Source organism: Kitasatospora sp. NPDC059795, assembly GCF_042732175.1.
Classification (GTDB): domain Bacteria; phylum Actinomycetota; class Actinomycetes; order Streptomycetales; family Streptomycetaceae; genus Kitasatospora.
In genome coordinates, this window is sequence record NZ_JBHWID010000003.1 from 168,682 (window position 1) to 280,253 (window position 111,572).

Consider the following 111,572-nt stretch of genomic DNA (forward strand, 5'->3'; position numbering starts at 1 on the left):
ACCAGCCCGACAGCAGGGAGGCGCCGTGAGCGACACCCCCGACCACCCGCTCACCGCCGCCCTGAAGCCGCTGCTGGAGGCGGTCGGCGCCACCGCCGTCGACCCGGCCGAGGCACGGCCCGAGGACGTCGTCCTGGAGTGGGACGGCGCGCCGGCCGTCGCGGTGCGGCTGGCGCCCCTGAGCAGCGCGCTCGACCTGCTGTTGGCCGAGATGGCCCGGCAGTTCGACGGCCGTCCGCTGGCCGAGCTGGGTCGCACGGAGAAGCAGCGGGTGGTCGCCCTGCTGGAGGAACGCGGCGCGTTCACGGTGCGCCACGGGGTGGAGACCGTCGCGTCGGCGCTCGGCGTCAGTCGGTTCACCGTGTACAACTACCTGAACCGGCAGCAGAAGTCCTGAACCGCGCCGCCCGCCGCACGCCGCGCACCGTCGTCACGAACACGAACACGAACAGCACGAACAGTTCAACAGAGTGTTGACGGCCCGTCGGGCCCGCTCTAGCTTGGTCCGGGTGGCACCAACCCCAGGAGGTCCCTCCGTGACCGAGCCACCCCCCGCTCCCCTCTCCCTCGCCGCACTGGCCGCCGCCGAGCCGTCCCACCTGCGCGAACTCCTGCTCGGCATCTGCTCCGGCCCGGCCTGGGCCGCCGCCGTCGCGGCGTCCCGCCCCTGGCCGGACCGCGCCGCGCTGCTGGCCGCCAACGCCCGGGCGACGGCGGGCCTCTCGCCGGCCGAGCTGAACGAGGCGCTGGCCGGCCATGCCCGGATCGGCACGCCGCGGCCCGGCGACGCCGCCTCCGCCCGCGAGCAGTCCGGCATCCGGGGCGCCGAGCCGTCCGTCCTGGTCGCGCTGGCCGCCGCCAACTCCGCCTACGAGGCCAAGTTCGGCCACGTCTTCCTGATCTGCGCGACCGGCCGCACCGCCGCCGCCGTGCTCGCCGCCGTGCGCGAGCGACTGCCGCACGACGCCGCCACCGAGGCGGAGGCCGTCCGCGAGGAACTGCGCAAGATCAACGACCTCCGCCTCGACCGACTTCTCGCCGAATCCTGACGCCTCGTCAACTCCAGCCAACTGCAAGGACGGTCCCATGGCCGGCATCTCCACCCACGTGCTCGACACCAGCCTCGGCCGGCCGGCCGCCGGCGTCCCGGTCGAGCTGGCCGTGCGCACCGGCGGCGGCTGGCAGCTGCTCGGCGCCTCCGTCACGGACGCCGACGGCCGGGCCGCGGACCTGCCGGACGTGGCGGGCGGCGCGACCGCCCGGCTGCGCTTCGACACCGCCAAGTACCAAGGATCGTCGGGTACTTCACCGTTCTTCCCGGAGGTCTCGATCGTCTTCACGGTCGCGCCCGACCAGCGCCACTACCACGTGCCGCTGCTGCTGAACCCGTTCGGCTACTCGGTCTACCGCGGCAGCTAGGGCCCCGATCCCGGGCCGCCGCCCACCGTTGAGGAGACACGTCATGGCCCACGTGCTCGGCCAGAACCAGTACGGCAAGGCGGAGAACCGCATCGTCCGGGTCCGCCGCGACTCCACCCGTCACGAGATCAAGGACCTCAACGTCTCCGTCTCGCTGCGCGGCGAGTTCGAGGACGTCCACCTGACCGGCTCGAACGCCAACTGTCTGCCCACCGACAGCATCAAGAACACCGTGTACGCATTCGCCAAGAAGTACGGCATCGAGTCCGCGGAGGGTTTCGCGCTGCTGCTGGCCCGGCACTTCGTGGAGCACTCCGAGCGCGGCGTGGTGCGCAGCGCCCGGATCCGGGTCGAGGAGTACACCTGGGACCGGATCCGCAGCGGCCCGACGGACACCGGGCACTCCTTCGTCCGCAGCGGGCAGGAGGTGCGCACCACCGAGGCGGTGTACGACGGCGACCGGTTCCGGGTGATCTCGGGGCTGCGGGACCTGGTGGTGATGAACACCACCGACTCGGAGTTCTGGGGCTACCTCAAGGACCGCTACACCACCCTCCAGGAGGCCTACGACCGCATCCTGGCCACCCAGGTGACCGCTCGTTGGGCCTTCGACTTCCACGGCAACGACGGCCGGCGGCAGCCGGAGTGGAACCAGTCGTACCAGGAGGTCAGGCGGCATCTGCTGGAGGCGTTCGCCGACACGTACTCGTACTCGTTGCAGCAGACGCTGCACGCGATGGGCACCCGGGTGCTCGATCACCGCCCGGAAGTGGACGAAGTGCGACTGGAACTGCCCAACAAGCACCACTTCCTGGTCGATCTCGCGCCCTTCGGGCTGAAGAACGAGAACGAGGTGTACTTCGCGGCCGACCGGATGTACGGCCTGATCGAGGGCACCGTGCACCGCGAGGGCATCACCCCGGTCATCCCCGTCTCCTGACGGCCCCTGCGACCCTGCGACCCTGGAGCTCCCATGGCAGTGCAGCCTCCGGCCGCCGACCGACGGATCGTGATCGAGAACGCGGCGATCGCCACCGTCGACGCCGCCGACACCGAGTACGCGCGCGGGCACGTGGTCGTCCTCGGCAACACCGTCGAGTCGGTCGGCGACGGGCCCGCGCCGGCGGGACTGGAGAACGTGGCGCGGCGGATCGACGGCGAGGGCCACCTGCTCACGCCGGGGCTGGTCAACACCCACCACCACTTCTACCAGTGGCTGACCCGCGGGCTGGCCCAGGACGCCATCCTGTTCGACTGGCTGGTCGCGCTGTACCCGACCTGGGCGCGGATCGACGCCGAGCTGGTGCACGCGGCGAGCCTGGGTTCGGCGGCGGCCCTGCTCAAGTCGGGCTGCACCACGGCCTCCGACCACCACTACGTGTTCCCGCGCGGCGCGGGCGACCTGCTCGGCGCGTCCATCGAGGCCGTCCAGCAGCTCGGCCTGCGGTTCACGGCGCTGCGCGGCTCGATGGACCGCGGCCGCAAGGACGGCGGCCTGCCGCCGGACCACGCGGTGGAGGACACCGACGAGATCCTCGCCGCCTCCGAGGCCGCGGTCGACCGCTGGCACGACCCGTCCTTCGGTTCGATGCTCCACATCGCCCTGGCGCCCTGCTCGCCGTTCTCCGTCTCCACCGAACTCCTCGCCCAATCGGCGGAGTTGGCCCGCCGCAAGGGCGTGCGGCTGCACACCCACGGTTCGGAGACCGCCGAGGAGGACGCCTTCTGCCGTCAGCTCTTCGGCATGGGCCCCACCGACTACTTCGAGTCCACGGGCTGGCTCGGCGAGGACGTCTGGATGGCGCACTGCGTCCACATGACCGACTCCGACCTCGCCAAGTTCGCCGAGACCGGCACCGGCGTCGCCCACTGCCCGTCCTCCAACGCCCGCCTGGCCGCCGGAATCGCCCGCGTGCCCGACATGCTCGCCGCCGGCGTCCCGGTCGGCCTCGGCGTGGACGGCACCGCCTCCAACGAGTCCGGCCAACTCGGCGCCGAACTCCGCAACGCCCTCCTGATCAACCGCCTGCACGGCCGCCCGAACGCCCTCACCGTCCGCCAGGCCCTGCGCCTCGGCACCATGGGCGGCGCGAGGCTCCTCGGCCGCCAGGCCGAGATCGGCTCCGTCGAACCCGGCAAACTCGCCGACCTCGCCCTCTGGAAGATCGACGGCCTCCTCCACTCCACCATCGCCGACCCCGTCGCCGCCCTCGTCCTCGGCGCCCTCCCCCCGCTCACCCTCCTCCTCGTCAACGGCACCCCCGTCGTCGAACACACCCACCTCACCACCACCGACGAACCCACCCTCGCCCGAACCTGCGCCAAAGCCGCCCACACCCTCACCACCCGCCGCTGACCCGGCCGGCCAGCCGGCTCGAACGGTGTCGGCCGGGTGCGGTAGCGTCCTGGCGGAAATCGGAGGAGGGTGCAGATGGGCGCCAGTGGGTGGGACTACCTGACCGTGTATCGGGGGACGCCGCAGCGGACGTTGAGCGCGTTGCATGCGGAGGTGTTCGCGGGGACGGACTGGATCGGGGCCGGGGAGTACGAGTCGCTCGAGGAGCTCTGGGAGGACGAGGAGTTCCTGGGCGAGGAGGGCACCCACTCGATCCTGGACATTCCGCGGGCGGTGCTGGTGACCGACGCGCCGTCGGGGTACGACGACCTGGGGACGGTGCGTCCGCTGCCGCATGCGCGGTTGATGCACCACTTCGGGACGGACCGGCCGACGGTCGCGCAGTACCGGCGGGCGGTGGAGGGCGAAGAGCTGCTGGCGGAGTCGAACCTGCGGTGGTCCGGCCGGTTCGTGGTGCTCTACACGGACGGCGAGGCGTCCCACTTCGGCGTGTTCGGCTTCTCGGGGGACTGACGGCGGGCCGCCGCGGCCGCCGGCATGGCCAGTCCGGCCGCCACCAGCAGTGCGCCGAGCACGGCCCATCCGGCGACGCCGTGCGTGAGCACGGTGGCGGTGACGATCAGCGGCCCGATCACGTGCGACCCGGCCTGCCCGCTCATGAAGACGCCCTGGTACTCGCCGTGCGCGGCGGGGTCGGCGAGGTCGAGGCTGAGCGTCCAGCCGCCGGCGGAGGTGAGCAGTTCGGCGAGCGAGTGCAGCAGCACGCCCGCCAGCACAAGGGTCACGGCGGTCGCGGTGCCGCGCCCGCCGGCGGCCGCGTACACCAGGCAGGCCGCGCCGAGCAGGATGCCGCCGCGGGCGCAGGCCCGCGCCGCCGAACGGATGTCGACGACGCCGCGGCTGGCGCGGACCTGGAACAGCACCACGGAGAGGCTGTTGACGATGGCGACCACGGCGACCAGGGCGCGCGGCGCGGAGGTGTGGACGGCGATCCACAGCGGGATGCCGATCTCCAGCATGGCGAACTGGAGCTCCAGCACGGCGTGCAGGAACGCGACCAGCAGGTAGCGCCGGTCCGCGAGCGCGGTCCGCGGCCGCCCGGTGCGCTCGCGTTCCCCGGCGGGCACGGTCGCGTCCGGCAGGCCCCGCAGCAGCAGCGAGGTCGCGGCGAAGCTCGCCGCGTCCAGGGTCAGCACGGTGGCGTACGCCCAGTGGCTGTCCAGCTGGAGGGCGATCATCGCGCCCGCGCCGCCGAGCATCAGCCCGGCGTTCATCACCGACCGCAGCAGTGCCCGGGAGCGGACCTGGTCGGCGGCGGGCAGCAGGTGTGCGATCAGCGCGCTGCGCACCACGACCGCGCCGCGTTCCAGCACGGTGGCGACGACGATCGCGGCGACGAACGGCGCGAATCCGTGCACGAAGACGTAGCCGAGCACGGCCAGTCCCTGCAACGGCCCGAGGACGTACAGCAGTCGGCGGTGCCCGACCCGGTCGGCGAGCCGCCCGAACGGGACGCCGGCCAGCATCCCGGCGACCCCGGCGGCACCGAGCCCGAGCGCCAACTGTCCGGCGCCGAGCCCGACTTGGCGGGTGAAGTAGAGCGCGCTGACGGAGTAGTAGAGGCCGTTGCCGACGGTGTTGACGCCGGTCATCACGGCGAGTCGGCGCAGCACCGGGTCGGCGGGCAGCAGGGAGCGGCGCCCGGAGGGCGCGGCGGTGGTCGCGGTCATGGGCGTCAGGACACCAGGGTTCCCAACGGCCCGGAATCCTTTTACCGTTGGGGTCAATGTTCGAGTTCGCCTTCGGCGTGGACGACCTCGCCACCACCTGGATCACCTACTCCCCGCTGCAGGAGGCGGTGTTCAGCCTGCGGACGCGCCGCCACGCGGCCAAGTACCCGTGGCAGCGCCGCTGGACGGAGTCCTGGGAGGCGGAGTACCGCACCCTGGACACCGCGCTGCTCGACGCCCTGGTGACCCCCCGGGCCTGGGCGCCGGACTTCCTGACGCCCCGGCCCACCTGCCAACGGCCTTCCATCGAGAGCGAGTTGGCGACGATCGCGGGGACGCCGCCGGAGACGGTGGCGAAGGACTTCGCGGCGGCCTACCGGGGCGACGGCGCACCGATGCCGGAGTCGGTGGCCGAGGCGCTGGCCGACGATCCGGCGGAGCTGCTGGCACGCTGCGTGGCGCAGCTGCGGGCGTACTGGGAGCGTTGCCTGCTGCCGCAGTGGTGGCCGCGGGCGCGGACCGTGCTGGAGGCCGATCTGGCGTACCGGGGGCGGATGTTCGCGGAGCGCGGCGCGGAGGGGCTGTTCGCGGAGCTGGACCACCGGCTGTCCTGGCAGGCGGGGGTGCTGCGGCTGGACGACCCGGATCCGCGGGTGCAGGCGCTGGGCGGCCGGTACACGCCGGTGGCGGGCCGGGGCCTGGTGCTGGTGCCGACGCTGTTCGCGCTGGGCGCGCACACCGTGATCGACGAGGACGAGCCGCCGGCGATCAGCTATCCGGCGCGCGGCCGGGCCCTGATGGGCGAGAGTTCGCCGCTCCGGGTCCCGGACGCGCTGGCCGAGTTGATCGGGCCGCCGCGGGCCCGCCTGCTGCTCCTGCTGGACCAGCCGGCCTCCACCACGGCCCTCGCGCACCGGCTGTCCGTCACCCCGGGCGCGGTCAGCCGTCATCTCTCGGCGCTGGCCACCGCCGGCCTGCTGACCCGCACCCGTGCCGGCCGCTCCGTCCTGTACGCGCGTTCCGCACTGGGCGACGCCCTGGTCGCGGGCGGGTCGTAGGCCCTCGGCAGCGGCTCAGCCCAGCGCGGGGTGGATCAGCCGCCCCTGGTGGATGAGGGAGACGGACTGCTTGAGGCGGCGGGCGCGGACGCTGATCTCGTAGCCCCTGATGCCGTCGATCTCGGCGAGCCGGCCGCTGAGGTAGCGGTAGAAGTCGGCGGTGTCACGGCAGATCACGATGGCCATCAGATTGTGCTTGCCGCTGGTGGCCGCGACGAAGGCGGATTCGTCGTGGCGGCCCAACTCCTCGCCGACCCGGTGGAGTTCGGGCAGGTCGACCTGGAGCCAGAGGATGGCGTTGAGTTCGTAGCCGAGGCGTTCGGCCAGGATGTCGACGGCGAAGGTGAGGCTGCCGCCGGCCTCCAGCGCCTCCAGTCGGCGGGCGACGCGGGCCGCGGACCAGCCGGTGACCTCCGCGAGGCGGGTGTGGGAGGCGCGGCCGTCCTCCGCCAGGGCGTCGAACAGCGGGCGGTCCTCGTCGGTGGGGGCGAGCGTCGGCCCGGCGGGTACGGGACGCTCGGCGGCCAGCAGCCGCAGCTGTTCCTCGGTGAGGGCGCGCCTGCCGGCGCTCCAACCGGCCGTGCCCGGCGGGCCGAAGGCGTGGATGAGCAGGTCGACGCTCATGTCGCGGATCGAGGCGGCCTTCGGGAGTTGCCGGAGCAGCACGTCGTCGCGCCCACCCGTCGAGCGGATGGCGCAGATGATCTCCGACCCGCCGGAGGCGATGCTCGCGTAGCCGACCTCGGGCCGGCGGGCGAGCGAGTCGGCGACCGGCCCTGCGGCGTCCGGGCGGCACCGCAGCCGCGCGATCCAGTCGCCGCGGCCCTGGCCGATCGGACTGTTCAGACCGACGACGCGGATCACCCCGTCGCGGCGCAGCGCGGCGTAGCGGCGGGCCACGGTCTGTTCGGACACCCCGATGATCTCGCCGAGGCGGCGGAAGGAGGACCGCGGGGCGCAGCAGAGCCCGTGGATGATTCTGTGGTCGAGGTCGTCGTGCACGGAGGAATCCTCACATACGGGCCGGTCTCTGTGGAGGTTGATGCACGGTTCCCGGGATCGCTTGCCGGTTTCTCGCCCGCACGGGTGAAGCTGGTCCGCGCCCACCCGGCGGCCGATGCCGGGCGGCATCCCGCAGCCGCCGGTACTGGGCGGCATCCCGCAGTCGAAGGAACAGGAACCACCCGTGAACTCTGCAACGAGGCATCGGCCCGGGGCCGGACGGGGCGTCACGCTCGTCATGGCCTGCCTGGGCGTCTTCGTCGCCTACCTGCCCGTGACCACCGTCTCGGTGAGTCTGCCGGCGATCCAGCGGACGCTGGGCGCGTCGACGTCCCAACTGTCCTGGGTCTCGGACGCGTTCGTGCTGCCGATGGCGGCGCTGATCCTCACCACCGGCGTGTGGGGCGATGTGCACGGCCGCAGGCGGGTGTTCCAGGCGGGCATGGCGTTCTGCGCGCTGGGCGCGGCGGTCTCGCTGTCCTCGGACTCGGTGCAGGCGCTGTGGGTCGGGCAGGCGGTGTCCGGTCTGGGCGCGGCGGCGCTGCTGCCGACCACGTTGGCGCTGATCAGCCATGCCGTCCCCGACCACCGGGAGCGGGGCCGGTTCATCGGCGTGTGGGCGATGTCCATGATGGCCTCGCTGGCCGTGGGGCCGCTGATCGCCGGGGTGCTGCTGGAGCACGTCGGGGTGCGCTGGATCTTCCTGCTGCCGATTCCGGTGGCGCTGGCCGTGCTGGGCGTCGCGGCGTTCCTGCTGCCCGACTCGAAGGCGCCGCACGGCCGCCGGCTGGACTGGCCGGGGCAGATCACGGCGGCCGTCGCGGTCACCGCGGTCGTCTACGGCGTGATCGAGGGCGGCGCGGACGGCTTCGGCGCGCCGCAGGTGGTGGCCGCGCTGGTGCTGGGCGCGGTGGGCGCGGTCGCGTTCGTCCTGGTGGAGCGCCGCAGCAGCAGCCCGATGCTCGACCTGGCGCTGTTCCGCAGTCCCGCGTTCGCCGCGACCTCGCTGATCGCGATGATCAGCTTCCTGGGGCTGATCGGGTTCTTCTTCGCGCTGAGCCTGTACTTCGGCCTCGTCCAGCAGCTGAGCACGCTGGAGGCCGGGCTGCGGATGGTCCTGGTGTCCGGGACGTCGCTGCTCGTCGGCGTGCCCGTCGGGCGGCTGATGCACCGGGTCTCCGCCCGCGTCGTGATCACCGCCGGTCTGCTGGCGATGGCGGGCGCGCTGCTGTCGCTGACCGGCATCGACGCCCACACGTCCTACGGGTCGCTGGCCTGGCGGCTGGTGCTGCTCGGCGTGGGCGTGGGCGCCGTCGTCACCCCGATGACGGCCTCCGCGGTCTCCGCCGTCCCGCACCGCCTGGCCGGCATGGCCGCCGCGGGCAACAACGCGTTCCGCCAGGTCGGCGCCGCGCTCGGCCCGGCCGTCCTCGGCGCGCTGCTGACCGGCCGCGCCCTGGACGCCCTGCCCGGCCGCCTCGCCGACGCCGGTGTCCCGGCCGACACCGGCGGCCACGTCCTCGCCGTCGCCCACGAGCAGGGCCTCGGCGCCGTCGCCGGACTCGACCTGGGCGCCGCCACCGCACCCGCCCTGACGGCGCTCAGCGGTTCCTTCCTCGACGGCCTGCACCTCTGCCTGCTCGTCTCGGCCTCGCTCGCCCTGCTCGCCGCCCTCGCCTGCGTCGTCCTGCTCCGCCCGGCCGCCCCCGCCGAGACCCCGGCCCCGGCCCCGGCCCAGGTCCCGGCCCAGGTCCCGACCCCGCCCGCTCCGGCGGAGAAGGGTGTCCTGGACCGCGTCTCCGGATGATCACTGCTGGTGGCTCGTGGTGGCGTGAGACGTCGCCATGAGCCGAAGGCGTTCACCGGGCGTAGTCGACCTCGGGGAAGTCGGGGGAGGGACCGTCGAGCAGCCGCCCCCGGTCGCGGAGGTGGAGGTCGAAGAAGGCTCGCGGGTAGGCGCGTTGGAACGCCTGCGCCCGGTGCCCGGGAATCGTCCCGACCTCGTACTCCAGGTCGGCCGGTGACATGCCCAGGAGCGGGGCGATCAGCGGCAGGATCTGCACGTCGTCGCCGAACGACAGGTGCGCGGCTCCCCGGACGGTCAGATGCAGGTGCCAGCCGCGCAGGTGCGACCAGAACGTGCGCAGGGCGGGGTTGCTCTCCATGCCGCCCTTGCCCAGGGTGTCCACGACCAGGAACGGGCGGTCGAGCCCGGCGTCCACCACCGGGCCCGCCGCGCCCCCGTCCAGGCTCGCTCCCGCCGTGATCCGCCCGTCGACGAGCATCGTCGCGGCGGTGGTGGCGCCGCCCAGGGAGTGGCCGAGCATTCCGACGCGCCGCAGGTCGAGTGCCGCGCGCAGGCCGGCGGGCAGCGGGGTGCGGCAGACGCCGGGGTGGCCGCCCGCGCGGAGGACGGCGAGCCGGTCCAGGACGAAGCGGATGTCGGCGGTACGGACGGCGAGGGCCTTGGCGTAGTCGCTGACCCCGCCCAGCGGGTTCGTCTCGACGCGTCCACCGGGGAAGGCGACCGCCGCCGCGTCGTAGGTGTGGTCGACGGTGACCACCAGGAAGCCGTGACTGGCGAGGTCCTCCACGACGCCGGTGCCGAACGACCGCGACGCGTCGGCGCCGGGAGAGTAGAGCACGACGGGCAGCGGGCCCGGCGGGCCGCCGACGGGAGCGCCCTCGTGGCCGTGGGTGTCGCCGAGTCGTACCCGGCCGGGAGGCACGCCCAGGAGACTCAGGTACCGGTCGGCCGCCGCCGGGGGCATCCAGGGAACCGTGGGGCGGCCCGCGCCGCCGCGGGCGGGGTACCAGATGCTGATCATCAGCTCACGGCAGGGGCGGGAGGGCACCCAGGGGTCCGGCCGCGCCGGGTCGACCAGGTGCAGCGCGACCGTACCCAGCGGGTACGGTCCGTCCGGGGCGGGCAGGTGGAACCGCACGGGTTCGTCCTGCCCCGGTCGCGCGGCGGCCGCCGGCGCGAGCGGACCCGCGATCATGGCGGCGGCCAGTCCGGCGCCCGTGGACAGCAGTGTTCTCCGATTCATGCGTTCCACTGTTCCGCCGGACGAGCCCGGCGGCTTCGCCCCCGGGGTGGAACCCGGTGTCAGCCCAGGAGGGTACGACGGGCATCGGCCGCGCGGATGACTCGGCCCTCGGGATGACGTCCTCCGGGCTGACAGGCCCCGGGCCGCCGCTTGGATAGCGTGGCCGGCATGGGCGACGGGGAGTCACGGCCGCTGGTGGCCGGACGTCTGCGGGACGGGCAGTGGCACGGAGTGGACACGGTCGCGGCCGTGCTCCTCGCCCTGGCGTTCGGCGCGAGCGAGACGCGGAACGGCGGCTGGGGCGCGGGAGTTGTGGCGGCGGCAGTCTGGCTGCCGGTCGCGGTACGGCGCAGCCGACCCGTCCGGGTGCTGTACACGGTCCTGGCCGGAGCGGTCCTCGCCATGGCGTTCACCGGATGGGAGGAGTCCTGGGTCCCCGTCGCCGTCGCCCTGTACACGGTGGCGGCGCAGGAGCCGCGGCGACGGTCCGCGACGGCGCTCGGCTGTTCGCTGGGCGCCGTCGCGGCGGCCATCGCCCTGGTGCCGCGCCCGGTCCCGGCCTCCGGGGTCGCGGGGGGCGTCGTCTTCGCGTCCTTGATGATGACCCTGCCCTGGCTGGTGGGCACCGCGCTGAGGGAGCAGCGGTCGTACGCGGAACTCGCCGCCCGGCAGGCCCTGACGGACGAGCGCCTGCGGATCGCCCGCGAGCTCCACGACGTGGTGGCCCATCATCTGACGGTCATCGCGGTACGGGCCGAAGTGGCCCGTGCGGTGGCCTCCACCGACCCGCAGGAGGCCGAGCGGACCCTCGCACTGGTCGGGACGGCGGGCCGGACGGCGCTCACCGAGATGCGCCGCATGCTCGGCGTGCTGCGATCAGCCGGTGACGGAGCCGAGTTGGGGTCCGCCCCCGGTCTGGCGGACCTGGCCGCGCTCGCGGACGGCGCGGGCCCGCGCGTGGAGCTGTCCGTCGACCCGGATCCACCGCTCCCCCCGGGTGTGGAACTGGCGGTCTACCGGATCGTTCAGGAGGCCCTCACCAATGTCGTCAGGCATGCGGGATCGGCGGACTGCCGGGTGAAGCTGTCCCGGACGGGTCCCGGGGCGGTCGAGATCGAGGTCGTCAACGACGCGCCGTCCCGGCTCCCGTCCCTGCTCCCGTCCCGTCTCCCGTTCCGGCGTTCCGGCGGCGGGCACGGACTCGTCGGGATGCGGGAGCGGGCGGCCATGTGCGGCGGGACCCTCTCCGCCGGTCCCCTGCCGACGGGCGGGTACCGGGTGCATGCGTGGCTGCCCTGCGGATCGGAGCCGGCCCGGTGAACCGGCCGGTCCGGGTCCTCATCGCCGACGACCAGGCGCTGTTGCGGGCGGGCTTCCGCCTGCTCATCGAGAGCGCGCCGGACCTCACCGTCGCGGGCGAGGCCGTCAGCGGCGAGCAGGCCGTCGAACTCGCCCTGCGGCTGCGGCCCGACGTCGTGCTGATGGACATCCGGATGCCGGGCACCGACGGTCTGGAGGCCACCCGGCGCATCTGCGCGGACCCGGACGCCGTCGGCACCCGGGTGCTGGTCCTCACCACGTTCGACCTGGACGACTACGTGTACGCGGCACTCCGCGGCGGGGCCAGCGGATTCCTCCTGAAGGACATCCTCCCCGCCGACCTGCTGACAGCCCTGCGGGTGGTCGCCGCCGGAGACGCCCTGCTCGCACCCGCGGTCACCCGCCGTCTGATCCGCGAGTTCGCCGGACGCCACGAGCCGCGCCCGCAACTCGCCCTGGACCTGGCGGGCCTGACCCCACGGGAACGGGAAGTTCTCCGCCTGGTGGCCCGGGGCCTGCCCAACGCCGCGATCGCCGAGCATCTGGGGCTGAGCATCGCCACCGTCAAGACCCATGTCCGGCGGCTGCTGGCCAAGCTCCACGCCCACGACCGGGCCCAGATGGTCGTCATCGCCTACGAGACCGGCCTGGTCACCGCAGGCGGGAACCCTCCGCCCGGTCGAGCGAGGCCCTAGCCCTGCTGCTCCCAGGGCCACGCCGCGTCCTGCCCGGCCTCCAGCAGGGGGATGAGGCGGAACGCGGCGTCGGTCAGGCCGCCGAAGGTGTGGCGGTGGGAGGTGCCGGACGCGGCGTGGCCGGGCCGGTAGCCGGCCAGGTTCCAGGTGTACACGGGGATGTCGGCGGGGACGGCGGCCAGCGGGTCGACGGGGCGGTAACTGCCGTACGTCTGCTCGTCGGTGACGATCACCACCCGGTCGTGGCCCCGGTAGTGCCGGCGGACGGCCTCGGAGGTCTCGGTGCCGCCGAGGTTGCCGAACCGGTCCAGCACCTTGAGCACCGCGTCGCCCTGCCGCAGCGGCACGGCCCGGCTGTCGGTGCCGAACTCGACGAGGTCCGCCTCGGCGGCCCGCAGCGCGAGCGCGGTGCCGAAGACGGCGGCGGTGTCGGCCCGGTTCAGCAGGCTCTGCGGGCTGGGCCGGTCGAACATCGAGCCGGAGCGGTCCACCAGGATCAGCGAACGGCCGGGCAGCGCGGGGACGTTGGCCAGCGAGTGCTTGAGCGCCTGCTCCAGCGCGTGGCCCCAGCGCAGTGACGGCGCGTGCCGGTGCGCGGCCAGGTACCGGAACGGGAACTGCCGCGAGCGGGTGACCTCGCCCCGGTCGGCGATCCGCCGGGCGGCCTGCTCGGCGACCTCGTCCGACACCCCGGCCCGGTCGAAGTTGCGCAGGTTGCGCACCAGCGCCATCGCGCCCATGGAGGGGATGACGGCTTCCCACACGGCGGCGTCCAGCGGGCCCTGAAGCCAGCCGGCCAGCGCCTCCCAGGTCATGCCCGCCTCGGCGAGGCGCCGCGCGCCGTCGGGGCCGGTGACCAGCGCGCGGCGTTCCTCCACCGGGACGGCCATCAGCGCGTGGTGGGCGCTCAGCAGGGCGTCGCCCGCCGGCGGGACGGCGCTCCCGGGGCGGTGCCGCCGGTCCAGCGCGTACCGGAACAGCTCGCTCTGCCAGGGCTTCTGCGGGTGCGGCGCGGGGTGGGTGAGTTCCAGCACGTCGCCGAACCGGAAGCCCTTGGTGCCGGTGTCGTACTTGAGCAGCGCCCGGCCGTTGTACAGCCGGCCGACGGCGTCCGCGACGCCGCGCTTGACGGGCTTGGGCAGCGCCCGCCCGTACCGGGACGTCCAGTAGGCGAGCAGTTCGCCGGGCTCGTCGGGGCGCTGCAGGACGGCGTCGATCACCTGCCGGGAGTGGCCGGGGAGTTTCGCGTCCAGTCGGGCGCGGGTGAACTCGGCGGCGCCGACCAGCGAGGCGGTGCGCATCGCGGCGCCGTAACGGAGCCAGCGCAGCAGGCCGAGCGTCCATTCGGGGTCGCTGACGGCGAGCGAGCGCACCAGCGACGTGTAGCGGTCGTCGCGGTCGCCGCCGCGCTCGTAGAAGGTGTCCTGGCCGACCAGGTTGGCGACCGCCAGCAGGAAGAGTTCGGACTTCTCGTCGCGCAGGTGTCCCGGCCCGCCCTCGTGGTTGGCGGTGAGCTGCCCGGTCGTGCTGACGGGCGAGCTCGGGCCGGCGGGGGCGGTCTTCGAACGGCGAAGGTTGAAGCGGGACATGGGGATTCCTCCTGCGGGCGGGCAGGCCGAACCGGGGCGTCCGAGAATGCCGGTCGCGTGGACCGGCCTCGGCGGAGGTAGCTCCGGGCCCCGACTGCGCTCGCGCGCGGCCGTCCGGGATTCGAACCCGACACTGCCCGTACCAAGGAAGTAACCCCCGCCTGCGCACCGGACGCCCCGGCGCGGTTGCCCTCCCGAGATCAAAAGCGGTGCCGGTGGTTTCGTGAGAGGAAGTAACCGGCGCCTGCGCACCGGGAGGTGGCAGTCTTTCTGAAGTTGGACGTCCAGAGGACAAGAGCGGCAGAGGCGACGGTTTTCCCCTTCAACTGGGCAGCCCGGGAACCAGCCCCGACCTGCCCATCCAGTGAAGTAGCCCCTGCCTGCGCACCTGGACGGGAACGACCTTATCCGTTTCCTTTTTCCGTCCGCATCCGGGTTTTCCGCCGGCGTCTCACTCCAGCAGGGCGAGCGCCGGGAGCGTGAGGAATTCCGGGAAATCCTCGCCCAGCGCCACCTGTTCGAACAGCGCGGCGGCCTCGTCCCACCGCCGGCCGGACCCCGCCTCCTCCCGCAGCGCGACGAGTTCCTCGGCCAGCAGCCGCCGGACCTGCTCGGCCGTCACCTGCTCGCCGGTGTCGGCGAGCACCACGCCGTTGTGGATCCACTGCCAGATCTGCGAGCGGGAGATCTCGGCGGTGGCGGCGTCCTCCATCAGGTGGAAGATGGCGACCGCGCCGATCCCGCGCAGCCACGACTCGACGTACCGGACGCCGACCTGGACGGCGTTGCGCAGCCCGGCGGAGGTACAATTTCCTTGTGCTCCCTCGATGTTGAGCAACTCCTCCGCCGTGACGCCGCCGGCCGCCCCCGGGTGCTCCTTCTGGTGCGGACGCCCGCCGAGCACCGCGTCGAAGCACTCCCGCGCCACCGGCACCAGGTCGGGGTGGGCGACCCAGGTGCCGTCGAAGCCGCCGTCCGCCTCGCGCTCCTTGTCGGCCCGGACCTTCGCCAGCGCCGCCGCGTTGACCTCCGGGTCGGTGCGGGACGGGATGAACGCGGCCATCCCGCCGATCGCGTGCGCGCCGCGCCGGTGGCAGGTCCGCACCAGCAGCCGGGTGTAGGCGGCCATGAACGGGGACGTCATGGTGAGGCCGTTGCGGTCGGGCAGCACGAACCGCGGGCCCGCGTCCCGGAAGTTCTTCACGATCGAGAACAGGTAGTCCCACCGTCCGGCGTTCAACCCGGCGGCGTGCTCGCGCAGTTCGTACAGGATCTCGTCCATCTCGAACGCGGCGGTGACGGTCTCGATCAGCACGGTGGCGCGGATCGTGCCGTGCGGGATGCCGAGTTCGGCCTGCGCGTGGGTGAAGACCTCGTTCCAGAGCCGGGCTTCCAGGTGGCTCTCGGTCTTCGGCAGGTAGAAGTACGGGCCGGAGTTGGGGTCCTGCGGGCCGCGGGCGAGCAGCCGGGCCGCGTTGTGGAAGGCGTACAGGCCGAAGTCGACGAACGCGCCGGCCACCGGTTCGCCGTCCACCGTCAGGTGCCGCTCGTCCAGGTGCCAGCCGCGCGGGCGCACCACGACGGTGGCCAGCTCGGCGGCGGGGCGCAGCGCGTAGGCCTTGCCGCGGGCGTCGGTGAAGTCGATCCGGCGCTCGAACGCTTCGATCAGGTGGAGCTGCCCGGAGACCACGTTGGCCCAGGTGGGGGCGGAGGCGTCCTCGAAGTCGGCGAGCCACACCTGGGCGCCGGAGTTCAGCGCGTTGATCGTCATCCTGCGGTCGGTGGGGCCGGTGATCTCCACCCGGCGGTCCGTCAGCGCGCGGGGCGCGGGCGCGACCTGCCACTGCGCCGCGCGGACGTCGGCCGTCTCCGGCCGGAAGCCGAGGGCGCCGGTGCGGGCGATCTCCGCCCGGCGTGCCGTGCGCGCGGCCAGCAACTCCCGCCGCCGGAGGTCGAATGCGCGGTGCAGGCCCGCGACGAACGCCAGCGCCTGTGGGGTGAGCACCTCCTCGGCGCGTTCCACCGGCGGGCCGGTGACCGCCACGCCCGGAACCTTCGAACCCTGATCTGCAGCCATGGGCGGCACTCTCCTCGGGCCGGTCCGCTGTTCGGTTCTGTAGGGTGGAGAGTAATTTCCGCGATGCAGAATTTCAACGCCCCGTTGAGAGGTCGCGCGAACGTCCGATCACGAAGGAACCCGTCCCGTGGCCAGCACCCCCACCGAACGCACCACCGGCTCGGTGCAGTCCGTCGAACGCGCCTTCCTCCTGTTGGAGGCCCTCGCCGACGCCGGCGGCATCGCCACCCTCAGCGAACTCTCCGCCGCCTCCGGCCTGCCGATGCCGACCATCCACCGCCTGGTCCGCACCCTGGTCACCCAGGGCTACGTCCGCCAGGACTCGGCCCGCCGCTACACCCTCGGCCCGCGCCTGATCCGCCTCGGCGAGAGCGCCAACCGCCTGCTCGGCTCCTGGGCCCGCCCGTTCCTCGCCGAACTCATGGAGGCCACCGGCGAGACCGCCAACCTGGCCGTCCTGGAGGGCCCCGAGGTCGTGTACGTCGGCCAGGTCCAGAGCCGGCGCTCCATGCGGATGTTCACCGAGGTCGGCCGCCGCGCCCAGCCGCACTGCACCGGCGTCGGCAAGGCCCTGCTCGCCCAGCTCCCCGAGGACGAGGCCCGCGCCCTGCTCGGCCCCGGCCCGCTCCAGGCCCACACCGCGCACACCGTCACCGCCCCCGCCGCGCTGCTCGCCCAGCTCGCCGCCGCCCGCGAGTCCGGCTACGTCGTCGACGACCAGGAACAGGAGATCGGCGTCCGCTGCCTCGCCGTCGCCGTCCCCGGCGCCCCCACCCCCACCGCCCTCTCCGTCTCCGGCCCCGAAGCCCGCATCCACGCCCTCGAAGCCCAGTCCGGGCCCGCCGCGCTCGTCCCCCTGATGCAGGCGATCGCGGCCCGCCTCGGCGCGGCGCTCTGACGGACCCGGCAGTTGGCGGAGGCGGCGCCGGCGGCGGAACGGCGGGTACGCGCCGGTGCCGCCAGGCTGCTCGAACGGCTCGGCGAGCAGCTCAGCTGATCAGCATCCGGTACGGCGTGTCCTCGGGCGTGTAGATCAGGACGAACTCGCGTCCGATGCCGGTGGCCGTCCGGTGCAGGAGGGCGAGCGCCTCGGCGGCCGTCGGGCAGGCGAGTCCGACGGCCGCCGCGGTGGCGGCGCGGCCGTCGAGCAGCGCGGGCTCGTCCTCCAGGTACTCGGCCTCGCCGGCCGCGCTCTCCTCCGCCGTGCAACCGGGGCAGTCACGCCACCAGGGCGCGGCCAGCAGCAGGCGCAGCAACTCGGGCAGTCCGACGGCGAGAAGCGCTGCGCCGCCCTCGGAGTCGGCGAACAGGATCGGACGCCCCTCGCCGCCCTCGCCGCAGAAGAAGTACGTCCCGCCGCCGCCGTCCCCGGCGAACGGCTCCAGGGAAAGGCCGTTCGCCAGGTGGACGGGTTCCACGTGCTCGGTGCGGGAGAGGTCGAGTTCACCCGGCCAGCGGAAGAACTCGGCGACGGCCGCGTGGTCACGGAGCAGGGCTAGCAAGGACGTCGACATGTCCGGCACTGTAGTGCGCCCGGCCGACACCGATCTGCCGAACCGGACAACACGTGGACGCCCTCCGCCGACAGCGCCGCTACGCCAGCCAGGTCGTCACCTGGCTCACCGCCGCGGCGCCCCAGGCCAGTTCCATGTGGTTGAGGCCGCCGAGCAGCGCGGTGCCGCCGACCGTCCCGATCCCCGTGGTGTCCAGCGCGCTGGCGGTGAAGACCAGTCCGTCGCTCGGGCCGCGGCCCTCGTTCAGGATGCCGGGGAGGTCCGCGGAGCCGCCGGCCAGCAGGTAGGTGGGGACAGCGACCGGGACGCCCGCCTGCTGGAGCGGCTTGATCAGCGAGCCGGCGTCGATCGCGGCCTGGATGCCCTGGCCGGAGGTGTAGAAGCCCTGGCCGCCGTAGTAGGTGGTCCACCAGTCCTGCATGGTGCCGTCCACGCCGTAGGGGCCGTCCCAGCGGGCGAGCAGTTGGCGCTGCCCGGGGAAGCAGTCGTAGCCGCCGGTGGGCAGGACGCCCAGGCAGGGCTGGGCGGTGTAGGTGCCGTAGCAGGTCATGTACAGGTGGGGGGACGGCGCGTTGGCGGTGCCGCCGCAGGCGGGCCAGGTGGCCAGCGAGAACGCCCAGCCGTGCGCGTAGGTGTAGTCGAGGCCGCCGTTCGGGCCGCCGAGGGTGACCAGTTTGCGCACGTCGCCCGCGTAGGCGCGTCCCCAACTCGGCTTCACGGACGACACGTAGGAGCGCGCGGCGACCTCGCCCTTGCTCCAGGCCACCACGTCCACCTTGGCCGCGCCGGTGCGGGCCTTGATCACGGCGATGGCGTCGCCGACGGTCTGGGCCTGCATCAGGTTGTCGCCCTGCTTGTGCGCGAACCCGATCGCGAACACCCGGTGCCCGGACGCCGCGAGGGCCTGCGCCATGCCGGTGCTCGGGCAGCTGGACGCGCCGCAGCTGCCGGTCGCGCCGGGGTTCGCCCAGGCCCGGTCGGCGTTGTCGTTGGCGCCGTGCACCAGCAGGACGGGCGTCCCGGCAGTGGTGTTCCAGCCCTGCGCGCTGTACAGCAGGAAGCGGCCGGAGAACGGGCGCTTCACCCCGCCGAAGTACGTGACCCGGGCGCCGTCCTGGTCGCCGCGCCCGTCGGACGGGTACTGCTCCTGCGTGAACCCGGACGTGCCGTCCAGGTAGCGCTCGACCTGCGCCCAGCCGTTGCCGGGCGAGCCGAAGACCGCTTCCTGGGTGAGGTACGAGGGGACGGCGGCGGCCGCGGCGGCCTGGGTGGGGGCGAGGCCGAGCGCGAGCAGCGCTCCGGCCAGCACGGCGGTGAACACGGACCTGAGCGGGTGGCGCACCTGGTCCTCCTTCGACGGACGGGTGACCGCCGCCCGGCCACGTGGGGGTGGCCCGGTCGGCGGTCCGAATGTGGGTCAGGTCACGTTAGGGGCGGCGGGGGCGGCCACCCATGTGTCAGGACCACAGGTCGGGCGGCCCGGTGGTGTCGGCGCACCACAATCCGGCCGCGGGTACGCCGTGCGTCGTCCAGGTTTTCCGGCCGCGACCCGCAGGTGAAGTGTTCCCGACAAAGGTTCCGGCGGCGGCTGACGGCGCATCACACTGGCGGCATGCGAATGACTCCACGTGCGCTGAAGATCCGTGCCGTCTCGGTCGCCGCCCTCGGCCTGCTGACCCTCGCCCCCGTCGCCGTCACCGCCACCGCCACCGAGGCGCACGCGGCCGTCAGCGGGAACATCTGCTACTCGGCACTGCCCAGCCAGGGCCGCGACACCATCCGCCTGATCGACGCCGGCGGGCCCTTCCCGTACTCCCAGGACGGCGTCGTCTTCCAGAACCGCGAGGGCGTGCTGCCCGCCCGGTCGACCGGCTACTACCACGAGTACACCGTCATCACCCCGGGCAGCCCGACCCGCGGCACCCGGCGGATCATCACCGGCACGGTCCACCACGAGGACTACTACACGGCCGACCACTACGTGACGTTCCGGCGCGTCGACTTCGCCTGCTGATCGGGCCCCCGCTTCCGACCCCGGTCCGATAGGTTGGGACGGGTGCGGCCCCACCGGCCGCACCCGTCCCGTTCGTCCTGCTCGTCCTGCACGTCCCAGCCCGCCCCGCCTCGTTCCGCCCACTGCACCGACCCGCACCGACCGCCGAAGGACCGCCCACACATGACCGCCGCCCTGCCGGGCTTCGCCGGCCGCACCTACCTTTTCGAGGTCGACAACGGCGCGGCGTTCCGCAACGCCTACTCCGCGGACGGCACCCGGCTCCGCTGGGAGGGTCTCGGCGAGTCCGCCGGCCAGTTCGAGGACGTGGCCCTGCACACCGCGGCGGTCGCCCCGGGCATCTGGTTCGTCTCCTGGACGGAGCGCAGCGGCCTCACCGTCAGCCACGTCATGGACCTCAACTCCCTGACCGTCAAGGCCTTCTGGACCTGGGAGGGCGAATCCGGCCGGGTCGGCCAGCTCCACACCGGCACCCTCACCCCGGCCTGACCCTCGTCCGCCGGCCGGCCCAGCTCGGCCGGCTCGGCCGGGCGCTGGACGACCGCGCCCGCGCTCTCGCCACGCAGCTGCGCGCCCTCGCCCTCTTCGGCCCCGGCACGACCGGCCGCTGCGACTGCGCCTGCGGCCTGCCGGCCCAGGCCCTGCGCCTCGCCCCGGGCCACCCTTCCGCGCCGGCGGGGCAGGAGGAGCACCGTCATCTCACCGCCGGCTGCCGCTACGCCGAAGCCACCACCGCCCGCCACCCCGGCCCCGGCACTCTGTCCTTCCACCCGTACGCCGCCCTGATCACCGCCGCCGCGGCCGTCACCCGACCGCGCTCGGCGACGGACGGCTCTTGCCTGCTGCTGCGCGGGGTCAGGCCTTCAGGTGGGTGGAGAGGAACTCGAAGCCGGCGGGGAGGAGCTTGATCCAGGTGGTGAAGTTGTGGCCGCCTTCGGGGACGGAGGCGACGCCGGTGGCGAGCGGGGGCTTGGCGGCGGCGGTGAAGGCGTCGGCGTCCTTGCGGAAGTCGCCGTCGCCCTTCTCCGCGCCGCTGAGCATGATTGCGGTGGCGGGCATCGGCAGGTGCTGGAGGCGCCAGAGCAGGTCGGCCTCGTCACGGCGCTGCTGGCTGCCCTTGAAGAGGTCGCCGGTGGTGACGTCCTCGGCGGCCTTCAGGTAGCCGGAGATGGAGACGCCGCCGGCGAAGACCTCGGGGTGCCGCATGGCGAGCTTCGCGGCGCAGTAGCCGCCGGTGGAGTTGCCCATCACGCCCCAGGCGCCGGGGCCGGTGGCGACGCGGTAGGTGGCGGCGACGGCGCGCGGGACGTCCTTGGCGAAGTAGGTCTCGGCCTGCGGCCCGCCGGGGACGTTCTCGCACTCGGGGTCGGCGGGCATCGCCGGTGAGGGGCGCATCAGGACGAGGACGGTGGGCTGCATCCGGCCGGCCCGGATCTCGTCGAGTGCGACGCCGGGGTAGTTGAAGCGGGTGATCAGTGCCTTGGCGTCGCCGGGGAAGCCGGTCATGGCGATGACGGCGGGGAACTTCCGCTGGTCGTTGCCGGGCTGGAAGTACTGCGGGGGCAGGTAGACGTATCCGTCGGTGCTCAGGCCGGTGCGCGCGCCGGGGATGCGCACGGAGCGGATCTCGCCGACCTTCTGCGGGTCGCGTCCGACGGTGGTGTTGACGGGTTCCTTGCCGAGTTCCTGGGCGGGGAGCAGCGGCAGGTTGGCGGGCTCGGGTTCGGCGCTGGGGCGGTCGCTCGGGGCGACGGTCGCGCCGACGGGTACGGGGGGCGCGGCGGCGGCCTTGACGGAGACCGGGCCGTCCTTGCCGGTGCCCAGCAGGTCGTTCCAACTGCTGTAGAACGAGAAGTAGTTGTTCACGACCAGGCCGATCACCGCGAGCAGCGCGAGCTGGCTGCCGAGCAGCAGGCCGATCCGGCCGAGGACGGCCCGCCAGTGGTGCTTCGCCATGGCGGGCCACCACCAGACGGTGGCGCCCAGCACCGCGAGTGCGATCTCGATCGTGAACAGCAGCAGCGTCGTGCTGGTCAGCCCCATGGCCGTGTTCCCCGTGTCTTCCCCTCGCCGCGCGTCCCCGAGCCGGTGGCAGGCGGGCTCGGCGCGGCCGTGACGAACGTGCCGGCTAAGTATGCACGCTGCGGGGACGACGCCGGCGGACACCCGGGCGGTTCCGGCCCGCCGCCCCGATCACGGAGGGGCGGGCCGGCGGGCGGGGGGCGTGCCGTCTTGACGGGGCGTCAGGCGTGGGTGCCGCCGTCGATGCGGATCTCGGTGCCGGTGACGAACGCGCCGTCGTCGGAGGCCAGCATCGCGATGACGCCGGCCACCGTCTCGGGTCCGGCGAAGCCCTGGCCGATCGCGGGCTGGAGCTTGGCGAACCAGGACATGTCGGCGTCCTCGGGCAGGCCGGGGGCTGCCGTCATGCCGGACGCGATCGAGCCCGGGGCGACGCAGACCGCACGCAGGCCCTGCTTGGCGTACTCGGCGGCGATGGCGTGGGTGAACGACTGGATGCCGCCCTTGGTCGCCGCGTAGGCCGCCATGTACGGGTGGGCGAACGCGGCGGAGGTGGAGGAGAAGTTGACCACCACGCCGCGGCCGGTGGCGAGCAGCGCGGGCAGCGCCTCGCGGGTGACCAGGAAGGTGCCGGTGAGGTTGACCGCCAGCATGCGGTTCCAGAACTCCAGCGTGGTCTGCTCGGTGTGCGTGGAACGCAGGATGCCCGCGGCGTTCACCACCACGTCGAGGCCGCCGAGTTCGGCGATCGCGCCGCCGACGCCGGCCTTGACGGAGGCCTCGTCGGAGATGTCGACGACCTTGACGGTCAGGCGGTCGGCGGTGCCGTCGGCCTCGGCCTGCTCACGGGTGGTGGCGAGCCCGGCCTCGACCACGTCGGCGGCGACCACGGTGCCGCCCTCGGCCAGGATCCGGTGGACGGTGGCCCGGCCGATGCCGGAGCCGGCGCCGGTGATCAGGACGCGGCGGCCTTCGAAGCGGTTCATGGGGGTCTCCCTGTCGTGCGTCGGGTCGGGCCTGATGGGCCCCGACCTCTCGCAATGCACGTTACGTCAACATGGCACGTTGTGCCACACCCGCATCCTGTGACGCCCGAGCGGCTACGCTGGGTACCGCACCGGCGACCCACCGAACGCCTTCCGCACCCGCCACCCGCACCCGCCGCCCGCACCCGCACCCGCACCCGCCGCCCGTCCCGGGGGACACACCATGGCCGCACCCGAACACCCCGCCCTCTCCCTCACCGAGCGCCGCAAGGCCGCCACCCAGCAGGAGATCGCGCTCACCGCCGCCCGCCTGTTCTCCGAACGCGGCGCCGAGGGCACCACCGCCGAGGACATCGCCCGCACCGCCGGCGTCTCGCTGCGCACCTTCTACCGCTACTTCCGCACCAAGGAGGACGCCGTCGCCCCGCTGCTCGCCGACGGCTCCCGCCAGTGGGTCGACCTGCTCGCCGCCACCGCGCCCGGCACCCCGCTGCTGCCCGCCCTGGTCGACGCCGCCCGCGCCGCACTCGCCCCCGCCCCCGGCCGGCCGGCCGCCTCCCTGGGCTGGACCCGCGGCCTGCTCCGCGCCATGCCCGACGACCCGGCGCTGCGCGACGTCTGGCACCGCACCCAGCACGACGCCGAGGCCGCGCTGCGCCCCGTCCTCGCCGAGCTCGTCGGCCTGCCCGCCGACAGCCTGGACGTCCTCCTGCTCGCGGCCACCGCCAACGCCGCGATGCGGGTGGCCGTCGAGGCCTGGGCGGCGGGCGACACCGACCCGACCGGCGCCGCCGACCTCGCGGAGACCGCCTTCCGCCGCCTCACCGGGCCACTCGCCGAGCCGAACCGACCCGGACCGAGCTGACCCGAACCGGCCCGACCCGGACCGAGCTGACCCGAACCGGCCCGACCCGAGCCGGGCGGGCTCAACTCCCTTGTTCCCCCGGACTGTTCACACCGGGACGACGGCCACCGGGCACTGCGCGTGGTGCAGGACGGCGTGCACGGGCGTGGCCAGCCGCAGTCCGAACCGCGGGGCCGGGTCGTGCCGGGAGACCACCACCAGCGCGGCGGTGCGGGACTCCTCGACCACGGTCGCGGCGGTGCCCCCGGTCAGCTGCTGGGTCTCAAGTTCGACGGCGGGGAAGTCCTCGCGGACCGGATCGCAGGTGCGCAGCAGCAGCTGCTCGTGCAGCCGGTTCTCCTCGCCGAGTTCGTCGACCATCGGCGCCATCCGCCCGACGTCGGCGACCACCGGCGACCAGGTGTGCAGCGCCCGCACCGACAGGCCCCGCCGGGCGGCCGTCTCGCAGCCGAACCGCAGCGCGGCGGAGTCCCGTTCGTCGTGGACGGCCACCAGCACCGGCCCTTCGGGGTGCTCGGTACCGCGGACCACCACCACCGGGCAGACGGCGTGCGCGGCGACCCGCAGGCTGACCGAGCCGAGCAGCAGCGACGCGAACCCACCGTGCCCGCGGGTGCCGAGCACCGCGAGTCCGGCGTGCTCGCAGGCGGTGAGCACGGCCTCCGCCGCATCGCGCGGGACGACGTCACCGGTGATCCGCAGCCCCGGGTGCGCGGCCTCCAGCCCGGACCTGATGGTCTCCAACAGTTCCGCCGCCTCGCGCAGGATCAGATCGGTGACGGTCGTCCCGGTGCGGGGCGAGAGCGTGACGGTGCCGGTGTTGACGGCGTGCACCAGGTGCAGGCTCTCGCCGCGCCGCTCGGCCTCGCGGGCCGCCCACTCGGCGGCCTCGGCACCGAGTTTCGAGCCGTCGACCCCGGCGATCACGCCGCTGGGTCCCCTGATCTCCATGGCACACTCCTCGGAGCCGGGTTGGTCCCTTCCAGCATGCGCCGCCCCTCACCACGGGGACAAACAGGGACGGCACGGGAAACGGAAAGCGCTTTCCGACTGCCTTCCGGACACCTCCGCCCATCCTCCCGGCCGCATCCGGAAAGCGTTTTCCCGCTGACTGCCGGACCGCCGCCGCACCCAACTGGAAACCGCTTTCCCTCACCGCCGCGCCGGGTCCTCCGCGCCCGTGTACGGGCTGCCGGGCAGCGGGGCGCCGGTGAGGAAGGCGAGCACGGCGGCGCGGTACTCGGCGGGTCGGTCCACGGCGATCGCGTGGCCCGCCCCGGGGACGTACAGCAGTTGCGCGCCGGGCAGGGTGTCGCGGTACTCGCGGGTGATCTCCCAGTGCTTGTAGTCGCACTCGCCGCGCAGCACCAGCGCCGGGACGTGCACGGTGCGCAGCGCGGGGCGCGGGTCGGGGCGGTGGCGCAGGTCGGCGGCGATCAGTTGGTTGGCGTAGAAGCCGGGCGTCTTGACGGGCAGTGCGCCGGCCGCGCCGGGGTGGCAGGTGGCGGCGGAGCCGGAGACGGTCAGCAGCTGCCGGAACAGCGCGTCGGCCTGGTCGTCGGGCAGCAGGGCGTGGGCCTGGGCGGGGTCGAGGGCCAGCAGCGCCGACCAGACCGGGACGCGCAGCCCGCTGCCGCCGAGCCCGTCGATCCGGCGGCGCTGGTCGGGGGTGAGCCGGTCCCAGAGCTGGCCGGCCTGTTCGTCGGTGTACTCGGGGGTCCAGAGTGTGCCGGGCGAGGTGAACACCACCCGTGCGACGTGGGTGGGGTGCGCGGCCAGGTACTCGGCGGCGAGGGTGCCGCCCCAGGACGCGCCGATCAGCACCATCCGTTCCGCGCCGAGCCGTTGCCGGACAGCCTCCAGGTCGTCGATCTGCCGCTGCACGGTGTACCCGGACAGGTCGGCCGGTCGCGGGGAGTCCCCCGACCCCAACTGGTCGTACGTGTAGACCTGGTAGCCGGCCCGGCTCAGTTCCTCGTCCAGCCCGTCCGCCGCCTCGCCGGGGGTGCCGGGGCCGCCGTGCAGCCGGACGACCGGTTCGGGGCGGGCCGGGCCCCGGGCGGGCGTCAGGTGGTAGGCGAGTCGCGAGCCGGTCGGCAACTCCCAGATGGCGTCGGCGTTTCCGGGGACGGCGCGCTCCCCCGGCCACAGCACGGCCGTGCCCAGCCCGGCCGCCAGCACCCCGCTCATCGCCACGGGCAGCCAGCGCGGCCACCCCGCCAACCGCCGCGCACCCCACACCGGCACCCCGCAGCCGACGGCCAGCCCGCCGACCGCGCCGGCCACCATCACACCCAGCACGGGCCGCACCGCCCCGGCGGCCACCGTCCCGACCCCGGCGCCCACCACCCCACCGAGCACCCCGACCACCAGCAACACACCCGCAAGCAGCTTCTTCATGCCGTCCACCGTCCCCCGTCCCCCGGCCCGCGGGCGTCCCCGCCGGGGCTCGAACCGATCCCCTTCCGGGTGGACAACCAGTCATCCCCGGAGCGGAGTTGGCGACCGAGGGCAGCGCGGTGGCCGGACGGCACGATCGTCGGGCCTGAGCGTTCGGCGAGTGGCCGGCCTTCGACTCGGGCGGGCACCGCCTCCGCAGTCTCCAGCGCGACGAGCACCGACCACCCGGGCGGTGAGTCCCGCTTGCCAGGGTGCCGACCGCCGGGGATGCCGACCGGGTGCCGGGTCGACGCAGGAGGCGACGTCAGCAGCAGGAACTCGCCGAGCAGCACGCCGCGCACTGATCCCCGACCGGCCTGCACCGAACGCCGAACACCGAGCAACAAGCAACGAGCAACAAGCAACAAGCAACAAGCAACAAGAACGACCGCCGGTCATCCCAGACCGAGTTCCTCCCGGGCCCCGGCCACCCAGCGCAGCACGCCGTGCGCCTCGCTCTTCTCGGCGAGTTCGGCCGCCTCGGCGAGCAGTGCGGCGGCGTCCTCGCGTCGTTCCTGCTGGGCGGCCAGGAAGGCGAGGCCGATCAGGTTGGCGGCGACGCCCGGCAGGAATCCGAGGTCGCGGCGCAGTCGGGTGGACTCCTCGAAGTGGGCGCGGGCGGAGTCGAGTCGGCCGGCCGTGTGGTCGGCGAACCCGAGGTGGCGCAGCACGTAGGAGAGGGTCAGCCGGTCCCCGGCCCGGGCTGCAAGCTCACGGGCGCGGCGGAGCACCGGCAGCGCCGCTTCGTTGTCGTCCCGCACCACCTGGTGGAACGTTCCGATCCAGAACAGCGCCTCGCCTTCGCCGCGTTCGTCGCCGAGTCGGCGGTACAGTTCGGCGGCCCGCTCGAACAGCTCCAACTCGCGGGCGTCCTCGACCCGTTGGTCCAGGAAGCGCGCGTGGACGAGCTTCCCCCTGGCCAGTGCGAGGTCCGCTTCGACGCCGTCCAACCCGCTTTCTGCGGTGCCAAGTTCACCGGCGTCGCCGCCGAACACGGCGCGCTGGTACACGAGTTCCGCCTCTTCGATCCGTCCGTCCGCAGTCATGGGCGCGATCGTAGTGGGCGGCCGGTCCTCCCGGAGGACGACCTGGGGTCGACTCCGGGGCGGACGACCGGAGATCACGGGGATGCCTAGCATGGGCGGGACGCCTGCACGCGGCAGGCGGCGAGCGCCGACGGAGAACTCATGAGTGTCGATCAGCCGTTGTCCGACGAGGAGTTGGCCGCCGTCGAACGGCGCTCCTCGGCCGCCTCGCCGGGGCCGTGGATCGCCCGGCTGGAGAGCCGGCAGTCGATCGGCGGCGGCAGTTTCGTCCAGCTCGACTCGGATCCGGCCCAGGACGACGAGCTCTACCTGCGCCGCTTCGTCGGCGGCCACGAGGTCCTCGGAGTCGATCCGCGCACGGACGCGGACATCGAGTTCATCGCCGGCGCCCGCCAGGACGTCCCGCGTCTGCTCGCGGAGGTCCGCCGGCTGCGTGCCGCACAGGCTCGGCGGCAGCAGCAGCAGTCCGCCGCCGACTGAAGGGGAGGTCCGGCGGTGCGGAGCATCCCGGCATGGTGGCGTGCGGACCGAACTGTCGCGCGGGGCTGGTGGGTTGTGCTGGACGTGGTGGTGGCGTGGGCGTCGGCGGGCATCGCGATCGGCGGTGCGGGCTCCCCGGCGTCCCTCGGTCACGGCCCGGTACCGGAGCGGGTCGCGGTGGTGGTCTGGTTCGCGTCCCTGGCGGGCCGGCGGGTCGCACCCGTGGGCGCGCTGTGGGCGGGCGCGGCCGCGACCGTCGCGGTCGTGGCGGCGGGCGAACCGGTGACCAACCTGTCGCTGGCCTCGGCCCTGCCCCTGGTGGTGCTCGCCCGTACCCGGCCACCGGCCGCCGCGGCCGCGCTGGCGGCCGTCCCGGTGGCCACCGTCCTGATCGCCCTCGCCGGGCGCCCGGGGTTCGCCCTCGCCTGCACCGTGCACGCGGCCTCGGCGGCAGTCGGCCTGGCGACCCGCCTGCGCCTGCAACGGGCCGAGCAACGTCGCCGGGCAGCCGCCGAGTTGCGCGCAGAACAGCTGCTGGCCGACGAACGGTCCCGGATGGCAAGGGAGTTGCACGATGCGGTCGGCCACGCGGTGACGGTGATGGTGACCCACGCGGGCGCGGCCCGCCTCTGCCTGCCGGACGGCCCACCGGACGTCCGCACGGCCCTGGAGCGGATCGAACGCGTGGGCCGCGACGCGATGACCGATCTCGACCGCGTCCTCGGCCTGCTGCAACCCGCCCCACCGCTCGCCCAAGCCCTCCGAGCCCTGCTCGCCGACCTGCCCCCGCACCTCTCCCCCACCCTCCAACTCCCGGCCGAGGTGGACCACTTGACCACCGAACAGTCCGAGACGGTCCGCCGCATCGTCCAGGAGTCCCTGACCAACACCCTCAAGCACTCCACCGCCACCGCCACCACCGTCCGCCTCACCACCACCCCGCACGCCACCCGCCTCACCGTCACCGTTACCGACAACGGCTCACCCGTCCCGCAGCCCGCCCCGCGACCCGCACCCCGCACCCCACCCCGGGGCCTCGCCTCGATGCGTCACCGCGTGACCGCGCTCGGCGGCACCCTCACCGCCGGCCCGGACCCGGATGCCGAGGGCTGGCGCGTGGAGGTGCAACTTCCGTGCCGATAAGGGTGCTTGTGGCCGACGACGAGGATCTGATGCGGGCCGGCCTGCGGATGATGCTCGGCACCCAGCCGGACCTGCTGGTGGTCGGCGAGGCCGCCGACGGTGCGCAGGCGGTGCGCGTCGCCGTGGAGTGCCGGCCGGACGTGGTGCTGATGGATGTGCGGATGCCGGTGCTGGACGGGGTGGCGGCGACGGCGGAGTTGGCGCTGCGCTGTCCGCAGGCGCGGGTCCTGGTGCTGACCACCTTCGAGTTGGACGCGTACGTGTTCGCGGCGGTGCGGGCGGGCGCGGCCGGCTTCCTGTTGAAGCGGACGCCACCGGAGGCCCTGCTGGCGGGAGTTCGGACGGTGGCGGCCGGGGAGGCGCTGCTCGGCCCGTCGGTGACGCGCCGCCTGCTGGCGGAGTTCGCGCGTTCGGCCCCGCCGGACGGTTCGGCGGCGGGCCGGCGGGCGCTGGCCCGGTTGACGCCGCGCGAGCGGCAGGTGCTGGAGCTGCTGGGCCGGGGCCGCTCGAACGCGGAGATCGCGGCGGCGTTGCACCTGGGCGAGGCGACGGTGAAGACCCATGTCCGCCGGATGTTGGACAAGTTGGGGGTGCGGGACCGGGTGCACGCGGTGGTGTTCGCCTTCGACCACGGCGTCGTCCGACCGTCCGCCGAGCAGTGACCTGCCGGCCCCGACTCCCCGTCGGCGCCGATCAGTGGGAGGCCTGCCACTCCGCCCGGTACTCGTCGAAGATCTCCTTCAGGTGGTGGCCGATCTTCAGGTAGTCGAGGTCGTCGAGGTTGGCCAGCGAGACCCGCACGGACCATTCGGGGCCGTCGAAGCCGCCGCCGTTGAGCAGCACGACGCCGGTCTGTTCGGCGAGCCGGAACAGGGGTTCGGTGGGTTCGTAGGTGGCCTTCAGGAAGGCGGCGAACTCGGGTCCGGAGGTGCGTTCGGCCTCGGCGAGCAGGTCGAGTTCGACGTAGTAGCCGGCTCGTGCGGGGTCCTCGGAGATCTTCATCCCGGAGCCCTCCAGCAGCAGTTGGAGCCGCTGGTGGACGATGGCCTGCACCTTCTCCTTGTAGGCCTTGCCCTCGGGGAGCAGCGCGAACAGCGAGAACAGGGTGAGTTGGGCCTGCTGCGGCAGGGAGAGTCCGGCGGTGTGGTTGAGGGCGACCTGCCGGGAGTCGGCGACCAGGCGGTCGATGAAGCGGATGCTGCCGGGGTCGAGGCTGAGGCTGCCGTAGCGGCCGGCGAGGCGGTCCTTGTCGGCCTGCGGGAGGGCGGCGAGGGCGTCGTCGATGACGTTGTCGCGCTGGAGGCCGATGACGCCGAGGCGGTGGCCGGTGCAGCCGTAGTGCTTGGAGTAGGAGTAGACGAGCAGGGTGTTGCGGGGCAGGTCGGCGGCGATGCTGCGGAAGTGGTCGACGAAGGTGCCGTAGACGTCGTCGGTGACGATGATCAGCCCGGGGTTGGAGCTTTCGACGATGGACTTGATCTGGTCGGTGACGCGCTGGGAGAGCGCGAGCGAGGGCGGGTTGCTGGGGTTGACCAGGCAGACGAGTCTGATGCTGGGGTCGGCGAGCTTGGCGACCTCCTCGGTGGGGTAGCGCCATTCGCGGACGCCGGTCTCGGCGTAGGAGTTGGCTTCGATCCGGACGACGTCGAACTGGTAGGTGTCGAGTTCGGGGATCTCGATGTAGGGGGTGAAGACGGGCACCATCAGGGCGATCCGGTCGCCCTTGTGCAGCAGGCCGTTCTTCGTCAGGGAGTCGAAGATGTAGCACATGGCGGCTGTTCCGCCTTCGGTGGCGAACAGGTCGAGGCGGCCTTCGGGCGGTCGGCGGTCCATCAGTTCCTCGTGCAGGTAGCCGACGACGATCTGTTCGGCGGCGGTGAGCATCCGGTCGGGGACGGGGTAGTTGTCGCCGATGGCGGCGTCGGCGAGTTCGTGGACGAGGGCGTCGCGGTCGAGGTCGTAGCGGTCGACGGCGAGGCTGAGGCAGGCGGAGAGCAGGTCGATGCCGGGCAGTTCGGGGTGGCTGCGGGCGAACTGGTCGTAGCGGTGGGCGATGCCGATCCGTTCGGGCATGCCGCCGAGGTTGTCGGCGGTCCAGACGCGGCGGGATTCGGCGAGCGCGAAGTGGCCGAGGGCGAGCATCGCTTCGCGCGGGCCGGTGCAGATCCAGTTGGGGTTCCCGCGGCCGGCGTTGAGCATGTGGGCGGTGGACTTCTCCTTCTGTCCGGGCCGGCCGGCCTGGTAGTGCTCGGCGAGCCGGACGAACTCGCCCTTGAGTTCGAACGGGCTGAGCCGGGCGAGGCGGTGGATCTCTTCGCGGCTGATCGACGGCTTGGTCATGGGTGGGGTCTCTCCTAGCCGAGCAGGGCGACGATGACGGCGCCCCAGATGGTGAGCAGGACGTTTCCTGCCGCGTACGGGATGGTGTAGCCCAGGGTGGGGATCTGGCTCCGGGCGGCTTCGTTGATGGCGCCGATCGCGGCGGTGGTGGTCTGCGCGCCGGCGACCACGCCCATCAGGATCGGCGGGCGCATCCGGAAGACGAAGTGGCCGATCAGGATGCCGACGAGCAGCGGGACGACGGTGGCGACGGCGCCCCACACCAGCAGGCCCCAACCGGCCTGGGAGAGGCCGCTGGTGAAGCTGGGTCCGGCGTTGATGCCGACGATGGCGACGAACGCGCACAGGCCGAGGGTGTCCATGAACCACTGGGCGCCGGGCGGCACGTTGCCGTAGGTGGGGTACCGGCCGCGGATCCAGCCGAAGATCAGGCCCATGATGAGCGCGCCGCCGGAGGTGGACAGGCTGATCGGCACGCCGCCGACGGTGAGGGCGGGGATGCCGATGCAGCCGCCGAGGAAGATGCCGAGGCCGACCCAGGTCATGTCGGTGGCGAAGCTGGTCGGCACCGGTTTGCCGAGCCGCTTCCCGGCCGGTTCGACGAGCCGCTGCGGGCCGGACAGCACCAGGGTGTCGCCGCGTTCGACCTGGGTGGTGAGCACGTACGGGAACTCCGCGCCCGAGCGGTACAGCTTGTCGACGAACACCCCGACCATGAACGGTTCGCGCCGCAACTCGGCGATGGTCTTGCCGAGTTGGGCCTTCTCGGAGGCGACCACGTGCAGGTGTTCGGTCTGGTAGTCGAGCAGTTCGACGTCGTCGGTCTCGGGGCCGATGCTGCCGATCGGGTCGAAGTCGACCAGGTCGTGCCGCAGTGCGCTGACCGCGACCACGTCGCCGTGCTCGATGACGGTCTGCTGGTCGTGCGGGAGGATCGTCCCGGCCCGGCGCACCCGGGTGAGGTAGATCCGCCGGTCGGCGGCCTTCTCGCGCTGCTCGATCTGTTCGACGGTGGAGCCGGCCAGGCCGTGTTCGACGGTGTAGGCGCGCAGGACGACCTCGTAGTAGCCGTCGCTCAGGTCGGGGTCGCCGGCCGGGGCGTCGAGTTCGGCGGCGAGGGTGCGGGAGTCCTCGGCGAGGTCGCTCCTCAGGAAGCGGGGGGCGATGTTGGCCAGCAGGATCGCGCACAGGATGGTGCCGAGGGGGTAGGTGACGGCGTATCCGATCGGCACCAGGTTCTGCTGCGCGGTGACCTGGTCGGCGCTGAGCCCGGGCAGCGTGCCGATGGCGTCCTGGGCGACGCCGATGACGGCGGACTGGGTGAGTGCGCCGCCGAGCAGTCCGGCGCCGAGCCCGGGGCCGTAGCCGAGCATCTCGGCGAACGCCCAGCAGATCACCAGACCGGTGACGCAGACCGCGAGGGTGACGGCGACCTGCGGCAGCCCGTCCTTCTTGAGGCCGCGGAAGAACTGCGGGCCGACCTTGTAGCCGAGGGCGAACAGGAACATGATGAAGAACACCGATTTGACGGTGCCGTTGATTTCGACGTCGGTCAGCCAGCCGGTGAACAGCCCCGCGATCAGGCAGCCCGTCACCGCGCCGAGCCCGATGGCCTTCCAGTGCAGCCGTCCGACCAGGAAGCCGATCGCGATGGTCAGGAAGATCAGCAGCTCCGGGTACGGCTTGAAGACGTGATCGGTGATCCAGCCCAATGGTTTTCCCCTGTCAGAGCCCGACCAGGCCGACCAGGATCGGTCCGGTCAGCGGCAGCAGGAAGTTGGAGAGCGTGTAGGTGATGGTGTAGCCGAGCATCGGGACGCTGCTCTGTGCGACGTTGCCGATGGCGGTGATCGCGGGGGTGGAGCACTGCTGGCCGGCGATCGCGCCGATCAGGATCGGCGGTTCGATCTTCAGCAGTTTGCGGCCGAGGAACAGGCCGAGGAACGCGGGGACGACGACCATCAGGATGCCGGCGGCGGGCAGCAGTACCGGGTACTGCTTGAGCAGCGGGCCCGCGTCGGGGCCGGCGGCCATGCCGGTGACGGCGATGAACATCGCCAGGCCGAGGTCCTTGAGGGTCTGGGCGGCGACCGGCGGGTAGGCGCCGAAGGTGGGGCGCAGCGAGCGGGCCCAGCCGAAGACCAGGCCGGCGATCAGACAGCCGCCGCCGGTGCCGAGGGTGAGGTTGACGTCCCCGAAGCGGACGTTGACCTTGCCGAGCAGGACGCCGAGGCAGATGCCGAGCGAGAGGTAGATCCAGTCGGCGGTGTCCTGGCGGACGACGGCGCCGACCCGGGCCGCGAACCGGTCGAGTTTGGAGGGGGCGCCGACGACGGTGAGGGTGTCGCCGAGGTGGACCTCGGTCTCGCCGACGGCGGGCAGGTGGTGGTCGACGCGTTGGATGTCGGTGAGGAAGACGCCGCCGGTGGCCTGGCTGTCGCGGTCGCGGACGTCGTTCAGCGGGTGGCCGGCGACCTGCTTGTTGGTGACCACGACCTGGCGGACGGCCAGGGCCCGGTCGAGGCCGGGCGTGTCGCCGGTCTCGGGGCCGAGGTCGTGGCCGGCGTCGATGACGGCGGCGCGGCGGCCGACGACCAGGACCTGGTCGCCACGTCGCAGCACCGGGTCGTCGTCGGGGTCGAGTTTGCGGCCGCCCCGGCTGATCGCCTCGACGGTGACCAACTGGCCGGAAGATTCCTGGAGTTGACTGACCCGGGTGCCTTCGCCCTGGGAGACCAGGTAGGTCCGGCCGACCAGCGCGGGCAACGAGGGCTCTTCGCCCTCCTGGTGTCCGTTCTCGCCGCCGCGCATCTTCTCCCAGAGCCGGCGGGAGGCGTCGGCGAGGTTGATCCGCATCAGCATCGGGAAGAGCTGGCTGGTCAGCAGGACGATGCTGATCAGGCCGAACAGGTAGCAGACCGAGTAGGCGGTGGCGACGTGCGCCTGCAGCTGGACGGTCTGGTCGGCGGTGACGCCGGGCAGTTTGGCGATGGCGTCCTGCGCGGTGCCGACGGCGGCGGATTCGGTGGCGGCGCCGGCCAGGATGCCGGCGGCGGTGCCGACGTCCAGGTCGAAGATCTTGGCGAAGCCGAGTGCCATCAGGACGACGACCACGGCCTCCATCAGGGAGAGCACGCCGAAGCGCAGCCCTTTGGCGTTGAGGTTGGCGAAGAATTGGGGGCCGGCGACGTAGCCGAGCGAGAAGATGAACAGGGCGAAGGCCACGTTCTTGACGTCGGCGTTGACCGTGACGTGCTGGGCGCCGACCAGCATCGACACGATCAGGACGCCGCAGATGCCGCCGAGTTGGATCGGTCCGACCCGTAGCTTGCCGACCAGGTAGCCCAGGCCGAGGCAGAAGAAGAGGGCGAGAACGGCGTTCTCTCGCAGCAGGCTCATGCCCGCATTACAGCCGATTTGCTTACATCTGCCCGAAAGAACACGCCGTACGCGGCCGGTCCGCCGAACGTGCTAGCCGGACTGCTCCAAGCGCTCCAGCAGCACCGACACGTGACTGTGCGACGGCTCCTTGACGGCCGTCAGCAGCACCAGGTCGGCGTCGCCCGCGGCCAGTCGGCGCAGCTCGTCGAGCTCCTGCCGCACCTGCGGAGCGTCCAGCTCGGCCCGGTAGCGGCGGGCGAACTCCTCGAAGTCGCCCTGCGTGCCGTGGAACCAGCGGCGCAGCTCGGTGGAGGGCGCGACGTCCTTGGCCCAGCGGTCGAGGTGGGCGTCCTCCTTCTTCAGGCCGCGCGGCCACAGCCGGTCGACCAGCACCCGCACCCCGCCGTCCGGCGCCTCGTACACCCGCTCCATCCGCACGCTCATGCGGTCACGGTACGCGGGGGCGCGGGGCGGGCGGCGTGGACCACGCGGCGTGGCCACCCGCACGCAGCAGGGGCCCGCCCGGGGGCGGGCCCTGCCGGGCGGGTGTCAGACGGCGGCCGGTTCGGGACGGGCGGCGGGGGCGGCGGGCTCGTCGCCGTGTTCGATGCGGAGCTTCGGCAGCAGGCGGTCCAGCCAGCCGGGCAGCCACCAGTTGTGACGGCCGAGCAGGGTCATGGTGGCGGGCACCAGCACCAGGCGGACGACGGTGGCGTCGATCAGGACGGCCACGGCCATGCCGACGCCGATCATCTTGACGGTGATGTCGGGGTCGATCGCGAAGCCGGTGAACACGGCGACCATGATCGCGGCGGCGCTGCTGATCACCCGTCCGGTGGCGGACAGGCCGCGCACCACGCTGCCCCTGGCGTCGCCGGTGGCGAGCCAGTCCTCGCGGACCCGGGACAGCAGGAACACCTCGTAGTCCATGGACAGGCCGAACAGCACGGTGAACATCAGGATCGGCACCCAGCTGGACACCGGCACCGCGTGCGGCAGGCCGAGCAGCTTCGCGCTCGCGTCGTGCTGGAACGCCGCCGTCATCACGCCGTACGCGGCGGCCACCGACAGCAGGTTCATCGCGGCGGCCTTCACCGCGATCACCGGGGCCCGGAACAGCGCGGTGAGCAGCACCAGCGACAGGGCGACGACGAACGGGACGACCACCCACAGGCGGGCGGAGAGGCGGTCGGAGATGTCGGAGAAGGTCGCGACCACGCCCGTCACCTCGACGCCGGCGGGCAGTTCGTGGTCGCGCAGCCGCTCGACCAGCTTCGCGGTGGCGGCGTCCTGCGGGCCGGTCCGCGGGGTCACGGTGATCACGGCGGCGTTCCCGGCCTCGCCGAGCCGGGCCGGCCCGACCTGCACCACGGCCGGGTCCTGCGCCAGTTTCTGTTCCAGCGCGGGCAGTTCGCTCTTCGGGAGCCGGTCGAGGTCGACCGCGAGCAGCAGCGGGCCGTTGGCGCCGGGGCCGTACGCGTCGGCGATCAGGTCGTAGGCCTTGCGGGTGGTGTTGCCGGGGGCCTGGCTGCCGGCGTCCTGCGGCCAGGTGCGCATGCCGAGCATCGGCGCGGCCAGGCCGAGCAGCACCGCCAGGGACAGCACGGCGGCGGCGATCGGGCGGCGGCCGATCAGGCGGGCCCAGCGCTCGGTGCGGGTCGGGGCGTCCGCGGTGGCCACGACGTCGCTGCGGTCCGCGGCCCGGCGTTCGGCGCGGCGCAGCAGGCGGGGCCCGGCCAGGGAGGCGAGGGCGGGGACGAGGGTGAGCGAGGCGAGCATGACGCCGCCGACGGTGGCGAAGGTCGCGTAGCCGAACGACGCGTAGATCGACAGGCCGGCGAGCTTCAGGCCGAACAGCGAGACCAGCACGGTGGAGCCGGCGACCACCACGGACGCGCCCGCGGTGGCGTTGGCGGCGCCGGCGGCGGCCCGGGCGTCCAGGCCGCGGCGCAGTCCTTCGACGTGCCGGGAGACCAGCAGCAGCGCGTAGTCGATGCCGACGCCGAGGCCGACCATGGAGGCCACGGTGGGCGCGATGTCGCTGATGTCGGTGACGGCGGCCATCAGGGTGATCAGTCCGGTCCCGGCGGCGAGGCCGGCGAGCGCGACCACCAGCGGCAGTCCGGCGGAGACCACGGTGCCGAGGGCGATCACCAGGATGATCAGCGCGGCGGCCATGCCGATCGCCTCGGCGGTGCCGTCGGGAGCGCTGAAGTGCTCCGGGACCTGGCCGCCGAACTCGACCTGGTAGCCGGCGTCGGCGGTGGGCCGGGCGGCGTCGCGCAGCGCGTCGAGTCCGGCGGCGCCCTTGAACGCCGTCACCTCGACGTCGTAGCTCAGCGTCAGCAGCGCCGTGTCGCCGGCCTGCGAGGGTATCGGCGGGGCGACGGCGAGGACGTGCGGGAGGGTGGCCAGGCGGGTGCGGAGGGTTGACAGAACGTCTGCGGAAAGCGGTTTCCCGTTGCGGTCGTGGACGACCACGCGGGCGTCCGCGCCGGCGGTCTCGGGGAAGCGTTCGTGCAGCAGGTCGAGCCCGGCGGTGGAGCGGGTGCCCGGCACCCGGTAGCTGTCGTGGGGTTCGCCGCCGAACACCTGGGCCAGGCCGAAGATCGCGGCGATCAGCAGCAGCCAGGCTGCGACGGTGCGCCAGGGCCGAGCGGCAGCGGCCTCGCCGAGGCGGCCGAGGAGTGTGGACATGGTGCGGGTGCCTCCCGTGGGGCGTTCGAGTCGGTGACGAACACCAGTGTGGGAGAGGCCGCTTGGAGTCCACTTGGCGCGGACGGTGACGGCCCTCCAAGCCGATCAAGGCGACCGGGCCGGCCTTCCGGGCGGCGGGCCGTCAGCGCTCCGTCGCGGCGAGGGCTTCGCGGGCCCGGGCCTCCCAACTCGGCGACTCCCAGCGGCGGGCGACCTCGACGGCGTGCCGGAAGTGCTCGGCGGCCTCGGCGGTGCGGCCGAGGTGACGGGCGAGTTCGCCGAGCGACAGGGCGACCGGGCGGGCGGCGATCGAGGTGGAGCTGGCGCCCGCCACCAGATCGGCGAACGGCCGCAGCTCGTCCAGGAGTTCGGCGACCTCGGCACGTTCGTCGAGGGCCATCGCGGCGTCCGCGCGCAGCACCAGGAACAGCGACCGGAAGTAGTCGGCCTGCACGGTGCGGCGCTCGGCGCGGGCCGCGCGGGCCTCCTCGCGGGGGCGTCCGGCGGCCAGCAGGGCGAGCGCGGCGACGTCGGCGACCAGCGGCCCGTACTGGGCGCGGTGGTGGTCGATCAGCGGGAGCATCTCGCCGAGTCGGCCCTCCCGGTGCGCGATCACGATCCGTACCAGCGCGTGGAGGGCGTCGGCGTGCAGTGAACTGCGGGCCCGCAGGCTCGTCATCGCCTGCTCGTACAGCGCGGTCGCCTCCTCGACCCGGTCGGCGGCGAGTTCCAGCATGGCGCGCTGGCAGAGCACCACGTCGGAGAGTTCGACCAGCCGGTAGCGCTGCGCGATCTCCTCGCCCGCCGCCAGGTGGCGGCGCAGCGCGGGGAGGTCGCCGCGGACGGCGGCGGCGGTGGCGCCCAGGTGTTCGGCGTGCCAGCGGTAGGCGGGCAGGTCGTGGGCGACGGCGAGCGCGGAGATCTCCGCGGCGAGGCGGCGCCGGTCCACCGCGGCGAGTTCGTGGTCGCAGGCGCGGGCCTGTGCGGCGAGGGCGAGGCACAGCAGGTGCGGGTCGTCCTCGGCGCGGGCCAGGGCGACCGCCCGGGCGGCCGCGTCGAGGGCCACCTGCGAGCCGGTGCAGTCGAGTTCGTGGGTGAGCGCGTCGAGCAGCCGGCACCGGGTGGCGGGCGGCAGGTCGGTGCGGCGCAGCAGTCGGCCGAGGGTGTCGACGGCGTCCTGGTCGACGGTGCCGTACGGGTGGGTGACCCACGGGGTGGGTTCGGTCCAGGCGGTCCAGGCGGCGATCAGCAGGTCCTCGCGGCCGGACTCGCGGGCGAGCCGCAGGGCGTGCGCCTTGGTCTCCCCGGCGTCGCCGACCTGCCCGGCCCGGATCTGGGCCCGCAGCAGCGCCCCGAGCAGGTCGATGCGGCGGGCCGCCCGGTCCTCGCCGGGCCGTTCGGCGGCGCGTTCCAGGTTGTCGACGGCCTGCCGGAGCAGGGCGACGGCGCTGCGGTGGGCGTAGCGGCGTTCGGCGGCCTCGGCGGCGCGGACGCAGTGCTCGACCGCGAGTTCGGCGGTGGCGGTGGACGCGGCCTGGGTGAAGTGGTGGGCGAGGGCGGCGAGTTCGCCGGGGCGCAGGTCGCGCAGCGCGTGGCCGATCCGGCCGTGCAGGCGGGCCCGGCGCAGGCCGCCGAGGTCGGCGTACAGGGTGTCGCGGACCAGCAGGTGGGCGAACCGGACGGCGCCGGGCCGGGGTTCCAGCAGCAGCCCGCCGGCGACGGCCGCCTCGACGGCCTCGGTGGCGGTGTCCTCGTCCTGCTCGCCGGCCCGCACCAGCAGGTCGACGTCGCTCTCCCGGCCGGCGACGGCGGCCAGCCGCAGCAGGTCGACGGCCGGTGCGGGCAGCCGCTCGAAGCGCCGCCGCAGCACGTCCCGGACGCCCTGCGGGACTTCCTTCAGCGCGGTCGACTCGTCGCCCAGGACGAGCAGTTGGGCGCTCTCGGCGAGGTAGAACGGGTTGCCTCCGGTGCGCTCCGCGAGGGCGCGAACGGTCTCCGGGCGGACTGGCGCGGCGCAGACCGCCTCGATCAGGCGTCCCGCGTCGGCCTCGTCGAATCCGCCGAGCGGCACCCGGGTGGGCGAGCGCCGGGCCAACCGTCCCAGTACGTCGGCGAGTTCGCCCTCGCCGGGGCGTAGCGCGGCGACCACCAGCAGGCCGCCTGCGGGGGTGCCGTCGGCGGGGTGGGCGGCGAGCTCGCCGAGCAGTTCGCGGGTCTCCGGGTCGGCGGCGTGCAGGTCGTCGAGCAGGACGGCGAGCGGCGCGGTGCGGGCGGCGGCGTGCAGGCGGGCGACGACGGCGCGGTGCAGGCGGAACCGTCCGGACAGCGCGTCCCGGCCCGCCGCCGGCCCCGGGTCGGCGAGCAGCGGGGCGAGTTCGCGGTCGGCGACGGCGTCCGGGTGCCGGCCGGCGAGCTCGCGCAGCACCTCGGTCCACGCCCACGCGGCGGGCGCCCCGGCGCTCTCCGGGCACCGCCCGGTCGCCACCCGCCACCCCTGTTCGACGAGTTGCTCCCCCAGCCGTCCCAGCACGGTGGACTTCCCCGCCCCGGCCTCCCCGCTGACCAGCGCGAACCCCACCCCGCCCCGCGCGGCCTCGGCGGCCCGCCACAGCGCGCCCAGTTCCTCCGCCCGCCCCACGAACAGTCGCCCGGACCCCGCCCCTGCCCTGCCCCCGGCCGTCCGAGCCGGAGCCGCCGCCTGCTCTTCGGCATCTCCGCCGGTGGGCCCGGGCGCGGCCGATGTCCCCCGCCCGCCGTCGCGGGCCGCGTTGCCCTCGCCCCCGCGCCCGACGGGGCTCCCGAACGGCCCGCTGCCGACCGCAGCACCGCCCGACCGGCCGGTTTCCGTGCCCCCGCCGGGCCCCGTCGGCAGCGTCAGGCGGTCCAGTTGCCGGCGGAGGATCGCGGTTTCGAGGTCGGTGAGGGCCGGGCCGGGGTCGAGGCCGAGTTCGGTGGCGAGGTGGTGGCGGGCGCGGCGGACGGCGGTGAGGGCTTCGGCCTGGCGGCCGGCGTGCCAGAGCGCGAGGGCGAGCAGTCGCCAGCCCTCCTCGCGCAGCGGGTGGTCCTCGACGAGGGCGGCGGCGTCCTGCACGGCCGACCCGAAGCGGCCCTCGGCGAGGGACTGTACGGTCGCCGACTCCCGGGCGGCGGTGCGGAGTTCCTCCAGCCGGGCGGTCTCGACGGCGGCCCAGGGCCGTTCGGCGAACTCCCCGTACGCGGCGCCCTGCCACAGCGCGAGCGCCCGCCGGACGTCGCCCGCCGCCGCCAGGCTCTCGAACTCGGCCGCGTCGAGGGTAACTTCGCGCAGCGCGTAGCCCCGCCCGGCGCTGACCAGCAGTCGTGGTTCCTGCCGGGGTCCGCGTCCGGGTTCCAGGAGGCGGCGCAGGTTGGACACGTAGGCCTGGAGCGAGACGGCGGCCTTGGCGGGCGGCGCGCCGTCCCACAGGTCGTCGATCAGGCGGTCGGCGGAGACCGTCGCGCCGTGTGCGACCAGCAGGCGCGCGAGCACGGCACGCTGACGCGGACCGCCCAACCGGATTGCGTCCCCCGCCACTTGCGCCGTGAGTGCCCCGAGCACAGTGATCCGCACCATCGTGCGCCGAGCCTATGCGATGGCTGTTCGGAACCGTCCACCAGCCGCCCTCCGCACCGCCGCCGTCCCACGCACCCCCCTTCCCTGCCGTCGCGCACCGCCTCCCATCTGCGTCAATGCCTCCGCCACGGTCGGCCGCACGAGAAGATCATGTGGACGACTTGTGCCACTGCATGATCCGTCCACCCTCCAGCTCTTCCCTGTGTTCGAACGGGAGGCCAGAGTGGTGCCCGTCGGCAGCGCCGACGGGTCGGAGATCCCCGGCGGATTCGTCGGGTAACTCCCTGAACACGCACCGCAATTCGCACAGAGAAGAGAAATCCGTGAACGCCACTCGCACGGCCCGCACCGTCTTCGTCGGCCTGCTGTCCGCCGGAATCGCCGTGCTGATCGGACTCTCCTCCGCGCCGTCCTCGCACGTCGGCGGGGCTGTCCACGCCGCGGGTGCCACCGTCAACGGCCCGGTGACGTCCATCAAGGGCCCCATCGAGGACGTGACGTGGGGTCAGTGAGAATCAGCCCGTCGCGGAGTTCCGGCGCCCGCCGGGGCCGCGCCGACATTCGGTGACCGAAAGACGTCGACCGACCGAACACGCTGTGAAGGCGAACCGTCACAACTGCCGGTGTCGTTCAGTTTCCGGAGGCCAGGCGGACGGCGGCCAGCGGCACGAAGCCCCCAGTGCCGCCGCCGGTGTCGCTCTCGCCGAGGCGGCGCAGCATGGTGACGGCGATCCGCTGCGCCTGGGCCTTGGCGCGTTCGGCGACGGGGCCGGCGTGGCGGCCGTCGAGGGTGGCGCGCCAGAGCTGGACCCAGCGGCCGAAGTGTTCGGCGGTGAGCGGGCTGATCGCGTGCAGCGCCGCGTGCGGGGCGAGCGCGTTGCCCCGGTAGGAGGCGGTGCGCAGCAGGGCGCTCTCCCAGAAGTCGGTGATCCGCGGGAGGTGCGCCTCCAGGTCGAGGCGGGCGATCTCGGTGAAGATCGGGCCGATCAGCGGGTCGGCGAAGGCGGCGCGGTAGAAGCGCCGGAGGGCGGACTCCAGGTCGGCCCTGGTGGTGATGTCCGGCAGTGCCACGGTCTCCTCCTGGTACGTCGCGCGCCCGGTCAGGGTACGTCGCGGCGGGGCGCCGCGGGGAGGGCCGTTGGTCCCGTTCGCCGCGCTCACCTGGCAGGATGCCGGTATGACCTACCTCGCCGCGGACGACCGCTATGCCTCGATGACCTTCCGCCGCGCCGGGCGCAGCGGTGTGCAGCTGCCCGCCGTCTCGCTCGGACTGTGGCACAACTTCGGTGACACCCAGCCGCTGGAGGTGCAGCGCGCGGTGCTGCGCCGGGCGTTCGACCGGGGGGTGACGCACTTCGACCTGGCGAACAACTACGGTCCGCCGTACGGCAGTGCGGAGCGCAACTTCGGCTACCTGTTCGCGCAGGACTTCCGTCCGTACCGGGACGAGCTGTTCATCGCGTCGAAGGCGGGCTGGGACATGTGGCCGGGCCCGTACGGGGACGGCGGCAGCCGCAAGTACCTGCTGGCGAGCCTCGACCAGTCGCTGGGCCGGATGGGCCTGGACTACGTGGACGTCTTCTACTCGCACCGGTGGGACCCGACGACTCCGCTGGAGGAGACGATGGGCGCGCTGGACACGGCGGTGCGTTCGGGCCGGGCGCTGTACGCGGCGATCTCCAACTACCCGGCGGAGCAGCACCGGCAGGCGGTGGCGATCCTGCGCGAGCTGGGCACGCCGTGTCTGCTGAACCAGGCCAGCTACTCGATCCTGAACCGGGAGCCGGAGCAGGGCCTGCTGGACGCGGTGGGCGAGACGCAGACCTCGCTGATCGCGTACTCGCCGCTGGCGCAGGGCCTGTTGACGGACCGCTACCTGAGCGGCGAGGTGCCGGCGGGTTCGCGGATGTCGGTCGGGCACTTCCTGAAGGAGGAGGCGCTCACCGAGGCCAAGTTGGCGCAGCTGCGGGCGCTCGCGAAGGTCGCCGAGGGGCGCGGTCAGAGCCTGGCGCAGCTGGCGCTGTCCTGGGTGCTGCGGGACGAGCGGGTGGTGTCGGTGATCGTCGGTGCGTCGAGCGTGCGCCAGCTGGACCAGAACCTGGACGCGCTGGCGGCCGGCCCGCTGACCGCGCAGGAGATCGCCGAGATCGACCGGCTGAGCAGCTGATCTCCGCCGTACGCAGCTGATCCGCACCGTACGCGGCTGATCCCCGCCGTACGCAGCTGATCCCCGACGTGCGGGCGGCCGAAGCGGGTTCGGCCGCCCGTGCGCGTCAGGCCAGCTGAGGGAGCACCGTCTCGGCGACCCGGTAGGCCTCCTCCAGCAGCGGGTTGCCGGACAGGATGAACGTGTCGACGCCCAACTCCTGGTATTCCCTGAGCCGTTCGACGACCTGTTCGGTGGAGCCGACGACGGCGGTGCCGGGGCCGGGGCGGAACAGGCTCATCCCGGGCCACAGGTTGGGGTGGGTCTCCAGTTCGCGGGCGCGGGCGGGGACGCGGCCGCCGTGCTGGCGGAACTGGCGCTGCCAGCCGACGCCGTCCTCGCCCTGCCGGCCGCCGAGTTGGCGGGCGTAGGTGGCTTCGCTGGTGACGTCGAGGAGGCGGTCGGCGGCGGCCCAGGCCTGCTCCTCGGTGTCGCGGACGATCAGGTGCAGGCGCAGGCCGAGCCGCAGGGTGCGGCCGTGCGCGGCGGCGCGTTCGCGGACCTTCTCCAGCTTCTCCCGCAGCAGGTGCGGGGGTTCGCCCCAGGTGAGGTACACGTCGACGTGTTCGGCGGCGACCTCGATGCCGGCCGGGGAGGAGCCGCCGAACCAGAGCGGGATGTGGCCCTCGCGCAGCGGCGGCAGGTCGCGCAGCGACGCGCCGGCGTTCTTCAGCTGGTAGAACTCGCCTTCATGGTCGAAGACTTCGCCGCTGGTGAGGCGCTTGACCAGGCTCCAGTACTCGGCGGACAGCCGGTAGCGGTCGTCGTGGTCGACGTGCAGCCCGTACTCGCGCAGTTGGTGGGTGGAGCCGTTGACCACGTTGAAGCGGAGCCGGCCCAGGCCGTGCAGGTGCTCGAAGGACAGCGCCATCTTGGCCAGCAGGGTGGGCGAGATCAGCCCGGGGTGCACGGCGAGGAGGGGTTGGAAGCCGGGGCCGGTGGCGGCGGCGAGCGCGGAGCCGAGCGTCCACACGTCGTACTGGTCGGTGGCGAGCAACGCGCCGGTGTAGCCGAGGCGTTCGACGGTGGCGGCGAGGTGCTGGAGGTAGCCGAGGTCGACCGGGCGGCGGCCCTCGGGCTCCCACGGGTAGTGGCCCTCGCGGGGGATCAGGTACCACAGGACTTCGGTGGCCATGGTGCTCAGTTCCCCTTCGCGGCGCGGGAGATGGCGTCGGCGACCGGCTGCTCCAGGGCGGGCAGGTGGATGTCGGCGACGGTGACGGGCCGGTCGATGAAGCCGACCCGGTGGAAGATGTCCGCGGCTTCCTGCTGTTCGGCGACGAACTCGGCGGTGGCGGGCTCCAGTTGCCAGGGCAGCGCGGTCAGCGCGGTGTGCCAGTCGGCCTGCTCGCCGCCCTGGTCGGCGGCGGCGACGGCTGCCGCCTCCTCGGGGTGGGCGGCGGCCCAGTGGTCGGCGCGCTGCAGGGCGGTGACGATCGCGGCGACCACCTCGGGCCGCTGGACGGCGAGTTCACGGCGGGCGAAGAACACCGAGCGGTCGGTGATCACGTCCGTGGTGCGGATCAGTTCGCGGAACTCGCCGGTGCGGCGGGCGGCGGCGAGTTCCGCGCCCTGCGCGATCCAGCCGGCGATCGCGCCGCTGCGCAGCCGCTCGGCCTCGTCCCCGGCGGGGCGTTCGGCCGTGATGTCGTCGCGGTACGAAAGCCCGTGCTGGTGCAGGGACTTGGCGAGCAGGTGGGTCTGCCAGGAGCCGATGGCGAGCACCACGGTGGCGCCCTTCAGGTCGGCGACGGAGGCGATCGGCCCGTCGGCGGCGACCAGCAGCGCGCCGTGGTCGTGGCGGGGCGCGGAGACGGCGGTGTACACGATGTCGTGCCCGGCGGCCTGTGCGGTGATCGGCGGGGTGGAGCCCGTCCCGCCGAAGTCGATGGTGCCGTCGGCGAGGTAGGCGCCGGTCCGGGTGCCGTCGGCGTAGTGGTGGAACTCGGCGCTCTCGCCGAGCGGGGCCAACTCCTGCTGGAGGTAGTCGAGTCGGGCCAGGTGGTAGAGGGAAGGGTTGGAGCGGTGCACACCGACGGTGACGGTCATGGCGCGGTCTCTTCTCTGTGGTGACGCAACGTCAGTTGCTGTTCGCGGTTTCGGTCTTGGTGTCCTGGTGCACGCCGAGATCGGCGAGCAGGTCGCGGCGCAGGGCCGCGAAGGCGGGGTCGGCGGGGTCGCGGGGGCGTTCGACGGTGACCGTCTCGTCCCGGACGAGGGCGCCCTCGCGGAGCACGGCGACCCGGTCGGCGAGGCGGATCGCCTCGTCCACGTCGTGGGTGACCAGCAGCACGGCGGGGCGGTGGCGGCGGCACAGGTCGCCGACCAGGTCCTGCATGCGCAGCCGGGTGAGCGCGTCCAGGGCGGCGAACGGCTCGTCCAGCAGCAGCAGTTGGGGTTCGCGGACGAGGGCCCGGGCGAGTGCGGCGCGTTGCGCCTCGCCGCCGGACAGGGTGCTGGGCCAGGCCTCGGCGTGGTCGGCGAGGCCGACCTCGGCGAGGGCCTGCCGGCCGGTCTCCCGGGTGGCGGCGCCGCGCGGCAGGCCCACGGTGACGTTGCCGAGGACGCGCTTGGACGGGATCAGCCGGGGTTCCTGGAAGACCACCGTCCGGGCGGGCGGCACCAGCACGGTGCCCTCGTCGGCGCGGTCGAGTGCGCCGAGGATCCGCAGCAGCGTGGTCTTGCCGGTGCCGGACGCGCCGAGCAGGGCGAGGAATTCGCCGCGGGCGATGTCCAGGTCGATGCCGTCGAGGACCGCCCTGGTGCCGAACACCCTTCGCAGGCCCCGGACATGAACAGCGGGAGCGCTCATCGTCCGGCCACCGCCCGGCCGTTGACGGGACGCCAGGGCATCAGCAGCCGCTCCAGGACGCGGACCGCGCCGTCGGCGGCCAGACCCAGCAGGCCGTAGATCAGGATGCACACGGCGAGCACGTCGGTGCGCGAGAAGTTCTGCGCCTGGGCCATCAAGTAGCCGATCCCCTCGGTGGAGTTGATCTCCTCGGCGGCGATCAGCGCGATCACGCTGAGCGTCATCGACAGCCGCAGCCCGGACAGCAGCGCGGGCAGCGCCCCGGGCAGCACGACCTCACGGACCACCGCCCAGCGCGACAGGCCGAAGCTGCGCATCGCCTCGACGAGCTTGCGGTCGGTGTTGCGGACGCCGCCGGAGGTGGAGACGTACATCGGGAACGAGGTGGCGACGCCGATCAGCGCGACCTTCGCGGTCTCGGTGATGCCGAACCACACCATGAACAGCGGCACCAGCGCCAGGAACGGCACGGTGCGCAGCACTTGCACGGCGGAGTCGAGCAGTTCCTCGCCGAGCCGGAAGAATCCGGTGACCACGCCGAGCACCAGGCCGACGCCGGCCCCGAACAGCAGGCCGAGCCCGGCCCTGGCCAGCGAGGTGGACAGTGCGTCGCCGAGCTGGCCGTTGCCCCACAACTCGCCGACGGCCTGGACGACCTGGCCGGGCGAGGCAAGCACGTCGGGGGTCAGCACGCCGGTCGCGGAGCTGATCTGCCAGGCGGCGAGCAGCGCGAGCGGCCCGAGGGTGCGCAGGGCGAGCGAGAGGCCGCGCGGGCGGTCGGCGGTGGTCCGGGCGCGCGGGGCGACCAGCCCGGCCGCCCGGGCCTCCTCGGTGGTGGCGGTCACTTCGCCGCCCCCGCAAGGGAGTTGATGTCGATCAGGTAGGGCTTGACGTCGACCTTCGCCTTGGTGACGCCCTGGTCGGCGTAGAACGCGGCGACCACGCCGAAGCGGGCGGTGTCGGCGTCGGTGATCGGCGATTCCACGGCGCGCTGCCGGCCGAACTCGACGGCGACCTGCTGCTCGGCGGGGCTGACGGCGGTCGGGCCGGCGTCGGTGAAGACGTTCAGGTAGGCGGCGGGGTCGGCCTTCTCCTTGGCGCCGTTCTCGTGCAGGTAGCCGTAGAACGCCTTCAGCACCTCGGGGTGCTGCTCGGCGAAGGCCGAACGGGCCGCCCACACCGCGTAGTTGTCGCTGCCGACGGCCTTGCCGTCGACCAGGAAGTGCGCGCCGGTGTTGGCGATCGCCGGGATGGAGAACGTCCCCCAGGTCGCCCAGGCGTCCACCTGGCCGGAGTTGAACACCCCGGAGGTCTGGTCGGCCCGCAGGTAGACCCGCTGCACCTGGTCCGCCGGGATGCCGTTCTTCTCCAGTGCCTTCAGCAGCAGGTACTCGGAGGTGCCGCCCTGGGCGACCGCGACCTTCTTGCCGACCAGGTCCTTGACCTCCTTGATCGGCGAGCCGTTCTTCACCAGGATGCCTTCGCCGGCCTCGTCGGGCGCGATCTGCGCGAACAGCTTGAAGCCGGGCTTCTGCGCGAGCGCGGTGATCGCCGAGGTGATCGAGCCCTGGGCGACGTCCAGTTGGTCGGCGTTCAGCGCCTGCGCAGCGGGGGCGAACGGCCCGGCGCTGCCCGTCCACGCCACCTTGGCGTGCACGGCGGCCAGCGCGCGGTCCAGCGAGCCGTCCTTCTTCCCCTTCGCCAGGAAGCCGGAGTTCCCGGGGTCGGGCACCCGGAGCACGACCTCCCCGCCCTTGCCGTCGGCGCTCCCGCCGGTGCCCGAGCCGGACGAGCCGCAGGCGGTCAGGGCCAGGGCGGCGGCGGCAACTGCGGTGACGGCGACGGTGGTTCGGGTGCGCTTCGTGGTGCTGCGCATGGGTCTCTCCTCTTGAATCACAGAACAGCGGGGGGGGCGGACGCCGGAGCGGGTTTCGGGGCGTCAGGGTGTCAGGGCGTCAGGACGTCAGGGCGGGCGGCGAGCAGTTCGCGGGCGGCGGCCAGCGGGGCGGGGTCGGCCCAGGCGTGGACGTCGACCCGGTCGGCGAGGAAGCCGTGGGCGTGCAGGAAGCGCTCCTGCTGCGCGAGCAGGTCGAGGCGCTCGGTGGACAGGTCCGGGTGCAGGGCGCGGTGCCCGTCGGCGGCGTACGCCCCGGCGACGCCCTCCGGCCCGGCGCCGGTCTCCGCGCCGAGGATCCGCGCCACCTCGGCCGGCTGTCCGGCCGCCCAGTCGGCGGCCCGCAGCAGCACGGCGACGAACCTGGCCACCAACTCGGGGTGTTCGTCCAGCAGTTGCTGGTGGACGGTGATCGGGCGGGGGGTGCCGTTGTTGACCCGGTGGCGGCGGTCGGCGAGTGCGTCGAGCTCCACGGCGGGCACCGCGCCGTACCGTCGGGCGGCCTCCACCGCCAGCGCGCCCTTCACGTACACCGCGTCCACCCGGCCGTCCCGCAGCGCGGCCAGTTCGGCCGCCCACTGCGCGCCGTCCGGCTCCGCCGTCACCTCCGTGAACTCGACGTCGTCCGGCGCGAGTTGGGCGGACTCCAGCACGCCGTGGTGGCCGGCCAGGGCCATCGCCCGCCAGAAGTCGATGCCGATCGGGTGCCGGGGCACCGCGAGCCGCGCGCCGCGCAGCTGCTCGGCGGAGCGGATGCCGCTGCCCTCCCGGACCAGGATCGTCTGGCGCTCCTCGATCCAGGTCAGGCCGATCAGTCGGGTCCGCTCACCGCGCGAACGCGCCCACAGCGCAGGCACGTTGCCGCCTTCGCGGAACAGCGCGGTCAGGGCGTGCGTGTAGTGGTGGTCGGCCGCGACCTCGGGCGGGGCGTCCTGCAGGGAGCGCACCGTGATGCCGTCGGCTGCGAACTCCTCGGCCAGCCAGCCGCGGTCGGCGGCGATGCCGGTGGCGGTGGGCACCGGGCAGCGGGTGAACCACAGGGTGTCGGGAGACGGGGGCGTGCCGGGCACGGCGGGGACGGGGCTCATGGCGGGGCTCCGGAAATCTGGGAAGACGCACAGACATCCCACACAGTGGGAACAGTACGGCGGGAAAAGGGAGTTCGGGAGAGCTCTCAGCGACAACAGCGAGGAAGGGGCCGGCCTGTGGTCACGGCGCACCTCCTCCTGTCGGATCGGCCGAACGGGCCGTCGGCGACCCGGTGTCCGCCGATGGACCGAGCGTTCCACGAGGTCAGGGCCCGGATCAAGCGTTGCCAGATGATGGGATCAGCTGTTCACGCTGAGGAGTGCCGCCGCAACACCGCCGACATGCTCCGTTCGCGATCGGACCCATATCCTGTAAACGCCAAAGCAGTTGACCGATCAGAGCCAATCCCGAAGAGGTGCGATGCCCGCCAGCCCCGGAATCCTCCAGTCACCGCCGGCCGGCGCCCAGGCGGTCCACCGGGCGCTCGGCCTGTTGCACTGCTTCCACGACAACGGCCCCTCGCTCAGCGCCTCCGAACTCGCCCGCCGGATGGGCCTGTCCGTCTCCACCGCGCACCGCCTCGCCCGCACCCTGCTCGCCACCGGCTTCCTCGACCAGGACGACCGCACCGCCCGCTACAGCCTCGGCCCGGCCGTCGCCGAACTCGGCCAACTCGCCTTCCACCAACGCGGACTGCACCTCGCCGGACCCGAACTCGACCAGCTCGCCCGCCGCACCGGCGCCACCGCCGACCTCGCCATCCGCTCCGGCCCGCACGCCCTGATCCTGGTCGGCGGCTCCGTCCTGCCCTCCACCGGCCTCGGCCTGCGCCGCCCCCTGCACTCCACCGCGCTCGGCAAGGTCCTGCTCGCCTGGCCCACCACCGCCGAGGGCCCGCTGCCGGACCCGCTCCCCGCCTACACCGACCGCACCCTCACCGACCCCGCCGCACTCGACGCCGAACTCGCCCTCACCCGCGAACGCGGCTACGCCCTCAACGACGGCGAGTCCGCCCCCGGCATCCGCACCCTCGCCGTCCCCGTCCTCGACTCCGCCTCCACCGCCCGCTTCGCCCTCGCCCTCCGCTCCACCCCCTCCCACCTCACCCCCGACTCCCTCCCGCACACCCTCGCCCTCGCCCGCACCTGCGCCCAGGCCCTCGCCGTCCTGCTCCTCCCGGCCGACGAGCGCTGACCACCGCTCACCCCCCGGACGTCCTCCCCGGCGCCTCCGGGAACTCCACCACCGCGACGGCCTCCCGCCGGATCCGCTCCGTCCCCCATGCGCCGAGCGGCCGCAGCGCCTCGTTGAGCGTGCGCCCCTGCTCCGTCAGCGAGTACTCGACCCGGGGCGGCACCTCCGCATACACCTTGCGGTTGACCAGGCCGTCCTCCTCCAGCTCGCGCAGGTGCTGAGTCAGCATCTTCTCGCTCACGCCCGGTAGAGCGCGCCGGAGTTCGGCGAAGCGGCGCACGCCGTGCGTGGCGAGCTCCCAGAGGATCAGGCCCTTCCACTTGCCGCTCACCACGTCGAGCGCGGCGTCGATGCCGCAGATGTACGGACCCTGCCTCGGTGCCCTGGCCATCGCCGATCCCCCTTACGAAAAGGTAAGTACCGCAGTAATCAGTGGGTACTTCCGAGCGTAGTGACCTTCTCCGAGCATGGAGGGGTGAACGCACAACAGAAGCCACACCGGAAGCTCGGCGCCGTCACCGTGATCGGCCTCGGCCCGATGGGCCGGGCCATGACCCGGGTCCTGCTCGCCGCCGGACACCCCGTCACCGTCTGGAACCGCACCCCCGCCCGGGCCGACGGACTCGTCGAGGCCGGGGCGACCCTCGCCGCGACGCCAGCCGAGGCCGTGGAGGCGAGCGGCCTCGTCCTCCTCAGCCTCACCGACTACCGGGCGATGCACGACATCCTCGACCCCGCCACCGCCTCACTCGCCGGCCGCACCCTCGCCAACCTCAGCTCCGACACCCCCGACCGCTCCCGCGAGGCGGCCGCCTGGGCCGCCGGCCACGGCGCGGAGTTCCTCACCGGCGGCGTCATGGTCCCCGCGCCGATGGTCGGCACGCCCGCCGCCCACGTCTACTACAGCGGCGACCACCAGCTGCTCCGGCACCACACCCCGGTGCTCGAACTCCTCGGCACGCCGAAGTACCTGGGCTCCGACCCGGGCCTCGCCCAGATGATGTACCAGGCCCAACTGACCGTTTTCCTCAGCACCTTGACCGCCCTGATGCAGGCCACCGCCATGCTCGGCACCACCGGGCTGAAGGCCGCCGAGGCGATGCCCGAACTGCTCGCCTCCGCCGACGCCATCGGCGCGATCCTCCGGGCCAACGAACAGCACCCCGGCGCCGCCCTCGACGCGGGCGAACACCCCGGCCACCTCAGCACCGTCACCATGATGGGCGCCACCGCCGACCACATCGTCGAAACCACCGCCGCCCTCGGCCTCGACCCCGCCCTCCCCCTCGCCGTCCAGTCCCACTACCGCCAGGCCATCGCCAACGGCCACGGCGCCGACAACTGGACCCGCATCATCGACGCCATCCGCGCCCCGCGCTGATGTCCTGACGTTCCGTCACTTCCACTTGTCGGCGGCCGACTCGGCGTCTTCCGGGCGGCCGCCGACTCCGCAACGACCGAAGCGGACCGTTGCGCGGCGGGCTCACACCGAGTTGGTGGGCCTGGACGCGTCCGGCCGGAAGGCGTGGTCCATCGGGAACGGGTTCGGAACGATGTCGTCCGACCAGAGGCAGGCCACCTCGATGCCGTCCTCGACGCCGTCCAGCATGTCCAGCGCTTCGACCTCGACCATCGCCGTCCTGGCCGTCCCGCCGTCCGCGTTGGCGTACACCTTCTCCTCGCGGCGCCCCCGGGCCAGCGCCGCCCGCAGGCCCGCCTCATAGTCGTCGGCCCGGACCAGGAACACCGACACCGAATACAGCAGCACGTCGCTGCCGCTCGCCAGGTGCGCGAAGCGGATCCGGCAACTGAACCAACAGGGGCCCGAATCCGGGTCGGTGGAGATCACCACGGCACCGTAGCGCACCGCGGAGCGACCCGCCCCGGGCGTTCGCCGCCCGGGGCGGGCGCTACCGTAAGCACCCGGGTCGGCTTCGCGAAAGGCCCCGCGCCCACCGCCGGCACCGCGCCCCCACCCACCGCAGACACCGCGCCCCGCCCGCTCCCGACGCCGCGCCCCGCCCCGCGTCGGCGCGCCCACGTTCGAGTGAGGTTGTCCGAACCGTCCCGCGCCACGGTGGTAGGCATACGCATCACTTGCCGGTTCCACGGAGGACCCACATGGCCGCCACCCACTGGACAGCCGACCTGCTCGACCGGATGCGCCACGCCGGAGACCCGCTCGGGGACGCCGCCATCGCGGAGACCTACCAGCTCGGGCAGCAGGACCAGGTGCGGCAGACGCTGCTCGGCTTCGGCCGCAACAGCGAAGCCGTCCCCGCCGGGCTGCCGCCCAAGCTCCAGCAGTACTTCGAGGAGACGGCCGTCCTGTTGCCCTGGGCGGATCGGGCGAAGATGGCTCGCGGCCACCAACTCCTCGGCCGGTAACAGCCGTTGATCGCCTCGATCCTGCTCTGCGGTTCGCTCCCGCTCTGCTGCACCTGCGGCAACGGGGCCGAGGTGCTGGTCCGTTCGCAGCGCCTCACCTCCGGGGTCTACCGGCGCCTGGCGGAGACCTCGCAGTTCGTCGTCGACGTCCTCGACAACGACGACCTGGGGCCGACCGGTCGCGGGCTGCGCTCGGCACAGAAGGTCCGCCTGCTGCACGCCACCATGCGCTACCACGTGTCCCAGCTGGGCGACTGGGACGCGGACACGCTGGGGGTGCCGGTCAACCAGGAGGACCTGGCCGGCACCCTGATGAGCTTCTCGGTGCTGATCCCGCTCGGCCTCGCCTCGCTCGGCGTCGACCTGCTGCCCGAGGACCGCGACGCCTACTTCCACATCTGGCGGGTGGCCGGCCACGTCCTGGGCGTCGACGAGCAACTCAACCCGGCCGAGTTCAAGGACGGTTCCGCCCTGAAGGACGCCATCATCGGTCACCAGCAGCGCCCTTCGGAGGCCGGGCGGGTGCTGACCAAGGGTGTCCTGGACTTCGTCCGCGAGATCCTGCCGGTGCCGCCGGGGGCGGGCCCCACGCTGATCCGGCGCCTGATCGGCGACAAGTCCGCCGACGTCGCGGATGTCCCCCCGGCGGACAGCCTCACCCAACTGGGGCTGTCCGCCGCCACTCTGCCGAGCTTCGGGTACGGGAAGGCCGGCGACACCCTGCCACCGGTTGCCGAACTGGCAAGCCAGCTCGGCCTGTTGATCATCAAGGAGGGCCTGCTGCTCACCAACAAGGGCCGGCGCCGGGAGTGGCAGGTACCCACCGGCCTGACCGACTCGACGCCCTGACGCCTCCTGCGGCGCCCGGCCCGGGCAGGCCGCCGCGCTCCCGCCTCGTCCGGCGCGAAGTGCCCCCGGCCCGTCTCCCCAAACGGGCCCGCGACGAGAACGCATCCGGCAGGATCGAGGGCATGACCGACCCGAACGCCGAGTGGATCACCGTCGCCGCCTACGAGAACCTGCCGGGCTGCCCCAACCCCCTTGCGGCCGTTCGCGCTTGACTGCGCGACCGGGGCATCGACCGGATGCCCTTCGACCCGGCCGAGATCCGCATCGATCTCGCCTGCGGCATCGGCCGCGACGGCCACTGGCACGGCTGGTTCGACGTCCGACTCCCGTCCGACGCGCTGCGCCGTCTCGGCCTGCACCCCGACCAGCCCGTCGCCCGCGTCACCGGGGCGTCGCCGCCCAGGTGGTGGCACGCCGAGGCCGAGCGCCGTGCCCGCCGGTGATCCGTCGGCCGCGCCCCGGGGAGGGTGCGGCCGACGGGCCGGCGTCACGCCACCGGCGCGTACTTGTAGCCGACGCGGCGGACGGTGACGATCGTGTCGCGGTAGGCCGCGCCGAGCTTGCGGCGCAGGCGGGCGACGTGGACGTCGACGGTGCGGCCGTCGCCGACGTGGCCGTAGCCCCAGACGGTGTGGACGAGTTGGTCGCGGGTGTGGACGCGGTGCGGGTGCTCGGTGAGGTGGGCGAGGAGCTCGAACTCGAGGTAGGTGAGGTCGAGCAGGACGCCGTCGACGTACGCGTTGCGGCGGTCGAGGTCGACGGAGATGCCGCTGTCGGCGGGCCGGGTGAACGGCCGGACCGCGGCGACCGGAGCGGGCGCAGGAGCAGGAGCAGGGGCGGCCACCTTCTCGGCCGGCACCAGCACCAGGTAGCCGACCAGCGGGGCGTTCGCGTGCGCCCCGAGCTGCGTCAACAGGCCTTGCGGCAGCACGGATTGGGGCAGCGCGGCGACGACGGCCGCGCCGTCCTGGAGGCCGGCGAGCAGGCTCTCGGGGGCGATGGCGGGCGCGGGCCGGGTGGTCGGGGCGGCGATCCGGCGGTGCTCGGTGTCGAGGGGGTGGTTCGGCAGGGTGCGGACCGCTCGCAGATGCGGGGTCGCGGTGGCGGCATAGGACATTCGAGGGCTCTTTCGCGCGTGACGGTCGGTGGGTGGTCGTCGTCTGCGCTTCCGGCGCGCCGGGCTGACGGGAGGTCAGCGCGGCGGGCGGGAGGCGCGCGGTGCGCGCCGACAGGTCTGGTCGAAGTGGTGGGCCTGACGCGAGGGCCAGAACGGGTCGAGAAGGGTGCGGGGATGCACGGAGGGCTCTCCGAAGCGCGAAGAAGGTCGTTGGGGACGCGGAAACCGCCACCATGCCCGGGAGAAACGGGTGGTGACGGCGCGTCAGCGACAGCAGGCGCTGAAGATCAGCCCGTGGTCGATGTAGCGACGCACGGTCAACAGGGGAAGCGCGGGAAGCACCCGGAGCGCCGACGGGGCGGCGGTGGCGGCAGCACTGCGGACGGCTATGGTCATGGCGGCGCTCCTCCCCCGGTGTGCGTGTGTCTGGTGCCCGCGACGAACGGCAGAACGGCGGGCGCAGTTACGAGACTTCCACGCGAAGTGCCCGGAAGGCAACCCACTGCACCCATCGGCCCGCCCTGCGAGACAAATCCGGCTCACCATCCGGACAGCACCGCCCTGACCTGCACAGACACGGCCCCGAACTACAGTCGGATTCCGACCTGCTCGGCAGCGTGCTCGACCAGCCGGATGAGCAGTTCCTTGCCGTCCTCGCGGCGGCGCGCGTCGCACAGCAGCACCGGCACCGTCGCGGACAGGTCGAGCGCGGCGCGGACGTCCTCGGGCGCGTACACCTCGGTGCCCTCGAAGCAGTTGACGGCGACCACGAACGGGATGCCGCGCTGCTCGAAGTAGTCGACGGAGGGGAAGGAGTCGGCGAGCCGGCGGGTGTCGGCGAGGACGACCGCGCCGAGGGTGCCGCGGGCGAGTTCGTCCCAGACGAACCAGAAGCGGTCCTGGCCGGGCGTGCCGAACAGGTAGAGGGCGAGGCCGGGCTTGAGGTCGATGCGGCCGAAGTCCATCGCGACGGTGGTGGTGCGCTTGGCCTCGACGCCGGCGGTGTCGTCGACGGGGCGGCCGCGTTCGCTGAGCGTCTCCTCGGTGCGCAGCGGCCGGATCTCGCTGACGGCGCCGACCAGAGTGGTCTTGCCCGCGCCGAACCCGCCGGCGACCAGGATCTTGACCGCGTGCGGGCCCCAGGGGGCCTTGCGGGCGACGGGCGTCGACGGGGCGCCGGGGGTGCCGGGGGCGTCAGAGTGCACGGAGGCCATTGATCACGTCTCGCAACAGGCGCTCGTCCGGTTGCCGGGCGAGCTGGAAGGGCCGGGTGACGTCGATCAGTTCGGCGTCGTGGAGGTCGCCGAGGAGTACCCGGACGACGCTGACCGGCAGGTCGGTGTAGGAGCCCAACTCGGCGACGCTGAGGGGTTCTTCGCGGCAGAGCTGGAGGATGTTGTGGTGCTCGGGGCCGAGCGCCAGGTCGGTGGGGACGCCGCCGGGGGCGAGGGCCGGCCCGGCGGCGGTGACGAGCGAGATCAGGTCGAACAGGTCCTCGTCGACCGGCCGGGCCCGTCCTCCGGTCATCGAGAACAGCCGGACCATCGGTCCGGCCTCGTCGTCGAACCAGCGGTCGTCCACCGGCGTGCGGGGCGCGAACAGGTCGACCGACGGTTCGTCGGTCGACGTCTCGTCCGCGCTCTCACCGCTGAGGCCGGCCGGGGCGGTGGCCTCGGTCGGCTCGGTCGGCTCGGGCTCGCTCATAGATCGGTCATCTCCCGGGCGGAGTGGTCTCGGTCCTCGGCTCGGCGGCCAGGTGCTCGCCGACGCGCTTCACCAACAGTGCCATCTCGTAGGCGATTTGGCCTACATCGGATTCGGCGTCGCTGAGTACCGCGAGGCAGCTGCCGTCGCCGGCGGCGGTGATGAACAGGAAGGCCTCGTCCAGTTCGACCATGGTCTGGCGGACGCCGCCGACCTGGAAGTGCCGGCCGGCGCCCTTGGCGAGGCTGTGGAAGCCGGCGGCGACGGCGGCCAGGTGCTCGGCGTCCTCACGGCCGAGGCCGCTGGAGACACCGGTGGCGAGGCCGTCACTGGAGAGGATCACCGCGTGCCGAAGGGTCGCGACGCGGCCGACCAGGTCGTTGAGGAGCCAGTCGAGGCTCCCGGACGGCGGAGTTGCTGCGGTCATGATTCGGTTCCTTCTGCTGGTGCGGGCGGTGCGTCCGGCGGCTGGTGCGCCGGGGGGACGGAGCGGACAGGGGTGGAGCGGACGGGGGCGGCCGGCAGCGCGGGCGGCACCGGCGCGGACGGCAGGGCGATCCGCAGCCGGGGCGGCCGGCCGGGCTGCGGCACGACCGGCGCGGCGGGCGGGCCGGGCACCCGGGAGGGCCTCGCGGGGTCGGGCTCGGAGCGGACGACGGTCAGCGAGGCGGGCTGCAGCCGGTCGCCGCGGCCGCGGGCGAAGCCGCGCTGGAAGGAGGCGAACGCGGAGCGGGCCTCCTCGGGGCTGCGCTCGCGGGCCGGCTCGGGGGCCTCCGGGGCTGCCCCGGCCCGCAGTTGGGGAGCGAGGCTGGCCTGCCGGACCCGGCGCGGCAGCAGGCCCCCGGCCACCGGGGACGGCCCGGCGACGGGCGCGGCGGGCAACGCGGGCACCTCGACGGCGGGTCCGACAACACCGGTTCCGACAGCGGCAGGTCCGACGGCAGCGGGTCCGACAGCGGCAGGACCGACCGCAGCAGCGGCACTCTCCGTACGCCGGTGCCGCCCCTTCCCCTCCGCGCCCTCAACGGCGTCCCCCTGCGCGGAAGTTCGCCGCCGCGGCAGCCCGCCGGGCTTCGCGGACGGGTCTGCGGTGGACGGCCGCGGTCCGCCGAGCGTCTTGCCGGGCGCGGCGTGCGCACGCCCGGTGGCGGCGTGCGCCCGGCCGGGTTCGGCGGTGCCGGGGGCGCGGCGGTGGGCGGGGTCCTCGGCGGTGGGGCGGGCGGCGTCGGGGGCCATCTCGGCGGCGTCGGCGAGCAGTTCGCGCGGGATCAGCACCACGGCGGAGGTTCCGCCGTACGGCGAGGGCCGGAGGTGGACCCGGATGCCGTGCCGGCGGGCGAGCCGGGAGACCACGAACAGGCCCAGCCGGTCGGTGTCGGCGAGGTCGAACTCCTGCTCCACGGCGAGGCGTTGGTTGACCTCGCCGAGGTGCTGCTCGTTCAGGCCGAGGCCGCGGTCGTCGATCTCCAGGCAGAAGCCGTGCGCGACGACCTCGCCCTGGACGGTGACCTGGGTCTGCGGCGGGGAGAACACCGTGGCGTTCTCGACGAGTTCGGCGATCAGGTGGGTGACGTCGGCGACCGCGGAGCCGAGCAGTCCGGTGCCGGGGAAGGGCCGGACGATGACCCGGGCGTAGTCCTCGACCTCGCCGACGGCGGCGCGCACCACGTCGACCATCCGGACCGGCTTGCGCCAGGCGCGGCCGGGCGAGCCGCCGGAGAGGATGATCAGGCCTTCGGCGTGGCGGCGCATGCGGGTGGTGAGGTGGTCGAGCCGGAACAGGTCTTCCAGTTCGCGCGGGTTCTCGGTGCGGCGTTCCATGGTGTCGAGCAGGGTGAGCTGGCGGTGCAGCAGCACCTGGGAGCGGCGAGCCAGGTTGACGAAGACGGCGGAGACGCCGCGGCGCAGTTCGGCCTGTTCGACGGCGGCTTCGACGGCGACCCGCTGCACCTCGTTGAAGGCCCGGCCGACCTGGCCGATCTCGCCCGCGCCGAACTCCAGTTGGGGGACTTCGGCGACCACGTCGACGGCTTCGCCGTGGCGCAGTCGGAGCATCACGGAGGGCAGTCGGGTGGCGGACAGGTCGGCGGCGGCGTTGCGCAGGCCGACGAGTTCGCGGACCAGGCGGCGGCCGATCCGGTAGGAGACGACGATGGACAGCACCACGGCGAGCAGGCCGATGAGGCCGGCGACGGCGCCGCGCAGCAGCGCGTTGACGGCGTAGGCGTGGGCCTGTTCGCCGATCTTGTCGACCAGGTGGCTGTTGATGACGCCGATGTCGGCGATCACCCGGTCGGAGTTCTCGCCCCAGGAGTCGGTCTGCCCGGAGCGGACGTAGACGGCCCGGTCGGAGGCGTCGTCGAAGCCCTTCTCGGCGTTGGTGAGGGCGTTCCAGGCGGGGGTGCTGCGGACTTCGGTGTAGTCGTTGCGGTCCTGCGGGTCGAGTTCGGCGACGTAGACCCGGAACAGGGTCTGTTGGGCGTGCATGGCGTCCAGCGCGATCTGCTGCTTGCGGGCGTCGGCGGCGACGTTGGAGTTGCCGACGCGCAGGGCGCGCATCGCGGCGGTCTCCTGGGCCAGGTAGTCGGCGGCGCGGGTGAGTTCGACCAGGATGGTGCCCTGGCGGGGCAGCGTGCCGCTCTCCTTGGCGACGAAGGAGGACCGGAAGGCGAAGACCGGGCTGATCAGGGCGCTGTAGTCGTCGAGGGCGCTCTCCCAGGCCGTCCGGTGCTGGCCGATCTGGCTGCGGATGGCGGCGAGTTGGTCGGCGGCGGAGAGGATGTCCTGGACGCGGGCGCGCTGGTCGCCGTTGAGCTTTCCGGCGTCGCGGCTGGTGCTCTGGTAGCGCAGCAGTTGCAGGTCGCGGTCGGTGACGGTCTGGGACTTCAGGTAGGCGTCGGCGAAGTCCCTGTTGCCGGGGTCGGCGAGGCGCAGCACGGCGGCGCCGCGTTCGATGCGCAGGTCGTCGGCGTACTGGTCGGCGGGGCCGCCGAAGGCCTTGTAGGTGGCGCTGATGTCGAGCTGGCTCCACACGTCGCCGGTGGTGATCAGGGTGGAGTAGCCCCACAGGCCGCTGAGCGCCGCGATGGGCACCAGGAGCAGCGCGATGATCCTCGCGCGGATCGAGCTGCGGCGCAGGCGCATGTGGGTCCTCTGGTGGTCCTCGGTCGGTGTGGTCGCCGGGCACGAGCGGCCGGGGGCAGGGCTGGGTACGACGGGGTACGGAGGGGCAGGACGGGGTACGAGAGCCGCGAGCCTACTACCTCCTGACCATCCGTTCGTAGGGTGAATTTGCATTGTGATCGTGTGTTGTCCGGATCGTCCTTTAATTTTCGAGCCGGGGGCCTCCAGGGCCCCGACCTGCGGCACTGTGCCCGGTGCGGGGTGTCGCCGGACGGTGACTCTGGGCAGCACCGCCCCGATCGGGTAGCTTCGCCGGTGCCGCCCTGCGCCTGTGCGAACCGGGGCGGGATCGGCGGAACGGGGGTACCGTGCGAGAGATCAGCAGCCCCGCGCTCGACGGCTCGGCGGTGACCGGCGGGCTGGCCGACTCGGTGTTCGACCGGGCCGAGCGCGAACCACGGCTGGTGCAGTTGTCCCGCTGGGCGGACGGCGCCTGGCAGCCGGTGACGGCCGCTCACTTCCGCGACGAAGTGCTGGCGCTGGCCCGGGGCCTGCTCACCCGCGGGGTGCGCTACGGCGACCGCGTCGCGGTGATGTCCAACACCCGTTACGAGTGGACGCTGTTCGACTACGCGCTCTGGTCGATCGGGGCGATCCCGGTGCCGGTCTACCCGACGGCGGCGGCCGAGCAGGTGCGTTGGATCCTCGCCGAGACCGCGTCGGTGGCCTGCGTGGTCGAGGACGAGGACCAGGCGATGACGGTCGGCGCGGTCTGCGACGCGCTGCCCGCGCTGAGCGGCATCTGGCAGCTGGACCGGGGCTGCGTGGAGCAGCTGATGGCGGACGGCCAGGGCGTGCCGAACGCCCTGGTGCACCGTCAACGCCTCGGCGTCACGCCCGATTCACTGGCCAGCGTCATCTACACCTCCGGCACCACCGGCCGCCCGAAGGGCTGTCTGCTGACCCACGGCAACTTCGCGGCGGTGGCGGACGCGGTGCTCAGCGGCTGGTCGGAGGTGTTCGCCGACACCCGGGGCGACCAGCCCGCCACCCTGCTGTTCCTGCCGCTGGCGCACGTCTACGGGCGGCTCACCCAGGTCGCGGCGGTGCGCGGCGGCATCCGCATCGGCCACCACTCCGTGCTGGCCGCGGACAGCCTGCTGCCCGCCCTGGCCTCGTTCCGGCCGACCTTCCTGCACGCGGTGCCGTACATCTTCGAGAAGATCCACCGCCGGGCCCGGGAGGCCGCCGAGGCCGCGGGCCGGTTGGAGACCTTCGTCCAGGCCGAGCAGGTCGCGATCGAGTGGGCGACCGCCTGGGAACGCCGCGCGCACCGCCGGGGCCCCGGCCCGTCGCCCGCGCTGCGGCTGCGGCACGCCGCGTACGAGCGCCTGGTCTACCAGCGGGTGCGGGCCGTGCTCGGCGGCCGGGTGCGGGCGGTGATGTCCGGCGGGTCCATGCTGGGGCGGGAGTTGGGGCTGTTCTTCGCCGGCGCGGGCATGACGGTGTACGAGGGCTACGGCCTGACCGAGACGTCCGCGGCGATCACCGCCAATCCCCCGGACCGGCCCAAGTTCGGCACGGTGGGCCGCCCGGTGCCGGGCGCGTCGGTGGCGATCGCCGAGGACGGCGAGGTGTGGGTGCGCGGCGCCGGCGTGTTCTCCGGCTACCTGAACCATCCGCGCTGCTCCGAAGAGGCCCTGTACCGGGGCTGGTTGGCCACCGGCGACCTCGGATCGCTGGACGAGGACGGCTACTTGACGCTGACCGGCCGCAAGAAGGAGGTGATCGTCACCTCCAGCGGAAAGAACCTCGCGCCCGCGGTCCTGGAGGAGCGCGTCCGGTCCCATCCGCTGATCGCCCAGTGCCTGGTGGTGGGCGACAATCGGCCGTACCTGGCCGCGTTGATCACCCTCGACCCGCCGGCCCTCGCGCACTGGCTCAGGGCCCGCGGCCGCCCGCAGGCGGACGTCCTACTGGCCCTGACCGACCACGAGTTGCACCAGGAGGTGCAGCGGGCCGTGGCAGCCGCCAACACCAGCGTCTCGCGCGCCGAGTCGATCCGGGCGTTCCGGCTGCTGCCACGTGAATTCACGCTGGACGACGGCCTGTTGACGCCCTCGCTGAAGATCAGGCGGGCGGCGGTGGCGGAGCGCTACGCACGGGACATCGACGAGCTGTACGCCGGTTGACCGATCTCCGCCCCTTCCCCTTGACCATCGGGATTGGTCCAGTCCATTGTGTGCCACCGGCCCGGTGCGGTGAGGCCGAAAACCGACCCCCGCCCCTCCGGGAGTCACGTCTTCTCTCCTTCCCCACAATGGAGTTGATCCGTGCTCAGTTCCGCACGCCGCCGTCTCGCGGCCGTCGCCGCCGCCACCGTGCTGGCCGCCCTCGGCACCGTCCCGGCCGCCCACGCCGACGCCCCGGCGGCGACCGGCGCCCCGGCGGTCAACCTGGCCACCAACCCCGGGTTCGAGATCCCCACCCTGCCGCTGGCCGACTGGGGTTCGATCCCCGGCTGGCACTGCGCCGCGGGCGAGGGCGCCGTGACCACCGCGGCCCGCACCGGCGGCTCCGCGCTGGCCGTCACCCCGGCCTCCGCCGACTCCACCGGCCAGTGCACGCAGACCCTCGCGGTGCGCCCCGGCACCACGTACACGTACCGGGCCTGGGTGCACGGCAGTTACGCGTTCGTCGGCGCGACCGGCACCGGCCACGACGTCCCGCCGGCCTGGACGGCGTCCACCGGCGGCGGCTGGCAGCAGCTGTCCACCACCTTCACCACCGGCGCGAACACCACCTCCGTCCAGCTGTACGTGCACGGCTGGTACGGCCAGGGCCCGATCACCGTGGACGACGTCGACGTCACCGGCGACACCCCCGCCCCCGCGTACGCCACCTGGAACGCGCCGACCTCCGACAAGGTGGTCTTCCTGACCGTCGACGACGGCTGGTTCCGCACCCCGGAGGCCGCGCAGCTGATCGCCGACCGCAAGCTGCCGATCACGGCGTTCCCGCTGCCCATGCCGGAGGGCTTCGAGCCGGACTACTTCAGCCGGATCACCGCGGCGCCCGGGTCCTCGATCCAGGACCACACCGTCTCGCACCGCGACCTGACGACCCTCTCGCCGGCCGAGCAGCAGGCCGAGATCTGCGACGCCCGGGACGCGGTCGCCGCGCGCTACGGCACCACGCCGACGATCCTGCGGCCGCCGTACTTCACCTTCGACGCGACCACCCAGCAGGCCGCCGCCAACTGCGGCATCAGGTACCTGCTGACCGCGACCGCCGACTTCACCTCCGGCGCCGCGAACGTCTACCACGGCGGCCCGCTCCAGCCGGGCGACGTGATCATCATGCACTTCACCGACACCCTGGCGAGCGACCTCCAACGCGCGCTGGACGCGGCCCGCGAGGCCGGCCTGACGCCGGCGGCGCTCGGCGACTACCTGCACTGAGCGCCGCCGCCGGAATAAGCTGACCCGATGTCGGTCCGTACCGGGCTGACGAACACCGGTGTCCGGGCCCCTCCCATGGGCCCGGACACCGGCTCATTCGCCCTTCACGGACGTCTCGGCTCCCGGGATCACACGCCTGCGGAGAACTGCGGCAGGTAGCCGTTCGCCTGGCCGGTGGAGTTCGGGTGGTAGCTGTCGCTGATCGGCAGCGTGGTGCTGTTCAGCCACTGGGTCGAGGAACCGCAGATCTCGTGGGTGGAGAAGGCCGAGCGGACGTCCTTGAAGGTGAAGCCGGCCGCCGAGACCTGCTTGGAGATCACCGAGTCCAGGGTGTCCGCGGCGCTGTTGATCGCGGTCCGCTTGGTGTCCGAGATGCCGACCAGGCAGTTGCCCGGCACCTGGTACAGGTGCGGGTAACCCAGCACCACCACGTGGGCGTTGGGGGCCTTGGCCTTGATCTGCGCGTACAGGTTGGAGAGCTTGCCCGGCAGCGTGTTGGTGGCGTAGCTCTTCGCCGTGTTCACGGCGCTCAGGCAGGAGCTCTCGCTGTTCAGCACACAGGTCTGCATGGTCGAGGCGAAGCCGGCGTCGTTGCCGCCGATGGTGATCGAGACCAGGGTGGTCGTGGAGCTCAGCGACGAGATCTGGTTGGCGAGCACGTCGTTGGTGGTGGCGCCCGAGCAGGCGACGAACTTGAACGATGTCGGCGCGTGGGCGTTCTTCCACAGGTACGGGTAGGCGTTGGTGCTGCGGCTGCAGCTGCCGCTCTCGCTGGTGTAGCTGCCCGAGCCGACGCCGGCCGAGTACGAGTCGCCGAGCGCGACGTAGTTGACGCCGGCCGCGCTCGCCTGGGTGGCGGCGGCGAGGGTGGTGATGGACAGGGCCGCCGCGGTGAGAGCGACGGAAATGGCACGGACGCGAGTCATCTTTCCTCCATTGGGTGACGCAGGCCACACAGAGATACCAGCCAGTAGCCTCCGGGGGAAGCGGTCATGCCAAAGAATTTGACGAACTCTCATCCAACGGACATCCAGGTTTCGCTACGCGCGAAGACCCACTCCTGACCTGGGCTGCGAAGATCCCGCCAATCACCGCCCGAACGTCCGATCGCCCGATTTTTCACCTGACACTCCGTCAACTCTCGCCCCGTTTCCGAGCGCGACGAGGGCGTGACGCCCTGTGCACACGCCTCACTCCCGTCACACCCGCCCCATGGCGGCACTCGGAACGCCCGAACGGCGCGAAGCAGACGAAACGCCCCCGCGAGGGGCGCTGTGCGCGCCCGCCACGAGGGCGTCAAGCACCGGAATCCGAACGGCTCGTACCGCCGAGCGACCGCCGAGGGGTCAGTCCGCCGTCCAGTGCGGGTCACGGCCGAGCACCCGCAGGATCCGGTCGAGCACCTCCGACCCGGCCGGCACCTCCAGCGCGGGCGCGAACGCGGAGCCCTCGCGCTCGCGGACGGCACCCGTCGGCACCTGCTCGGCGACCACCAGCGCGGCCGCCAGCAGCTCCTCGTCGAACGTGATCCCGACGCCGAGCGAGGCCGCCACGTCCCAGCCGTGCACCACGTAGTCCACCAGGTGGAACCCGACCGCGACGACCCCCGGGAACCACTTCCCGCCGCGCACCTCCGGCAGCCAGAACTCCCGCTCCAGCGCGCCCTCCTGGGCGAATGCGGCGGTCACCTCCGCGGCCGACGCGGCGAACGCCCCGGCCGGGTCGTCGCCGACCGGGCGGTCCCGCCATTCCTCGCGTCCGTGCAGCTCGCCGCCGGCCGCGGTGGCGAAGCCGTGGTTCTGTCCCGTCATGTGGGCGAGCAGCTCGCCGAGTGTCCACGTCCCGCAGGGCGTCGGGAGGTCGAGTCGGCCGGGGTCGACCCGGCCGACCACGGCCTCGGTGATCCGCAGTGCGCGTGCGTCGGGTTCCTGAATGTTCGTCATATCGCGGATGGTATCTACCAATTCACCAACTCGATCAGCGCAAAAAGCAGTTGACTTATAACGCCCACCAAGCACCCCCCGCACCGGATCCGCTCCCCTCGAAAGTCGGCCCCCCGCCGACGAGTTGATCCCTCCTCACCGCGTCTCTCGTCACAGCCCCCCCGGGAGGCCCGACGCCCGACCGCCCGTAGGCTCAGCGCAGCCGGCAGCCGGCCGGCGGGAGTTCCTCGATCGTCTCGTTGGCGGCCGCCGGCACGCCCAGCCGCGTCACCGCCGCCGCCACCGCCGCACGGGCCTGCTGAAGGCCGGGCACGCCCCAGCCGAGGAGTTCGACGGCCAGCCCGGGGGCGACCAGCAGCCGTCGGTAGTGGCGGCCGGAGGCCGGGTCGGGCGCGGACGGGCCGACCCCGTGCAGCGCGGCGGCCATCCGGACCCGGGCGCACTCGTGGCCGTTGTTCGCCGAGCCGACCCGGTCGTACAGGTAGCCGAGGTAGACCGGCGGGCCGATCATCGCCTGTGCCTCCTCGCCGGCCTCCCGGGCCAGCGCGGCGCCCGGGTCGCCCGCGTCCTCCGCCTCCAGCGAGCCGCCGGGCAGGCCGACCACGCCGTCGCGCGGGTTGATGAGCGTGAGCACCCGGCCGTCGGGGGCGAACAGCCAGCCCCAGGACTGCTTCACCGGCAGCCCCTCCGGCACCGGGACCCCCGGGTGCCACGGCCAGCCGGCGTTCGGCCGGCGTCGGACCCGCCCGAGCAGTTCGGAGATCTCCGGGCTGTATTCGATGCCCATGCCACTCCCTCCGCACTCCGGGCGGCCGCCCACGCCACCTGATGATCTTCCCCGAACACCCGACCGATGAACAGCCCCGACCGCCACCCGGGTCACCGTCCCACCTGTCCCGACGTCCTCCGCGGCCTCTCCGGCCCCGGCCTGTCACCCGTACCTGTGATACTCGGTACCGGCCGGACCACCATGAAAGCGACGGGGAGTGACAGACATGCTGCGGGGAGCTTCGGCGTGAGGCTGCTGCACACCTCGGACTGGCACCTGGGCCGCTCCTTCCACCGGGAGAACCTGCACGGGGCGCAGCGCGCGTTCCTCGACCACCTGGTGGCGACGGCCGTCGCCGAGCGGGTGGACGCCGTGCTGGTCGCGGGCGACGTGTACGACCGCGCGCTGCCCGGGCTGGAGGCCGTCGCGCTCTTCGACGACGTGCTGTGGCGGCTGGCCGAGCGGAGCATTCCGACGATCTTCATCAGCGGCAACCACGACTCGGCGCGCCGCCTCGGAGTCGGCTCCCGCCTGATCGAGCGGGCCGGCATCCACCTGCGCACCGATCCTGGCGCGCTCGCCGAGCCGGTGCTGCTGGCGGACGCGCACGGCCCGGTCGCGGTGTACGGGCTGCCGTACCTGGAGCCGGCGCTGGTGCGGGAGCGGCTGGGCCTGGCCAAGGGCGGGCACGAGCAGGTGCTGGCGGCGGCGATGGACGCCGTCCGGGCGGACCTCGCGGCCCGCCCGGCGGGCACCCGGGCCGTGGTACTGGCGCACGCCTTCGTGACGGGCGGCGCGCCGAGCGACAGCGAGCGGGACATCGCGGTGGGCGGCGTGCAGTCGGTGCCGGCCGGGGTGTTCGACGGGGTGCACTACGTGGCCCTCGGCCACCTGCACGGCTGCCAGACCCTCGCCCCGCACCTGCGCTACTCGGGCTCCCCGCTGGCGTACTCGTTCTCCGAGACCGACCACCGCAAGTCGATGTGGCTGGTCGACCTGGACGCCGAGGGCGCCGTCGAGGCCACCCGCGTCCCCTGCCCGCAACCGCGGGCGCTGGCCCGGCTGCGCGGCCGGCTGGAGGAGCTGCTCACCGCCGACGGCCACGCGTGGGCCGAGGACGCCTGGGTGCAGGCCACCCTCACCGACCCGGTCCGGCCGACCGATCCGATGGAGCGGCTGCGGGCCCGCTTCCCGCACACCCTGCAACTGCTGTTCGAACCGGAGGGCGGCGAGCAGGCCGCCGCGCGGTCGTACGCGGAGCGGGTCAGCGGGCGCAGCGACCAGGAGGTCGTGGAGGGCTTCGTCACGCACGTCCGCCCGGGGCGGGAGTTGGACGGCACCGAGCGGTCCTGGCTGCTGGAGGGCCTGGAGTCGGTGCGCCGGACGGCCGCCGACCGGGCCGAGGAGAACGGCCGATGAACGTTGTGAAGGGGACTGCTCGATGAGGCTGCACCAGCTCACCGTGACCGCGTTCGGCCCGTTCGCCTCGACGGAGCGCGTCGACTTCGACCGGCTCACCGCGTCCGGTCTGTTCCTGCTGCGCGGCGCGACCGGCGCCGGCAAGAGCAGCGTGCTGGACGCGGTCTGCTACGCGCTGTACGGCGAACTGCCGGGCTCGCGCAAGAGCAACGGCGTGCGCAGCGACCACGCCGACCAGGGGCGGCGCACCGAGGTGGTGCTGGAGGCGACGCTCGGCGGGCGGCGGCTGGAGATCACCCGCAGCCCGGAGCAGTCCCGGCCGAAGAAGCGCGGCTCGGGTTTCACCCTCGACAAGGCGCAGACGCTGCTGCGCGAGTGGGTCGCCGACGCGGGCGAGGGCGTGCCGGGCTGGGTCGCGGTGAGCCGCTCGCACCAGGAGGCCGGCGAGGAGCTGACCAGGCTGCTCGGCATGAGCCGGGACCAGTTCTGCCAGGTGGTGCTGCTGCCGCAGGGCGACTTCGCGCGGTTCCTGCGCGCGGACTCCAGGCAGCGCGCCGACCTGCTGGGCAAGCTGTTCGACACCGGCCGCTTCGAGCAGTTGGAGCGGTGGACGGCCGACCGGCGGCTGCGCCAGGAGCACGAGGTGCAGGCCGGCCGGCAGAAGCTGCGCGACCTGGCGGCCCGCGCCGAGGAGGCGGCCGGCCCGCTCGCCGAGGACGCCGCCGCGCACCGGCCCGGCGAGGACGCCTCCGCGTCGGACGTGCTGGCCTGGGCGGCGATGCTGCGCGGCACGGCCGCCGAACGCGTCACCGCGACGGCGCTCGCGCTGGAGGTCGCCGAGTCCGCCCGCACCCGGGCCCGGGCGCGCCTGGACGCGCAGCGCGCCCTGGCCGACCGCCAGCAACGTCACCGCTCCGCCTCCCGCGACCACGCCGAACTCACCGCCGCCGACGGGGAGTCGGCCGCCGACCGGGCCCGCCTGCGGCTGGCGCTGGCCGCCGAGGCGCTGGCCCCGCTGCGCTCCCTGCACCGGGGTGCGCTGGCCGCGCACGCCGCAGCGGGCTCCGCCGAGTCCGCGCACCGCGCCGCGCTCGCCGCCCGGTCGGCCGCGCCGTGGGCCGCCGAGCTGCTCGGCGACCTCCGCTCCCCCGCCGAACTCGCCGTGGCCGAGCGCGCGTTGCACACCGAGGCGGCCCGCCTCGCGGAGGCCCGCGCCGACGAGGAGCGGCACGCCCGGCTGCGCGCCGAACGCGCCGAGCTGGCCGCCGAGCAGAAGCGCGCGGACGACCTCGCCGAGGATTCGCAGGACTGGCTGGCCGGCTACGACGACCAGCTGAAGCAGCTGCACGCCGACCTCGACGAGGCCCGTGACGCGCATGCCCTGCTGGCCCGACTCGACGTCCAGCACGCCGAGTTGACGGCCCGTCAGGACGCGGCGGGCCGCCACCGCCGGCTGCTTGCCGCGCGCTCGGCCGCCGAGGCGGAGGTCCGTACCCTCACCGACGCCGCGCTGGTCGCCCGGTCCCGCACCCTCGACCTCCAGGAGCGCCGACTCGCGGGCATGGCCGCCGAGTTGGCGGCCCAGCTGGCCGCCGGCGAGCCCTGCCGGGTGTGCGGCTCGCCCGAGCATCCGGACCCGGCCCGCCCGTCCGCCGGCCAGGTCACGGCCGCCGACGAGCAGCGCGCCCGCGCCGCCCAGCACACCGCCGAGGGCGAACTCGACGCCGCCAAGCACCGGTTGGGCGTCCTCCAGGTGGACGCGGCGGCCGCCGAGACCGCCGCCGCGGGCCGCTCGGTCGCCGAACTCAAGGCGCTGCTGGACGAGTTGACGGCCGAGCGGCGCGTCGCGCTGCACACCGCGGACCGGCTGGCGCCGCTGGGCCAGCAGGTGGAGCGGCTGGAGCAGGAACGCCGGGCCCGCGGCGAGCGGCTGCGACAGGCCGGCGAGCGCGGCGCCGTCCTCGCCGACCGGCTGGGCGCCGTCGCCGCCGAACTCGACGCGCTGGCCGGGAAGATCGCCGCCGCCCGGGGCGACGCGCCGTCGGTCGCGGCCCGCGCCGCCGCGGTGGACGCCCTCGCCGCCGCCGTCACGACCGTCCTCGACTCGGCCCGCACCACCGCCGAGACCACCGCCCGGCTCGACGACGCCACCGACGCCCTGGCGAAGGCCGCCGCCGACGCGGGCTTCGCCGGCCTGCCGGAACTCGCCGACGCCGAACTCCCCGCCCAGCGACGCGTCTCGCTCCAGCGGCACTTCGAGCAGCTGGACGCCGCGCTGGAGCAGGCCGCGGCCCGCCTCGCCGACCCGGACCTGCGGGCGGCGGCCGAACTCCCGCCCGCGGACGCCGAGTCGGCGCACGCCGCCGAGGAGCACGCCACCGCCGTCCTGCGCGCCGCCGACACCGCGCACCGCACCGCCGCCGACCAGGTCGCGGCGCTGGCCCGGATCGCCGACGCGCTGACCGTCCTCGCCGACGCCTTCGCGCCCGTCCTCGACGCGTACGCCCGGATCAGCCGCCTCGCCGCGCTGCTCGCGGGCGCGCCCGCCGAGAACGCCCTGCGGATGCGCCTGGAGTCCTACGTGCTGGCCGCCCGCCTGGAGCAGGTCGCGGCGGCGGCCAGTCAGCGCCTGCTGAAGATGTCCGGCGGCCGCTACACCCTGGTCCACAGCGACGGCCTGGTCTCCGGCACCAAGCGCTCCGGCCTCTCCCTGCACGTCGTCGACGCCTGGACCGGCCGCGAACGCGACACCGGCACCCTCTCCGGCGGCGAGTCCTTCTTCGCCTCGCTGGCCCTCGCCCTCGGCCTCGCCGACGTCGTCACCGACGAGGCCGGCGGCATGCCCCTGGACACCCTCTTCATCGACGAGGGCTTCGGCACCCTCGACGAGAACACCCTCGAAGAGGTCATGGACGTCCTCGACTCCCTGCGCGAACGCGACCGCGCCGTCGGCATCGTCAGCCACGTCGCCGATCTCCGCACCCGTATCCCCGCCCAACTCCTCATCCGCAAGCACCGCCACGGCTCCACCGCGCACCACACCACCAACGCCGACACCTGATCTCCCCCGCCGCTGCCACCGGGCAGCCGATATAACTTGCGGCACATATAACTCGAAGCGCATAATCCATCTGCGACATGGGAAGTCTCACTGCATGAAGCGGTCGACACCTGGTTCGTCAGGTTGAGCGAGAACGAACCCGGGGTGGCCGATCAGGTCGCCGCAGCCATCGACAAGCTGGCGGAAGAAGGGCCGACGCTCGGCCGGCCGCTCGTCGACCGGATCAAACAGTCGAGACATCACCACATGAAGGAACTCCGCCCACGGACCGACGGGGAGAGCGAGATCCGCATCCTGTTCGCGTTCGATCCCGAGCGGGAGGCCATCCTCCTCGTCGCCGGCGACAAGTCCGGGCAGTGGAACCTGTGGTACGACAAGAACATCCCCATCGCGGATGCCCGATTCGACCGACATCTCGACACACTCAAGGAGGGCGAGTAGCAATGGCCAGATCCTGGAAGGAAGTCCGGGCCCAGGTCGTCACCGACGAGGATCGAGTGGCGGCGCATCGCGCCAAGCTCGATGCCGAGGTCCGCGCCTATCGCCTCGCGGAGATCCGCCGGGAGCAGGACCTAACCCAGACCGAGGTCGCGGAACTGATCGGCGTCACCCAGCCGAACGTCTCCCGCCTGGAACGCGGCGACCTCGAAGGCGCCTCTCTCGGCACGCTCCGCGAGTACATCGAGGCGCTCGGCGGGCAGCTTCGCCTGGTGGCCGACTTCGGCGATCGCCAGCTCCGCATCCAGTAGTACCACTATGCCTGCGGCGCGGCCACGAACTCCGCCGCCGTCCGACCCCAACTCCTGATGGCTGCAAGGGTGGTGGCGGTGCGCAGCGTGGCGTTCGGGAGGTGGGCGGCGAGGGTGCGGGCGGTGGCCGGCGGGTGGACGGGGTCGGTGGGCCAGCTGAGGACCAGGGTGGGGTGGGGCAGCTCGCGGAGCCGGTCGGGGGTGGGGAGGTCGGCTTCGGCGGCGGCCCGCAGGACGGCCGGGACGAGGTGTTCGGCGGCGTCGAACTCGGTGGCGTACTGGGGGACTTCGGCGAGGACGGCGGGCGGCCCGGAAACTTTCGCGGCCACCCCGAGGGTGCCCGTCCCGCGCCGTTCCACCAGCGTCGCGGCGGCCCGCAGCCCGGCCCGTCGCGGCTCGCGGGCCCCCCAGGCCACGGCGGGGATCGCCAGCACCAGCCGGTCGAACCGCTCGGGCCGGGCGAGCGCCGCCCACAGGACGGTGGCGGCGCCCATGGACGCGCCGATCCCGGTCACGGGGGCGTCCGGCGAGAGGTGGTCGCACAGCGCGAGCAGGTCGGCGGCGAGCGCGGGGTAGCTGTAGTCCGCGGCGACGGCCCGGCCCGTGGAGCGGCCGTGGCCGCGCGCGTCGTAGCGGGCCAGGCGGTGGGTCGCGGTGAGCGGCGTCCAGTCGAACAGTCCGGCCCGGTCCTCGTGCGCCCGGCTGGACAGCGAGCCGTGCGCGTGAACGGCCAGCGGCCCGCCCGCGACGCCCGCGACGTCGAACGCGAGCGTGGCACGGGGGCGTTGCAGCAGGCCGACCTCGGGCCCGGCGCTCGGCACAGAAACGATCATGGCCCGATTATCTGATGGTTCATCAGCCGGAGCACGCGGCACGCTGCGCCTGCTGCCAGCTGCAGACCGGGCACAGCGTGGCACCGGGCGTCTCGGCCGGGTACTCGGTCTCGCTCCCGCACAGCACGCACGCGGCGCGCTCCCCCGGCCCGCCGGGCAACAGCCCGCGACGGGCCTGCTCGGGATCGGCCGACGCCTCACAGATCTGCTCCTCCATACCTCCAGGGTACGGCCCCGCCACCCGGGCCCCGCCCCGTCGCACACCCGGCACGGACGTGCCGCGTCCGTGGGATTTGCGCAAGTCGGGGCGCGGATCGACGCTGGAGACCGGCCGTACACAACCCGTCACGATCGCCTCCGGGGCCGAGACGGACGCCCCCCGCCACCACCCCGCCACCACCCCGCCACCGCCCCGGGCAGCGACTCGAACCGGAGGAGGCAGCGCACGATGACGCAGACACCGACCGCCGACGACCCGACCGTCGCCATCGACCCGATGCGCACCGGCTGGAGTGCGAACCAGCCGCGGCTGGCACCCGCGCAGGTGAGTTCCGCCGACTTCGGCCAGTTGTTCTCGACGGCGGTGGACGGGCAGGTCTACGCCCAGCCGCTGGTCATCGGTTCGACCGTGCTGGTCGCGACCGAGAACAACCACGTCTACGGCATCCACGCCGTCACCGGCGCCATCCTGTGGTCCACGTCGCTCGGCCCCGCCTGGCCGGCCTCCGCGATCGGCTGCGGCGACCTGGTCCCCAACCTCGGCGTGAGCGCCACCCCGGTGTACGACCCCTCCTCGGGGCGGGCCTACCTCACCGCCAAGGTCGACGACGGCCCGGACGCCAACCACCCGCACTGGTACCTGCACAGCCTGGACGTGGCGACCGGCGACGAGACCCCGGGCTGGCCGGTGACGATCCAGGGCTCCCCGGCGAACAACCCGGGCAACACGTTCAACCCGTTCACCGCGATGCAGCGGCCCGGCCTGCTGCTGCTCGACGACGAGGTGTTCGCCGGGTTCGGCTCGCACTGCGACAAGGGGCCCTACGTCGGCTACGTGGTCGGGGTGAAGACCGCCACCGGGGCGCTGCGCATGTGGGCCACGCAGAACGCGTCCAGCAACGAGATGACCGGGATCTGGATGGGCGGCGGCGGCCTGGTCTCGGACGGCCCGGGCCGCATCCACCTCGCCACCGGCAACGGCGTCTCGCCCGCACCCGGCCCGGGCAGCCGGCCGCCCGGCCACCTCGCCGAGTCGGTCGTCCGCCTGTCCAGCGCGGGGCAGCTCGCGGCGGTGGACTTCTTCAGCCCCAGCAACGCCGATCAACTCGACCAGAACGACCAGGACTTGGGGTCCGGCGGCCCGGTGGCCCTGCCCTCGCCGCCGTTCGGCACCGCCGCCCACCCGAAGGTGCTGGTGCAGATCGGCAAGGACGGCCGGGTCTTCCTCCTCGACCGGGACGACCTGGGCGGTCGCGGCCAGGGGCCCGGCGGCTCGGACCAGGCGCTGTCCGTCGCCGGGCCGTTCCGCGGCATCTGGGGCCACCCGGCGGTCTGGGGCGGCGACGGCGGCTTCCTGTACGTGCCGGAGAACGACGGCCATCTGCGCGCGCTCAAGTTCGGCCTGGACGGCGCGGGCGCGCCCGTGCTGGTCGACGCGGGTTCCAGCGGCGCCGGGATCGGCCACTACCCGGGCTCGCCGCTCGTGACGTCCGACGGCACGACCTCCGGCTCGGCGCTGGTCTGGGTGGTCTGCCCCGGCGGCGCCGACGGTGTCGACGCGCAGCTGCGCGCATACGACGCGGTGCCGGCCGGCGGCGTCCTGACGTTGCGCTGGTCGGCGCCGATCGGGACAGCCGTGAAGTTCTCCAAGGTCGCCGTCGGCGCGGGCCGGGTCTACGTCGGCACCCGCGACGGCCACCTGCTCGCCTTCGGCAGCCCGTCGCAGGCCGCGCTGACGGGCACTCCGGTCGACTTCGGTCAGGTCGCGGTGGGCGCCACCGGCAGTGCCACGGCGACGGTCACCGCGACGCGCGCCGTCACCGTCACGGCGATCACCACCACCGCGCCGTTCAGCGCCACGCCCCCCGCCCTCCCGGCCGCCCTGAACACCGCGGACACCCTGGCCGTCCCCGTGGGCTTCGCGCCGACCGGGCCCGGCGGGGCGACGGCGACGCTCACCTTCGCCGTGACGACGAACGGCATCGCCGGCACCGTCGGCCTCGACCTGCACGGCACCGGCACCCAGCCCGGTTTCGCCGCGTCGCCGCCGTCGCTGGACTTCGGCGAGCTGCCCACCCGGTCCGCGATGACGACCGGCGTGACCATCACCAACACCGGCACCGGGACCGAGACGATCGCCGGCACCACACCGCCGTCTCCCCCGTTCACGGCCGTCGGCCTGCCCGCGGACGGCTCCACGCTCGCCCCGGGCGCCTCGCTCGCGGTGTCCGCCACCTACGCGCCGACCGTCCCCAGCCCGGCGGGCGGCGACAGCTCGCAGTTCGTCGTCACCGGCGCGGACGGCCACTCGGTCACCGTGCCGCTCACCGGGACCGCCGTCGTCGGCGCCCCGCACCTGACGATCAGTCCGACCACGCTCGACTTCGGCGAGGTCCCGGTCGGCGGTTCGCTCGGCGAGACCTTCGACATCGGCAACACCGGCAACGTGGTGCTGACCATCACCAAGGCCGCGCCGCCCACCGCGCCGTTCACCGCCCCCGCCCCGATCGCCGAGGGGCAGCAGCTCGGCGCCGGGCAGGTGATCCACCAGGCGGTGGTCTTCGCCCCCACCGCCACCGGCCCGGCCTCCGGCCACTTCCTGCTCACCGGCAACGACGGCCAGGGCATGCAGACCGTCTCCTTCACCGGCGCCGGCGTCACCAGCGGCAGCGTCCCCGTGCCGAGCACCGACGGCTGGACGTTCAACGGCACGGCCACGCTCGCCGGCGGCGACATCGTGCTCACCGAGGCCATCAACGGCCAGACCGCCTCCGCGCTGTGCGACCTGGCCGTGCCCTCGGCGAACCTGCACGCCCGGTTCACCGCCGTGATCGGCGGCGGCTCGGGGGCGGACGGCCTGGCCTTCGTGCTGCTCGACGCGGCCCAGGAGACACCGCATTCGCTCGGCTTCGGCGGCGGCGGGCTCGGCTACTCCGGCCTGCGCGGCCTCGCCGTCACCCTGGACACGTCCAGGAACGCCAACGACCCCTCGGCCAACTTCGTCGGCCTGGCCACCGGCGGCCAGGGCGATGCGCTCGGCTACGCCGCCACCGCGACCGATGTGGCCGATCTGCGCACCGGCACCCACGCCGTGGACGTGCGGGTCACCGGCGGTCGCGTCCAGGTCACCGTGGACGGCCGGCCGGCGATCGACGCCACCGTGACCGTTCCGGCCGCCGTCCTGGTCGGCTTCACGGGCGCCACCGGCGGGCTCGACGACAACCACCGCGTCCAGGCGGTGTCGATCGACTTCTGACCGCCGGACGACTCGTGCCGGGCCGGACGGTCAGCCGAGGAAGGACAGCCGCAGGGTGCGTCCGGGGTTGTCGCCGTTGGTGTCGACCAGCACCACGGACTGCCAGACGCCGAGCGCGAGTCGGCCGCCCACCACCGGCAGGGTGGCGTGCGGGGCGACCAGCCCGGGCAGCACGTGGTCGCGGCCGTGGCCGGGGCTTCCGTGGCGGTGGCGCCAGCGGTCGTCGGCGGGCAGCAGTGCGCGCAGGGTGGTGAGCAGGTCGTCGTCGCTGCCGGAGCCGGTCTCGATGACGGCGATGCCGGCGGTGGCGTGTGGGACGAAGACGTTCAGCAGGCCGTCGCGCCCGCCGGCGACGTCCCGGAGGAAGTCGTGGCAGCGGTCGGTGATGTCGAGGGCGACTTCCCTGCGGCCGGTGGTGATGTCGAGTGTGGTGGTGTGGAAGGTGTCGAACATGGGGCCATCCTGGCCGATCTTGCGGCCCGTCCCGAAGGGGTGTTCGCCGAACGCCACCCGACCGCCAGGCCGCCCGCCAGGGCGCGCCAGCACATCGCAACCCCGCGCCACGGCCGGGACGTCGGCCCCCGGACACGCCGAAGGCCCGACGGACCCACGGTCCGTCGGGTTCGTGCCGACGAGCGGAGGTCCGCCCGTCCTCACGTCGGTGCGCTCAGCCGCGGCTGCCGAACATGCTCCGCTTGAGCCGACGCAGCGGGGCCATCAGCGACACCCGCACGGAGCGCCGGGGCACCGCGACGGGGACGCTGGGTCCACGCGGCGTCAGTTCCCTTATCAGGCCGAGCGCTTCCGCCGTGTCCACCGTCGAGAGCGCGGGGGCGCCGAGCACCGCGAGGTGCCGGTCGATCCGGCGGCCGGTCGCGCCGACACCGCACTGGATCGCGGGCACCCGGGGCCGCGTCCGCACTTGAATCTGTTCCATCTGTTTCCCACCCCTACGAGGCGCCAGGGCCGTGAGGCGAAGACTATCCGGCTATGACGGCCTTCACACAACCGTCCTGGTGTTCTGCCACCGTATCGTGCGAACGGAACTGACGCTCCACCCGAGTACGGTGCTCCCGGTCACGACTGCGCATCGGTTGATGGTGCACCATCCAAGCATGACCGGGCGTCAGACGCCGCAGCGGCCTGGGGCGTTCGCAGGCGCACCGCGGCCTCCCGGTGCGCCCGGCGCACGAACGTCCGTCGCCCTGACGCCGGTTCGACCCCCGCCGACCCCCGGGCCGGCGGTCCTCACAGGTGCCGCGCCCCGGCACCAAGAGTTCAGAAATTGAACACATACGAGGGATTGACGCCGCGAGAACCTCCAAGCAATATTTCCATGGGCAAGGGATCACGGGTCATACTCGCCTTCACCCGGCCGGATGAGTTCGAGTATGAACGAATCACCTGGTCATCACCTGACAGGCTTCCGGCACCACAGCGAGTCTCTTCCGGCCGTCTCGACGCTGCGGCGGCCCGACTCCGACGTGGTGCACGGACCGGCGGTCGACCGTTGAGGGTCGGTCGGATCGCCAACCGGACTGCCGGTGCCGCCGCTGACACGGCGCGGCACCGGCGGTCGCGTTTCCTGCCGGTGAGCGCTGTGCACCGTCCGCGGCACCCCGGACACCCCGACCACCTGCGCCCGGGGTGCCGCGGCTCCGGGCCGCGCCCGAGGCCTGCCCGTAGGCGCTCGGTAGAGTGGGCGGGGACCGGGCGGATCCGCCGCAGCCACCCCATCCCCTCGCGGAGTGAACGCACGTGCCACCCCTGCTCAGCATCGTCCTGCCCGTCCACGGCGTGGAACGCTTCCTGCCGCAGTGCCTGGAGTCGCTCCGGGCCGACGGCGCCGCCCCCGGCGAGGTCGAGCTGATCGCGGTGGACGACCGCTCCCCCGACCGCAGCGGCGCCCTGCTGGACGCGCACGCCGCCACCGACCCCCGGATGCGGGTCCTGCACCTCGCCGAGAACCAGGGCCTGGGCGGCGCCCGCACCGCCGGCCTGGCCGAGGCCACCGGCACCTACGTCTGGTTCGTCGACAGCGACGACTGGCTGCCCGAGGGCACCATCGACGCGGTCCTCGCCGAGCTGCGCGCCGAGACCACCCGCGACCTGCCCGCCGACGTGCTGCTCACCGACTTCACGCACGTCTACCACGACGGCGGCGAGGAGCCGAACCCCTGGCGGCACGTGCTGGCGGGCTCCCCGCTGGTCTCCGGCTGCACCGCCGCCGAGCACCCGGCGCTGTTCAACTCGGTGCTCGCGGTGTGGAACAAGGTGATGCGCCGGCAGTACCTGCTCGACCTCGACGTGCACTTCGGCCGCGGCTACTACGAGGACATCTCCGTCACCTATCCGCTGCTGCTGGCCGCCGACCGGCTGGTCTACCTCGACCGGCCCTGCTACCGCTACCGGCGCGGCCGCCCCGGCGCGATCACCGCCACCTCCTCCCCCAAGCACGCCGACGCCTTCGCCCAGTACGACGCGATCTTCGCCTTCCTGGACCGGAACGAGCGGGCGAACCGGCTGCGCACCCTGGTCTTCGACCGCACCGTCAAGCAGGCCCTCACCATCTACGACACCCCGGGGCTCGTCCCGGTCGAGCTGCGCGCCGAGTTCTTCGCCCGGATCACCGGGCACTTCGCGAAGCACCGCCCGGACGGCTACCGCTTCCCGTCCGGCGTGCGCGGCATCCAGTACCGGCTGGCCGCCCGCGGCTCCCGCCGCGCCTACGCCGAGCTGCGCCGCGGCGGCAAGCTGCCGAGCGCCGTCAAGCGCGGCACCAGGGCGGTCGCGCCCGGGGTGAAGAAGGCCGTGCGCAGCGGCGCCCGCTTCACCGCGTACAACGCGTTCCGGCGGCTGCCGATAGACGAGCACCTGGCGGTGTACGCCGCGTACTGGCACCGCGGGTACGCCTGCAACCCGGCGGCGATCTACGAGAAGGCCCGGGAGCTGGCCCCGCAGGTGCGCGGCGTGTGGGTGGTGGAGAACGCGGCGCGGGCCGCGACGCTGCCCGAGGGGGTGCCGTACGTGATCGTCAACACCCCGGCGTACCTGAAGGCGATGGGCACCGCCAAGTACTTCGTCAACAACGTCAACTTCCCGCACACGATGGCGAAGCGGACCGGCACGGTGCACGTGCAGACCCAGCACGGCACGCCGCTGAAGGCGATGGGGATGGACCTGCAGGACCACCCGGTCGCGGCGGACGGGATGGACTTCGAGCGGCTGAAGGAGGCGGTGGCGCGCTGGGACTACCTGGTGTCGCCGAACCCGCACACCAGCGAGCACTTCGCCCGCGCCTTCCCCGGCACCTACCAGATCCTGGACACCGGCTACCCCCGCAACGACCGCCTGGTGCACGCCACCACGGACGAGTGCGCGCGGGTCCGCCGCGACCTGGGCATCGCCCCGGGGCAGCGCACCGCGCTGTACGCGCCGACCCACCGCGAGGCCCGGGGCGGCTACCTGCCGCTGCTGGACCTGCCGGCGCTGGCCGAGCGGCTGGGCACCGGCTGGACGGTGATGGTGCGCACCCACTACTTCCACGACGGCGGCGCGGGCGACCTGACGGCCCGTACCGGCTCGGCCCGGCTGCTGGACGTCTCCGACCACCCGTCGGTGGAGGACCTGTACCTGGCGGCGGACACCCTGGTCACCGACTACTCGTCGATGATGTTCGACTACGCGGTGCTGGACCGGCCGATCGCCGTGTACGCCCCCGACTGGGAGGAGTACCAGCAGGTCCGGGGCGTCTACTTCGACCTGATGAAGGAGCCGCCGGGCGCGGTCGCCACCGAGCAGGACGCGCTGACCGAGGCGCTGCTCGCGGGCGACCCGGAGCCGGCCGCCCGGCAGCGCTTCCGGGAGCGGTTCTGCCCGTGGGACGACGGCCGGGCCGCCGAGCGGGTGGTCAGCCGGATCTTCCCGGTCCGCAAGTAGACCCGGCGGCCACCGCCCGTCTCACCTGGTGAGAGAGCGCTTTCCCACCAGGTGGGCGTGACGAGGATCGCAGTGGCGTGATGGCGACGGGAGGTGGACGGGCGGCAGGGGCGATGTCGTAGTCTGCCGTTCGAACCCAGTGGTCCGACCTCCGTCCGAGCCGCGCGCCTCGCCCCTCGGCGGGCTGCGCCCTTGGGCCTCGGGCGGTCCGAACTCGCGGCCAGGGAGGGCCAGTTGATCGACCTCGTCACCAAGCTCGTGCTCAAGCCGCTCGCGCGGGCGGTCTACCGGCCGACCATCGAGGGCCTGGAGAACGTGCCGCGCAAGGGCGGGGTGATCCTGGCGAGCAATCACCTGTCGTTCGTGGACAGCGTGGTGATCCCGCTGGCCGCGCCGCGTCAGGTGTTCTTCCTGGCGAAGGCCGAGTACTTCACCGGCACGGGCCTCAAGGGCGCGATGTCCCGGTACTTCTTCACCCATGTGATCAACGCCGTCCCGGTGGAGCGCGGCAGCGTCCGGGCGGCCACCGCGTCGCTGGAGGAGGGGCTGAAGATCCTCGACTCCGGCCGGGCGTTCGGCATCTACCCGGAGGGCACCCGTTCGCTGGACGGCCGCCTGTACCGCGGCAAGACCGGCGTCGCCTGGCTGGCGCTGACCGCCGGCGTCCCGGTCATTCCGGTCGCGCTGGAGGGCCCGCAGCACATCCTCCCGGTCGGAAAGCGCATTCCGCGCCTGCGGAGGATCACCGTCCGGTTCGGCGAACCGCTGCACTTCGACGCCCTGCACGGCCAGGCCCGCTCCGCGAAGGCCCGCCGCCAGGTCACCGACGAGGTGATGGCCGCCATCCAGGCCCTGTCCGGGCAGGAACTCGCCGACCAGTACAACGAGTCCCCGAAGGCGGCCTGACCGCCCTCAGGCCGCCGCCGGCTGCAACGCCTCCCGGTCGAGCAGCGCCGCGTAGCGGCCGCCGCGGGCCAGCAGCTGGTCGTGGGCGCCGAGTTCGGCGATCGTGCCGCGGTCCAGGACGGCGATCTGGTCGGCGTCCCGGACGGTGGAGAGCCGGTGCGCGATGGTGATCGTGGTGCGGCCCTCGGCGAGCGCGTCCAGCGCCTGCTGCACCGCGAGCTCGGTCTGGTTGTCCAGCGCGCTGGTGGCCTCGTCCAGGATCAGCACCGGCGGGTTGCGCAGCACCGTCCGGGCGATCGCCAGGCGCTGCTTCTCGCCGCCGGAGAAGCGGTAGCCGCGCTCGCCGACCACGGTGTCGTAGCCGTCCGGCAGTTCGGCGATCATGTCGTGGATCTGGGCGGCCTTCGCGGCCGCTGTCAGCTCCTCGTCGGTGGCCTCGGGCTTGGCGAAGCGCAGGTTCTCGGCGACCGACGCGTGGAACAGGTAGGTCTCCTGCGAGACCACCCCGACCGCCCGGGCCAGCGTCTCGAACGACAGCTCCCGCACGTCCACCCCGTCGATCAGCACCCGCCCGCCGGTGACGTCGTACAGCCGCGGCACCAGGTACGACAGCGTCGACTTCCCCGACCCCGTCTCGCCCACCACCGCGAGCGAGCCGCCGGCCGGCACGGTCAGGTCGATCGCGGCCAGCGTGGGGCGGTCCTGGTCGGCCCGGTAGTGGAACTCGACGTCCTCGAAGCGCACGTCGCCCCGGATCCGCTCCAGGTGGACCGGCCGCTCGGGCTCGTCGATCTCCACCGGCAGGTCCAGGTACTCGAAGATCCGCTGGAACAGCGCCAGCGAGGTCTGCACGTCCACACCCGTGGACAGCAGGCTCACGGTGGGCCGGAACAGCCCCTGCTGAAGCGACACGAACGCGACCAGGGTGCCCAGCGAGACGATCGGCGCCCCCGCCGAGGTGGCCAGGCCGGCCGCCCAGTAGATCAGCGCGGGCATCGCGGCCATCACGATCCCGATGGTCGACATCCGCCACCGGCCCGCCATGCTGGAGCGCACCTCCAGGGCCGCCAGCTCGTCCGACTGATCCGCGAACTCCTTGGTCAGCGAGGCGGAACGCCCCATCGTGCGACCGAGCAGGATGCCGCTGACGGACAGCGACTCCTGCACCGCGGACGACAGCTTGGCGAGCTGCCGCTGCCGCTCCCCGGTGATCTTCTTCCGCTCCCGGCCGACCCGGCGGCTGATCCACACGAACACCGGGAGCAGCAGCAGCGAGACGATCGTCAGCCGCCAGTCCAGGGCGACCATGGCGACCACGCTGGCGATCACCGCCGTCAGGTTCGACACCAGCGACGTGGCGGTGCCGGTCACGGTGGCCTGCATCCCGCCGATGTCGTTGGCGATCCGCGACTGCACCTCGCCGGTGCGGGTCCGGGTGAAGAACGCCAGCGACATCCGCTGCAGGTGCCGGTAGACGGACGTCCGCAGGTCGTGCATGACGCGCTGGCCCACGGTGGTGGAGATCAGCGTCTGCAGGACGTTGAGGACGCTGGTGACGACGGCCGCCGCGATCATCCCGAGGGCGAGCAGCGTCAGCAGCCCCGTCCGCCGCTCGGGAATCGCGACGTCCAGCACCGCCCGCAAGAGGAACGGCGTCGCCACCGACACCACGGCCGACGCCGCCACCAACAGCCCCACCACGGCCAGCCGCCCGGCGTACGGCCTGAACAGCCCCACGATCCGCCGCACCTGCGCCGGCTGCTTCTCCGCCCCCTCGGGGGGCTCCCAGTCGATCCGGTTCAATCGCACGGAGACCTCCAGACGGTCGGCGAACAGGGCATGGCGAGCTTAACGAGCTTCACTCACCATTAGCAAACCTAACCTTTTCGCCGGACGCGATATTTCCGCAAGCGGAAGCGCACAACCAAGGAGAGCACCGACAGGGGCGCGGGGAACTGCGCGAAGCGGAAGGCGCCACGTCCGCAAGATCGCGACGCAGGACAATGACCTGCACGTGAGCGCGACCCCCCTCGCTACCGCTTGCGGTAGTCGCGCCCCGCCGTGGTCGAGAGCTTCCCCAGTCCGCCCACCGGCAGCAGGCGGGCCGCCGTCACGGCGGCCTTGTAGCGCTTGCCGGGGACGCACAGCGGCCGGTTGCGGGCGAGGTCGCGGAGGGAGTCGTCGACGACCCGCTCCGCGGTGAGCCAGCCCCAGGCGGGAATGGAGGAGGTGCCCATGCCGGCCCGCTCGTGGAATTCGGTGCGGGTGAAGCCGGGGCAGAGCGCCTGGAGGCGCACTCCGCTGCCGGCCAGGTCGCGGGCGATGCCGAGGGTGAAGTTGACCACCCACGCCTTCGTCGCGCCGTAGGTGCCCCGCGGGACGAACGCCGCGACCGAGGCGACGTTGACGATCCCGCCGAAGCCGCGTGCGCGCATGCCGGGGACGGCGGCCGTGGTGGTGCGCAGGACGGCCTCGATGTGGACCTTGAGCATGTTGAGCTCGTCCTGGACGGGCACGTCCAGGTACGCGCCGCGGTTGCCGAAGCCGGCGTTGTTGATCAGCAGGTCGACGGGTCGGGCGTCGTCGCGCAGGCGGTCCTCGACGGCGCCGATGCCGGTGTCGGTGGCGAGGTCGGCGGCGAGGGTCTCGACCTGGACGCCGTAGCGGGCGGTGAGTTCGGCGGCGGACTTCCGCAGGCGCTCGGTGTCCCTGGCGACCAGCACCAGGTCGCGGCCGTCGCGGGCGAGGCGGTCGGCGAAGGCGGCACCGATGCCGGCGGTCGCGCCGGTGATGAGGGCTGTGGTCATGGACCAGACCGTACCGGCCGGTAGTCGAATCCGGTGCGAATCAGCCCTCCGGAACGCCCGTCGGCCCTTCGGGCGACGCGCCCCGGGTCGGCGGCGCGCCCCGTCGTGGCACCGGTCCGATCACCCTACGGTTTCGGGCATCGCCGCCGTCCCACGCGGCGTCCGCCTCGCTCGGGAGAGAAACCGATGCTTGTTCAGCTCCACCCCTTCTGGATAGAAGTCGCGCGTCCGGCCCGTCCCCGACCCTCGCGGTCCTGACGGCCGGACCCGCCTTCCGCCCGCTCGGGCCCGGCCCCCTCCCCACGGGGCCGGGCCCGCGCGCATGCCAAGAAAGAGCAATACATCGACAAATCGGCCCCCTCCCACCCCCTCCCCCCACCACGTACTGACCGGTAAGTAATCCGGTCGAATCTATTGACGGAGCGTCAACAGATCGGGATTCTCGGGAAAACCGCCGCCTCCCCGACCCGAGAGGTGACCATGATCGGGCACCATCGCGCCAGGAACGTCCTCCTCCGTCTGCTGCCGCTGCTCCTGCTCGCGGCCGCCCTCGTCACCGGCACCGTGCCGGGCCCGAATGCCCGTGCCGCGGACGGGTGGTGGAATCCCACCGCCCGTCCGGCGCCGGACTCGCAGATCAATGTCACGGGCGAGCCGTTCCGTGGCGCCGCCGCCGACGGCAGCGTCCGCGGCTTCGTCGACGCGCACAACCACCTGATGTCCGCCGAGGGGTTCGGCGGCCGGGTGATCTGCGGGGCCGCGTTCTCCCCGCAGGGCGCCGCGGACGCGCTGAAGGACTGTCCGGAGCACTACCCGGACGGTTCGCTCGCGCTGTTCGAGAACGTCACCGGCGGCGCGAACGGCCACCACGACCCGGTCGGCTGGCCGACCTTCGCCGACTGGCCCGCGCACGACTCGCTCAGCCACCAGCAGGACTACTACGCCTGGGTGGAACGGGCCTGGCGCGGCGGCGAACGGGTGCTGGTCAACGACCTGGTGACCAACGGGCTGCTGTGCTCGATCTACCCGTACAAGGACCGCGGCTGCGACGAGATGGACGCCATCCGCACCGAGGCGCGTAAGTCGTACGAGCTCCAGGCGTACATCGACGCCATGTACGGCGGGCCCGGCAAGGGCTGGTTCCGCATCGTCACCGACTCCGACCAGGCCCGTTCGGTGATCGAGCAGGGCAAGTTGGCGGTGGTGCTCGGGGTGGAGACCTCCGAGCCGTTCGGCTGCAAGCAGATCCTGGACGCCCCGCAGTGCGACCGGGCCGCGATCGACCGCGGGCTGGACGAGTTGTACGCGCTCGGGGTGCGCAGCATGTTCCTGTGCCACAAGTTCGACAACGCGCTGTGCGGCGTGCGGTTCGACGAGGGCACCACCGGGGTGGCGGTGAACGCCGGGCAGTTCCTGTCCACCGGCACGTTCTGGACCACCGAGCAGTGCACCGGCCCGCAGCACGACAATCCGATCGGGCTGCCGACCGCGCAGGCGCAGGGGATGCTGCCGGCCGGGGTGAACCTGCCGACGTACTCGGCGTCCGCGCAGTGCAACACCCGCGGGCTGACCGAGCTGGGCGACTACGCGATTCGCGGCATGATGAAGCGCCACATGATGCTGGAAGTCGACCACATGAGCGTCAAGGCGGCGAAGAGCGCGTTCGAGCTCCTGGAGTCGCAGTCGTACCCGGGGGTGATCTCCAGCCACAGCTGGATGGACCTCAACTGGACCGAACGCCTGTACAAGCTGGGCGGGTTCGCCGCGCAGTACCCGCACGACGCGAACGGGTTCGTGGCGGAGGCGAACCGCACCAAGGCGCTGCGCGACACCTACCGGGTCGGCTACGGCTACGGCAGCGACCTGAACGGCGTGGGCGGCTGGCCGGGGCCGGTCGGGGCGGGCGCGCCGAACGCGGTGACGTACCCGTTCCGCAGCGCGGACGGCGGTTCGGTGCTGGACCGGCAGGTGACGGGCTCCCGCACCTGGGACGTCAACACCGACGGCGTGGCGCACGCCGGGCTGCTGCCGGACTGGATCGAACAGATCCGGCTCAGCGGCGGGCAGGGCGTGGTGGACGACCTGATGAAGGGCTCGCAGTCCTACCTGACCACCTGGCGCGCCACCGAACAGCACTCCCCCGGGCGGGAGTTGGCGACCCGAACGGCGAGCGCCACGGCGAGCTCCGCGGAGTGGAACCCGTTCACCTCCTACCAGCCGGGCCGGGCGCTGGACGGCGACCGCTCCACCCGGTGGGCCAGTGACTGGAGCGACGACCAGTGGCTGCGGGTCGACCTCGGCGCGGTGCGCACCGTGGACCGGGTGACGCTGGACTGGGAGCGTGCCTTCGCCACCGGCTACCGGATCGAGGTGTCCACGGACGGCAGCACCTGGCGCACCGTCTGGTCCACCACGGCCGGCGACGGCGGGCTGGACACCGCCGCGTTCGCGCCGACCCCGGCCCGGTACGTGCGCTTCCACGGCACGGCGCGGGCCACCCAGTACGGGTACTCGCTGTACGAGCTGTCGGTGCACGGCAGCTGACCCGGCGCCGCCCGGCGGCCACGGATACGACGAGCGGACAATCGGTCTCTCTCCGAACCGATTGTCCGCTCGTCATTCTGTGATGGTCCGACTGTTGATGGTCCGACTGTCACTCCGCCTTGGCGGCCTGGGCGTTCCGGTCGGCGTCCCCGCCCGCGCCCACCGGACGCAGCCGGGTGTCGGCGGTGGCCTTCAGCTCGGGCGCCAGCTTGGCGACGTCGCGGGAGCCGACGGCGGCGATCAGGCCGGGGAGCATCCAGCGGACGGGCTGCATGCCGCGCAGCCAGGCCTGCGCGTAGACGTGCGGGGAGCGGCGGCCGATGCCGGCCACCAGGCGGTCCACGGCCGGGCCGATCGGGTAGGTCTTGTTGGCGGGCCAGGGCAGCTTGGCGCGCATCTGCCGCAGCACGGTGTCCTGGTCGGCGCCGCGCACCATGTCGGTGTCGGTCCAACTCAGGTAGCCGACGCCGACCTTGACGCCCTGGTGGGCGACCTCGGCGCGCAGCGCGTGGGCGAAGGACTCGACGCCGGCCTTGGAGGCGCAGTAGGCGGTCATCAGCGGGGCGGGGGTGAGCGCGGCCAGCGAGGCGATCTGCAGCAGGTAGCCGCGGCTCTCCACCAGCGCGGGCAGGAAGGCTCGGGCGGTGGCGACGGAGCCGAGCAGGTTGACCTCGACGACGCGGCTCCAGGCCCGGAAGTCGCTGTCCTGCATCGGCCCGCCGAGGGCGATGCCGGCGTTGGCGACGACGGTGTCGATCCGCCCGTAGCGGTCCTTGATCCGGTTGGCGGCCTCGGTGAGCGCGTCCAGGTCGGTGACGTCGGCCTCCCAGGCGGAGGCGTGCTCGCCGCACTGGTCGGCGACGGCCTTGAGCTCGGCGGGTTCCAGGCCGACCAGCGCGACCTTGGCCCCCCGGTCGGCGAGCTTGCGGGCCATCAGCGCGCCGAGGCCGCGGGCGGCTCCGGTGATGACGACGACCTGCGAGGACAGCGGCGGGGTCATGCGGTCTCCTCCACGGCGGCGGACTGGGACGGGATGTCGAAGGCGGCGGCGCTCTCGACGGCACTGCTTTCGGCATCGCTCAACGCAACGCTCGCCGAGACTCCCGCCGAGACGCCTGCTGCAACGCCCACCGGGACGTCCGCCGCAGCGCCCGCCGCGAGTTCGTCGGCGACCAGCGCGGCGACCCGGCGGATCTCGTCGGCGACCTCGGCGGGCCGCTCCAGCGGGCTCATGTGGCCCGCGCCGTCCAGTTCCAGCAGGCCGCGCGGGTCGGCCAGGGCGGCGGCGATCCGGCGCGAGTGCACCGGCGGGGTCAGCTTGTCGTTGCTGCTGGTGACGACGGCGGTGGGCGCGGTGATCCGGGCCAGTTCGGCGTGCACGTCCAGCACGTCCAGCACGATCGACCAGCGGTGGCGCACCTTGGGCGGGCAGGCGTGCACCACCTGCGCGCAGGCCTCGACCCGGTCGGGGGGCGTGGCGGGGCCCATGGTGGCGTACTTGAGGACGGCCCGGCTGATGCCGTTGATCGGCCCGAGCGACAGCCGGGACTGCAGCACCGGCCGGCTCAGCAGGCGCCGCAGCGCCCGTCCGCGCACGAAGGGCGGCAGCACCGTCTGCTCGTCGACGAGTTCGCCGGCGCCGGTGTTGAGCAGCACGTTGGCGGCGGTGCGGGCGGCCACCTCGGGGCGGCCACCGGCCGCCATGATGGTCATACCGCCCATGCTGTGTCCGGCGACCACGGCGCGGCGTCCGGCGGGGACGGTCGCGGTCAGCACCGCTTCGAGGTCCTCGGCGAGCTTGCCGGCGCCGTACCCGGCGGCGTCGGCCGGCGCGGGGCTGCGGCCGTGGCCGCGCTGGTCGTAGGCGACCACCCGGAAGTCGCCGGCGAGGCGGTTGATCACGGGCGCCCAGAACGTGGTGGCGCAGGTCCAGCCGTGGGCGAGCACGATCAGCGGCGCGCCCTCCGGCCCGTACTCCTCGACGTTGAGTTCGGCGCCGTCGGCGGAGCGGACGGTGTGGACGGCCGCAGGGTCCGGCAGGACGCAGTCGGCGGGGATACGGGGGCTCATACGGGCACCACCTCGGTGTCGCGCGCGTCGCCCAACGGGGCGGTGCGCTTGAGGAGTTCGTACTCGGCGAGGTCGACGTGCCGGGTGGCACGGCGGAAGGCACTGGTGGAGGCCGGCCACAGCACGGTGTTCTTTCCGTCCTCGTCGAGGTACCAGCTGCGGCATCCGCCGGTGGTCCACACGGTGCGGCTCATCCGGTGCTGGAGTTCCAGGTTCCACTGCCGCTGGGCCCGTTCGGTGGGCTGCATGGCGGTGGCGCCGATGGAATCCAGCGTGGTCAGCGCGTCGATCAGGTAGTTGAGTTGGGACTCGATCATCAGGATCATCGAGTTGTTGCCGAGCCCGGTGTTCGGGCCGATCACGAAGAACAGGTTGGGGAATCCCCGGACGGTGGAGCCGCGCAGCGCTTCCATACCGTCCTTCCACGCTTCGGCCAGCGCCATGCCTCCGACGCCGTACACCCGCTCGGCGATCGGCAGGTCGGTGGTGTGGAACCCGGTGCCGAACACCACGGCGTCCACCTCGTGTTCGCTGCCGTCGGCGGCGACCAGGGTGCTGCCGCGCAACTCCCGCAGACCGGCCGCGACCACCTCGGTGTTGGGGGCGGCGAGGGCCGGATAGTAGGTGTTGCTGAGCAGGATCCGCTTGCAGCCGATGCGGTAGTCCGGGGTGAGCTTGGCACGCAGCGCCGGGTCGGCGACCGCCCGGTGCATGTGACGGAGTGCCACCTGTTGAACCAGCGCGAGGAGTTGCGGACGGCGCACGAAGGCGTCCACCTGGAGCTCGCGGATCGCGAACAGTCCGGCGCGCCTCAGCAGGCCGGTCGGCGGGAGTTTGCCGTGCAGCCACTTCTCGACGCCGGTGACCTCGCGGTCGGCGCGCGGCAGAACCCAGGCCGGGGTGCGCTGGAAGACCGTCAGGCTGCGGACGGTGGGCTGGACGGCGGGGATGATCTGGATCGCGGACGCGCCGGTGCCGACCACGGCGACGCGCTTGCCGGCCAGGTCGTAGTCGTGGTCCCAGCGGGAGGAGTGGAAGACCTTGCCGGGGAAGGCATCCAGGCCCGGCAGGTCCGGGATCTGCGGCTCGGCGAGCGGGCCGGCGGCGGAGACCACGGCGTCGGCGGTCCAGTTGCCCGCCGAGGTGGTGACGCGCCATCGGGTGCGTTCCTCGTCCCAGCGCAGCTCGCGGACCTCGGTGCCGAACCGCAGGTGCGGGCGGAGTCCGAAGGTGTCGGCGATCCGCTCCAGGTAGGCGCGTATGTCGGGCTGTCCGGAGAACACCCGCGGCCACTCGGGGTTCGGCGCGAACGAGAACGAGTACAGGTGGGAGGGCACGTCGCAGGCGCAGCCGGGGTAGGAGTTGTCGCGCCAGGTGCCGCCGACCGAGTCCGCGCGTTCCAGGATCACGAAGTCGGTGATCCCGGCGCGGCGCAGCCGGACGCCGGCGCCGAGGCCGCCGAAGCCGGAGCCGATGACGGCGACCCGCACGTGCGGCACGGGCTGCTGCGGTTCGGCGGGTGCGGTCTCGACGGATGCGGTCTCGGCGTGGGCGGTCTCGGCAGGGGCGGGCGACTTCTTGGTGCGGGGTGCCATGGGCGGGTCCTCCTGGCGAGGGTGGGGCGGCACGGGCCGGTGCGGCGCTGCGCTGCGCGGTGCGCAGGGGCGCGCGGAAGTGCGGGGGCGGGGGTGCGGGTGGAGCCCTGGAAGCTGCCAGTAGTCACTGGCGCGTTCGGCAGAGTAGCCCTTATTGACACCGAGTGGAATAGCGCGGACGGCGCGGATTGCACGTGTGTTCGACCCGTCCGGACGGGCCCTATGCTGACCGGCGTGGCCGAGACCGAGAAGGACCGCGAGCCCCCGCGCGAGTACCGCATCGCCGAACTCGCCGAGGCGGCCGGCCTCAGCGTGCGCACCGTCCGCTTCTACCGCGAACGCCGGCTGCTCCCCCCGCCCCGCAAGGCCGGCCGGATCGCCTGGTACGGCCCCGAACACCTGGCCCGGCTGCGCCTGATCGCCGAACTGCTGGAACGCGGCCATGCGCTCGGCGGCATCGCCGAACTGATCGGCGCCGGCGAGGACGGCCGCGACGTCGCCGAACTGATCGGTCTTCAGGCCGCGTTGGTCGCCCCCTGGTCCGACGAGGCGCCCGTCCACCTGACCTGGGACGAGCTGTACGCCGCGTTCGGCGACGAGCTGACCGAGGCCAACACCGCCGAGTCCCTCGCCCAGGGCTTCATCACCGTCGACTCCGAGGGCATCACCCACATCAGCCGCCGCCTGATGGACGCCTCCGTCGCACTGGTCGACGAGGGCGTGCCGCTCGCCGCCGTGCTGGAGGTCAGCCGGCGCGCCAGCGAGTACGCCGACGCGATGGCCGACACCTTCGTCGCCCTGATCCGCGACCGCCTGCTCGGCGCGCTCACCCACGTCCAGGACCTCACCCCCGCCGAGGCCGCCCGCCTCACCGAACGCATCCACCGCATCCGCCCCCTCGCCCGCACCGTCAACGACGCCCAGTTCGCCCTGGCCATGGACCGCCGCGTCCGCGCCGAGTACGACCGCCTCGACGGCCGGTGACCCCTCCCCCGCCCGCGCCACCAACCGCCCCGCCCCGGCACCCGATACCCCTCCCCACCGCTGGTTCTCCGGCACTCCCCGCACCTCTCCCACCACATCTCCTCTCCCACCGGCCACCTGCGCACCACCCGTCCCACCCCGGCATGGGAGAGTGGGGGGCGGTGAAGGGAGCCCGGGCGTGTTGATGGAGAAGGTCACCGAGATCCTCGTGGAGGCGGCGGCGGAGGCGGTCGAGCCGCGGTTCCGTGCGTTGGCCGAGGGCGAGGTGATGGAGAAGGCGCCCGGCGACGTCGTCACCGTCGCGGACCGGGACGCCGAGCGGATCATCACCCGCCGCCTGCGCGAACTGCTCCCCGTCCCCGTGGTGGGCGAGGAGGCCGTGGCCTCCGACCCGGCGCTCGCCCGGGCGTTGCTGGAGGAGCCCGCCGCCTGGCTGGTGGACCCGGTGGACGGCACCAAGAACTTCGTCGCCGGCGACCCCTCGTACGCGGTGATGGCCTCGCTGGTGCGCAGCGGCCGCACGGTCGCCGCCTGGATCTGGCAGCCGTGCTCCGGCACCGCGTACACCGCCGAACTCGGCGCCGGGGCCTGGCAGAACGGGAGCCGCCTGGTCCGGGGGCCGATCACGACCGGCCCGGAGTCGTGGACCGGCATCCTGAAGACCCGCTACTTCGCTCCGCCGACCAGCCACCGCCTCCTCGACAACGCCCGTGCGCTGGGCCCGCTCGATCCCGGCCGCCGCGCCGCCGGGATCGAGTACCCGTTGGTGGCCACCGGTGAGCGCGATTTCATCCTGTACTGGCGCACCCTCCCCTGGGACCACGCCCCCGGCTCCCTCCTGATCACCGAGGCCGGCGGCCGTTCCGCCCGCTTCGACGGCTCCCCCTACCTGCCCGAGCCTCCCGGCGGCACCGACGGCCTGCTGGTCGCGGCGGACCCGGACCAGTGGGAGACGCTCCGGGAGATCCTGCTCAGGGGTTTCTGACCGCGCGCCCGCTCGCCACCACGGCCGACAGCAGCGCCGCGACCTCCCGTTCGGTGGTGTGCGGGTTGAGCAGCGTCAGCTTCAGCCGCACCCGACCGGGGCCGGTGCCCGGGAGTTCGGTGCGGCCGACGACGGCCCGGCCGGTGCGCAGCAGGCGGCGGCGGAGTTCCGCGTTGACGTGGTCGCTGTCCTCGGCCGTGGCCCCGGCCGAAGCCGCGGCGTACCGGAACACCACGGTGGTCAGGATCGGGTCGCAGTGCAGCTCCAACTCGGGTTCGACGCGCACGAGTTCGGCGGCCTTCCGGGCCAGGTCGTGGCAGCGGTCGACCAGTTCGCCGAGTCCTTCCCGGCCCAACGCCCGTAGCGTGACGGCGAGTTTGAAGGCGTCGGGCCGGCGGGTGGTGCGCAGCGACTGGCCGAGCAGACTGGGGTAGCCGGCGTCCTCGTCGTCGGCGGGGTTGAGGTAGACGGCGCGGCGGGCGAGCGAGGCGTAGGTGCGGGCGTCGCGGACCAGGAAGACGCCTGCGGCGGCGGGCTGCCAGCCGAGTTTGTGCCAGTCGAGGGAGATCGAGTCGGCCCGGTCGAGGCCGTCGAGCAGTGGGGCGAGGCGGTCGGAGAAGAGTGCGCCGCCGCCGTACGCGGCGTCGACGTGCAGCCAGGTGCCGTGTCGGGCGGCGAGGTCGGCGACGGCGTGCAGGGGGTCGATGGCGCCGGTGTCGGTGGTGCCGGCGGTGGCGACCACCGCGACGGGGGTGGCGCCCTCCCAGCCGATCTCGGCGAACGCGTCGGCCAACGCGGCCGGGTCCATGCGGAGTTGGCGGTCCACGGGGACGACGCGGACGGCCCGTTCGCCGAGGCCGAGCAGGGCGGCGGCGCGCTGGACGGAGAAGTGGGCGGCCTCGGAGGCCAGGATCCGGGGTCGGCCGGTGCGCGGGAGGCCGTTCAACTCGACGTCGGGGCCGAGGCGTTGGTCGCGGGCCAGCATCAACCCCATCAGGTTGGACTCGGTGCCGCCGGTGGTCAGCACGCCGGCCGCGCGGTCCGGCCGGAAGCCGACCAACTGGGCCATTTCGGCGAGGAGTTCGGCCTCCAGGGCGGTGGCTGCGGGGGCCTGGTCCCAGGAGTCCTGGGAGGGGTTGAGGGCGCTCACGGCGAGGTCGGCGGCGACTGCGAGGGCCAGCGGCGGGCAGTGCAGATGCGCGGCGCATGCCGGGTCGGCCGGATCGGCCGCGCCGTGCGCCAGCAGTTCCACCAACTGGCCGAGTGCGCCCGGTCCTTGGGCTCTGGCCAGGGCCTCCCGCACCACCTCGCCGATCACCACCGGCTCCCCCGCCGGCACCGGCCCGCCCCGCCGCACCGCGCCGGCGGTCAGCGCCGCCAGCACCTGCGCGAGCAGCGGCCGCAACGCCTCGGGCCCGCCCACGCCACCGGAGAGTTCGGTCAACCCCACCATGTCCGTTCACTTCCAACTGTTCGATCAGCACGCGACTTCGACGCCTGTCCGGAGCAGCCTTCCCGCCCCGGCCCGCCCTTCCCCTTCTCCCCCGCCCTCCCCCGTCAGCCCGCCCGGTTCGCCGCCGTAGGCTCCCGCATCGCGAACTCGATGGCGTCGCAGAGCCGTTCGAGGACGGCGTCGGCCTGCTCGTCGGTGATGGTGAGCGGCGGGAGCAGCCGCAGGACGGCGTCGTGGCGGCCGCCGAGTTCGACGATCAGGCCGCGGGCGAGGCAGGCTTCGCGCACCCGGACGGCGAGCGCCGGGTTCGCGGGGCGTGCGCCGCAGCTGTCGAACTCGCCTGCCGGGTCGACGAGTTCGACGCCGAGCATCAGGCCCCGGCCGCGGACGTCGCCGATCACGGGGAGGCGGTCGCGGGCGCCGTCGAGGCGGGCGGCGATCCGGGCGCCGACGGTCTCGGCGCGGGCGACCAGCCCGTTGGCGGCGATGTGCCGGAGCGTGGCCGCGCCGGCCGCCATCGCGAGGGTGTTGCCGCGGAAGGTGCCGGTGTGCGCGCCGGGCCGCCACCCGTCGTACTCCTCGCGGTAGACGACGACCGCGAGCGGGAGGCTGCCGCCGATGGCCTTGGAGAGCACCATCGCGTCCGGCTCGATGCCGCTGTGCTCGACGGCCCACATCCGGCCGGTGCGGCCGACGCCGGTCTGCACCTCGTCGACGATCAGCGGGATGCCGCGTTCGGCGGTGATCCGGCGCATCTCGCGCAGCCATTCGTCGGGGGCGGGGACGACGCCGCCTTCGCCCTGGACGGGTTCGAGGATCATCGCGGCCGCCGGGAGGACGCCGCCCGACGGGTCGTCGAGCAGCCGCTCGGTGTAGGCCGAGGCGAGCTGCGCGCCGCGCTCGCCGCCGACGCCGAACGGGCAGCGGTAGGCGTAGGGGTAGGGCAGCCGGGTGACGTCGCCGCCGCTGGGCAGGGGGGCCTTGACGGCGGTGTTGCCGGTGACGGCGAGGGCGCCGGCGGTCATGCCGTGGTAGGCGCCGGTGAAGGCGAGTGCGCCGCGGCGGCCGGTGGCGGTCTGCATGAGCTTGAGGGCGGCTTCGACGGCGTCGGTGCCGGCGGGGCCGCAGAAGTGGATCCGGGCCTTGGCGGCGAACTTCTCGGGGAGGCTCTCGAACAGCGCGGTGGTGAAGTCGTCCTTCTCGGCGGTGGCGAGGTCGAGCAGGTGGAGCGGGGCGCCGCTGTCCAGGGTGCGGCGGATCGCGTCGAGCACCACGGGGTGGTTGTGGCCGAGGGCGAGGGTGCCGGCACCGGAGAGGCAGTCGAGGTAGCGGCGGCCGTCGGCGCCCTCCACGGTCATGCCGTTCGCGCGCACCGGGACGATCGGGAAGGACCGGGCGTAGGTGCGGGCGGCCGACTCGCGGATGCGCTGGCGGCGCAGGATCGCGTCGGCGGCGGGCGCGGCGGAGGTGCCGACGGTGAGGGTCACAGCGGAGCTCCCTTGTGGAAGTTAGGTAAGCCTCACCTTACTATCGCGGCCCTCGCGCACCGTCCCCACCCGACCTGGATCACTCGTCCGAGTGAGTACGCACCACTTCCGGCACCACCCCGGCACCACCCCGTCAACGAGCGCGGCCACGTCAAGTCACGGCCACCGCCCAAGTACCCTGCCGCCATGGACGATCCGACCCCCGAAGCCGACACGCGCACCCACGCCGACACCCGCGCCCGCACCGCCGCCCACGCCCACGCCCACGCCCACGCCCGCGAACTCGCCGAGACCCGCGCGTTCTTCGCCGAGCGCGCCGCGGGCTGGGACGCGAAGTTCCCGGACGACGGCCCGCGCTACGCCGCCGCGATCGCCGAAACCGGCCTGGCCGCAGGGCAGTTCGCCATCGACGCGGGCTGCGGCACCGGCCGGGCGCTGCCGCTGCTGCGGGCCGCCGTCGGGCCGTCGGGCACCGTCCTGGGCGTGGATCTGACGCCGGAGATGCTGGCGCAGGCCGCCGCCCACCGCGCCGACGCCGCCCTGGTCCGGGCCGACTGCACCCGGCTTCCGCTCCCGGACGCGGCGGCCGACCTGGTCTTCGGGGCGGGCCTGATCTCCCATCTCCCGGGCCCGGAGGCCGGCCTGCGCGAACTCGCCCGCGTCACCCGCCCGGGCGGCCGGCTCGCCCTCTACCACCCGGTGGGCCGCGCCGCCCTCGCCGCCCGCCACGGCCGTCCGATCACCCCGGACGACCTGCGGGCCCGCGACAATCTCTTCCCCCGGTTGACGGCCGCCGGTTGGAAACCGCTTTCCTACACCGACGAGCCGGAGCGTTTCCTGGTCCTCGCCCAACGCGCCTGACGACGCCTCAGTCGCGCTTCCACCGGTAGCCGAGTTCGGGGCGGCCGACCTGGCCGTAGCGGGGTTCGCGGGTGGCGTGGCCGGTGGTGACGAGGTGTTCGAGGTAGCGGCGGGCGGTGATCCGGGAGACGCCGGTGGCCTCGGCGGCGGCCCCGGCGGACAGGCCGTCGGGGGCGGTGCGCAAAGCAGTGGCGAGGGTGTCCAGGGTGGCGGCGGTCAGGCCCTTGGGGAGGCTGGTGCGGTCGGTGCCGCGCAGCAGCGCGAGGGCCCGGTCGACCTCGTCCTGCCCGAGGGCCTCGCCGTCGCGGCCGAGGCTGGCCCGGTAGCGGGCGTACTGCCCGAGGCGGTCGCCGAGGGCGGCGGCGCCGAACGGCTTCAGCAGGTACTGGACGACGCCGGCGGTGACGGCCTGCCGGACGGTGGCGAGGTCGCGGGCGGAGGTGACGGCGATGATGTCGGCGCTGTGCCCGGCGGCGCGCAGCGCGGCGCACAGGTGCAGGCCGTGGCCGTCGGGCAGGTAGAGGTCGAGCAGGATCAGCTCGACGGGGGCGTCGGCTTCCCGGGCGCGGTCGAGGGCGCGGGCGGCTTCGACGCGGGAGTGTGCGACGGCGGCGACGGCGAAGCCGGGGGTGGCGGCGACGTAGCGGGCGTGGGCGTCGGCGGCGACCGGGTCGTCCTCGACCACCAGGACCCGGATCGGCCGCTGTTCGGGTCGGTCGGTCATGCGTCCACCGCCGGGCGCTGGAGCGGGAGTCGGACGGTGAGCACCGCGCCGCCGTCGTGGCGGCCGGGCTCGCCGAGGCGGACGTCGCCGCCGTTGCGGCGGGCGGTCTGGGCGACCAGCGCGAGGCCGAGGCCGCGGCCGTGCTGCTTGGTGGTCCAGCCGCGGCGGAAGACCTCATCGGCGGCGGCGGGGTCGACGCCGGCGCCGGTGTCGGCGACCCGGAGCAGCAGGTGGCCGTCGTCGGTGCGGGCGGTGACGCGGACTTCGGGGGCGGCGTGGGCGGCGTTCTCGATGGCGGCGTCGACGGCGTTGTCGATCAGGTTGCCGAGCAGGGTGACCAGGTCGCGCGGGGTGAGCCGGTCGGGCAGGACGCCGTCGTCGATCCGGCTGTCCTCGGTGAGGTGGAGTTCGACGCCGCGTTCGGCGGCCTGGGCGGCCTTGCCGAGCAGCAGGGCGGCGAGCACGGGTTCGCCGACGGCGCCGACCACCTGGTCGGTGAGCCGTTGGGCGAGGGCGAGTTCGGCGGTGGCGAACTCCACGGCCTCGCGGTGGCGGCCGAGTTCGATCAGCGAGACCACGGCGTGCAGCCGGTTGGCGGCTTCGTGGGCCTGCGCGTCAAGGGCCGCGGCGATGCCCTTGACGGTGTCCAACTCGCCGGTGAGGCCCTGGAGTTCGGTGTGGTCGCGGAGGGTGACCACACTGCCGAGGCCGGGTCCGACGGACGAGGTGTTGACCAGCAGGACGCGTTCGGCGGTCAGGTGCACTTCGTCGCGGACCGGTTCGGCGGACTCCAGCGCCCGGCTCAGCGAGCTCGGCAGCCCGAGCTGACGCACCGTCAACTCGGCTGTGCTGTCGTCGAGTCGGAGGAGTTCGCGGGCGGCGTCGTTGCACAGCAGCACGCGCTGGTCGCGGTCGAGCAGCACCAGTCCTTCGCGCACCGAGTGCAGCGTCGCCTGGTGGTAGTCGTACAGGTGGGCGAGTTCCACGGCGTCCATGCCGTGGGTGTGGCGGCGCAGCCGGGTGGCGACCAGGTAGCTCGCGGTGGCGCCGAGGGCGAGGGCGCCGCCGGCGATGCCCGCGAGGGCGAGCAGGGGGGTGCGCAGCCGGGCGGAGATGTTGTCGACGGTGATGCCGGCGCTGACCAGGGCGACCACGTGGTGTCCGTCGTCGTAGACGGGGGCGACGACGCGGACGGACGGGCCGAGGGTGCCGGTGTAGGTCTCCTGCTGGAGGCGGCCGAGCCGGGCCTGGTCGATGTGGCCGAGGAAGGGCCGGCCGATCTGCGCGGGGTCGGGGTGGGTCCAGCGGATTCCGTCGGTGTCCATGACGGTGACGAAGTCGACGCTGGTGTCGGAGCGGACCTGCTGGGCGTACGGCTGGAGGACGGCGCTGGGGTCGGGTCCGGTGACGGCGGTGCGGACGGTCGGGGAGTCGGCGACGGACAGCGCGACGGCGGTGGCCTCGTGGCGGGCGGTGTCCTCGGCGCGGCCGGCGGTGAACAGGTAGGCGAGGACGGCGCCGCCGGCGACCACGGCCCCGACGATGACCACCTGGACGGCGAACAGCCGTCCGGCCAGGCTGCGGCGCCTGCGTGGGCGGGCGGCAGCGGGGGTCGGGCCGGTCGGGTGCATGACGACAAGTGTGCCCGGTCACGGGCCTGTCACGACGTCCGCGGTACCCGTGAACACTATGAACGTAACCGTGACGTCCCTCACGGCGGGGCGAATAGTCATGCGCGGCCCGCCACCCACGGGCCGGTCGCGTCCACCCCCCTCAAGGACGCGGTGCGAGCCTAGCGGCGAAGGAGCCGAGCGGATGACCGCCACCCCCACCACGAACGGGAAGCCGAAGAATAGATCGGACCGGACCCACTATCTGTACCTGGCGGTGATCGCCGCAGTGATCGCGGCGATCGTGGTGGGTCTGGCCGCGCCGAAGTTCGCGGTGGAGCTGAAGCCGGTCGGCACCGGCTTCGTCAACCTGATCAAGATGATGATCTCCCCGGTGATCTTCTGCACCATCGTGCTGGGTGTGGGTTCGGTCTCCAAGGCGGCGAAGGTCGGCCGGGTCGGCGGCCTGGCGCTCGGCTACTTCCTGCTGACCTCGACGGTGGCGCTCGGCATCGGCCTGCTGGTGGGCAACCTGCTGGAGCCGGGCAGCGGGCTGCACCTGACGGCGGCGCTGGCGAAGTCCGGGCACGCGCAGGCGGTGGCGGGCGCGTCGTCCACCACCGACTTCCTGCTCGGGATCATCCCGCACACCCTGGTGTCGGCGCTGACCGAGGGCCAGGTGCTGCAGACGCTGCTGGTGGCGCTGCTGGTCGGTTTCGCGCTGCAGGGCATGGGCAAGGCCGGCGCGCCGATCCTGCGCGGCGTGGAGCACCTGCAGAAGCTGGTGTTCCGGGTGATGTCGATGATCATGTGGGTGGCCCCGATCGGCGCGTTCGGCGCGATGGCGGCGGTGGTCGGCGCCACCGGCACGGCCGCGCTGAAGAGCCTCGCCGTGATCATGATCGGCTTCTACGTGACCTGCGTGCTGTTCGTGGTCGTGGTGCTCGGCCTGCTGCTCCGGCTGGCCGCCGGGGTGAACGTCTTCTCGCTGCTGCGCTACCTGGGCCGCGAGTTCCTGCTGATCCTGTCCACCTCGTCCTCCGAGAGCGCGCTGCCCCGGCTGATCTCCAAGATGGAGCACCTCGGGGTGAGCCGTCCGGTCGTCGGCATCACCGTGCCGACCGGCTACAGCTTCAACCTGGACGGCACCGCGATCTACCTGACCATGGCGTCGATCTTCATCTCCGAGGCGATGGACAAGCCGATGTCGATCGGCGAGCAGCTGTCCCTGCTGCTGTTCATGGTGATCGCCTCCAAGGGCGCGGCGGGCGTCACCGGCGCGGGCCTGGCCACGCTGGCCGGCGGCCTGCAGTCGCACAAGCCCGCGCTGGTCGACGGCGTCGGCCTGATCGTCGGCATCGACCGCTTCATGTCGGAGGCCCGCGCGATGACCAACTTCGCGGGCAACGCAGCGGCCACCGTGCTGATCGGCCACTGGACGGGCGAGCTCGACCGTGAGCGGATGAACGCCGTGCTGTCCGGCGCGCTGCCGTACGACGAGGGCGCGGCTGCGGCCGCGGACGCCGCGGACGCCGCGGTGCCCGCCCAGGCGCAGGCCCCGGCGGTGGAGCCGGCCGCCTGACGGCCTCGTCCGAGACGGGTCGACGCCCCCGTCGGCGCTCCGGGTTCGCCCCGGACGCCGGCGGGGGCGTCGCCGTTCTCCGCGCGAATGCCGGGCCGACTCAAGGGTGTCGGGCCGGCTCATGGGTGCCGGGCCGGCTATGGGTGCCGGGCCGGCTCGGGGCGTCAGGCCGGCTCGGAGGTGGTGCCGGACAGCGCCCAGGCGAGGCCGGTGGCGGGGTCCTCCAGGGCGAGGTGCAGGTGGCGCAGCTCGTCGCCGGGCTCGGTCCAGGCCAGGCAGTGCAGGCGGCCGACCAGGGCGTCGACGGCGGTCGCGCCCGGGGTGGCGGTGCAGTCCATCGCGGTGAGCAACTGCCGTACGGCGAGCCGCCCTTGGGCCGCGCCGCGGTCACGGCGGGCGGAGGCGAGGTGGACCAGGGCCGGGTACAGCGCGGCGAACGGCAGCTGCCCGCCGGTGACGTCCGGCCCGGCGGCGAGCTGCGCGGCGGCGTCGGTGGCGCGACCGCGTACGCACACGGCGGTGGTCCACTCGGCCAGCGCGGCGAGCAGCGCGGTCGCCGGAAGGCCGGTCAACCGGGCGCCGGGGGACGGCAGTTCGATGACGCCGAGGCCTTCGCGGGTGGGCGGTGCCAGGTGCAGGGCGCGCCGCGCGCCGCCGCCGGGCAGGTACTCGCGGACCCGGGTGTCGCGTTCCCACCCGACGTCCTCCCAGGGGCGCAGCCGGAACTCGGTGCCGTCCCCGTCCCCGTCCTCGCCGAGCAGGGCGCGGGTGTGCGCGGCCAGGCGGCGGATCTCGGGCGGCAGCGGCAGTGCGGCCAGCACCGGCCAGGGGTGGCGGGTGGCGAGCACCTCCCACAGCGGACCGGCGTCGTGGTCGCCCGCCGTCGCCGCCGTGCCGGGCCCGGCGGCGGGGTCGAACAGGCGGGCCGCGATCTCGGCGGGCGCGCCGTACGCCACCAGGTGCCCGAGCGGCGCCGCGAGCGCGTCGCCGAGTGCCCTGGCCAGGCGGAACCGTTCCACCAGCTCCTCCCACCGCCCCCGCGCGGCGAGCCACTGCCCGGACGGCCCCCACCCGTACCGCCCCGGCCCCGTCCTGCTGTCGACGATCATCCGCTCAATGTACGGCCGCACCGCGGGCGCGGCCCGGCGACGCGACGGTGACGGTCCGTCACGGGATCTCCTGCCTCGGCGTGCCCGCAGCCGGTACGTACCGACCTCGTGACCCCGGGCGCCGGAGAGCTGCTGGACGAGTCGCAGGCCGGTGACCGCAACGGGTGGCCGGACCGGGGAAGTGGTCCGGCCACCCGTCAACCAGGTGCGATCCGCGCCGTGCGAGGCCGAATCGGCCCGGCGGTTCCCGGCGGTTCCAGGAGGGGCCTCAGGCGGCCGACGGCGTCACTGGGTGCGGTAGGCGTCGGTGATGGTCTGGTCGAGGGTGTTGCCGTCGGCGTCGGTCAGCTCGGCGCGCAGGGAGACACCGGTGCCGGCCGACGGGTTCTGGACCGTCACCGCGCCCGCTTCGAGCGGGAGGCGGGTCCACGAGGCGCCGCCGTCGGTGGAGGCCGAGACGGCCAGCGAGCGGGTGCGTCCGTCCGCGGCGGCTCCCTGCACGGTGACCGGAATCCGGAGCGCACTGCCGCCCGCCGCGGTGCCGGCCGGGCTGAGCTCGGGAGAGAACCGCACGACGCTCACCGGGAGCGCGGTCGGCCCGGTCGTGGTGGCCGAGGCGAAGGTCCAGAGCGCGTTCACGCGGGTGGTCGCGCCGGCCGCGGCCTTGCGGGTCACCGTGGTGGCCAGGCGGTACGAGGCCTTGCCCGAGGGCACGGTGAACTCGCCGCGTCCGGGTGCGTCGGACGCGGCGCCGACCAGCACACCGTCGCGGTACAGCGACGTGTACGCGGTGTCGAACGACGGGCTCCACGGCGCGTGGCCGTCGCCGTCGGCGAGCAGCGGGACGTTCGCGGTGATTCGGTCGCCGTCGCGTGAGACGGCGGGACGGTCGGTGAGCGCGGGGCCGAAGACCGGGCCGTCGAAGGTCTGGGTGATCGTGGCCCCGGCCCGTACGGCGATGCGGTCGGCGGTGTAGTAGTTCGGCGCGGTGCCGTCGGCGCGGGGGACGGTGAAGCCGATGTCCCAGGTGCCGCGCTCGGGTGCGACGAGGAAGGTGGCGGTGCCGGGTGTCGGCATGGACTGGGAGACGCCGAGGGCCGTTCCGTCGGTCGGCAGGAGGCTGAAGCGCGTGGTCCCCGTGCTGCCCGGCCCGACGGCGCTACGGATGTTCAGGGTGGCCAGCTCCTGGGCGGAGTAGTGCCGGGTGAGCCCGGTCAGCGCACGGGTGCCGGTGAAGGTCCGGCCGAGCGCGTAGTTGACGGTGTCGGTCTTCCAGTTGACGTCGATCCACTGCTTCAGCGCCCCGGCTTCGGTCTCGGGTCCCAGGTGGGCCACGCGCAGGTTCGGCGACCCGTTGAAGACGTTGCCGCTCCTGGTGACACCCTGGTGTGTGACCTCGACGAACGTCGAACCGTACACGAAGCTCGCGGAGCCGTCCGGGGGGCGGACGTCGACGGGGACGGTGGTCCGCGCGTCGACGGTGACGGTGGTGTCCCGGTCGAGGTCGAGGCGCGGTTGGACGATCCAGTCCGTCCCGATCGTGCCGTTCGCCCCCTGGGTCGAGCTCAGGGTGCTGTCCAGCAGGTACCGGCCCTTGGGCAGCCGCACGGTGGTGACGCCGGAGGCGTCCTGCTGCTCGAGGAACTCCTCGCCGCCGTCCTTGAAGACCCCGGCGACATGGGTGCGGTACTTCGCGGCCGGTTGGCCGGCGCGGTCCACGTGTTTGATGGTGAGGGTGTACGTCTGCGGCTCCGCGGCGAAGGCCGCGCTGCCGAAGGCGGGAGTCGAGGCGCCGACCAGGGCGACGGCGACGGCCAGGGCCCGGAGGGCGCTGCGGCGGGGAACGGAACGAGGGACGGAGCGGGGGACGGAAGTAGTGGTCATGCTCTGTACTGCTCGGACCGGCTCCGGAGTTCCTGTGAGCCGGACCACATCCGGAGCGGGGCGGCCCCCCGGGGGGCGCGGCCGGCGCCTGTGACACAGGTCACCGGAACCGGGGCGGCGGATCGGGCAGGGCAGAGTGTGGAAGCACTCATGAGAACGCGTCTCCGCCGCGGCGACCCCGACGTCCTGGGCGAGCTGTACGACGAGCACGCCCAGGTGTTGTACCGCTACGCCCTCCGCGTGACGGGCGACTGGGCGGAGGCCGAGGACGTCGTCTCGACGACCTTCCTGGAGGCGTGGCGGGGCCGGGAGAGACTGCACCCCGACGGTGACGGGCTGCGCCCGTGGCTGCTGGGGATCGCGACCAACATCATGCGCCGCACCGCCCGGGCCCGCCGGCGCCGTGACATCGCGCTCGCCCGGCTCCCGGAACGCGGCTTGGTCCCGGACTTCGCCGACGACCTGGTCGCGCACCTCGCGGACGTCGAGCACCTGCGTGCCGCGCACCGCGCGCTCGCCCGGCTCCGGCGCCGCGACCGGGAGGTCTTCACCCTCGTGGTGTGGGCCGGGCTGGACTACGCGAGCGCGGCCGAGGCGCTCGGCACGCCGGTCGGCACCGTCCGCTCGCGGCTCTCCCGGGCCCGGGCCCGACTGCGTGAACTCACCGAGGCGGAAGCCAGGGCCCAGGCCAAGGTCGAAGCCAGGGCCAGGGCCGAGGCCCGCGTCCCGTCGGCGCGGCACCGGTACCGGCACCGGCACCGGCACACCGGAACCGGAAAGCCCCCTGCGGCGGAGGGGCGGACCCCTTCCGCCGTCACCGCCCTGCCCGTACCGGGCCGCATCCCCGCGCTCCGGCCGTCGATCCACTCGATCCAGGAGAGCCACGGATGAACGCGACCCCACGGCGCGATACGCAGTGTCCGTCCTCCGCGCAGGACGAGCGCCGCGAACTCGCCGAGCTGCTGCCCCCGCCGACGGTGCCCGGCCTGGACGCGGATCGTCAACTGCTGCTGAGACGGGAGGTGTTGCGCAGGGCCGCCGCGTCCGCCGAACCGCGGGGCGGCGCCACCCGGCGTCCGGTCCGGATCGCGGTGCCGGCGCTCGCCTGCGCCCTCGCGGTCGTCGGCGTCGCGACGGTGGACCTTGGGGGTTCGGCCGGGCACGACCGCGTGGCGGTGACCGGGGGTGGCGCCGCCGGCACCTCCCACGCGGTACGGCTGCTCGACCACATCGCGCTCGCCGCCGCCGGAGCAGAGCAGTCGACGGTCCGCGCCGACCAGTTCGTCTACGTCGAGAGCAGGGTCGCCTACGCGGCCCAGAGCACGGCAGGCGGTCCCGTGACCATCGCCCCCGTACACACCCGGCAGGTCTGGCTGTCCGCCGACGGCAGCCGCCCCGGTCTGCTGCGCGAGGAGGGCGGGCCCGACACCCGGCTCGGCGAGAACGGACCGGTCCTCCACCTCGACCGGCCGGGAGGGACCGCCGGGCCCGACACCCCGCGCGGGAGCGGTCCGTCGATCGGTGAACCGACCAACGCGTACGTCGCCTCGCTGCCCACCGACCCGGACGCCCTGCTGAAGCTGATCAGGGAACAGACCCGCGGCGAGGGCCAGGACCCGGACCAGCGGGCGTTCACGGCGATCGGCGACCTGCTGGCCGAGACCTGGGCGCCGCCGCAGGTCAGCGCCGCGCTCTACCGGGCCGCCGGGCGGATTCCGGGGGTCACGGAGGTTGCTTCGGCCGTCGACGCCGCCGGACGCGAAGGCGTCGCCGTGGCGCGTACGGCGCACGGGCAGCAGACTCAGTGGGTCTTCGACCGGACCACGTACGCGTTCCTCGGCGAGCGCACGGTCCTCGCCGAGGCCGGCGAGGCAGGGCCGGCCGGGACGGTGGTCGGCGCCTCGGCGGTCCTCGCGAAGGCCGCCGTCGACCGCGTCGGCCAACTCCCCTCAACGGGCCGGTGATGCGGGCGGCAGTCGACCGACCGGCTCCGCGCCGTCCTCGACCCACCCGACTCCCGGGCCGGCGGATGGGCCGGCGGATGGGCCGGCGGACGGGCCGAACGACCGGATCGGCGGACGGTGACCTGGACGCGGTGGCGTTCCAGGCCTCGCTGTCGGTGGGGAGCGCGATCTCCAGCTTCGGTCGGCCGGTGGATGGTCCGGCCACCGGCCCCGAGGCGGAAGGCCCCCGGAGGCGGCCGGCTCCCCGGAGGCGCAGGCGGTCGGCAGCGGCAGGCCGATGACCAGCGCCGACGGGGCGGCGACAGTACGGCGCATCAGTTCCCGGCCACCACCGCAGCGTATGCGGAGAACGCATGAAAGGTGCCGACTCTGTCTTTGTGCGAATGGGTCGGGCGGCGGCAGGCTGTCGGCCATGCTCTTCACGAAGCCCCGCACCGCGCAGCGCCGCACCGCGCAGCGCCGCACCGCGCTGCTCGCAGCCCCGCTCCTCGCGGTCGGCCTGCTGGCCGGCTGCGCACAGCCGGCGCCCACGACCGCGCCCACGACCGCGCCCGCCACCGCCGCGCCCACCGCCTCGGTCGCGCCGACGGCCGAGTCCTTCCGCCGGCTGGAGCAGCACTTCGGCGCCCGCCTCGGCGTGTACCTGCTGGACACCGGCAGCGGGCGGGAGGTCGCCTACCGGGCGGACGAGCGGTTCGCGTTCGCCTCCACCTACAAGGCGCTGGCCGCGGGCGCGCTGCTGCGCCGCGCGTCCGACGCGGACCTCGACAAGGTGGTGACGTACCGCCAGGAGGACGTGCTGACGTGGGCGCCGGTCACCTCGGAACACGTGGCGACCGGCATGACCGTGCGCGACCTGCTGGCCGCGTCCCTCGATCGCAGCGACAACACCGCCGCCAACCTCGTCACGGACCAACTCGGCGGCCCCGCCGCGCTCCAGCAGGCCCTGCGCGAACTCGGCGACACGACCACCGAGGTCAGCCGCACCGAGCCGGGCCTCAACTCGGCCACCCCGGGCGACACCCGGGACACCAGCACGCCCCGCGTCCTCGCCGCCGACCTGCGCCGGTACGTCCTCGACGACGTCCTTCCCGCCGCCCGGCGGCAGTTGCTCGCCGAGCTGATGGTCGCCAACACCACCGGCGGCCCGTACATCCGCGCCGGCGTCCCCGCCGGGTGGAAGGTCGGCGACCGGACCGGCAACGCCGCCTACGGCACCCGCAACGACATCGCCGTCCTCTGGCCGGACGGCGGCCGCGCGCCCGTGGTCGTCGCCGTGCTGTCCGACCGACCCCGGCAGGACGCCGCCTCGGACGACGACCTGATCGCCCAGGCCACCAGGGCCGCCCTCGACTCCCTCGCCTGACACCGCGACCCGCGACCCGCGACCCGCGATCCGCGAGGAGAACCACCCCCGCCCCCGCTCTCGAACCACCGTGACACGCAGCACAGTTGAGACCGCGCGGCCCCGGACGAGCGGCAGCCCTCGTCCGGGACCCGGCCTGGCGTCAGCCCTTCGCCGGGACCGTGCGGTCGTGGGCGGGGCGCGGGCGCCAGGTGGGGGCGGCGGCGAGCGCGGCGAGGACGGGGGCGGCGGCGAGGAGGAGGCAGACGGAGAGGGGAACGTGTTCGGTGAGCAGGCCGACCAGCGCCGTGGAGGCCGAACCGCCCGCGTTGAAGGCCGTGTTGACCCAGGCTCCGGCCCGGGTGCGCTGCTCGGGCAGAGCGATCTCGTCGGTGAGCAGGTAGGCGGTGGTCAGCGTCGGGGCGACGGCCAGGCCGGCGACTGCGGCGACGACGGCCAGGACGGGGAGGTTCGGGGCGAGCGCCGCGAGGGCGAGTGCGGCGCCGAGCACGGCGGTCAGCACGGCGAGCCGATTCCCGGCCGCCGCACGCCAGTTGACGGCGCCGAGGGCGAGGCCGCCGATCGCGCTGCCCGCGGCGAGCGCGGCCTCCACCCAGGCGACGTCGGCGTCCCGCCCGTGCCGGCCCGCGAACACCACGGCCAGCAGGGCGAAAGCGCCGAGACCCGCGCCGACGCCGGCGGCTGCCGCCAGCGGCTGCCGGGCCCGGACCAGCAGCCCCCGCGTGCTCGAACTGCCGCCCTGCTCCGCGGTGTCGGCCCGATCGACCGCCGCTTCCCGCGGCACCGTGACCGCCAGCGCGATCGTCCCGCCGAGGACGAGCACCGCGCTGAGCAGCACGCCGGCCGCCGGACGGGCCGCCGCCGCGAGCACGCCCGCCAGCAACGGGCCGGTGACGTACAGGAGTTCCTCGGCGACGGTGTCGAGACTGTAGGCCCGGCGGCGCAGTTCGGGGTCCGTCACCAGCCGGCTCCACTGCGCGCGGGTGACCGGCCCGAGCGGCGGCGCGCACCCGCCCGCCGCCGCGGCCAGCACCAGCAGGACGGGGTACGGGGTGCCCGAGCTCCAGGTGGCGGCGGCCAGCCCGACCAGGGTGAGCGCGTACCCGGCGGCCATCGGCGGCAGGGCGCGTCGCGGCCCGTACCGGTCGACCAGCCCCGCCCGGGCCGGGGACAGCAGAACGCTGACGGTGGAGAACACCGCCATCACCCAGCCGGCCCGCGCGTACGAGCCGGTGGTGCCGGCGACGGCGAGCAGCAGCGACAGCGAGACGGTGCCGTAGGAGAGGCGGCCGATCAGGGCCGCACCGAACAGCCGGGCGGCACCAGGGGTGCGCAGAACAGCCCAATAGGACGAAGACATCGAAGAGTTCCTCGAAGAGAACGGCGCAGCGCGCGCCGGTGAACAGGGACGCCGAAGGCACCGCGCCACCGGTCCTGGTGGGCGGTCGCCGTGCGGGGTCCTAGTCACGGAGGAGGAACATGCCGGGAATGCTAGCCGACGGGGCCCGAACGCCGTCCACCGAATATGCCCGTCACGCCGGCGTGTAGCCGCGGGCCCGCACCAGGTCCTGTACGAGGCGGGTGAACGCCCGGCTTGCCGCGCTGCGGTAGGCGCCCTCGCGGTGCAGCAGGGTGACGGTGCGGGTCGGCAGGGGCGGGTCGAGCGGGACGGGGGCGAGGTGCGGGTGGTCGTCGGTGATGGCGTCGGGCAGGACGGTGGCCAGGTCGGTGCGGCGGACGATCTCGGTGAGGGCCTGGATGGAGTTGGCCTCGACCGTGATGCGCGGGGTGCTGCGGTGCCGCGCGAAGTACTCGTCGATGTGGCCGCGGGTGGCGAAGTCGCCTGTCAGTAGCGCGAGTTGTTCGTCGCGGAGGGCGCTCACCGGCAGTGGGTCGGGCAGTGTGCGGGCGCGTGCGGCGGAGGCGACCAGGCCGAGTGTCTCGGTGAACAGCGCGGTGCCCGCCACGCCGGGCAGGTGGGCGCCGACGAAGGCGATGCCGAGGTCGAGTTCGTCGGCGAGGAGGGCGGCTTCGACGCGGTCCTGGGTGGTCTCGGTGAGCGTGAGGCCGACGCCGGGGTGCCGGGTGTGCAGCGCGGCGGTGAGCGGGCCGACCAGGTAGGCGGTGAACGTGGGGGTGACGCCGAGGCGCAGGTGGCCGCGGCTCAGGTCCTGGACGTCGTGGACGGCGCGTTCGGCGGCGGCGAGGTCGCGCAGCGCGCGGCGGGCGTGGTCGGTGTAGACCGCGCCGGCGTCGGTGAGTCGCACGGTGCGGCCGGTGCGGTCCAGCAGTTGGACGCCGAGGGTCTTCTCCAGCTGCTTGATCTGCTGGGACAGCGTGGGCTGCGAGATGTGCAGCTCCTCGGCGGCGCGGGTGAAGTTGCCCTGCTCGGCCACGGCGAGCAGGTAGCGCAGGTGACGCAGTTCGACGGAGACCGGGGAAGCCAGGGAAGCCATGCCCACCACTATAGATACGACCAATAACAACCATGGCTTACAGCTCTTGGACGCTATGGGTGCAGGTCATGCATGGTGGATCTCACCAGCCCACCGAGGCCGGTACTCGCTCTCGAAGGGAGTGACCACCACCATGCAGGACATCACCGACGGCGTCGCCCGTTTCCAACGCGACGTCTTCCCGGCCAAGCGGGACCTCTTCGCCCGTCTGGCCACCCACCACACCCCGGGCACGCTGTTCATCGGCTGCTCGGACGCCCGGGTCGTCCCGGAGCTGATCACCGGCGCCGAACCCGGCGAGCTGTTCGTCGTCCGCACCGCCGGCAACCTGGTGCCCGCCTACACGCCCGGGGCCGACGGGATCTCCGCCAGCATCGAGTACGCCGTCGCGGTCCTGGGGGTGCGGGACGTCATCGTCTGCGGCCACTCCGCGTGCGGCGCGATGACCGCCCTCGCCGAGGGCCGGGACCTCGCCGCGGCGCCGGCCGTCGCGTCCTGGCTGCGCCACGCGGACGCCTCCGTGGCGCGCACGGCCGCCGACGGCGGCGTCCCGGCCCTGGTCCGCGCGAACGTCCTCGCCCAGCTGGCCAATCTCGCCACCCACCCGTCCGTGGCCCGCGCCCTGGCGGCGCACCGGGTCGCGCTGCACGGCTGGGTCTACGACATCCCCACCGGTCGCATCGACGACCTCACCCCCGCCGCCGTCGCGGCCTGATCCCCGAAGGAATCCGCCATGCCCCACGCCCAGTTCTCCCCGACCGCCCGCGAGGCCCTGGCCGCCAAGGCCGTCGACGCCAAGACCCGCAAGGACCTCGCCTGGCAGCAGATCGCCGACGCGTCCGGCCTGTCCGTCGCCTTCACCACCGCCGCCGTGCTCGGCCAGCACCCCCTGCCGAAGGAGTCCGCCGAGGCCGTCGCCGCGCTCCTCGGCCTGGACGACGACGACGCGATGCTGCTGCAGACCATCCCGCTGCGCGGCTCGATGCCCGACCGCATCCCGACCGACCCGACGATGTACCGCTTCTACGAGATGCTCCAGGTCTACGGCACCACGCTGAAGGCCCTGGTCCACGAGCAGTTCGGCGACGGCATCATCTCCGCCATCAACTTCCGGCTGGACGTGAAGAAGGTCGCCGACCCGGACGGCGGCGAGCGCGCCGTCATCACCCTGGACGGCAAGTACCTCCCCACCAAGCCGTTCTGACACCACCGAGCCGTTCCGACGCCACCGGACCGTTCCGACGTTCCGACACCCCGCTCACGCCGAGGGGCGGGCCGGCCGGCCCGCCCCTCCCGACTCCGAGGAGCCACCGTGGACTTCGCCCGCCGCACCATCGACCTCGCCCGCCGGAACGTCCTCGACGGCGGCCGCCCCTTCGCGACCGTCATCGTCAAGGACGGCGAGATCCTCGCCGAGAGCCCCAACCTGGTCGCCCAGACCGGCGATCCGACGGCGCACGCCGAGATCCTCGCCATCCGCGAGGCCTGCACCCGGCTCGGCACCGAGCACCTGACCGGGACCACCATCTACGTGCTGGCCCACCCGTGCCCGATGTGCCTGGGCTCGCTCTACTACTGCTCGCCGGACGAGGTGGTCTTCCTCACCACCCGCGACGCGTACCGGCCGCACTACGTCGACGACCGGAAGTACTTCGAACTCGACTCGTTCTACGGGGAGTTCGCCAAGCCGTGGCAGGAGCGCCGGCTGCCGATGCGGCACGACGACCGGGTGGACGCCGTCGACGTCTACCGCCTGTGGCAGCAGCGCAACGGCGGCGAGCGCCGCGTCGCGGGTGCGCCGACCGCCGAGTGACCCCGAGCGGCCTACACCGGGCTGGCCGCGTAGACGTGCTCGGCGAACTCGGCGAACTGCTCGTCCGGGAGGTGCCTGGCCAGGTCCGCTTCGCTGATCATGCCGACCATCCGCTTGTTCTCGATCACGGGGAGTCGGCGGATGCGGTGGCTCTCCATCTCGCGGAGCACGTCGTCGAGGCCCGCGTCCGCGTCGATCCAGCGCGGCATGCCCTCGATGATGTCGGCCGCCGTGCACTCGGCCGGGTTCTGGCCGCGCGCGACGCACTTCACGACGATGTCGCGGTCGGTGATGATGCCGCAGAGCCGTTCGTCGTGGGTCTCGTCGCCGACCGGCAGCGCGCCCACGTTCAGCGTGTTCATCAGCTGGGCGGCGCGCTGCAGCGTCTCGTTCCTGGTGATCCAGTGGGCACCGGGGTGCATGATGTCCTTGGCCGTGGTCATGCCGTCCTCCTGCGGTACGAGAGTGTGGCCCCTCGTCCAGGTTCCCCCTGCGGTCCGGTCCCCGCGAACCGGATCGTCCCGGGGGCGTCGGCGGGTTCAGGCGGCGGTTTCAGGCGGCGGTTTCAGGCACCGGTCTCCGCCAGCACTCTGGCCGCGTGCACCTTCCCGGCGTGCTCGACGAGCGTGATCAGCACGGTCTTTCCCGAGCCCCGCTCCCGCGCGTCGCACAGCACCACGGGGGTGTCCCCGTCGAGGTCGAGCGCCCGGGAGACCTCGTCGGGGTGGAAGGTCCGGGTGCCGTCGAAGTGGTTGACGGCGACCACGAATGGGATGCCGCGGTGCTCGAAGAAGTCGACGGCGGGGAAGCAGTCGGTGAGGCGGCGGGTGTCGGCGAGCACGACGGCGCCGAGCGCGCCCTGCGCGAGTTCGTCCCAGAGGAACCAGAAGCGGTCCTGGCCGGGGGTGCCGAACAGGTAGACGGACAGGCCCTCGCGGATGGTGATCCGGCCGAAGTCCATGGCGACGGTGGTGGTGGTCTTGCGTTCGACCCCGCCGAGGTCGTCGACGTGGGCGCCGGCGGTGGTCAACTGCTCCTCGGTGCGCAGCGGTCTGATCTCGCTGACGGCCCCGACCAGGGTGGTCTTGCCGACGCCGAAGCCGCCCGCCACCAGGATCTTCAGGGCGAGGTCGGTGCTGTCAGAGCGCGCGAAGTCCATGGACGACCTCCTGGAGGATGTGTTCGTGCGGGAGCAGGGCCGGTGGGACGGGGCGGCTGACCCGGACGAGTTCGGCGTCGAGGAGGTCGCCGAGCAGGACCCGGACCACGCCGAGCGGCAGGTCGAGGTCGGCGGCGATCTCGGCGACGGACAGGGCGTTGCCGCGGCACAGGTGCAGGATGGCGGCCGGTTCGGGGCCGATCGGCAGGACGGCCGGGTCGGGGACGTCGGTGACGACCAGGGCGATCAGGTCGAAGGGCTGTCCGGGGCGGGTGCGGCCCTTGGTGAGCGCGTAGGGACGGACCATCGGGCCGGCGGCCTCGTCGTACCACTGGACGGGGAGGTCGGGCGGCGGCGGGTAGCCGGACGCGGAGCCGGGCAGGTAATGGCGCGGCGGGTAGGCCAACGGGCTCACCCTTCCCGGGGGTCGCGCGGGGCGGCGTGCAGGTGTTCGCCGACGCGGCGCACCAGGCGGGCCATCTCGTAGGCGACCAGGCCGAGATCGGCGTCGGGTCCGGCGAAGACGGCCAGGCAGGAGGCCTGCCCGGCGGCCGCGACGAGCAGGTAGCCGCGGTCCAGCTCGACCATGGTCTGGCGGACCCGGCCGGCGTCGAAGTGCCGGCCCGCGCCCTTGGCGAGGCTGTGGAAGCCGGAGGCGACGGCGGCCAGGTGTTCGGTGTCCTCGCGGGCCAGGCCGGCCGAGTTGCCCATCGACAGTCCGTCGGCGGAGAGCATCACGGCGCACCTGACCTGGGCGGTGCGGGTGACCAACTCGTCGAGCAGCCAGTTGAGTTCGCCGCTGTGGTAGGTGGTGCCGATCATCGGTGGCGGTCTCCTGCGTCGGAAGGGGCGGGGGCGCTGCCGCGGGCCCAGCCGCGCTGGAATGCGGCCATGGCGGTGCGGGCCTGTTCGGGGTCGCGCTCGGCCGGCGCGGCGGACCGCAGCCCGGGCCGGGGGTCCGGTGCGGGGGCTTCGCGCAGTTGCGGCGCGAGGCTGGCCTGCCGGACCCGGCGCGGGAGTCGGTCCTCCCCGTCGGCGGCCGGCGGGAGCGCGGCGGGCGCCAGCGCGAGGGCGAGCGGCAGCACGGGCGCGGGCGGCAGGACCAGTGCGGGCGGCAGGACCGGTGCGGGCGGTTCGGCGAGCGCGGTGGCGGACCGCCGCGTTTCGGGCGCCGTCGGCGTCAACGGCCGTGCGGGGCGGGCGGGTTCGGCATCCGCGACGGGCTCGGCGGGCGCGCCGTCGTCCGCGCCGCGCGGGTCGAGCAGGTCGGTGGGGAGCAGCACGACGGCGGTGGTGCCGCCGTAGGGGGACGGCCGCAGGGCGACCTTGACGCCGTGCCGTTGGGCGAGGCGGCTGACCACGAACAGGCCGAGCCGGTCGCTGTCGAACAGGTCGATCCGGTCGCCGACGGCGATCCGCCGGTTGGCGTCGGC

At 73.6% G+C, this 111,572-nt stretch carries 103 protein-coding genes (2 of these 103 only partly in view); 45 read left to right on the forward strand and 58 right to left on the reverse strand.

Annotated features, from left to right (window positions below; all coding sequences use genetic code 11):
• The 7 genes from ACFV4P_RS07900 to ACFV4P_RS07930 form a co-directional block, all read left to right on the forward strand.
• Positions 1-29: the 3' portion of a thiamine-binding protein gene (locus ACFV4P_RS07900; RefSeq protein ID WP_380468460.1), read on the forward strand. Its footprint begins 337 nt before the window's first position; 29 of the gene's 366 nt are visible here — the last part of the coding sequence; its start codon lies off the left edge, out of view; the stop codon is at positions 27-29.
• Entirely contained in the window at positions 26-397 is a 372-nt protein-coding gene (locus ACFV4P_RS07905) for a helix-turn-helix domain-containing protein (RefSeq protein WP_380468462.1), read from the forward strand. The genes ACFV4P_RS07900 and ACFV4P_RS07905 overlap by 4 nt, the downstream gene beginning before the upstream one ends.
• Positions 398-536: 139 nt before the next feature.
• Positions 537-1,049 carry a 2-oxo-4-hydroxy-4-carboxy-5-ureidoimidazoline decarboxylase gene (gene uraD / locus ACFV4P_RS07910; RefSeq protein ID WP_380468464.1) on the forward strand — a complete coding sequence of 171 codons (513 nt, stop codon included), beginning with the start codon at positions 537-539 and terminating at the stop codon, positions 1,047-1,049.
• Positions 1,050-1,086: 37 nt separating this feature from the next.
• On the forward strand, positions 1,087-1,419 hold the full coding sequence (uraH, locus tag ACFV4P_RS07915) for a hydroxyisourate hydrolase (protein WP_380468466.1): 333 nt from the start codon (positions 1,087-1,089) through the stop codon (positions 1,417-1,419).
• A 43-nt stretch (positions 1,420-1,462) separates the two neighbouring features.
• On the forward strand, positions 1,463-2,359 hold the full coding sequence (pucL, locus tag ACFV4P_RS07920) for a factor-independent urate hydroxylase (protein ID WP_380468468.1): 897 nt from the start codon (positions 1,463-1,465) through the stop codon (positions 2,357-2,359).
• Between the two features lie 33 nt (positions 2,360-2,392).
• Positions 2,393-3,775, forward strand: coding sequence for an 8-oxoguanine deaminase (locus ACFV4P_RS07925; RefSeq protein WP_380468470.1), 1,383 nt, complete (start codon positions 2,393-2,395; stop codon positions 3,773-3,775).
• Between the two features lie 75 nt (positions 3,776-3,850).
• Positions 3,851-4,288 carry a hypothetical protein gene (locus ACFV4P_RS07930; protein ID WP_380468472.1) on the forward strand — a complete coding sequence of 146 codons (438 nt, stop codon included), beginning with the start codon at positions 3,851-3,853 and terminating at the stop codon, positions 4,286-4,288.
• On the opposite strand, the gene ACFV4P_RS07935 is transcribed toward ACFV4P_RS07930, so the two are convergent.
• Entirely contained in the window at positions 4,234-5,505 is a 1,272-nt protein-coding gene (locus tag ACFV4P_RS07935; protein WP_380468474.1) for an MFS transporter, read from the reverse strand. The genes ACFV4P_RS07930 and ACFV4P_RS07935 overlap by 55 nt on opposite strands.
• A 56-nt stretch (positions 5,506-5,561) precedes the next feature.
• Between ACFV4P_RS07935 and ACFV4P_RS07940 the strand changes: the two genes are divergently transcribed.
• Positions 5,562-6,563, forward strand: a complete 1,002-nt coding sequence (locus tag ACFV4P_RS07940; RefSeq protein ID WP_380468476.1) for a helix-turn-helix domain-containing protein — start codon at positions 5,562-5,564, stop codon at positions 6,561-6,563.
• A gap of 15 nt (positions 6,564-6,578) precedes the next feature.
• Here ACFV4P_RS07940 and ACFV4P_RS07945 read toward each other — a convergent pair whose 3' ends face one another.
• Positions 6,579-7,565 (reverse strand): Lrp/AsnC family transcriptional regulator, encoded by a 987-nt coding sequence (locus tag ACFV4P_RS07945; protein WP_380468478.1) that lies wholly within the window; start codon positions 7,563-7,565, stop codon positions 6,579-6,581.
• 238 nt (positions 7,566-7,803) lie between these two features.
• Here ACFV4P_RS07945 and ACFV4P_RS07950 point away from each other — a divergent pair, with 238 nt between their 5' ends.
• Complete coding sequence (locus tag ACFV4P_RS07950; protein WP_380469125.1) at positions 7,804-9,372, forward strand: MFS transporter; 1,569 nt, start codon at positions 7,804-7,806, stop codon at positions 9,370-9,372.
• A gap of 52 nt (positions 9,373-9,424) precedes the next feature.
• On the opposite strand, the gene ACFV4P_RS07955 is transcribed toward ACFV4P_RS07950, so the two are convergent.
• On the reverse strand, positions 9,425-10,615 hold the full coding sequence (locus ACFV4P_RS07955; RefSeq protein ID WP_380468480.1) for an alpha/beta hydrolase family protein: 1,191 nt from the start codon (positions 10,613-10,615) through the stop codon (positions 9,425-9,427).
• 168 nt (positions 10,616-10,783) lie between these two features.
• Between ACFV4P_RS07955 and ACFV4P_RS07960 the strand changes: the two genes are divergently transcribed.
• The gene (locus ACFV4P_RS07960; protein WP_380468482.1) at positions 10,784-11,935 is read left to right on the forward strand and encodes a sensor histidine kinase; all 1,152 of its coding nucleotides are present in this window, start codon (positions 10,784-10,786) and stop codon (positions 11,933-11,935) included.
• Positions 11,932-12,630, forward strand: coding sequence for a response regulator (locus ACFV4P_RS07965; RefSeq protein WP_380468484.1), 699 nt, complete (start codon positions 11,932-11,934; stop codon positions 12,628-12,630). Before ACFV4P_RS07960 ends, ACFV4P_RS07965 begins: the two co-directional genes overlap by 4 nt.
• Here the strand turns inward: ACFV4P_RS07965 and ACFV4P_RS07970 are convergent.
• Positions 12,627-14,219 carry a TROVE domain-containing protein gene (locus tag ACFV4P_RS07970; protein WP_380468486.1) on the reverse strand — a complete coding sequence of 531 codons (1,593 nt, stop codon included), beginning with the start codon at positions 14,217-14,219 and terminating at the stop codon, positions 12,627-12,629. The two genes, ACFV4P_RS07965 and ACFV4P_RS07970, sit on opposite strands and share 4 nt — an antisense overlap.
• Positions 14,220-14,670: 451 nt before the next feature.
• Positions 14,671-16,296, reverse strand: coding sequence for a malate synthase A (gene aceB, locus ACFV4P_RS07975; RefSeq protein ID WP_380468488.1), 1,626 nt, complete (start codon positions 16,294-16,296; stop codon positions 14,671-14,673).
• A 127-nt stretch (positions 16,297-16,423) separates the two neighbouring features.
• Between aceB and ACFV4P_RS07980 the strand changes: the two genes are divergently transcribed.
• Entirely contained in the window at positions 16,424-17,194 is a 771-nt protein-coding gene (locus ACFV4P_RS07980; protein WP_380468490.1) for an IclR family transcriptional regulator, read from the forward strand.
• Between the two features lie 91 nt (positions 17,195-17,285).
• Here ACFV4P_RS07980 and ACFV4P_RS07985 read toward each other — a convergent pair whose 3' ends face one another.
• Together ACFV4P_RS07985 and ACFV4P_RS07990 are read right to left on the reverse strand one after the other, a co-directional pair.
• Positions 17,286-17,810: a hypothetical protein gene (locus ACFV4P_RS07985; RefSeq protein ID WP_380468492.1), complete on the reverse strand. Its 525-nt coding sequence runs from the start codon at positions 17,808-17,810 to the stop codon at positions 17,286-17,288.
• Positions 17,811-17,889: 79 nt separating this feature from the next.
• Positions 17,890-19,152: an esterase/lipase family protein gene (locus ACFV4P_RS07990; RefSeq protein WP_380468494.1), complete on the reverse strand. Its 1,263-nt coding sequence runs from the start codon at positions 19,150-19,152 to the stop codon at positions 17,890-17,892.
• Positions 19,153-19,422: 270 nt separating this feature from the next.
• On the opposite strand from ACFV4P_RS07990, the gene ACFV4P_RS07995 reads away from it, so the two are divergent.
• A complete protein-coding gene (locus ACFV4P_RS07995; RefSeq protein ID WP_380468496.1) occupies positions 19,423-19,824 on the forward strand; it encodes a ribonuclease domain-containing protein in 402 nt (133 codons plus the stop codon).
• Between the two features lie 162 nt (positions 19,825-19,986).
• Entirely contained in the window at positions 19,987-20,313 is a 327-nt protein-coding gene (locus ACFV4P_RS08000) for a hypothetical protein (protein WP_073808957.1), read from the forward strand.
• A gap of 366 nt (positions 20,314-20,679) precedes the next feature.
• On the opposite strand, the gene ACFV4P_RS08005 is transcribed toward ACFV4P_RS08000, so the two are convergent.
• Positions 20,680-21,867: an alpha/beta hydrolase gene (locus ACFV4P_RS08005; RefSeq protein WP_380468498.1), complete on the reverse strand. Its 1,188-nt coding sequence runs from the start codon at positions 21,865-21,867 to the stop codon at positions 20,680-20,682.
• 200 nt (positions 21,868-22,067) lie between these two features.
• Positions 22,068-22,832 carry an SDR family NAD(P)-dependent oxidoreductase gene (locus ACFV4P_RS08010; RefSeq protein WP_380468500.1) on the reverse strand — a complete coding sequence of 255 codons (765 nt, stop codon included), beginning with the start codon at positions 22,830-22,832 and terminating at the stop codon, positions 22,068-22,070.
• Between the two features lie 223 nt (positions 22,833-23,055).
• On the opposite strand from ACFV4P_RS08010, the gene ACFV4P_RS08015 reads away from it, so the two are divergent.
• Complete coding sequence (locus ACFV4P_RS08015) at positions 23,056-23,697, forward strand: TetR/AcrR family transcriptional regulator (protein WP_380468502.1); 642 nt, start codon at positions 23,056-23,058, stop codon at positions 23,695-23,697.
• Positions 23,698-23,784: 87 nt separating this feature from the next.
• On the opposite strand, the gene ACFV4P_RS08020 is transcribed toward ACFV4P_RS08015, so the two are convergent.
• The 3 genes from ACFV4P_RS08020 to ACFV4P_RS08030 form a co-directional block, all read right to left on the reverse strand.
• Entirely contained in the window at positions 23,785-24,648 is an 864-nt protein-coding gene (locus ACFV4P_RS08020) for a universal stress protein (RefSeq protein ID WP_380468504.1), read from the reverse strand.
• Positions 24,649-24,849: 201 nt separating this feature from the next.
• Entirely contained in the window at positions 24,850-26,097 is a 1,248-nt protein-coding gene (locus ACFV4P_RS08025) for an alpha/beta fold hydrolase (RefSeq protein WP_380468506.1), read from the reverse strand.
• Between the two features lie 434 nt (positions 26,098-26,531).
• On the reverse strand, positions 26,532-27,182 hold the full coding sequence (locus ACFV4P_RS08030; RefSeq protein WP_380468508.1) for a tetratricopeptide repeat protein: 651 nt from the start codon (positions 27,180-27,182) through the stop codon (positions 26,532-26,534).
• 141 nt (positions 27,183-27,323) lie between these two features.
• Between ACFV4P_RS08030 and ACFV4P_RS08035 the strand changes: the two genes are divergently transcribed.
• The 3 genes from ACFV4P_RS08035 to ACFV4P_RS08045 are packed head-to-tail and all read left to right on the forward strand — an operon-like array spanning position 27,324 to position 29,467.
• Complete coding sequence (locus ACFV4P_RS08035) at positions 27,324-27,662, forward strand: hypothetical protein (protein WP_380468510.1); 339 nt, start codon at positions 27,324-27,326, stop codon at positions 27,660-27,662.
• Positions 27,663-27,677: 15 nt separating this feature from the next.
• Complete coding sequence (locus ACFV4P_RS08040; protein ID WP_380468512.1) at positions 27,678-28,805, forward strand: sensor histidine kinase; 1,128 nt, start codon at positions 27,678-27,680, stop codon at positions 28,803-28,805.
• 8 nt (positions 28,806-28,813) lie between these two features.
• A complete protein-coding gene (locus ACFV4P_RS08045; RefSeq protein ID WP_380468514.1) occupies positions 28,814-29,467 on the forward strand; it encodes a response regulator in 654 nt (217 codons plus the stop codon).
• A gap of 31 nt (positions 29,468-29,498) precedes the next feature.
• Here the strand turns inward: ACFV4P_RS08045 and ACFV4P_RS08050 are convergent, their stop codons facing one another.
• From ACFV4P_RS08050 to ACFV4P_RS08075, 6 genes are all read right to left on the reverse strand, one after another.
• Positions 29,499-31,145 carry a bifunctional aspartate transaminase/aspartate 4-decarboxylase gene (locus tag ACFV4P_RS08050; protein WP_380468516.1) on the reverse strand — a complete coding sequence of 549 codons (1,647 nt, stop codon included), beginning with the start codon at positions 31,143-31,145 and terminating at the stop codon, positions 29,499-29,501.
• A 14-nt stretch (positions 31,146-31,159) separates the two neighbouring features.
• A complete protein-coding gene (gene aspT, locus ACFV4P_RS08055) occupies positions 31,160-32,857 on the reverse strand; it encodes an aspartate-alanine antiporter (protein WP_380468518.1) in 1,698 nt (565 codons plus the stop codon).
• A gap of 13 nt (positions 32,858-32,870) precedes the next feature.
• Positions 32,871-34,544, reverse strand: a complete 1,674-nt coding sequence (aspT, locus tag ACFV4P_RS08060; protein WP_380468520.1) for an aspartate-alanine antiporter — start codon at positions 34,542-34,544, stop codon at positions 32,871-32,873.
• Positions 34,545-34,616: 72 nt separating this feature from the next.
• Positions 34,617-34,970, reverse strand: a complete 354-nt coding sequence (locus ACFV4P_RS08065) for a DUF488 domain-containing protein (RefSeq protein WP_380468522.1) — start codon at positions 34,968-34,970, stop codon at positions 34,617-34,619.
• 105 nt (positions 34,971-35,075) lie between these two features.
• Entirely contained in the window at positions 35,076-37,223 is a 2,148-nt protein-coding gene (locus tag ACFV4P_RS08070; protein WP_380468524.1) for an MMPL family transporter, read from the reverse strand.
• A gap of 142 nt (positions 37,224-37,365) precedes the next feature.
• The gene (locus tag ACFV4P_RS08075; protein WP_380468526.1) at positions 37,366-40,815 is read right to left on the reverse strand and encodes a BTAD domain-containing putative transcriptional regulator; all 3,450 of its coding nucleotides are present in this window, start codon (positions 40,813-40,815) and stop codon (positions 37,366-37,368) included.
• 323 nt (positions 40,816-41,138) lie between these two features.
• On the opposite strand from ACFV4P_RS08075, the gene ACFV4P_RS08080 reads away from it, so the two are divergent.
• A complete protein-coding gene (locus tag ACFV4P_RS08080; RefSeq protein WP_380468528.1) occupies positions 41,139-41,327 on the forward strand; it encodes a hypothetical protein in 189 nt (62 codons plus the stop codon).
• A gap of 118 nt (positions 41,328-41,445) precedes the next feature.
• Here ACFV4P_RS08080 and ACFV4P_RS08085 read toward each other — a convergent pair whose 3' ends face one another.
• Positions 41,446-41,886 (reverse strand): group III truncated hemoglobin, encoded by a 441-nt coding sequence (locus ACFV4P_RS08085; protein ID WP_380468530.1) that lies wholly within the window; start codon positions 41,884-41,886, stop codon positions 41,446-41,448.
• Between the two features lie 106 nt (positions 41,887-41,992).
• Between ACFV4P_RS08085 and ACFV4P_RS08090 the strand changes: the two genes are divergently transcribed.
• The gene (locus ACFV4P_RS08090) at positions 41,993-42,982 is read left to right on the forward strand and encodes an aldo/keto reductase (RefSeq protein WP_073808981.1); all 990 of its coding nucleotides are present in this window, start codon (positions 41,993-41,995) and stop codon (positions 42,980-42,982) included.
• 106 nt (positions 42,983-43,088) lie between these two features.
• Here ACFV4P_RS08090 and ACFV4P_RS08095 read toward each other — a convergent pair whose 3' ends face one another.
• The 6 genes from ACFV4P_RS08095 to ACFV4P_RS08120 form a co-directional block, all read right to left on the reverse strand.
• Positions 43,089-44,156, reverse strand: a complete 1,068-nt coding sequence (locus tag ACFV4P_RS08095) for an LLM class flavin-dependent oxidoreductase (RefSeq protein WP_380468532.1) — start codon at positions 44,154-44,156, stop codon at positions 43,089-43,091.
• 5 nt (positions 44,157-44,161) lie between these two features.
• Positions 44,162-45,070, reverse strand: coding sequence for an ABC transporter substrate-binding protein (locus tag ACFV4P_RS08100; protein WP_380468534.1), 909 nt, complete (start codon positions 45,068-45,070; stop codon positions 44,162-44,164).
• A gap of 31 nt (positions 45,071-45,101) precedes the next feature.
• Positions 45,102-45,833: an ABC transporter ATP-binding protein gene (locus ACFV4P_RS08105; RefSeq protein ID WP_380468536.1), complete on the reverse strand. Its 732-nt coding sequence runs from the start codon at positions 45,831-45,833 to the stop codon at positions 45,102-45,104.
• The gene (locus ACFV4P_RS08110; protein WP_380468538.1) at positions 45,830-46,678 is read right to left on the reverse strand and encodes an ABC transporter permease; all 849 of its coding nucleotides are present in this window, start codon (positions 46,676-46,678) and stop codon (positions 45,830-45,832) included. Before ACFV4P_RS08110 ends, ACFV4P_RS08105 begins: the two co-directional genes overlap by 4 nt.
• Positions 46,675-47,709, reverse strand: a complete 1,035-nt coding sequence (locus ACFV4P_RS08115; protein ID WP_380468540.1) for an ABC transporter substrate-binding protein — start codon at positions 47,707-47,709, stop codon at positions 46,675-46,677. The genes ACFV4P_RS08110 and ACFV4P_RS08115 overlap by 4 nt, the downstream gene beginning before the upstream one ends.
• A gap of 71 nt (positions 47,710-47,780) precedes the next feature.
• Entirely contained in the window at positions 47,781-48,815 is a 1,035-nt protein-coding gene (locus tag ACFV4P_RS08120) for an ABC transporter substrate-binding protein (RefSeq protein ID WP_380468542.1), read from the reverse strand.
• Positions 48,816-49,176: 361 nt separating this feature from the next.
• Here ACFV4P_RS08120 and ACFV4P_RS08125 point away from each other — a divergent pair, with 361 nt between their 5' ends.
• Entirely contained in the window at positions 49,177-49,950 is a 774-nt protein-coding gene (locus tag ACFV4P_RS08125) for an IclR family transcriptional regulator (RefSeq protein WP_380468544.1), read from the forward strand.
• Positions 49,951-49,957: 7 nt separating this feature from the next.
• On the opposite strand, the gene ACFV4P_RS08130 is transcribed toward ACFV4P_RS08125, so the two are convergent.
• A complete protein-coding gene (locus tag ACFV4P_RS08130) occupies positions 49,958-50,341 on the reverse strand; it encodes a winged helix-turn-helix transcriptional regulator (protein WP_380468546.1) in 384 nt (127 codons plus the stop codon).
• A gap of 84 nt (positions 50,342-50,425) precedes the next feature.
• Between ACFV4P_RS08130 and ACFV4P_RS08135 the strand changes: the two genes are divergently transcribed.
• Positions 50,426-51,331: an NAD(P)-dependent oxidoreductase gene (locus tag ACFV4P_RS08135; protein ID WP_380468548.1), complete on the forward strand. Its 906-nt coding sequence runs from the start codon at positions 50,426-50,428 to the stop codon at positions 51,329-51,331.
• 102 nt (positions 51,332-51,433) lie between these two features.
• Here ACFV4P_RS08135 and ACFV4P_RS08140 read toward each other — a convergent pair whose 3' ends face one another.
• Positions 51,434-51,799, reverse strand: coding sequence for a DUF4288 domain-containing protein (locus ACFV4P_RS08140; RefSeq protein ID WP_380468550.1), 366 nt, complete (start codon positions 51,797-51,799; stop codon positions 51,434-51,436).
• 272 nt (positions 51,800-52,071) lie between these two features.
• On the opposite strand from ACFV4P_RS08140, the gene ACFV4P_RS08145 reads away from it, so the two are divergent.
• The 3 genes from ACFV4P_RS08145 to ACFV4P_RS08155 all read left to right on the forward strand — a co-directional run bounded on the left by ACFV4P_RS08145 (position 52,072) and on the right by ACFV4P_RS08155 (position 53,630).
• Positions 52,072-52,338: a hypothetical protein gene (locus tag ACFV4P_RS08145; protein WP_380468552.1), complete on the forward strand. Its 267-nt coding sequence runs from the start codon at positions 52,072-52,074 to the stop codon at positions 52,336-52,338.
• 6 nt (positions 52,339-52,344) lie between these two features.
• Positions 52,345-53,187 carry an oxygenase MpaB family protein gene (locus ACFV4P_RS08150; RefSeq protein WP_380468554.1) on the forward strand — a complete coding sequence of 281 codons (843 nt, stop codon included), beginning with the start codon at positions 52,345-52,347 and terminating at the stop codon, positions 53,185-53,187.
• A 236-nt stretch (positions 53,188-53,423) separates the two neighbouring features.
• Positions 53,424-53,630, forward strand: coding sequence for a hypothetical protein (locus ACFV4P_RS08155; RefSeq protein WP_380468556.1), 207 nt, complete (start codon positions 53,424-53,426; stop codon positions 53,628-53,630).
• A gap of 44 nt (positions 53,631-53,674) precedes the next feature.
• Here ACFV4P_RS08155 and ACFV4P_RS08160 read toward each other — a convergent pair whose 3' ends face one another.
• The 6 genes from ACFV4P_RS08160 to ACFV4P_RS08185 form a co-directional block, all read right to left on the reverse strand.
• Positions 53,675-54,304 carry a winged helix-turn-helix domain-containing protein gene (locus ACFV4P_RS08160; RefSeq protein WP_380468558.1) on the reverse strand — a complete coding sequence of 210 codons (630 nt, stop codon included), beginning with the start codon at positions 54,302-54,304 and terminating at the stop codon, positions 53,675-53,677.
• A gap of 264 nt (positions 54,305-54,568) precedes the next feature.
• On the reverse strand, positions 54,569-54,700 hold the full coding sequence (locus ACFV4P_RS08165; protein WP_380468560.1) for a hypothetical protein: 132 nt from the start codon (positions 54,698-54,700) through the stop codon (positions 54,569-54,571).
• 191 nt (positions 54,701-54,891) lie between these two features.
• A complete protein-coding gene (locus tag ACFV4P_RS08170) occupies positions 54,892-55,518 on the reverse strand; it encodes an ATP/GTP-binding protein (protein WP_380468562.1) in 627 nt (208 codons plus the stop codon).
• Positions 55,499-56,008, reverse strand: a complete 510-nt coding sequence (locus ACFV4P_RS08175) for a DUF742 domain-containing protein (RefSeq protein ID WP_380468564.1) — start codon at positions 56,006-56,008, stop codon at positions 55,499-55,501. Before ACFV4P_RS08175 ends, ACFV4P_RS08170 begins: the two co-directional genes overlap by 20 nt.
• Positions 56,009-56,015: 7 nt before the next feature.
• Positions 56,016-56,435: a roadblock/LC7 domain-containing protein gene (locus ACFV4P_RS08180; protein ID WP_073809004.1), complete on the reverse strand. Its 420-nt coding sequence runs from the start codon at positions 56,433-56,435 to the stop codon at positions 56,016-56,018.
• Positions 56,432-59,152 (reverse strand): nitrate- and nitrite sensing domain-containing protein, encoded by a 2,721-nt coding sequence (locus tag ACFV4P_RS08185; RefSeq protein ID WP_380468566.1) that lies wholly within the window; start codon positions 59,150-59,152, stop codon positions 56,432-56,434. Before ACFV4P_RS08185 ends, ACFV4P_RS08180 begins: the two co-directional genes overlap by 4 nt.
• A gap of 347 nt (positions 59,153-59,499) precedes the next feature.
• Between ACFV4P_RS08185 and ACFV4P_RS08190 the strand changes: the two genes are divergently transcribed.
• Positions 59,500-61,323, forward strand: a complete 1,824-nt coding sequence (locus ACFV4P_RS08190) for an AMP-dependent synthetase/ligase (protein ID WP_380468567.1) — start codon at positions 59,500-59,502, stop codon at positions 61,321-61,323.
• 141 nt (positions 61,324-61,464) lie between these two features.
• Positions 61,465-62,592 carry a polysaccharide deacetylase family protein gene (locus ACFV4P_RS08195; protein WP_380468569.1) on the forward strand — a complete coding sequence of 376 codons (1,128 nt, stop codon included), beginning with the start codon at positions 61,465-61,467 and terminating at the stop codon, positions 62,590-62,592.
• Between the two features lie 128 nt (positions 62,593-62,720).
• Here the strand turns inward: ACFV4P_RS08195 and ACFV4P_RS08200 are convergent, their stop codons facing one another.
• From ACFV4P_RS08200 to ACFV4P_RS08210, 3 genes are all read right to left on the reverse strand, one after another.
• Positions 62,721-63,518 carry an SGNH/GDSL hydrolase family protein gene (locus ACFV4P_RS08200; RefSeq protein ID WP_380468571.1) on the reverse strand — a complete coding sequence of 266 codons (798 nt, stop codon included), beginning with the start codon at positions 63,516-63,518 and terminating at the stop codon, positions 62,721-62,723.
• Between the two features lie 420 nt (positions 63,519-63,938).
• Positions 63,939-64,535 carry a TIGR03086 family metal-binding protein gene (locus tag ACFV4P_RS08205; RefSeq protein WP_380468573.1) on the reverse strand — a complete coding sequence of 199 codons (597 nt, stop codon included), beginning with the start codon at positions 64,533-64,535 and terminating at the stop codon, positions 63,939-63,941.
• Positions 64,536-64,728: 193 nt separating this feature from the next.
• Entirely contained in the window at positions 64,729-65,322 is a 594-nt protein-coding gene (locus tag ACFV4P_RS08210; RefSeq protein ID WP_380468575.1) for a hypothetical protein, read from the reverse strand.
• Between the two features lie 228 nt (positions 65,323-65,550).
• On the opposite strand from ACFV4P_RS08210, the gene ACFV4P_RS08215 reads away from it, so the two are divergent.
• From ACFV4P_RS08215 to ACFV4P_RS08230, 4 genes are all read left to right on the forward strand, one after another.
• Positions 65,551-66,723, forward strand: coding sequence for an exonuclease SbcCD subunit D (locus tag ACFV4P_RS08215; RefSeq protein ID WP_380468577.1), 1,173 nt, complete (start codon positions 65,551-65,553; stop codon positions 66,721-66,723).
• Positions 66,724-66,745: 22 nt separating this feature from the next.
• Positions 66,746-69,784 carry an AAA family ATPase gene (locus tag ACFV4P_RS08220; RefSeq protein ID WP_380468579.1) on the forward strand — a complete coding sequence of 1,013 codons (3,039 nt, stop codon included), beginning with the start codon at positions 66,746-66,748 and terminating at the stop codon, positions 69,782-69,784.
• Between the two features lie 123 nt (positions 69,785-69,907).
• Positions 69,908-70,225, forward strand: a complete 318-nt coding sequence (locus ACFV4P_RS08225) for a type II toxin-antitoxin system RelE/ParE family toxin (protein WP_380468581.1) — start codon at positions 69,908-69,910, stop codon at positions 70,223-70,225.
• A gap of 2 nt (positions 70,226-70,227) precedes the next feature.
• Positions 70,228-70,533 carry an XRE family transcriptional regulator gene (locus tag ACFV4P_RS08230; RefSeq protein ID WP_380468583.1) on the forward strand — a complete coding sequence of 102 codons (306 nt, stop codon included), beginning with the start codon at positions 70,228-70,230 and terminating at the stop codon, positions 70,531-70,533.
• A gap of 5 nt (positions 70,534-70,538) precedes the next feature.
• On the opposite strand, the gene ACFV4P_RS08235 is transcribed toward ACFV4P_RS08230, so the two are convergent.
• A complete protein-coding gene (locus ACFV4P_RS08235; RefSeq protein ID WP_380468585.1) occupies positions 70,539-71,366 on the reverse strand; it encodes an alpha/beta fold hydrolase in 828 nt (275 codons plus the stop codon).
• A 22-nt stretch (positions 71,367-71,388) separates the two neighbouring features.
• Complete coding sequence (locus ACFV4P_RS08240; RefSeq protein WP_380468587.1) at positions 71,389-71,583, reverse strand: hypothetical protein; 195 nt, start codon at positions 71,581-71,583, stop codon at positions 71,389-71,391.
• A 231-nt stretch (positions 71,584-71,814) separates the two neighbouring features.
• On the opposite strand from ACFV4P_RS08240, the gene ACFV4P_RS08245 reads away from it, so the two are divergent.
• Positions 71,815-74,841 carry a choice-of-anchor D domain-containing protein gene (locus ACFV4P_RS08245; protein ID WP_380468589.1) on the forward strand — a complete coding sequence of 1,009 codons (3,027 nt, stop codon included), beginning with the start codon at positions 71,815-71,817 and terminating at the stop codon, positions 74,839-74,841.
• Between the two features lie 30 nt (positions 74,842-74,871).
• On the opposite strand, the gene ACFV4P_RS08250 is transcribed toward ACFV4P_RS08245, so the two are convergent.
• Both ACFV4P_RS08250 and ACFV4P_RS08255 read right to left on the reverse strand, forming a co-directional pair.
• Complete coding sequence (locus ACFV4P_RS08250) at positions 74,872-75,294, reverse strand: YjbQ family protein (protein WP_380468591.1); 423 nt, start codon at positions 75,292-75,294, stop codon at positions 74,872-74,874.
• Positions 75,295-75,508: 214 nt separating this feature from the next.
• A complete protein-coding gene (locus ACFV4P_RS08255; protein ID WP_073809022.1) occupies positions 75,509-75,778 on the reverse strand; it encodes a hypothetical protein in 270 nt (89 codons plus the stop codon).
• Between the two features lie 821 nt (positions 75,779-76,599).
• Here ACFV4P_RS08255 and ACFV4P_RS08260 point away from each other — a divergent pair.
• Positions 76,600-78,780: a CDP-glycerol glycerophosphotransferase family protein gene (locus ACFV4P_RS08260; RefSeq protein WP_380468593.1), complete on the forward strand. Its 2,181-nt coding sequence runs from the start codon at positions 76,600-76,602 to the stop codon at positions 78,778-78,780.
• A gap of 234 nt (positions 78,781-79,014) precedes the next feature.
• On the forward strand, positions 79,015-79,686 hold the full coding sequence (locus ACFV4P_RS08265) for a lysophospholipid acyltransferase family protein (RefSeq protein WP_380468595.1): 672 nt from the start codon (positions 79,015-79,017) through the stop codon (positions 79,684-79,686).
• Between the two features lie 6 nt (positions 79,687-79,692).
• On the opposite strand, the gene ACFV4P_RS08270 is transcribed toward ACFV4P_RS08265, so the two are convergent.
• Positions 79,693-81,495, reverse strand: coding sequence for an ABC transporter ATP-binding protein (locus ACFV4P_RS08270; protein ID WP_380468597.1), 1,803 nt, complete (start codon positions 81,493-81,495; stop codon positions 79,693-79,695).
• 224 nt (positions 81,496-81,719) lie between these two features.
• Entirely contained in the window at positions 81,720-82,493 is a 774-nt protein-coding gene (locus ACFV4P_RS08275) for an SDR family NAD(P)-dependent oxidoreductase (RefSeq protein WP_380468599.1), read from the reverse strand.
• A gap of 480 nt (positions 82,494-82,973) precedes the next feature.
• On the opposite strand from ACFV4P_RS08275, the gene ACFV4P_RS08280 reads away from it, so the two are divergent.
• The gene (locus ACFV4P_RS08280) at positions 82,974-85,037 is read left to right on the forward strand and encodes a discoidin domain-containing protein (RefSeq protein WP_380468601.1); all 2,064 of its coding nucleotides are present in this window, start codon (positions 82,974-82,976) and stop codon (positions 85,035-85,037) included.
• 109 nt (positions 85,038-85,146) lie between these two features.
• Here ACFV4P_RS08280 and ACFV4P_RS08285 read toward each other — a convergent pair whose 3' ends face one another.
• The 3 genes from ACFV4P_RS08285 to ACFV4P_RS08295 are packed head-to-tail and all read right to left on the reverse strand — an operon-like array spanning position 85,147 to position 88,702.
• Entirely contained in the window at positions 85,147-86,037 is an 891-nt protein-coding gene (locus ACFV4P_RS08285) for an SDR family oxidoreductase (protein ID WP_380468603.1), read from the reverse strand.
• Complete coding sequence (locus tag ACFV4P_RS08290; RefSeq protein WP_380468605.1) at positions 86,034-87,107, reverse strand: alpha/beta fold hydrolase; 1,074 nt, start codon at positions 87,105-87,107, stop codon at positions 86,034-86,036. The genes ACFV4P_RS08285 and ACFV4P_RS08290 overlap by 4 nt, the downstream gene beginning before the upstream one ends.
• Positions 87,104-88,702 carry a flavin-containing monooxygenase gene (locus ACFV4P_RS08295; protein ID WP_380468607.1) on the reverse strand — a complete coding sequence of 533 codons (1,599 nt, stop codon included), beginning with the start codon at positions 88,700-88,702 and terminating at the stop codon, positions 87,104-87,106. The genes ACFV4P_RS08290 and ACFV4P_RS08295 overlap by 4 nt, the downstream gene beginning before the upstream one ends.
• Positions 88,703-88,936: 234 nt before the next feature.
• Here ACFV4P_RS08295 and ACFV4P_RS08300 point away from each other — a divergent pair, with 234 nt between their 5' ends.
• A complete protein-coding gene (locus ACFV4P_RS08300; RefSeq protein WP_380468609.1) occupies positions 88,937-89,686 on the forward strand; it encodes a MerR family transcriptional regulator in 750 nt (249 codons plus the stop codon).
• Between the two features lie 184 nt (positions 89,687-89,870).
• Positions 89,871-90,671, forward strand: a complete 801-nt coding sequence (locus tag ACFV4P_RS08305) for an inositol monophosphatase family protein (RefSeq protein ID WP_380469127.1) — start codon at positions 89,871-89,873, stop codon at positions 90,669-90,671.
• Here ACFV4P_RS08305 and ACFV4P_RS08310 read toward each other — a convergent pair.
• On the reverse strand, positions 90,658-92,124 hold the full coding sequence (locus tag ACFV4P_RS08310; protein ID WP_380468611.1) for a pyridoxal phosphate-dependent decarboxylase family protein: 1,467 nt from the start codon (positions 92,122-92,124) through the stop codon (positions 90,658-90,660). The two genes, ACFV4P_RS08305 and ACFV4P_RS08310, sit on opposite strands and share 14 nt — an antisense overlap.
• 104 nt (positions 92,125-92,228) lie before the next feature.
• On the reverse strand, positions 92,229-93,611 hold the full coding sequence (locus ACFV4P_RS08315) for a diaminobutyrate--2-oxoglutarate transaminase family protein (protein WP_380468613.1): 1,383 nt from the start codon (positions 93,609-93,611) through the stop codon (positions 92,229-92,231).
• Positions 93,612-93,797: 186 nt separating this feature from the next.
• Between ACFV4P_RS08315 and ACFV4P_RS08320 the strand changes: the two genes are divergently transcribed.
• Complete coding sequence (locus ACFV4P_RS08320; RefSeq protein ID WP_380468615.1) at positions 93,798-94,472, forward strand: class I SAM-dependent methyltransferase; 675 nt, start codon at positions 93,798-93,800, stop codon at positions 94,470-94,472.
• 7 nt (positions 94,473-94,479) lie between these two features.
• Here the strand turns inward: ACFV4P_RS08320 and ACFV4P_RS08325 are convergent, their stop codons facing one another.
• Positions 94,480-95,196 carry a response regulator gene (locus ACFV4P_RS08325; RefSeq protein WP_073809048.1) on the reverse strand — a complete coding sequence of 239 codons (717 nt, stop codon included), beginning with the start codon at positions 95,194-95,196 and terminating at the stop codon, positions 94,480-94,482.
• Positions 95,193-96,827, reverse strand: a complete 1,635-nt coding sequence (locus ACFV4P_RS08330; protein WP_380468617.1) for an ATP-binding protein — start codon at positions 96,825-96,827, stop codon at positions 95,193-95,195. Before ACFV4P_RS08330 ends, ACFV4P_RS08325 begins: the two co-directional genes overlap by 4 nt.
• A 184-nt stretch (positions 96,828-97,011) precedes the next feature.
• Between ACFV4P_RS08330 and ACFV4P_RS08335 the strand changes: the two genes are divergently transcribed.
• Entirely contained in the window at positions 97,012-98,388 is a 1,377-nt protein-coding gene (locus tag ACFV4P_RS08335) for a cation:dicarboxylate symporter family transporter (protein ID WP_380468619.1), read from the forward strand.
• A 164-nt stretch (positions 98,389-98,552) separates the two neighbouring features.
• Here ACFV4P_RS08335 and ACFV4P_RS08340 read toward each other — a convergent pair whose 3' ends face one another.
• Positions 98,553-99,497: a hypothetical protein gene (locus tag ACFV4P_RS08340; protein WP_380468621.1), complete on the reverse strand. Its 945-nt coding sequence runs from the start codon at positions 99,495-99,497 to the stop codon at positions 98,553-98,555.
• Between the two features lie 285 nt (positions 99,498-99,782).
• Positions 99,783-101,381: a serine protease gene (locus ACFV4P_RS08345; RefSeq protein WP_380468623.1), complete on the reverse strand. Its 1,599-nt coding sequence runs from the start codon at positions 101,379-101,381 to the stop codon at positions 99,783-99,785.
• Between the two features lie 150 nt (positions 101,382-101,531).
• Between ACFV4P_RS08345 and ACFV4P_RS08350 the strand changes: the two genes are divergently transcribed.
• The 3 genes from ACFV4P_RS08350 to bla all read left to right on the forward strand — a co-directional run bounded on the left by ACFV4P_RS08350 (position 101,532) and on the right by bla (position 104,711).
• Positions 101,532-102,272 (forward strand): RNA polymerase sigma factor, encoded by a 741-nt coding sequence (locus ACFV4P_RS08350; protein WP_380468625.1) that lies wholly within the window; start codon positions 101,532-101,534, stop codon positions 102,270-102,272.
• Positions 102,269-103,345 carry a CU044_5270 family protein gene (locus ACFV4P_RS08355; protein WP_380468627.1) on the forward strand — a complete coding sequence of 359 codons (1,077 nt, stop codon included), beginning with the start codon at positions 102,269-102,271 and terminating at the stop codon, positions 103,343-103,345. Before ACFV4P_RS08350 ends, ACFV4P_RS08355 begins: the two co-directional genes overlap by 4 nt.
• A 412-nt stretch (positions 103,346-103,757) precedes the next feature.
• Positions 103,758-104,711, forward strand: coding sequence for a class A beta-lactamase (bla, locus tag ACFV4P_RS08360; RefSeq protein WP_380468629.1), 954 nt, complete (start codon positions 103,758-103,760; stop codon positions 104,709-104,711).
• 142 nt (positions 104,712-104,853) lie between these two features.
• On the opposite strand, the gene ACFV4P_RS08365 is transcribed toward bla, so the two are convergent.
• The gene (locus ACFV4P_RS08365; RefSeq protein WP_380468631.1) at positions 104,854-106,071 is read right to left on the reverse strand and encodes an MFS transporter; all 1,218 of its coding nucleotides are present in this window, start codon (positions 106,069-106,071) and stop codon (positions 104,854-104,856) included.
• 172 nt (positions 106,072-106,243) lie between these two features.
• Positions 106,244-107,167: a transcriptional regulator CynR gene (gene cynR / locus ACFV4P_RS08370; protein WP_380468633.1), complete on the reverse strand. Its 924-nt coding sequence runs from the start codon at positions 107,165-107,167 to the stop codon at positions 106,244-106,246.
• Between the two features lie 133 nt (positions 107,168-107,300).
• Between cynR and ACFV4P_RS08375 the strand changes: the two genes are divergently transcribed.
• The 3 genes from ACFV4P_RS08375 (at position 107,301) to ACFV4P_RS08385 (ending at position 108,980) form a co-directional block, all read left to right on the forward strand.
• Positions 107,301-107,882 (forward strand): carbonic anhydrase, encoded by a 582-nt coding sequence (locus tag ACFV4P_RS08375; protein WP_380468635.1) that lies wholly within the window; start codon positions 107,301-107,303, stop codon positions 107,880-107,882.
• Between the two features lie 18 nt (positions 107,883-107,900).
• Positions 107,901-108,371, forward strand: a complete 471-nt coding sequence (gene cynS, locus ACFV4P_RS08380; protein WP_380468637.1) for a cyanase — start codon at positions 107,901-107,903, stop codon at positions 108,369-108,371.
• Positions 108,372-108,479: 108 nt separating this feature from the next.
• On the forward strand, positions 108,480-108,980 hold the full coding sequence (locus ACFV4P_RS08385; RefSeq protein WP_380468639.1) for a nucleoside deaminase: 501 nt from the start codon (positions 108,480-108,482) through the stop codon (positions 108,978-108,980).
• Positions 108,981-108,991: 11 nt separating this feature from the next.
• Here the strand turns inward: ACFV4P_RS08385 and ACFV4P_RS08390 are convergent, their stop codons facing one another.
• From ACFV4P_RS08390 to ACFV4P_RS08410, 5 genes are all read right to left on the reverse strand, one after another.
• Positions 108,992-109,423, reverse strand: coding sequence for a CBS domain-containing protein (locus tag ACFV4P_RS08390; protein WP_380468641.1), 432 nt, complete (start codon positions 109,421-109,423; stop codon positions 108,992-108,994).
• Between the two features lie 122 nt (positions 109,424-109,545).
• Positions 109,546-110,139, reverse strand: coding sequence for an ATP/GTP-binding protein (locus ACFV4P_RS08395; protein WP_380468643.1), 594 nt, complete (start codon positions 110,137-110,139; stop codon positions 109,546-109,548).
• Positions 110,120-110,446, reverse strand: coding sequence for a DUF742 domain-containing protein (locus tag ACFV4P_RS08400; protein WP_083646596.1), 327 nt, complete (start codon positions 110,444-110,446; stop codon positions 110,120-110,122). The genes ACFV4P_RS08395 and ACFV4P_RS08400 overlap by 20 nt, the downstream gene beginning before the upstream one ends.
• 104 nt (positions 110,447-110,550) lie before the next feature.
• Entirely contained in the window at positions 110,551-110,961 is a 411-nt protein-coding gene (locus ACFV4P_RS08405) for a roadblock/LC7 domain-containing protein (protein WP_073809074.1), read from the reverse strand.
• Positions 110,958-111,572, reverse strand: the 3' end of a protein-coding gene (locus ACFV4P_RS08410) for a nitrate- and nitrite sensing domain-containing protein (protein WP_380468645.1). 1,872 nt of this gene lie beyond the right edge of the window; only the last 615 of its 2,487 coding nucleotides appear in the window; its start codon lies beyond the right edge, outside the window; it ends in the stop codon at positions 110,958-110,960. The genes ACFV4P_RS08405 and ACFV4P_RS08410 overlap by 4 nt, the downstream gene beginning before the upstream one ends.

What these genes read in the sequence shown, in the direction of transcription:
- uraH (WP_380468466.1), top strand. Translation starts at nt 1,087, where the DNA reads ATGGCCGGCATCTCCACCCACGTGCTCGACACCAGCCTCGGCCGGCCG.
- pucL (WP_380468468.1), top strand. Translation starts at nt 1,463, where the DNA reads ATGGCCCACGTGCTCGGCCAGAACCAGTACGGCAAGGCGGAGAACCGC.
- ACFV4P_RS07925 (WP_380468470.1), top strand. Translation starts at nt 2,393, where the DNA reads ATGGCAGTGCAGCCTCCGGCCGCCGACCGACGGATCGTGATCGAGAAC.
- ACFV4P_RS07930 (WP_380468472.1), top strand. Translation starts at nt 3,851, where the DNA reads ATGGGCGCCAGTGGGTGGGACTACCTGACCGTGTATCGGGGGACGCCG.
- ACFV4P_RS07935 (WP_380468474.1), bottom strand. Translation starts at nt 5,505, where the DNA reads ATGACCGCGACCACCGCCGCGCCCTCCGGGCGCCGCTCCCTGCTGCCC.
- ACFV4P_RS07940 (WP_380468476.1), top strand. Translation starts at nt 5,562, where the DNA reads ATGTTCGAGTTCGCCTTCGGCGTGGACGACCTCGCCACCACCTGGATC.
- ACFV4P_RS07950 (WP_380469125.1), top strand. Translation starts at nt 7,804, where the DNA reads ATGGCCTGCCTGGGCGTCTTCGTCGCCTACCTGCCCGTGACCACCGTC.
- ACFV4P_RS07955 (WP_380468480.1), bottom strand. Translation starts at nt 10,615, where the DNA reads ATGAATCGGAGAACACTGCTGTCCACGGGCGCCGGACTGGCCGCCGCC.
- ACFV4P_RS07960 (WP_380468482.1), top strand. Translation starts at nt 10,784, where the DNA reads ATGGGCGACGGGGAGTCACGGCCGCTGGTGGCCGGACGTCTGCGGGAC.
- ACFV4P_RS07970 (WP_380468486.1), bottom strand. Translation starts at nt 14,219, where the DNA reads ATGTCCCGCTTCAACCTTCGCCGTTCGAAGACCGCCCCCGCCGGCCCG.
- aceB (WP_380468488.1), bottom strand. Translation starts at nt 16,296, where the DNA reads ATGGCTGCAGATCAGGGTTCGAAGGTTCCGGGCGTGGCGGTCACCGGC.
- ACFV4P_RS07985 (WP_380468492.1), bottom strand. Translation starts at nt 17,810, where the DNA reads ATGTCGACGTCCTTGCTAGCCCTGCTCCGTGACCACGCGGCCGTCGCC.
- ACFV4P_RS07995 (WP_380468496.1), top strand. Translation starts at nt 19,423, where the DNA reads ATGCGAATGACTCCACGTGCGCTGAAGATCCGTGCCGTCTCGGTCGCC.
- ACFV4P_RS08000 (WP_073808957.1), top strand. Translation starts at nt 19,987, where the DNA reads ATGACCGCCGCCCTGCCGGGCTTCGCCGGCCGCACCTACCTTTTCGAG.
- ACFV4P_RS08005 (WP_380468498.1), bottom strand. Translation starts at nt 21,867, where the DNA reads ATGGGGCTGACCAGCACGACGCTGCTGCTGTTCACGATCGAGATCGCA.
- ACFV4P_RS08010 (WP_380468500.1), bottom strand. Translation starts at nt 22,832, where the DNA reads ATGAACCGCTTCGAAGGCCGCCGCGTCCTGATCACCGGCGCCGGCTCC.
- ACFV4P_RS08015 (WP_380468502.1), top strand. Translation starts at nt 23,056, where the DNA reads ATGGCCGCACCCGAACACCCCGCCCTCTCCCTCACCGAGCGCCGCAAG.
- ACFV4P_RS08020 (WP_380468504.1), bottom strand. Translation starts at nt 24,648, where the DNA reads ATGGAGATCAGGGGACCCAGCGGCGTGATCGCCGGGGTCGACGGCTCG.
- ACFV4P_RS08025 (WP_380468506.1), bottom strand. Translation starts at nt 26,097, where the DNA reads ATGAAGAAGCTGCTTGCGGGTGTGTTGCTGGTGGTCGGGGTGCTCGGT.
- ACFV4P_RS08030 (WP_380468508.1), bottom strand. Translation starts at nt 27,182, where the DNA reads ATGACTGCGGACGGACGGATCGAAGAGGCGGAACTCGTGTACCAGCGC.
- ACFV4P_RS08035 (WP_380468510.1), top strand. Translation starts at nt 27,324, where the DNA reads ATGAGTGTCGATCAGCCGTTGTCCGACGAGGAGTTGGCCGCCGTCGAA.
- ACFV4P_RS08050 (WP_380468516.1), bottom strand. Translation starts at nt 31,145, where the DNA reads ATGACCAAGCCGTCGATCAGCCGCGAAGAGATCCACCGCCTCGCCCGG.
- aspT (WP_380468520.1), bottom strand. Translation starts at nt 34,544, where the DNA reads ATGAGCCTGCTGCGAGAGAACGCCGTTCTCGCCCTCTTCTTCTGCCTC.
- ACFV4P_RS08065 (WP_380468522.1), bottom strand. Translation starts at nt 34,970, where the DNA reads ATGAGCGTGCGGATGGAGCGGGTGTACGAGGCGCCGGACGGCGGGGTG.
- ACFV4P_RS08070 (WP_380468524.1), bottom strand. Translation starts at nt 37,223, where the DNA reads ATGTCCACACTCCTCGGCCGCCTCGGCGAGGCCGCTGCCGCTCGGCCC.
- ACFV4P_RS08075 (WP_380468526.1), bottom strand. Translation starts at nt 40,815, where the DNA reads ATGGTGCGGATCACTGTGCTCGGGGCACTCACGGCGCAAGTGGCGGGG.
- ACFV4P_RS08090 (WP_073808981.1), top strand. Translation starts at nt 41,993, where the DNA reads ATGACCTACCTCGCCGCGGACGACCGCTATGCCTCGATGACCTTCCGC.
- ACFV4P_RS08095 (WP_380468532.1), bottom strand. Translation starts at nt 44,156, where the DNA reads ATGGCCACCGAAGTCCTGTGGTACCTGATCCCCCGCGAGGGCCACTAC.
- ACFV4P_RS08100 (WP_380468534.1), bottom strand. Translation starts at nt 45,070, where the DNA reads ATGACCGTCACCGTCGGTGTGCACCGCTCCAACCCTTCCCTCTACCAC.
- ACFV4P_RS08105 (WP_380468536.1), bottom strand. Translation starts at nt 45,833, where the DNA reads ATGAGCGCTCCCGCTGTTCATGTCCGGGGCCTGCGAAGGGTGTTCGGC.
- ACFV4P_RS08115 (WP_380468540.1), bottom strand. Translation starts at nt 47,709, where the DNA reads ATGCGCAGCACCACGAAGCGCACCCGAACCACCGTCGCCGTCACCGCA.
- ACFV4P_RS08120 (WP_380468542.1), bottom strand. Translation starts at nt 48,815, where the DNA reads ATGAGCCCCGTCCCCGCCGTGCCCGGCACGCCCCCGTCTCCCGACACC.
- ACFV4P_RS08125 (WP_380468544.1), top strand. Translation starts at nt 49,177, where the DNA reads ATGCCCGCCAGCCCCGGAATCCTCCAGTCACCGCCGGCCGGCGCCCAG.
- ACFV4P_RS08130 (WP_380468546.1), bottom strand. Translation starts at nt 50,341, where the DNA reads ATGGCCAGGGCACCGAGGCAGGGTCCGTACATCTGCGGCATCGACGCC.
- ACFV4P_RS08145 (WP_380468552.1), top strand. Translation starts at nt 52,072, where the DNA reads ATGGCCGCCACCCACTGGACAGCCGACCTGCTCGACCGGATGCGCCAC.
- ACFV4P_RS08155 (WP_380468556.1), top strand. Translation starts at nt 53,424, where the DNA reads ATGCCCTTCGACCCGGCCGAGATCCGCATCGATCTCGCCTGCGGCATC.
- ACFV4P_RS08160 (WP_380468558.1), bottom strand. Translation starts at nt 54,304, where the DNA reads ATGTCCTATGCCGCCACCGCGACCCCGCATCTGCGAGCGGTCCGCACC.
- ACFV4P_RS08165 (WP_380468560.1), bottom strand. Translation starts at nt 54,700, where the DNA reads ATGACCATAGCCGTCCGCAGTGCTGCCGCCACCGCCGCCCCGTCGGCG.
- ACFV4P_RS08170 (WP_380468562.1), bottom strand. Translation starts at nt 55,518, where the DNA reads ATGGCCTCCGTGCACTCTGACGCCCCCGGCACCCCCGGCGCCCCGTCG.
- ACFV4P_RS08175 (WP_380468564.1), bottom strand. Translation starts at nt 56,008, where the DNA reads ATGAGCGAGCCCGAGCCGACCGAGCCGACCGAGGCCACCGCCCCGGCC.
- ACFV4P_RS08180 (WP_073809004.1), bottom strand. Translation starts at nt 56,435, where the DNA reads ATGACCGCAGCAACTCCGCCGTCCGGGAGCCTCGACTGGCTCCTCAAC.
- ACFV4P_RS08185 (WP_380468566.1), bottom strand. Translation starts at nt 59,152, where the DNA reads ATGCGCCTGCGCCGCAGCTCGATCCGCGCGAGGATCATCGCGCTGCTC.
- ACFV4P_RS08200 (WP_380468571.1), bottom strand. Translation starts at nt 63,518, where the DNA reads ATGACTCGCGTCCGTGCCATTTCCGTCGCTCTCACCGCGGCGGCCCTG.
- ACFV4P_RS08205 (WP_380468573.1), bottom strand. Translation starts at nt 64,535, where the DNA reads ATGACGAACATTCAGGAACCCGACGCACGCGCACTGCGGATCACCGAG.
- ACFV4P_RS08210 (WP_380468575.1), bottom strand. Translation starts at nt 65,322, where the DNA reads ATGGGCATCGAATACAGCCCGGAGATCTCCGAACTGCTCGGGCGGGTC.
- ACFV4P_RS08220 (WP_380468579.1), top strand. Translation starts at nt 66,746, where the DNA reads ATGAGGCTGCACCAGCTCACCGTGACCGCGTTCGGCCCGTTCGCCTCG.
- ACFV4P_RS08230 (WP_380468583.1), top strand. Translation starts at nt 70,228, where the DNA reads ATGGCCAGATCCTGGAAGGAAGTCCGGGCCCAGGTCGTCACCGACGAG.
- ACFV4P_RS08235 (WP_380468585.1), bottom strand. Translation starts at nt 71,366, where the DNA reads ATGATCGTTTCTGTGCCGAGCGCCGGGCCCGAGGTCGGCCTGCTGCAA.
- ACFV4P_RS08240 (WP_380468587.1), bottom strand. Translation starts at nt 71,583, where the DNA reads ATGGAGGAGCAGATCTGTGAGGCGTCGGCCGATCCCGAGCAGGCCCGT.
- ACFV4P_RS08245 (WP_380468589.1), top strand. Translation starts at nt 71,815, where the DNA reads ATGACGCAGACACCGACCGCCGACGACCCGACCGTCGCCATCGACCCG.
- ACFV4P_RS08250 (WP_380468591.1), bottom strand. Translation starts at nt 75,294, where the DNA reads ATGTTCGACACCTTCCACACCACCACACTCGACATCACCACCGGCCGC.
- ACFV4P_RS08255 (WP_073809022.1), bottom strand. Translation starts at nt 75,778, where the DNA reads ATGGAACAGATTCAAGTGCGGACGCGGCCCCGGGTGCCCGCGATCCAG.
- ACFV4P_RS08275 (WP_380468599.1), bottom strand. Translation starts at nt 82,493, where the DNA reads ATGACCACAGCCCTCATCACCGGCGCGACCGCCGGCATCGGTGCCGCC.
- ACFV4P_RS08280 (WP_380468601.1), top strand. Translation starts at nt 82,974, where the DNA reads ATGATCGGGCACCATCGCGCCAGGAACGTCCTCCTCCGTCTGCTGCCG.
- ACFV4P_RS08285 (WP_380468603.1), bottom strand. Translation starts at nt 86,037, where the DNA reads ATGACCCCGCCGCTGTCCTCGCAGGTCGTCGTCATCACCGGAGCCGCC.
- ACFV4P_RS08290 (WP_380468605.1), bottom strand. Translation starts at nt 87,107, where the DNA reads ATGAGCCCCCGTATCCCCGCCGACTGCGTCCTGCCGGACCCTGCGGCC.
- ACFV4P_RS08295 (WP_380468607.1), bottom strand. Translation starts at nt 88,702, where the DNA reads ATGGCACCCCGCACCAAGAAGTCGCCCGCCCCTGCCGAGACCGCCCAC.
- ACFV4P_RS08305 (WP_380469127.1), top strand. Translation starts at nt 89,871, where the DNA reads ATGGAGAAGGTCACCGAGATCCTCGTGGAGGCGGCGGCGGAGGCGGTC.
- ACFV4P_RS08310 (WP_380468611.1), bottom strand. Translation starts at nt 92,124, where the DNA reads ATGGTGGGGTTGACCGAACTCTCCGGTGGCGTGGGCGGGCCCGAGGCG.
- ACFV4P_RS08320 (WP_380468615.1), top strand. Translation starts at nt 93,798, where the DNA reads ATGGACGATCCGACCCCCGAAGCCGACACGCGCACCCACGCCGACACC.
- ACFV4P_RS08325 (WP_073809048.1), bottom strand. Translation starts at nt 95,196, where the DNA reads ATGACCGACCGACCCGAACAGCGGCCGATCCGGGTCCTGGTGGTCGAG.
- ACFV4P_RS08330 (WP_380468617.1), bottom strand. Translation starts at nt 96,827, where the DNA reads ATGCACCCGACCGGCCCGACCCCCGCTGCCGCCCGCCCACGCAGGCGC.
- ACFV4P_RS08335 (WP_380468619.1), top strand. Translation starts at nt 97,012, where the DNA reads ATGACCGCCACCCCCACCACGAACGGGAAGCCGAAGAATAGATCGGAC.
- ACFV4P_RS08340 (WP_380468621.1), bottom strand. Translation starts at nt 99,497, where the DNA reads ATGATCGTCGACAGCAGGACGGGGCCGGGGCGGTACGGGTGGGGGCCG.
- ACFV4P_RS08345 (WP_380468623.1), bottom strand. Translation starts at nt 101,381, where the DNA reads ATGACCACTACTTCCGTCCCCCGCTCCGTCCCTCGTTCCGTTCCCCGC.
- ACFV4P_RS08350 (WP_380468625.1), top strand. Translation starts at nt 101,532, where the DNA reads ATGAGAACGCGTCTCCGCCGCGGCGACCCCGACGTCCTGGGCGAGCTG.
- ACFV4P_RS08355 (WP_380468627.1), top strand. Translation starts at nt 102,269, where the DNA reads ATGAACGCGACCCCACGGCGCGATACGCAGTGTCCGTCCTCCGCGCAG.
- bla (WP_380468629.1), top strand. Translation starts at nt 103,758, where the DNA reads ATGCTCTTCACGAAGCCCCGCACCGCGCAGCGCCGCACCGCGCAGCGC.
- ACFV4P_RS08365 (WP_380468631.1), bottom strand. Translation starts at nt 106,071, where the DNA reads ATGTCTTCGTCCTATTGGGCTGTTCTGCGCACCCCTGGTGCCGCCCGG.
- cynR (WP_380468633.1), bottom strand. Translation starts at nt 107,167, where the DNA reads ATGGCTTCCCTGGCTTCCCCGGTCTCCGTCGAACTGCGTCACCTGCGC.
- ACFV4P_RS08375 (WP_380468635.1), top strand. Translation starts at nt 107,301, where the DNA reads ATGCAGGACATCACCGACGGCGTCGCCCGTTTCCAACGCGACGTCTTC.
- cynS (WP_380468637.1), top strand. Translation starts at nt 107,901, where the DNA reads ATGCCCCACGCCCAGTTCTCCCCGACCGCCCGCGAGGCCCTGGCCGCC.
- ACFV4P_RS08390 (WP_380468641.1), bottom strand. Translation starts at nt 109,423, where the DNA reads ATGACCACGGCCAAGGACATCATGCACCCCGGTGCCCACTGGATCACC.
- ACFV4P_RS08395 (WP_380468643.1), bottom strand. Translation starts at nt 110,139, where the DNA reads ATGGACTTCGCGCGCTCTGACAGCACCGACCTCGCCCTGAAGATCCTG.
- ACFV4P_RS08400 (WP_083646596.1), bottom strand. Translation starts at nt 110,446, where the DNA reads ATGGTCCGTCCCTACGCGCTCACCAAGGGCCGCACCCGCCCCGGACAG.
- ACFV4P_RS08405 (WP_073809074.1), bottom strand. Translation starts at nt 110,961, where the DNA reads ATGATCGGCACCACCTACCACAGCGGCGAACTCAACTGGCTGCTCGAC.